This window comes from Paraburkholderia sp. BL27I4N3 (assembly GCF_003386115.1).
In the GTDB taxonomy this organism is placed as follows: domain Bacteria; phylum Pseudomonadota; class Gammaproteobacteria; order Burkholderiales; family Burkholderiaceae; genus Paraburkholderia.
In genome coordinates this window covers 1,724,363-1,839,705 of sequence record NZ_QREJ01000001.1, presented here as the reverse complement: position 1 = coordinate 1,839,705, position 115,343 = coordinate 1,724,363, and the positions used below count along the sequence as shown (strand labels likewise).

Here is a 115,343-nt window from a genome sequence, read left to right as displayed (position 1 = left end):
CGATAGATGGTCTGATTGTCCAAGTTCTCTTCGGGTTGGTCGATGACGATGGGAATGTCATCCTTGTCAACCAGCAAGTAGAAAACCAACAGCAGCAGCCCTCTTTCGCCGGGAGAGAGTTGCCCAATCTCCTGATTGTCGTAGGTTAGCGAATAGCGCGGAGAAAGGTAGGCGAGTCCATATAGATAGTCTAGGAGTTCTTGCGCTTCGACTCCCCGGCGCAACTGATCCGCCAACCGTGTTTCGCGCCCTTGTTGGTCTCGTCGGTCATAGCGAAGCATGTCATCAATTTTTTCGGCGAACACAACCGCATCGTCAGCAGTGACGAAGCTCGCCTCCCTCAACAAGACGCGCATGAGCTCATTGCTGTCATCGACCCCTGAGAAAGAGCCCCGCGACTGGCGGTTGAGGCGCCCAAGAAAATGTTCTTGGAATCGAGACTCCTCGATCCTGACCTCGAAGTCTAGCGGCAGAGACATGTCCATCTTTTCTGCCGATTTCACAAAAGCTTGAACGGGTTCATAGAGGCGCTTGTATTCGTCGCCGGTCGCGACGATATGCTCGTGGATCTTCTTGGTTAGTTCGATTCGGTTGGCGCGCAGCCCCGCTAGTCTATTGGGCAGCGCGTTCAGCCCTTCCAGCTCCGCCTCGAACCAAGCGATGCTGTTGACCTTGTCCTTGCTGCCAACGAGATCGACCTTGGCTCCTTCCCACTCGGCTAGCGCCTCCTTATAACGGATGAACAACCGCTGCTTCTCATCCAGTTTGCCCTTGGTCGCCGCGATCGCAGTCTCGACGCCTTCCCTGCGCTTCATCAGGCTGCCGGGTTCGGCGCTCTGAAGCTGGGCGTCAATGTCGAGAATTTCATTGCCAACCGCCGTGGCGATATTGTCGATCGGCGCGGATTCAATCCGGAGCTCGACCAGATCCTCCACCTTAACCCCCGAGTCCAGCTCGTTGAGCAGCGCCTGCAACTCCGCCACGAACAGCTCGTGCGTCTTGCGGTGGTTTGAGAGCGCTTGAACAATTCGCTTTGACACCGCTTGCTTCTTCGCCGCCAGACTCTTGCGCTCGCGAAGCGTCGCCTCTTCCTTGCTGATCTCTTGCGCTTGCTGTTCAAGCGTTTGAATCAACGCCGCCGCCTGCTGTGATTCCACCTGTGCCGTGGCGGAAGCGCCGGGATCTTCAATCTCCGCCGGCTTGGCCCCCTCCAACGCCACGAGCTCGGCCTTCTTGGTGGCGAGTTGCTCCTCCAGTCCAACCTTGAATTCCTGAGTTAGTCGTTTCTGCGTCAGAAGAATTTCGGCATTAATTTTGGAAATTTCATTAAGAACGCTTTGCCTCGCCGCGTTGATTTCCGCCACCTTGAAGTCGAGCAACTCGTCCATCGATGCTTTGCCAAGCTGATCCTCTTCGGGGACGTGGGAGTAGATAATCTTTCGCAGTTCAGTGTCGAATGTCGATGACCCGCCCCCTCCGAGCTCGTTGCAAAGGGTTTCAAGGTAGCTTTGCGGCAGATACTTCACGCGCTCCACGCTGCTCGCCTGGGGATCCTCATCAAGATCCCGCTTGGATTGGTTCCCATCCTGCCAAACGAGGGTTCCGACGAAGTGCTGCGCCAAACGCCCTTTTGGGTTGCGAAACCTGTTGTCGTTGAGAAAAGAAAAACCGCCATGGTTCTTAGTGTCGCCGACAAGCGCAATGATGTCAGAAAGCGCGCTCTTTCCGCTTCCCTTGTTGCCGATGATGGCCACTAAATCGGCGTTCAACGGCAGATCGACATCGAACCATGTGTCGGTTAGGGTCGAGCCCGGCTTCTTGCCAATGCGGATGGCCGAAGCGTATTTCGTCCGATTTCTTTCGACCAACTGCCTCTTGGGCGGGACGTCACCTACATAAACCCTATCATCGAACTCGTATATCGCCTGAGCAAGACCAGAGAAAGTGGCATCCGCCTTGATCCAAGTGAAGCAATTGCCGATCCTATCCTTGTGTTCGGTGTTGCGTAGGTGGTGAGCGTCGGAGCAGTCCAACAGGGCGGCGTTTACCCCTGACTCTCGCAGCTTATTCCGCCCTTTCAAATACGCCTCGGGATTCTCCGCGGCCGTGAATACAAGATCGGCCTCGTTGATGACGCTCTTCTTCTCAGCGATCGTATGGTCGTCCCACTTGAGGTTCTCCCATTCGGTCTTGCCGATGGCGAGAAGATGGCGATCGGCCAAAAGTGGTTTGGACAGGGCCAATTTCACGCGCTCAAAACCCACGTTGAGATTGTTGAACCCCTCTTTCAGTGGTGAACCAAAAGCATCCCGTTTGTCGGCGGGAACCGAATCAATGATCGCCTGACCCAATGCGGTAAGATTCTCGGGGGTGATCACCCCGCCCCACGTCCCTCCGGCAGCTTCGGCACCCGCAATGAGCTTGTAGTCGGGGCTGATCGCGCTCAGAAACTGCTCTCGGATCAGCGCTGGCTCGACTTGATCGAAAATCACATGCAGATTGATACGGCTCCACCCTGATTGAGTGAAACCACCTTTTCCCTCCTTGACCACGCCGCCGAATTTGTCGAGCCGGAGCTCAACAACAGGCAGGATCAAATCCAGATTTTTCAGACGGCCGCCTTCACGCTTTGCTTTGAGCACTCGCTCATAGCCGTCGACGAACAGGTAATCGTTGATGCCGATAACCTTAAAATCAGGCGGGAGCGCTTCGAGATCCGAGAAAAAGGCTTCCCACGCCTCCTCTAGCTTTCCAGGGTAGTTGTTGACGATTGATGCAGGAGTGTGGACGTGGAGATCCCACTTCTTCCATGTCGATCCGATTCTCTCATTGGACATGCTCAGCCCCATGTTTTTATGTTCTCGGCTTCCGCGGGCGCACTGTTCCGCGTCCGAACCCGCCTCAGCAGCACCCCTCGGGGCGCACGCTCCGACTCAATCGGTATGGCGCACAGCCAGCCGCCGGCCTTTCTTGTTCGGCAATAAATGTAACACGATGAAGTGTTGCCATAGCAACGCCCGCCTGAACTTTGGACATGATTGTCCGAGGGGCGCCATGGGCGCGGAAAATCATGCTTCGCGGAGATTCATTTCCGCTGAGTCCGCCGCGCGTCCGGGTGCTGCAACCCGGACGCTATGTCGCGCACTCCTGCTCGGGAGGCTCAACGCGATAGCCGGCGTAGATTAGAACCCGTGGCGGACATACAGCTCGTGACCTTGGTAGAGGCCAAGCGGCACAGCGCCAGCGATCGGATAGTCGAACACCGGCGCGCTGACCCAAGCTGTCCGAAACTGCATGCACTGGCTTGCGCCCTCGCCGGCCACATTGGACGAGGTCAGCGCGATCCCCCACTCCTCGATATCGGTCAATGCGGTGGAAATCTGAACATACGGGTCGCCGACTGAGGTGGCTTAGTCCTTAGTTATTCTCTTCCTGTCACTATAGTGGTCCGCCTGGGCGGTGCAACGTTGTTCCCGTCTAAAGAATTCCGGTCGGTCGCGCGAGCCAGCGCGCAAAAGACCGCGAGCGCTATTTGTCGCGTGATCCCAGCGACGTGTTCGTCGGGTGTGCTGCGCTCGTGGATATGTCGATCTTCCTGTTCGCATGTCAGATCGTGACGAACAGGATCGGCTGGATGCATCTGACGTTGTGGACGAACGACGCGTTCGTCAAACCGCGCTTGCGTCGGCCGACAGATCGCTTCAGCTTCTGCCCTTTAGCTCAGGAAGGCCTTGTTGAGCTTCGTACGGTTTGCCCCGCCCAGCCCCTGAAAGGAGGCCCCCGTGATAATCAGCTGCGCGCCAGAAAACGATTCCTTTGCCAGAAGATCGATGAAAGGCTGAACGATAAAATTTTCCTTGTCCTCGATCGACTCACCCAGAAAGTCTCCGGGCAGGTCGATAATCGATAGGCCCGGATAATGTCCGTGACCCTTGTCACTCAACCACAGTAAGCCGAAGTGATACGCCATCAGGAAATAGAGCGTGTCTGTGCCACCCAGTGTTGAGTTCCAGCGCCGCGAACCGATCTTGATGTTAAAGCCCGTTCTCGACAGGTTCACGTCGACCTCACTGTGCCTCCACACTCCCGGCTTCAGCCGATTGAGTTCCTGAAGATAGAAACGCATACCGGTTGCCAGCTCCTCCTCCGCGGCGCCGAAATCCGTCGCGGCCATCTTCTCGTCAACCTTGATCTGGAGCGGGGCTATCTGCTTCTCGAGTTTCTCAATCTGTTCCGTCAGTTGATCACCCAGCTCGAGCGCCCCCTTCAATCGCCTTACCTGCCTCTGGCGTTCACTGAGCTCGCCCATCGTCATATCGATGGCGCTGATTTCCTGGCTGACAAACGCTGCGACCGCTTGCCGTGCCGGTGCAAGCTCGTTTTCCAGCATTCCAAGCTGCTCATCAATCGCCGAAAGCTGGCGTACAAGCCTTTGCGCCTCCCGTTCCAGCACATCCAGCAAGGCGTCGGCTTCGGCAAGCTCACCATTGAGCCGGTCGCCCTCGAAGCGCAAACGGGTAGCGCCCAGCCCTTCTATGACCGGATCTATCGGCAGCGTCTGATGGCAAAGATGACAGTGAGCATCATCTTCAACCTTTGCTGGCGCAACCGGCTGATCGCATGCGGGACAATGCGTGATCTTCAGATCGGCCAACACGGCGCCGGCGTCCTCCGCCCGACTCAACCGCGCGAGTTCATCGCTCAGATCAGTCCGGTAGCGCCGCATTTCGTCGAGGCGTTCCTGCGTTGCCCTGGCCTGCTTGAATGCGTCCTCTCGCTCAGCGATAAGCAGAGCACGCCTTTCGCTCAGTTCCTCGACGCGCCCTCGCTCCTGCACCGGCACGGCTCTGTCCCGGCCGTCGGAAAGTGTCAGGATTCGCTTGCGCCGAATCTCATCAAGGTCGTGTTCCAGCTGCTTTTCCGCTCGTTCCACTGTATCGGCCGTCACGAGTACCTCATCACCGCCTTCTGCCAACAGGTCGCCAGCCAGCTCGTTGAGTGTCGATCCGTACTGCTCGCGCCTCGCGGCAAGACGCTCAGCCGCGAGCCGCATTTTTACCAGCTCCCCGTACTCCTCGGTGTAGATGTTCTCAGCCAGACCAAGAAACTGCAGCAGACAGGCGTGCTGCTCCGCCTCTGGCTGCATGTCGGCAATGCCACTCCAGAAACGTTGCTGCCGATAGATGTGCCGCAACAGCATGCGGAAACTGAGCTCTGGCCAGGTCTGACCGGACAACGGGTTGCCCTTCGGGAAATGCAGCAACGGGATGCCGAGTTTGCCAAGCAAAAGATGCTGGAATTCCCGCGCTGGCATCGCCTCCTTGTTGACGAAGATTTTTGTCTTGCCACCAGCCTCTTTCCAGCGCCGCTCAACGTACAGGCATTCGTCGCCAACTAGCAGTTCTACGGTCGCGCTGTCGTATTTCGCAAGCAGTTGCTCGTCAAAAGTGGCGTCGATTGAAGTCGGATCGCCCAGCAGGTGATCAAGCGTCTGGAGCCACTTTGTCTTTCCGGTATTGGGTGAACCGACTAGCACGTTGACGCCAGGCAGAAACGTCAAGGCTTCGGTTTGTCCGTTGAAAAGTGTCCTTGTCAGGCGCCCGATCGAAAGGAAGGATTGACTCACGATTCGATTACCTCCCCGAGGCGACGCTGCCCGACTTCCCGATCAAATATTTTGTAGATCATGTTCTTCAGGGACGATCCGCTTTTGCCACCAAAGGCCTTCTTTACCTCGCGCATACGATCCGCAATGGGCGCAAATGACGCGAGTTGGGCCAGGCGTGCCGACCGATCATGTCCAAGATCTGTCAATGCAATCCGGAACGAATTCTTTTCTTTCGTCACAGCTATTAAATTCCTCGCTTCCAGATGGGCCAGTACATGGTAGTACCGCTTGTCCCACGGCCCGTAGTGGTGCCGGACCATTGCCGACTCGACGGCATCGCCAACCCGGGACGTCGTGCCCGTCTGCTGGCACGCCATATCAAAGAACTCAGGATACCGGACGAAGAAATCAAGCTTTGCCATCTTGGTGAGACCGTCGATCCGTCCTGCCGTACCGCACAGCTTTAAAAGCAGCAGCAGGCGAGCGGCATGAAATTCGACGACATCATCAGCCACCAGCGGCAGACTGGCGGGCCGGGTGCCGAGCCGATCCAGCGATCTCATTTGCGCGGCCTCGCGAAGCGATGTAAGCAACGGTCAGTGATGTCATACATGCACCCCTTGAGATAGGCGGCCCGATCCTCCGAACCGATGGGGCGATTCCCATTCATCTCGTCGAGCCGGTCCAGGCACATCATAAGAAACGAGATTCCATCGATATCAAGTTGCCCCGCGCTATACCGCGTGCGCAACGACATCATCTCCGACTTGACGCGCTGCTGGAGCCATTCACCATGATCATCGGCCATATAGCGCGGATTGCGCGTCGCCGCTGCATAGTCGCGGCGCATTTCTACTGCCAGCGCAATAATCTCTTCGCCTGCACCAATCTCCCGCAGCTTGTCAGCAAGCTTGCCACCCCCTTGTAATGCTGCGCCCCGCCGGATCTCGGTCGTGCGTTCCTTCCACCATGTAGATATGGCATCGCGCGTAATGATCTTGTCGTCGCGACTGGGGTACCATCGGGCTTCGCCCGCACGCTTGACCCATACGCGCAATTCACCCAACAGGAGTTCGACATGCTCTTGAAGCAGGTCGAGCTTCTGCTGGGCTGAAAGTTTTATCAACGCCAGCAGGTTCGCACGCTCGATATTTGACTTGTCGGCGCGAACATCCCACAGGCAGTTTTCGATCCAGTATTTCGCATCGTTTCCCTTCGCGGATTGAAATGCCGGGCAGTACCCGTCGATGCCCGTGAACAGTTCGAGAAACTTCGCCCCGTTCGATTCACGTCCCGGTGCATCGAGAGGAAACGTCAACACATCAAGCGCAGTTACAGCTGGCCGGTGCGTGACGATACGAAAGCGCGATAGCTCTCGATGTTGGTCGCGGGAAAGTGAAACTTCGAAAATCGAGCTGCCGACGGCGCCTGACTTGCGATAGCACAGGTCCGCGACTGACCAGAGCTTGTCTGCTTCACCGCCTTTCACCTGCACGAATTCAGCGATGCGTCCTGCTTCGCCCGATCGCAGGAGCAGAATGTCATCGTGCGATTCGCAGTGGATTTTCACCAGCGAGGGATCGCACAGCATATCAATCAGAAAGCCGACAGCGACCTCGTCCTGATAACTGAAGCCGGTTCTGGCGATAGGGCCACCCTCTTCCGCCGGACAAGCGTCATCGACAGATGACCAGTTTGTGTCATTGGACGTGTCGGCATATGCCCCGGCCGTTATCGGGTCCCCCATTTGCCCCTCTCTCGCTCTATTCTATTTGCCAGTCTGATTTTCGCATTATCATACTCCAACTAACTCAAGAATTGCCTCCAGGTTCTTTCCTTTCAAGACCCACTCGATCAAACGATCGTGACGTAAGCCGCTTCCATCGCCATGAGCTATGCGGTTTGGGTCGGGAAGGACGAGGCCGGGTTTTGGCGGGCCGATGCAGTGGGTGCGCTACGCCAGCTGGGCATGCGGGCCCGCGAGTTGTTTTGTGGTCGTGCTTCGGCACGTAGCAGAGGGAAGCAAGGGCCGCATGGCCGTGAGGGTGACGGTTCGACTGACTTGCACGATCACCGCCTTAATGTATGCCTCGAGGCGCATTGATGCATTGATTGCACCCTATCGGCTGAGAGCTGGGTAGCGCCACGCACTTGCGACGTTTTCCGTCGGAGCAACAGTTCACCCACTCGCCTTTTTCGCATAAAAGGTCGCTAGCATGTTGCCGGATGACGTCTCTGTCCCATACCAATCACCGATTCATTCTTTCCATTCTGGAATTGACAACGCAACGAGCACAGCAGCCCTCGAAGGACGGCGCGCCAGCGCGGCGCGCGATGCGCCGGCCAACAATGCGACTTCCCCCGGCTTAACGCTTGACCAGGATCACTGGCACCTGCGTATCGCCTGCGTAGTACCGGAACGGGGGCATCTAACCGCTCACGAAACATTCATGTCGTGGCTCTTGAATCTCCTGGCAACCAGCCACATATGGCGACTCGGACAAGCCGGCAACCCGAGACCCATGCGTAAAAAGCAAAATTTTCAGCAAGCGCGCGCACGGATATCCAGCGAGTCGAGCAAGGCCTTGGCGAAGTGTTGACCGAAGGAGAAAGCACGGGACGCTGGGCTCTCCCGGGCGCACTGATCGACGGCCTCACCAGGCTGGTGAACGAGTACGACCGCCAGATCTGCTCGACCCCGGATGCAAATCGTTGCGATGGCCAGCGATCACCTTGACCGGGTGATTGATCTGGCCGAACGTGAAGCGTACTCTTCCCGGTTGCAGAGCCCCGCGGCATTTTAGGCGTACCGCGCCGGGCAGCATGCTCAGCGGCCAGCGCGTGTGGGCTGAATAACCCACAGCGCGCGTCATGCGAACTTCGCCAATCCTAAGCATCGTCACATTGGTGACATCATGGGCTCCGCTGCTTTACAAGCCGATTCTCAGGGTCGTGGACGTCAATTGCCGGGGTAAGCGCTGAACTTCCTCTCATGGCGGGCAAGTCGCCGCGGCGTTGCGAACCGCGCTCGAAAGGGCTCGACGATTGCAGGGTCAACTGCCACTGGCATGTCCAGGAGTCCGTGATCACGAAACCATGCGAATCGGTGCCGCCCGTTTGAAAAAGCCACTTCGCCGCGGCTCAGGCCGATCTCCGGTACCTGAATGGGGCGATGCAGATTCGCCGCGAGCCACTTCCCGAAGAATGCATAGCGATCATCCAGGCCGCCCTTGCCACCGGGCCCAACATAGAGACCCTTATCGTGCTGCCACGACGCGTCGATCGCGTTGACGGAGACCCAAACGATGGGATCAGCAGGGATGCAGTGTGTCCAGACCAGCCGTTCATAGTTCACTTTTATTGCCCTTCAAAAGCGTGGCCCTCAGATCTTCGGAGATGACCATGGCCGTCATGGCGCGAGCCGTTCGATATGGTCTTCGCCAAACTTCGCGATATCGGGCTTTCACGTAACCTGCTCGCCGTATGATGCCCACATCCGCTTGTTGTGGAACGACCACGATATAGAAACTGAATTTGACGCTCGCCGACGTTTCGCAAGGTCGCGGCCATATTGTCGATGAATATGCAATTAAGTGTAACAACAATGCATCTCTCTCGACCAGCAAAGCTGTATTGATGTCGCCGTGCCGTCCGTCGTCTCACGGCATCCCCTGCGGTCGTCCATTGCGGGCAGTCGAACTCCGTGGATAATCGGCCACAGCAAGTGCAATACGGAGCCGAGCGAAATGGACCAGGTAATGCGCATGAAGGATGTCGTGAAAAAGATTGGCCTGTGCCGGGCGACCATCTATGCAATGATCAGCCGCGGAGAATTCCCCCGGCCTATCCGCATCGGAGAACGTGCAACAGGCTGGCGCGAGTCGGAACTGGAGGCGTGGCTTGCGAACCGCACTGAAGCAAGGGAGCGGTCGGCGTCGACGCTACCATCGGGCCGCTGATTTGCCGCTTGCAAGATCAAGAGCCCACTGCCAGCATCGTGCCACGGCATCCCGACGCGCCACACCGGCAGACATAGCTGGGCGTCGCTTCTTCGTCTGTTGGATCTGCAATGGCCAACTGGCAGTCAAGAAACAGTTCCTCACCGGGCGTGACCGCAGTCGACGCATGAATGTACACGCGGTCTTCGATTTCGATCGCCTCGCAATTGGCGTTGCATGAGTGATTGAGCCAGCGCGCGCTGTTTCCCCGACGCCCGCCGTCAATGACGCGTCCGTCCGACAGCCCGAAGAAATACGTGTGGCCGGCGGTGCCGGTGCTTCCATGCTGCCTGAGGGCGGCTGTCCACCTGATCGTCTCGCCCTTGTATTCGATAATTCGCTCGCCGGCTTCGAGTGCCCGTCATGCGAACACGTCACGCCCATGCACGGGCGAGCGTCGAACCACTACATGTCGGCGAATGACCTGTCTGTCCTCTTTTTTCATGGCCAAAGTATAGGGCGACAGATTGCGATCTACGTGTACTTCTTGAAGTACTTCGCCATGTTCCATACCGCGATCACAATCATGATCGACACCGGCCAGAAAAGCAGCCAGATCGGCAGCCGTACCGGCGCGACGAGCCAGATGACCGCAGTCAACGGGATCACGCCGAACGTCAGAAAGCGTTTCGCGTGATGGTAACGGGTCGCCGACTCGTGTCCGCCCTGCGCGCGCCTCACGTGTCGCGCCGCCAGACCGTCGGCCACGGCAACAGCAATCGCGAGCACGAACTGCGGAATCGTCATTGCGAGCATCGCGATGCGAACGCCGAAGAGCTTGATCCCGTACATTGCCACCATGAGCGCCTCGCGCGTCGCCCCGGAAAACGCCGGTTGCAGGTAGGACCCCAAACCATGCGAAGGCAGGACGCCTGCCTCCCATGCCCGCGCCGACGCATCGACGCCGGTCCAGCCGAACCAGCCCCAGTACGCGGCGTCCGCCGCCCACGCAGCCAGCCCGGGATCGGTCGTCTCGCTCAGGTAATAGCGAAGCAGCGCCTGCATCCCACCCACCGGGTCATCGCGCCACAGCGTTTGCGCCGTGGCGAGATCCGCCAGCACCGCGAGGATGCTGGCGAGCAGCAGCCAGAGGACAACGTGGATCGCCAGATCGACGATCCAGAAGAAAGACTTCACACCATCGGCATTACCGTCGCGCGTTTTCGCCGCCATGGTCGCTCGTCTATCGTCAGAACCCGGCACCCTTGCCCTGCACCGTCCACGGTCCAGAGATCGGTGCGGGCGTACCGGCATCCGCGTGGACCGGCATGAAGCTGCCTACGGCGCCGCCAATAGCATCGGGCGACACACCTCCTGCCTCGTCGAACGGCGCCACCGCCTGGACATAGGACGCATAGCGGGATCGCATGTCTGCCACCACGTCGTCCAGCCCCGGCAGCATGATCGGGTCATGCGCGTCGAGCAGCGGCAGCCGTACCTTGACCAGCTGGCCGCCCTCGATGAGCGCGAACGCCTGGCCCTTGGGCAACTGCGTCAGATCAGATGCCTGCAGCATCGGTACCTGTCGTACCGAGATCTGGTCGTGTGTCTGCGCCGTGAAATGCACGCCCTCGCCGTGCCTTACCGCATCCGTCGCGGACGACGCAAGCGTCAGTGATTTCACATCGACCATCGGGAGCTGGTCGGTCAGAATCTTCGCGGTCGTGACGTACTTCACCCGCAGCATCACGACCGTATTGAAGTTCCCGAAAATCTGTTCGGCCTTCGCCCTTGAGCCGATCCTGGCTTCAAGATCAGCGCTCGTCTGCGTGTAGGCGGTGACCTGATAACCGGCGCCGCCCGCCTTGTTGACCAACGGCACGAATTCGTCGCCGACCAGTTCGTTGAACTCGTCCGCATGGATCGAGACGCGCCGCCGGCCGCCTGCCGTGCTTTGCCCATAGCCATGCCCGTACTTGTAGATGCGGCCCGCGGTCGACGTCAGGTCCGCGAACATCGCATTGCCGACCACGCCAGCCACCTCGAAATCCGACAACGCGTCCAGTCCGACATACACAATCCCGCCGCGATCCATCACGCGATTCCAGTCGAACACGGGACGCGGATCGTGGGGATCATCATAGTCGGGCGACAGGAGTTCTGATGTGCGACCTGTGGTGAGCTTTTCCAGGAGCGGATACAGCGACGACACGAGCTTGTCGAAATACGAGCGTTCGTTGCTGATGACCGACAGCAGGCCATTGGCGATCGGATCGGTCCAGCCCTGCTGCCGGATCAGGTTCGCCACCTGCAGCACTTCCTGGTTGCGCTGCAGGCGCATCGCCTGCTTCGCCTCTTCCTTGTCCAGCGGCTCGAGCCCGTCCTCCCATCCCGGGTAATCACGATCGAGCCAGAAGCGGAAGTACCGTAACGCGAGCCCGTCGATGTTCACCGCGTTCCGGTAAATCATCTCGTAGGTTGGGCGAATCCCGAGCGCACTCATCGCCCGGGCCATTACGTTCACGAAACGCCAGACAAAGTCGCGAAATGCAGCGGACTGCCCCTCCTTCGGCAGATTGCCGGCAATGCGCGTGGCAACCTCGGTGATCCGCGAATACGTGCCGATCGGGCTATAGCGCGCCGACCTGTCGGGATAGCCGAGGTGGAAGAACGTGAACTCGCTCTCCCGCCCGCAACGTTTCGCTTCCGCATACATGCGCAGCAGCAGGTCGACGTCGCCCTTCGGATCGAACACGATCACGACGTCACCGCGGCGGATGTCCTGGGCCACCAGCACCTCGCACAGGCGGGTCTTGCCCACGCGCGTTGTCCCAAGCACGGCCATGTGCCCCACACGCTCGGCCATGTCGAACCAGATGGCCCGCTCGTCCGGTTCGACGCCATGCAGCGCGGGGTCTCCTCCAACTGGCGGCAACGGCGCGACGGGATTCCACCGTGCCTCACGGCGGGTCACCTGTGCAATCCGGCTACCGGGATAGCGGCGCTCATGGTCCCGCGCCCGGTCGTACAGGTCATTGCGGGCAAGCAGCCGGCGATTTTCGGGAAAACGGGCCTGATAGAGCCGCTGCGTGTGAATAACGCTCCAGCGAAAGCCGCGTCCGAGGAACACCTCCTTCGCGGAGCACGGAATGTCGGCTGCGGGGATCACGTACTGCGGCAAGCGGCGAAGATTGCGCTGGAAGCGGATCAGCCGCCACGCCTGTCGCCCGCGAACGTAGGCGAGTGACAGCAGCGCGAGGGTCGTGACGCCGCCCGTCGCGGGCGTGATGAGAAAGAGTGCCGGGTGGGACCAAAGGATGCCGGTCGCAGCGAGCGCCCCAATGGAGGACACCAGTTCGACGGGCCTGCGAAAGAAGTTCTCGACCGGATACGCCATCGCCGTCGCCCCGGTGCCTCGTTACGCCTCAGACGACCGAGGTGAATCGGCGTCTTGCGCTACGACCGCCTTCTGCTTCGACTGGATCATCACGTTCGGCGGCGGCACGGGACTGAAGAACCGCTCAGGCTCCGGAACGAGCATCGCAGATAACTGACGGCCGCCGGCGCCCTTGATCGTGTAGTGGAGCAGATAGGAGCGCCCCGCGCCGCCCGCATCGGCGGTCACCGGATAGCCGGACTTCTGGAAATCACGCTGGACCTGCTTCCACGGTTCCGGGGTTGCGCCATCTTCCGCCAGCGTCTGTTCGATCGCGTCGGGATGAGCCTGCGCGAAATCGCGGAAGATCGCGGGCGTCACCAGCAGCATACCCTCCGGCACAAAATGTACACGGGCCATCGATTCGTTGTACGGCAACCCGCCATTGGCAACCCCCTCCTGCACCCAGGCCATGAACCGTTCGGCATTTGGCCGCGGCTGCCGGGCACCCGCCCGGGAGGCAATGGATCGCGACGGAACCCGCGCCTTCTCGCGCGGGCGAACCGGGGCGCTCACCAGATCCGGTACGAGTGCAGGATCTCTTCTCCCGTCGCGATCAACGATTTCATCGTTCAGCACGGCGGCGCTCTCTGCGTCCGGCAGATAAGCCTGCTCACGCTCGTTCATGGACGGCGTGCCGGCATCGAACGCAGCGCTCTCCTGCGGGTCGGGCAAGTCATCGGCCGCGACTGGCGACGACGTTTGCGGGCCAAGCTCTGCGTGTGCTTCAGTCACGCCCTCATCAGTGAGCTCGACACATTCAGCTGTCGGGTTCGGCACAGCGCCCACTTCGATAACCTGAACCGAGGCCGCCGGTAGCGCACGCGGATAGCGAGCCGGATCGGCGTAGAGCCGATCGAGCGGAAAGCGCAGGACCGTGAACGTTTGCTGCCAGGCACCAATCGTCACTGTGATGGTCCAGATGGCGCCGCCTTCCGGCGTCGGCACCAGCGCACCGTATTCCTGCCACGTGTCGAAGAGCCGGTTGTTGTCCGACGGGATGCCAGCCGCGCCGCGCTGTTGCTCTTCATGCGACGCGACGTAAGTGCGGACAGCCTCGGCCAGCGTTTTCGCCACGCACCACAGCGATTCGCCGTCGCAATAGCCGGTGGCTCCCGCACGGTTAAGCGGCACGCCGCCCTCGGCCAGAAGCCGTCGCAGCCCTTCCATCAACCGCTCGATCAACGGAACCGCGCGCGCCGTCGCAAACCGCGTACGGGGACCGGCGAGCAGGTTTTCCGCTACCGAGCGGCGATCCGCATCGCCGACGATCTTCGCCAGCGCGCTGTCTTTCGAGCTGGTCTCGCCGGATAGGTAGGCAGCTAGTTCATGCAGCACCGGCGGATACTGGGCCAGCCAGCTCAATGACGCCGGTGGCACGACGCGCTGCAGCAGCACGATGGCAAGACGCGAATGGGCGCCGTAATCGCGCTCGCCAGGCGCCGGGAAATCCACGCGATACCACTCGCCACCCTGCCCGTTCATGCTGCCGGCCATCGGCACCCAGGGACGGAGTTCGTGCCTGCAAACCAGTTCGACCTTCAGATCCGCGAGCGGCTTGCCGATGTCGTGCAGCAGCGCGCCGACCAGGACCGCATAACTGCACCGCGCTCCGTGCTGCATCTGGTCTTCGGGACTCGCCCCCAGCGGCAGCCGGTACCCCTCACGGAAATGCAGCGCATAGCGCGCCACCTCGAGCAGGTGAATCAGCAGGCCGCCCGGTTGCGCGTGATGATGCGATTCCGATGCGGGCAGGAGCTGCACGAATTCCGTGAGCCGCTGCAGCAACGGTTCGAGGTCGCGCTTCTCGCTGTCGAAAGACAGACCCAGACTGCTGGCGATACGCCGGACTGTCCCCTCAACACCGGTTCGCTGAATCAGCTCACGGTATCCCAGTACCGGCAGGTATTGCGGCGAAGGCGGCACGCTGCGCCTGACAGGCTGCGCGGGCGGCGCAGCCGGAGGCAGCGGCGGAGTCGCATGCACCGTCGCTTGTTGCAACTTCAACCAGTCAACGGCATTGGCAAAAGCCATGTGGGGTTTCCGGCTGAACGGGAGAACGGGATCAGCCTCGGTCGTGAGGCCTCGCGAAAGGTCGCCATGGTTGAACGGTACGCATCGCGCTGCTGGAACCGACGCAAATAACTGCGCGACGGGATGCCGCACCGCGCAGTCATACTGCTCCACAGATGGTCTCACTTGCGAGCCGCCGGCCGGTCCTTTCCCGGCCTTCTGCGGCAAAGGCCGCAGCGTTTTTCTCTCTTGCAGCAGAACCCCTTTTTTGCACTTCGCCGTTTGCGCCTTTGAGCGGGTGATGCGATTCATCCCAGCATCACCCGCGGCCTTTGGATTGGGCCCTTCCCTTTACGCGTCCTTCATTCCCCTTGCCTTTCCAGCTTTCTTGCAACGCCTTTATCCCGCAATGGACAGCACGCGCGCTGTCGGCTCCGTTCATTGGCCCCGTCAAAAAATGACGGCGCGAGCCGCAGCGCTTTGCTGCTGGCATTCCGGCCATACCGGCACCTGCGCTGCCTACAGTGAAGCCGTCAGTCCTTCCCCCTGGACTGACGCGCGCTGTTGACCTGCCGGGCTGCGCCCCGCTCCCGGCAGGTTCTTTTTCGCAGATTCTTTTTCGCAGCTTCTGTTTCCTTCAGGCAACCCCAACCGGATGAGGTCAACGTGAAGCGGGTCCCGATGATGTCCCTGTGCACATTGCTCGTTGCAGCGACCAGCCGCGCCGACTGCATCGACGATGCCGCGCGGTTCCATTACGTCAACGTCCAGCTGGTACGCGCGATCGCCACCATCGAATCGGGACAGCGCGCGGGTGTCGTCCATCTGAATGATGACGGCACCACCGACATTGGGCTGATGCAGATCAACAGCCGGTGGCTCGTGACGCTCTCGCGCTTCGGCGTCTCGCGCGCAGGCCTCCACGACGGCTGCACCAATGCCTATGTCGGCGCATGGATCCTGTCGCAGAACATCCATCGCCTCGGACTCACATGGGATGCCATCGGTGCGTACAACGCCGGCACACGCGAGAAGCGCATTGCCTATGCGCGACGCGTCTACCGCGAATTGCGCCTGGCTCCGGCACCCGTGGCTCAGCCGCAGGAAGCCGTGACCGCCAGGCATTCCAGCTCGAACTTCATTGCCCGGCTTTTTGAACCCATCGCATGGGGGAACGCGCAATGAGCCGGCTCACGTACGAATACGCGATCGAGGTACTGAACGATTACCTCGGCCCGCTGCAACCGATGCTCGCCGATCCCGACGTGCAGGAAATCATGGTCAACCGCGCGGACACCATTTTCGTCGAGCGCAACGGCATCATCTCGTTTGTGGCCGGGTGCGACCTGAATCCTGACGCGCTCGATCGCGCGATCACGATCCTCGCCAACGTCAATGCGAAAGCGCAGACCCCACTGCTCGATGCGCGGCTGCCCGGCCTTCGTCTTGCCGCAGCCCGCCAGCCGGTCGCCATTCACGGCGATATGCTGTCGATCCGAAAGCACGCGCGCCGCCGCATCGGTCTGGCCGACTACGTGCGCAGTGGCGCGTTAGACGTACTGCCTGCCGCGCAGCGCGCCTTCTCCCCGCGCCGCAATGCGGCCCTGCTCGACCGGCTGTCAGGCGGTGGTGCCGCGTTGTGCGAGTTCTTCCAGTGGGTCATGCGTGAGCGGATCAATGTCGCATTTTCGGGCGGCACTTCGTCCGGCAAGACCACGTTGCTCAACGCGATGATCGATGCGATGCCGGCAAGCGACCGGATCGTTACCATCGAGGATACAGCGGAGCTTCAGGTCCACGCGCCGAACCACGTGGGCCTGGAAGCCAACCTCGGCATCACCATCCGCGATCTCGTGCGCTTCTCGCTGCGCATCCGCCCCGACCGGATCATCGTCGGCGAAGTGCGCGGCGCTGAAGCCTTCGACCTGATGGAAGCGCTCAACACGGGACACCCCGGCTCCATCGTGTCGTTTCACGCTGACTCGGCTGACACGGCACCCGCGCGACTCGAATCGCTCATCCGCATGAGTGACGAGGGGCGCCTGATGAGCATCGCCGACCTGCGCCAGAAGATTGCCTCGACGTTCCGATTCTTCGTGCATGCCGAGCGGCAGGGCGCGATACGCGGCCCCGTCGAAATCCGCGAAGTGCTCGGCGTCGAGCACGACCGTTACCGCACGCGCTGTCTCTTTTCCCGCTACGCCGATGTCGAGGAGGCAGCCCATGCCTGAAACAACCCATACCTCCCGGGGCGTGATTGCCATGCGCCGCGCGGTCTCCCCTGCCGTCGGCTGGTGTCGCGCAGTTCGCACAGCGTGGCGAAGTCTTGTGCTGCTCCATGAACGTCCCATCCGGGCAGTCCTCACTGCGTTGTGGCTTGGCTCGATCCCGGTTATCGCTCATGCGGGCATCTGGAACGGTGGCCTGTGCACCGTCTATCAGGACGTGCTCGACAACGAGCTGCTGGAAGTCGTGTCCCTCTCCGCACTGGTCGGCTCGATCGTGCTGTGGCTGCTCGACGATGGTCGCAGCAACATCAAGACGCACGTACTGCGCGGGGTGCTCGGCACGCTTGCGATTCTCAACATGCCGCTGCTGTGGGCACAGGTCTTCAACCATGGCGCGGCCTGCACCGGCACGCTCTGACGGACACCTCTGAGGACACACGCAATGGACGCACAGCACGCCGATCAACGCGCGGACAGCGAACCGGACAATCCGCTCGCGGCACGCATCCGCAAGACGATGCTCGAACAGTTCCTGCTGCTCGGCATCGACCGTCGCTGGTGCATCGCACAGGGTGCCATCGTGATCACGTTTGCCGCCGGTATGCGCAACGCGTGGGTGCTGCTCGCGGTGCTGGTGACGCACCCGGTGCTGTGGCTTGCCGTGCGGCGCGATCCGGACCAGATCCGCTGCTACACCAAATACAGCCGCCAGGGCGATTACTACGAACCGCGCCATCTCCTGCGCCAGAAGGTCAACGCGCGCCCGAAAGGCTTTGCGCGAGGGTTGCCATGCTGAAGTCCGCCTTTGCACGCTCCCCGTTCGACAGCGAATCGCTGGCCCGCGTTGCACGACGCACTGATGGCGATCGGCGCTCGACCGCCGAACTGGTGCCGTGGCTCTTCCGCTTTAGCGACGCGCTCGTCGTCAACAAGGACTCAGCGTTGATGGCGACGTACGCGTTTTCAGGACCCGACGCCGATGCGCTGTCGACGGGCCACATCCTCGAACTGATGGACAACCTTGTCACGTCCCTGCGCGACACGGCGCGCCGTCCGGTCACGATGTGGTGGACCGTCCACCGCCGGCGCAGCGCGCAGTATCTCAGCGCACCGATGCCGGATCCGGTTTCACAGCAGGTGGACGACGCCCGACGGGCAACGTTCGAGCAGGCTGCGAACTATACAAACCGTCACTACGTGACCTTCACGCTGGCGCCCGAGGTCGGCATCGATCGCTTCGCGGGCAAGGTCTCGCACGGGATGACGCGCGACGGGCTTCCCGTCGCCCGGTCGCTGATGCAGGCCGTGCGCGGCACGTTCTCGGACCAGTACCTGTTCGCGTACACCGCCTCGGAACTTGCGACCGTCGTCGAAACGTTCGAGCACATCCTGTTTGGCTTCGTGGCCGGCAACCCGCGCCTCGCCTGCCGACGGCTGTCCGGCGACCGGTTGGGTGCCTTCATGCACGCCTGCGGCTCGCCCGCCAGCGATCATCTGCAGGCCGTGCCGGTCCCCGACATTCCTGCGCTCGACGTCGCCATGTGCGATACCGAAGTGCGGCCCGGCCACGACTACCTCCATTTCTACGCTGGCGGTCGCCAGCGCTTCGGGATCGCAGCAGGCATTCCAGGCCGCCGTGACTTCTGGCCGGACAGCGTTCTGCCGACCAGTCTCGACGGCCTGCTCAAGGTACCGGGCGAGGTAACCATCAGTCACTGCTTCCGGGTCACATCCCCTTCTGCCACGATGCGCTTCATCGACGGCGTGCGCCGCTATCACGAAGGACGCCGGCTCGATACGCGATCGCTCCTTGCCGCCACGCTGCGCGGCGGCGACATGTCTGGTGCGCGGCAGAACCAGGCACGTTCGGCGGCGGCCGACGAAGCCAACCGCCGCGCCGGCAAGGTCGAGATGGCTGAAGAGCTGTACGGGTACTACAACCTGTCCGTGCTGTCGTACTCGCCAGTATTCGAGACAGGGCCGTTCGATGATGGCCACGCCGCTGACGCGGCATGGACCCAGGCCGTGGCCACCCACAAGGCGGTAGAGGAAGCGCTGCGCGCAGCGCACTTCACGCCGTTGCGCGAAACCCTTCACGCCCTTTCTGCGTTCGCAACCACGATTCCCGGCATGTGGCGCGAATGTGCGCGATGGTCGTTCATCGACACGGAAGCCCTTTCCCGCCTGCTGCCGCTGCGCGGTGTCTCGGACGGCCACCGCATCAACGAGCATCTGACAAAGGAAACCGGCGTGCTTTGTCCCGCGCTGGCTGCGTTCCCAACGGAGTTCGGCACACCCTACTGGTTTACCGGCTTTCTGGGTGATGTCGGGCACATGCTGGTATGTGGGCGCACCGGCTTCGGCAAGACGATCTTCATGCTGCTGTGCGCGACGCTCTTTCGCAAGTATCCGAACGCCCGGCTCTATGGCTTCGACAAGGATCTGTCGATGCGCATCCCGACGATCCTGCAGGGTGGTCGCTACATGCATTTCGACAGCGAGGCGGGAGACGTCCACAGCGACGAGCGTGCGCAGATGAATCCGCTGGTGCTGCTGGCTGATCAGCGGCATCTCGAATTCCTCGTCGAATGGGTCGTACTGCTCGTGCAGCAACGCGGCACGTATCGCGTGAGCGCCGGCGACCGGCGCGAGCTGGAAACGGCATTCGCCGCGGTTCGTAGCCGGGGCAGCCGCACCGACCGGCGGCTCTGGCGACTGGGCACGGTCCACGCGTCATTGCCGGCAGGGCCGCTCGCGGACGAACTGGCGCTGTGGGTCGGCGGGGCCGTGCACGCCCACTACTTCGACAATGTCGACGACAGCTTCGATGACGCGCACTGGGTCTCGATGGCAACTGACCGGATTCTCGCGAGCCCGGTGATCGCACGGCCATTCCTGTCGTACGTCACCTACCGCATCCAGGATTCGCTCGAGCAGCGACGCGCGAACGGCGTGATCGGCCCGACGCTCGTGATGCTGCCCGAGATCTGGAACCTCCTCGACGATGAGGCATTCGCCGCGCAGATCGGCAACTGGATCGTCACGATGCGCAAGAAGCTCGGCTGCGTATGGATGGATGCCCAGTCGCCCGAGCAGGTATCGTCCTCGTCCGTCTGGCCGCAGATCCGCGACAACGTACTCGTGCGCGTGTTTGTGCCCGTCGAGAACTTTACGCCCTCCGCGAAGACCGCCTACCAGCGCGACTTCGGCCTGTCCGACGGTCAGATCCGCACGATCCAGAAGCTCGTCGCAAAGCGCGACTACTTCATCGCCGAACAGGGTGGCGCGTCGCGGCGCATTTCGGTGCCGCTCGATCCCCGCTCAATCGCAATCCTGCGCTCGGAAATGAGCGCCCAGATCGTCTTCGACCGGCATCTGCATTCGGGTTATCCGGACTGGAAGGAACGGTACACCGACGAAGCCGCAGCGCAGGCGCGCGGCGATGCAATGCCCGCGCCCGAGCCGGAGGCCGGCCATGCGTAACGCCCTGCTCGGCCGCATCGGCGCACCGGTCGTCATTTGTCTACTTGTGCACGTCAGTGCTGCCCGGGCCGGTGGCGGCATGACCGGCGGCGCCACGGAGATCACGCAACTCCTGAATCACGCGGAACTGGCTTCGTCCGTTTCGCAGCAGGCGCAGATGGTCGAACAGAACGTCCAGGCGCAGATCACGCGCCTGCAGCAGTATGTGACGATGGTCCAGAACCTGAAGCAGGTGCCGGCTTCTCTCATCGACCAGACGATCGCCCCCTACCGCACACAGATGGCGAACTTCCAGTCGCTGTCGACAGCGATCACGCAGCTGCAGCAGGCGGCGAACGCCACGAGTGGCCTGTTCGGGCGCAGCCTGTCGGAGATGAACTCGACCGGCATGTCACCGGCGCAGTGGCTGTCGGCCTACACGTCGCTTGCCTCGACGCGTGGCGGGATCTACCAGCAGCAGCTCACGCAGGACATGCAGAACCTGAACACGCTCGCCGCTCGCGCGGAGAACCTGCAGCAGATCCAGTCCCAGATTCCGAATGTCACCGGCGCCGTACAAGGGCTGCAGATGCTGAACCAGCAGTCGAACGTGCTTGCCGGCGAAATGGTGGACCTGCACGCGCTCATGCAGCGCCAGGTCGCGCAGCAGATGCAGGACCGCGCCGGCGAGGCGCAGGCCCAGGGCAATGCCGCGCAACTCGCCGCCGCGCGCGCCGCAGCGATGGGCCGGGTCAACCAGCAGGAACAGCAGACGACGCAGGGCGCGCCGGACTTCGATCTGCTGCAGAACCCGTGACCCGGAGGCGACGATGCTGCTGCGCTGGCTGATCCGCTCGCTGTGCATGACACCTGCCGAACTGCGGCTCGTCCTCGGGGGTGTACGCGCGTACCGTGGCCACCGTCAGACCATCGACGAGGAACGAGACGCGCAGTGGCGCTTCGACCGGCGGATCACGCGCAATACCCGCCTGTCCCTGCTCACAGGACTCCTGATCGTGCAGGTCGACAGCCCGCAGGTCTTTGCGGCCGGCTGGTTCGCGCTGCCGCTCGCTGCACTGCTGGCTATGGTCCGCCTCGCCGGCGGTCTGCGCTAAACGGATGTGGAATCTGAGTCATGAACGACGTCATCTCGGTCCTCAATATACTATTCGCGACGATGCAGACGAAAGGAGGCAGCCTGCAGACGCTGTTCCTGTCAGACGGTCTGGACCTGCTCGCAGCGCTCGGCCTGATCATCGCGACCTGGCACGTGTTCCTGTGGCTGCTCGAGGGCGACTTCCCCGGCTTCTTCGCGAACCTGTTTCGCCACCTGATCAGGTGCGCGGTCATCCTGGTGCTGCTCACCGCGTGGAGCACCACGGTTCATAGCTATTTCGTCGACAACATGCAAACGATGGCCTCACGCGTGTCCGGCGGCGACGGCAATCCTGGCGATCTGCTGCGTGCGCTCGTCAATGCCGCCTCGACCATCATGCAGGGCGTGCGCACCGAAGCCGCCCAGGTGTGCGAGGAGGTGCCCGATGTCACACCCGAAGGCGTTGTGATTCCGAACACCGAACATCAGGAATGCGGTGCGACGAGTGACGCAGGGGCGAACTCGGCGGGCGTGAGTTCGATCTGGACGCTCGTCAGGAACCTGCCGCTGATCCTGCTCGCGTTCCTCGCGAAAGCGCTGGCGATCATCGCGATCACGCTCATGACGTTGATCTTCGTCGTGGTTGTGCAGTTCGGCTCGTTCCTGCTCGACATTGCCTTCTGCCTCGGACCGGTCCTGATTCCCTGGTATGTGCTGCCTGCCGGTGAATTCCTCTTCGATGGCTGGCTCAGGTTCACGATCTCCGCAGGCCTCTTCAAGGTGGTGGCCTGGCTGATGATGGCGATCGTCTACAGCGGCGTGCTGCCCGGCATCCAGAGCCTCGTGCAGCAGACGGCGATGCAAAGCGGCACAAACAGTGACGCATACTACGCGACGAACTACCTTGCGATGCTCGCGCTTGCGCTCGTCTGCGGCGTAGGGGCTTTCATGATGTGGCAGGTGCCGGACATCGCGAAGTCGCTTGTCTCAGGCGGCGCTGGTGGTGGCTTGCGCGGCTTTGGCAAGGGCGTCATGGGGAACAAGTTGACGCCCAACGTATTGAAATGAGATCAGTGATGCCTACTTTCGTTTTGATGACTCGCATAGTACGCATTCCAGGACGCATCTGCATCTCTGAGATGCTGCTCGTCTGCCTCCCGAGACTGCTGCCTGTCTCGTGGCGTCCGGCTAAATGCCGCCCACGCGAGAAACCCCACTGCTCCCGCGAGCATCATCGCGACGCCGAAATGCTGCGCGCCGACCTGATACAGGAGGAACGCGGCAAACAGGAAAACTGGCAGCACGAAATACAGCAGGATGATCCTGAGTCTGGCCATGGCTGCACCCGCGCAGCAAGTGAACTGGGTTTCAGTCTAGCACCGCACGCGCGGGCCTGCGCGGAGGCATGAGCGATGGATGAACAGATGCCACCGTCGCGTCCGTCCCGTTCAGACCCGGCCGCCCCTGCCGGCACTGATCTCTTCGCGCCGCCCAACACCGGAGAAGCCGTGGCCGCATGGTTCGCTGCATTTCAGCGGCCCGTGTGGGAAAAGCGCCTCGCCATCAAGGTCGCCGCTGCTTTCGCGCTGATTGCAGCCGGCGAATGCGCAGCACTGATCGTCCAGAGTGCGCATAGTGGTCCGCGTCCGTATTTTGTCGAGCATGATGAAAAGAGCGGCGCGGTGTGGGTCTCGGACCGTTACGCCGAAACGTATTCAGTGACCGCGGCCAACAGGCGCTATTTCCTGGTGAAATGGGCCTCACGCGTGTTCACGATCGAGGCCGACAGCCAGGACACGCTCACGCGTCAGATCCCCGCTGCGTTCGGCTGGACATCGGGTGCGGCGACGCGGGAGCTCGAAACCTGGATCACGGTGACCGATCCCGTCGCGCAGCGTGTCGTGCAGACGCCGGGGCTCACCCGTGAATTCGTCGAGAACTCCACCTCGTTCTCGCCCGATGGCCAGGTCGCGTACCTGATCTTCACACTGGTCGAGAGCGTGAACGGCAAACCATCGCGACCGAAACAGATGCTGCTCACGATCAGCTTCCTGCTCGCGCCCGAGACCCTGAAGCCCGGCGAAGAGAAGGACAACCCGATCGGCCTGCGTATCACCCATTTCAGTCTCACGCCCTACCTCGGCGTCAATCCTGGAGCAGCGCAATGAACGTCATTGCATCCGTCACATGCGTCGCGATGCTGCTCGGTGCCAGCATGGCGACGGCCAACGGGCAATCCGCGTCGTCAGCCCCGCCTGCTGCCTCGCCGCTGCCACCGGGCATACCCTCCATGGCACAGAAGCTGCCGGACCCAGCCCCCCCACATCCTGCTCCCTCGTCCTCCCGGCACCGCCGGCAAGCGGCGGCGCTTGCGGCGATCAAAGGTCCCTACCCCGCGCCTGATGACGCGTCGCTCGTCGTATACGACTACGACCCGGACTACTCGTACCCCGTGCTCGTGCGGACCAGCCAGGAAACGCATCTGGTGTTCGGACCAGACGAGGAAGTGGTGGGCGTCTATCTGTCGGATACCGGCAAGCGCTGGCTTGAGCACACCGCTCTGACGAAGCGGGATGTATTTATCGAGGCGCGCCTGCCCGGACTCGAAAATGCCGCCACCATCATCACGTCCCGCCGGCGCTACGAACTCGACCTGCGATCGTCCGATGACGGCAAGGCGTACCACCGGGTCTCGTGGCACTACCTGGGTGCCGACGCGCAGACAACGGTAGGAGAGGTCTCACCGTTTGGCATCGAATACCCGGGTAACGCACCCACGAGCAACGCTGCCGCGCGGCCGGACCGCGCGACGCCCGAAGGGCAGCCGGCATCGGACACGGCGGGGCCGGACGGCCCTCACATTGCGCTCGATCACGCGAACTTCGACTACCGCGTCGAGGGCAAAGCGCCGTTCGCGCCCGTGATCGTGTTCGACGACGGGCGGTTCACGTACCTCCAGCTTCCGCATCAAGCTGAACTGCCCGCCATCTTGCTGATGGACGACAAGGGGGAAGCTGAGATCGCGAGCTTCGTTCCACTTGGCAACGACTTCTACGAGGTCCAGCAGACCGTTCCGTATGGGTTGCTGCTCAAGCGTGGCAAGGAGGAGGTCCGGATCTTCAACGGTCAGGGCAAAGGCTGCGGACTCTTCGGCTGCGATTCAGCGCGCATGACGAACGTCTACGGGAAGCCGTGATCATGGCCGCCCCGCAACACAACGGCCACAGCGGCGCCCCGCTTACGCCCGATCCAGCGCGCCTGACGCGCGTGCGGCGCGATCTCGCGAAAGTGCTGCTAGTCGCGCTGGGCTCTGCCCTAGTCGCGATTGTGCTCGTCCACGCGCTGTCTCACCCGCACGAGAGCGCCGCCGAACGACGCGCGAGAGAGCAGCTCGATGCTGAGGCGCGGCAGCCCAGGGCGTCGCCGGATGCGCTACGCAAGCGGCTGGAGGACCAGCGCAATCTCGCGATGGCCCGAGCAGGAAACGAAACGGCCAGCGCCCCGCTTGGCGGCACGCCGCTTGACGGTATCCCCAAAGGTGCACCCGGCGAAGACGCAGGTCCCCTTCCCCCCAGCTATCACACTTCCAGCCAGTCGGCGGCGAACCGCGATGCCGATCGTCTCGCCCTTCAACGGCAGATCGAAGCGATGCAGAGCCAGTCGCTCGTTGCGTACGAAGACACGACGCGCGGCACCCAGGACGCAGCGGCACGGGCAACCAGTGTCCAGGACCCGGATCGTCCTGCAGGCCGCCTAGCAAACCTTCCGGAACAGTCTGACGCCGCCGCTCAGACGATCCATGGCGCGCCTGACACAGCGTCGTCTGCGTTACAGCAGGCAAGCGTCGCGAGCGGCATTGACCGACGCAACGCGGACTGGCTGAAACAGCAGTCAGACACGGCTGACGATGAGAAACCATTGGTCCCAGTCCCGCTCAGGTCACCGTACATGGTACTGGGCGGCACGCCCATTCCCACGGTCATCCTGCAGGGCGCAAAAAGCGACATGCCAGGCGTCTTCCGCGCGATGGTCGACCGCGACATCTATGACAGCATCGACGGCACCTGCAAGCTCATCCCGAAGGGCACGCGCATTCTCGGCCGGACCAACAATGACGTGGCGATCGGCCAGGACCTGATGCTCATGGCCGCCACCCGGATGATTTTCCGTCACGCGACGATGCGCCTCGACGGCCTGACCGGCAACGATCCCGACGGCGAGGCGGGTGCCAGTGCCGACGTCAACAACCACTTCTTCCGGATCTTCGGCTCGACGTTCCTGATCGCAGGCGTCGCCGCCTGGATCGGCCACAACCAGAACCAGTCGAACGGCACGACGATCAACGTCAACGGCGGCGTGGCGACGGACCTGTCGTCGGCCGCAGCGCAATCGCTGTCACAAACGACGCAAACCATTCTCCAGCGCAACATGAATATCCAGCCGACGCTGAAGCTCGAGCCGGGCCAGCGCATCACGTTCATCACCCAGCGGGACATGATGCTGCCACCCGGCGTCACTGACGGGAGCTGCCATCGATGAAACAAGCCACCACCCTGCTTTCTGCAACCGTCCTCCTCGCCGGCTGCCTGCTCCAGTCAGCCTGCGCCGAACCGCCGCCGATGACGGGGCCCGTCTACGACTTCGACTGGCATCTGAGCGGAGATGCCGAAGCCCGACCGTACCAGGTGTTCGACGACGGCCGGAAGATCTATCTGCAATTCGCCGATCCAAAACGCGTGCCCGCCGTTTTCGCCGACACCGCGGGCGGCCTCCTCCTTCTGCATTGGCGTGCCGATCCGCCGTACATCATCGTTGATCAAATGGAAAACGCGCTTGTATTCCGCGCCTCAGAGCGGGAAGCACGGGCGCTCCGCGCTGCGCCGTCGCGGCCACCGCAAGCCGCACACTTCGGCGCAGCCCAACCCGCGGTGCTCATGCCTGCCGCCTCGTCGGCAGACGTCAACCGCACTTCAGACGCAGCATCGGAAGACAGATAAACGCTGCCCGGTCGTGACTGTCGTGACGCTCTCGTACGCCACAGGGACCGGGCTATGGTCGACTGACCGCATCGATAGGGTAACCGTTGACCGCCAGCAAATTGACCCGTCATTCGACGATTCGTCACGCGTGCTGGAAACGTGTGCCACTGAATTCGCCGTTGAGGGCGCGGCACGCCGCTTAATTCTCTCCACGCGCGCGCTTCAACTCGAGGTAGTTCTGGTTTGCCTCAGCATCGTCCGCCCGGTATGCGATGTCCGGTGCACTGCGCCCGTCATCTCCGTTGAGCCCCGGTAATGACATGAGGTGGTCGCGGAGATCGCCCCTGGCAACGGGAGCCACCATCAATGGGAGCAGATACGCGTCCAGGTGCTTGCCCTGTGGATTTTCCAGTTCCCGGGTAAGCGATTCCAGGTAATCGTCTTTGCGGGATGCATTCCAGTTAATGGCGAAACCTGCGCGGTGGCAAAGTTCCGCATGGACGAGAAGCATCGTGCGACCGTTGCCGTCCAGAAAAGGATGCCCCCAGGCAAGAGCGCCCATGACCATCCCCGGTTTTTCCCGAATCGCCTTGGGATTGTTGCCAGCCGACAGTCCCCATTCAACGGCACGCTGGCATAACTCCGAAGCTTCGAACTGTATCCGCTGTCCCTTCCCGACCAGTCTCCCAACACCGAGAGCATGGCGATCCTGGCCCGCCCACGGGTAAAACTCACTGAACAGGATCCGGTGAACCTCAAGGAAGTGCACGTACGTAATCGAACCTCTGATGGCGTGAAGATACGCCAATGCCGCCTCGAGGTTCGACTCAAAGAATCCGTGTTCTATGTACTTGAGTTCATCCAGATCCTTGATGCCGTCAACGTTACGCAGGTAACCCCTGGTTTCGTAGTCCCCGAACGGGTCGAACACGCTTGATCTCCCTTATGTGGTTCGCCATCAGTCGGGCAAACTGCCGGCCGTTAATCCGATCCTGCTTCTTGAGTGCAACCAGCAGCTTGCCTGTGAGATCGAGCTTGACATCGTCACCCGCCGCTCGCGTCACTGCCTCGGCAAAATCATCGAGGCCCGAGCGCCGGTATTGAATGCCGTAGGCTTGCGCGAGCCGCTCAACAAACTTCCCGACGTTCTGGGTTGGCAGCTTGTCGACATCTGCAGGTAGGCTGGGGGCCGCGCCCGTTTGTGATCTTTCGGGTTGACCGACATACCGCACCCGGATGTTGTCCCAGCCGAGCTTGCGGGAAATCCGGCTCGTCCCTGCGTCAACGAGGCAGACGGAGCGACCGTTTTCGTGCTGGATTGTCACATCAAGGACCGCCACGCCCAGTTTCCCGAGCGCCTCGCGCAACAGCACGTCACAACCAACGGCAAATCGCGCGTTGCCTTCCGGATCCGGACTGGTCTTGGCATAAACACCGGCTCCCAGTCGAACGAGGCGTCCATCGGCAACGAGATGCTGAAGTGCAGTGCTAAGGTGCGACGAACTCCCCAACCCAGCCAGTTCCCGTCGAAGCACGACATTACCCGACCGCTTCTTCAGCGACATCAAAAGCCTACCGTCCAGGTTCATCGATCACCTCCAAATCCGGGTTACATGGTTCCATTATAACCCGCACGAAATTCCTTATACAACAATGGGTTATCGATACAAATCTTGCCGAAGTAGCAGCATGATCCGTTGGCCGGACGGCACCTACAGGGTTTCGCGCAGAAGCGTTGGCAGTCCCCATGGCGCGGGCGGCCCACGCAAGTGGCTCATCCCAGCGCCGCCCGGCGCAATCCCGGGCGTATCGCCGGCTGGTATTGACGGGAGCTCCGACGCCAACGCGTCGCTGTTGCGGGTGAGGATCTGGCAGCCTCGACCGAGGCGTCCAAATTTACCGTCCTGTCACGTTCCGTGGACAACAGAAGCCGTTGTACAGCCGTGTGCCGGCCCGAAGCCCGTTTCACAAAAGTCGTCAAGCTCGGTTTCACGCCGGACAACTGTGGGACAGTGACACGCGCCGGATCTTATACGCGTCACTGGCGGTGAGGCGCACCCGACCGATCGAAGCCCCTGAGGGTCACGCGGACGCGTCCCGTGCCGCCCGGGCCTGGAGCCCGGCAAGCTGGGTCAGCGCATCAGCGGCGCGCTCAACCGGCACGAAAATATGATCGTGAAAGGCGGCGGCAACGACGTTGCAGCTGATGCTGGCCTTCGTCAGCACCTCAGCCACCGCGGCAGTGAGTCCCACCGCCTGCAGATCGGAGTGAACGGTCAGCGTAATCCACGCTGCCCGGAAAAGCACAGGCAACTCCTCGCGCAGTGCTGTCGGCTCATCGATGATGAGGGTCATCCCTTCGCGCTCACGAAACGTCGCCAAAGGCGCGAGCCGCGACACATCCCGGTCCGCCGGAACGGATGAGAAGACATAGGCTCCTTCATTGAGCTCTGGCTGCATTGACGCGAGCAGTTGTTCGAGATCCGAAAGGGGTTGGCTCACTGTGCTCCCTGTACAAGAAGAGAATGAATTGGGCTAGGTATACTGGCCGCGCCATTGCAGGCCGTACCCACGTTGCATATCGAATCTATAGTGACCGAATCCAGCGAACAAGACGCGATTGAAGGCGCGTCCGAGACGTCGTTGAGTTGATCGCGCCTCCCAAGGCCCAAACCCTCAAACAATGGGCCACCTTCGCAGGCAAAACCCAATGTTCAAAGGCGAATTGCACCGTCCTCGCTGACTCTCCATGAGGTCGTAGGATCGCCGGGGTGCGACGGGACGTGTGACCTACGCGACAGAACGCACAAAATGGTCAGAACATAACGTATTACACATATTTTTAAATTTCAAGTCCTTCTTTGCTATCGGCCGGCACCGCACACTTGGCGCATTTGAGGGCGGGAGCAGCGGTGACACGGCAGCAAGGCGAGCAAGAACATCTGGTCGGGGCAATCGGCAAGGCCATTGCGCGGCGACGCAAGGCGCTCGGCCTGACCCAGGAACAGCTATCTGAAACCGCAGGTCTCGCCCAGGCGTCGCTCTCCCACATTGAACGCGGCGTCACCTCGCCCAGCATCGAGCGCCTGGCGCGGCTCGCAGGCATTCTTGAATGCCGTCTTTCAGACTTTCTCGGTGAGACCGGCACAGGTCCGGCCGACCGCGCCACCCGTATCCATCAGAAGCTCTCGGGGCTCAGCCCGATACAGCAGGATGCGTTGGAGCGCCTGATGGATGAGGCCATCGCTCTGGCAACAAACGCACGCCCCGCCGTCAAACGCCGCTTGCGCAAACAGAGCCCCTGACTGCGCGACCGGGCTGCACGGCATTGTCCCCGAATGGCTGATGCTGTTGAAAAAGTCGCTGCCCTGCTTTTTCAACTCGGCGGTGAAAAATCGACCTCTCAGATCGGTCTACAAACCGCTCGCGAATGCCGGCTAAGGGTAAGACGACCCCTAAAAACCTTATGCGGGAGACGTCAACGACTTTTTCAACAGCATCGGCTGCTGGCTGCCATTGGGTCTTCTTTCTATATGTGGCGTCAACCTGCCCCTCTGCCGGTTCGCGAGTACGCAATGCAATATTCCAACGCAGGCCGGGCGATGCGCGGCCGTTGGGCTTGACTGGCTACCGGTCCGCTTTTATCGCCTGCTATCCGCATTCGCCGGAAATGATCCGGCAGACGGAAGGCATTCCCTACCGGATTCCCGACCGGCACTCACCAGTCGTGCCCGACCATGAGATTGAGTCGCCTGTCGTTATATCACTAAGATGTGCGAATTAAATATCGAGCGGATTAGCTTGATTTTTCGATTTCGCCGGCTATCATTCGCGATTGAAGTTGCCCGCTGGAGCCCATCCAGCATCCCTTGCAGCACCGTCGCTTTGCGACACCTTTTGCGGTTGCGCTTCGTCCCATTGTCCGGACCGCCGCAGGTCGTTTGACCAGAAGCTTCCTTCCTTGCCCGCCCTGGGGAATTACCATTCCCCGACGCGGGACATGGCGATTCCCCTTTTTTCGTTCTGGAGAATCGTCATGAATCAGTTAGTCGAACCCCGCAAGTATTTCGACCTTCATCTGCGTGGCCTCGGGTATCTGTCGCGCGTGCGCGACGTAGCCGCCAAAGGCAATGGCCGCAGCAAGGCGAAACCCTTCCTCGCATGCGCCATTTCCGCGTTTCATGGCGATCCCAATGTCGAGAACGGCATCGTCTATCTTTCGCTCGACCTGATCGTCGCCGGCGAAAAGGCCAGGGAAGCGGTCCGCGCCGTGATGGACGACGCGAACGATCCCGATGTGAAAGTCCTCGTTGCCTTCCGGTCGGGTGACCATTACATCCGGACATTCGAGCGTACCGGCAACCGCGCAGGCGAAACCGGCGCCGTACTCAAGGGGCGCCTGCTCAAGCTCTTCTGGGTCAAGGTTGACGGCCAGGAAGTGTACCGCGATGAAAGTGATGGAAGCGACGACGCCGACACGGAAAACGATCAGGCGCCGGAACGGGTCAACGCATATGTACCGTCCACTGACCCTCGTGATCGGCACGATTCGGCCAGCGTCGAGGAGCTTCCGGGCAGTAGCAATGCGCGGGAACCCGGCGAAGCGCCGTCTCCGGCTGAGCGCACTGCTCCGCGCACCAACCGCTATCCAACCCTGCGCCGTCATGGCAACGCCAATGCCCGTCGTGCGCCCGTCAGTGTCGACTGAACCGTAACCCTCGTCCCCCGCCTCGCGGGGGTCTTCTCCCACGCACGACCGGTCTGCCGGTTTTCCCGGGCGACGTATCACGAAACGCCCGGGAAAGCCGGCGCCGACCACCATGCGCACTGGGTTCACGGTGGCCCGAGCACGCCGTGCCGTTTGTGCCGGAACGATTTCTCCGGCCCAGACACGCGCCTGGCAGGTTCAACTGCCAGGCGTCATGCGTCATTCGCTTCTCACCTGCAATGAAAGTACGCATGAGAGCGAATGACGCATGACGGTTTCACTGCCGGCCTGCCAGCTTGCAGGCCCGTCTGTCGCCACGCGAGGCGACACCTTTACAGCCAGCTTCCGGTGCCACTGTCTGCACGGCTGTTCCCACGTCACGTGACGCGGGCTCCGGAATCACCTCCTGTCACGCCTTCGGGCCTCACCTTGTCCAACCTTCGCGGGGATGCGCTTCCCCGCCCGGGCAGCCGTTCGCCGCGTCTTTCCGGAGAACGTCATGACTCAAGCCAGCGAAACACACGGCGTCACTGCCACGATCGTGCCTGATGAACGCCGCATCGATATCCTGCCGCGCTATTTCGGCAGGCACATGATCCGCGCGGAAGTTGCTGTCTACACCGCAATGTCATCGCTATGCGACACCTATCACGGTGGATTCTGGGACTACATCGAACTGTCCAACGGCGCATTCTATATGTCACCGCGCAAGGATGGGCCGCTTGCCATCACCTGTGACGGCAACGGATACGACGGCGAGATGAGCAGCGATGCCGCAGGCATTGTTGCCACGCTGTTCGCGCTGAATGCGATGGCGTGGTCGACCGAAGACGCAAGCTTCACCGACCTCTATCACAGGCTGCTCGCCTTCGTACCGTCTCACGCGGAAAGCCGCGAAATCTTCGCGGCGATCGACTGACGTCCTGCCTTTCTCTTACACCCTGCGGAACGCATCCCGCTGGGGCGCGTCTCCGCGACTCATCACGGAGATGCCCATGTCAAACTGTAGCTGCCGTGCCGTCAAAGCATCCGTCGACAAGCCCCGCGACGTCGGATTGCACTACTGGCCGGGTGTGCGAACGAAACACCACGCGCGAACGTCAGGGACGCTTGCCCACGCCGCGAACCGGCCCGTCGACGAAGGCGATCCTTCGCAGCAGGTTTTCCGGTGCCGTGACGGGCGGATATTGCCGAGCTACACGAACCGGAGCGTCGGTCTTTCCGCCGGCCTCTATCTCGGCCTCTATCTCGGCCTCTTCAACGGGCGCGACGATCCGCTCGGATCCTCGCTTGTCGACGGGTTTGACGGACCGCTAATCGGCAGACTGCGCTATTGCCACACGATCAGGGCCCGCGATGTCGAACTTGACTTTCTCGATCCGTTCGAAGCGCGCCTGTTCTTCCCCGACACGGCGTACGTCGCCGGGCCGGATGGCGAGGTTCCGGCCGCAAAGATCGTGATGCCAATCCCGCTCATGTTCAACTCAGGAGCCATCGTCTTCGATGGCCGCTACTTCGCCGACTGGACCGTGTTCATCATCAGCGCCGTTCGTACTGCGACGGGTCGCGATCTTCGCGCGCAGCGGCGCGTGTGACGCCGGCATCACGGTCGCCGTTTTCACTTTTTTCCATCATCTGCACCGCATCAGCGGTGCTTCCCCGCGGGGCATCGCCCCGCCCCGGGAACGATGCCTCGCCTCACCTTGCGAGGACCATCATGGGATGGCTGTTTGGTCATGGACAGACGCGTGCGCAGTTGATCGCTCGCCGGACAGGTGACGAGGAGCATGACGGCTTGACACGTCGCTGCCTTCGTCACTGCACCAGTGGCAACGTACTGTGGACCGTCTGGGAAATTGAACGCGCGGGCGTTGCACCAATGCGTTTCATCGGCTGCGACCTGCTCGCATGGGACAAAACCTGCGCAGGCTGGGGAAACAAGGATATGTGCGAGGAGATGGAACCGCTTTACTACTCCTGCCCGCTCGCCTATCTCGACATGGTCCCGCCCGTGGCGCCCGCATGGCGCGAGCAGGTTCGCGCATGGCATACGGCACGCTCACGGGCACACTCACGCCCGCTCGCGCCAGGCGATGTGCTCACACTCAGCGGCCTGTCGATAAAGGAGGCTGTCGTCGTGAGTCGACACCATCGCTCGTGGATCGTCGAAAGCGGCGGGCGACTGTTCAGGTTTCCGCCACGTCTGTTCCGTCATATCGTCGGGCAGCGCAGCGCCGACGCGTGCGGCCCGCAACACGCAGGCTGATGCATCAACGCCGTCATGACGCGTCGCGCTCCCTGCGCTACCTGCCGGAAGTTTCCGTCCATGAGCTTGCGGAAATGAACATGACTGCGGCCTGTCCGCGCCGGTTGCGCATCGCCCTATCGGCAAAACCTGTCAGCAGGGCCTGCAATGTTTCGCTCGGCGGTTCGGCTGTGCCGCTGTGCTTACCGCGCAGCGGCCGTCTGTCCGCACGATCTTTCCCAAACCGCGGGACACCATGCCCGCCAGGGAGGGTCCCGCCTCACTCCGTGGAGGCATCATGATTTCGCTTTCCGGCACGCTTGACGTGCGCACCATCAAGGGCAGCAACGGCCCCTTCCAGGTCGGCGAACTGACGACGTCCGTCGGCGACTTCAAGGTTAAGGACAAGCTGCTTGAGCAGTTCGAACCCGGCGCCTACACCGGCACCTTTCTGATCGACAAAATCTATCCGCACAGCTACGTGTGGTACGGCAAGGTCACCGTCGAAATCCGCGCGAAGCTCGCCGACGTGCAACTGGACAACGACGAACCGTTCAGCGAGACAGGGCGCGAGTCCGCCTCGACGGAGCCGGACCCCGTCGACGAGGAACGCGTACCGGCCGCTCCTCGCCCCGCCCACGCGGAAGAAGCGCCCGCAGCCGCGCAGACGGGCAATGATGCTGGTGAGCTGTATCTGCCCGATCTCTTCGGAACCGACCTAGCCGATGCGATCGTCGCCGGCGAGCCGGTGAAGCTTGATCCGACCGTCGATCGCGGCGTGTTCCGTCAACAGCGCGACCAGCTTCGCGCATTTGGCTACGCCTTCCAGGCGTCTACCCAGACCTGGCTGAAGGCCTGATTCCGATCCACCTTCGGTGTGCCAGGGTTCCACGCTCCGGCACACCCGTGACCCACAGGAGATTCGTATGGCCCTGATCTTTCCTCGTCTAGCGCGAAATTTTGTGAAGAACGGGTACTTTCCGACCGACGCCGTCACACTCGCGCGCATCATGCCGGCACTCGCGCTGGCCGACCCCGACCGTCCCTCGCGACTGCTCGATCCCTGCTGCGGTGAAGGCGCCGCGCTGCAGGAACTGAGGGCTTCGCTCGTTGCGCGCTCCACGACGCCCGATAGGGTTCGCGCCTTTGGTGTTGAGTACGACCGCGAGCGTGCGTGGCACGCGAAGGAAGTGCTCGATACGGTTGCGCACACTGACGTTCACGACATGTTCATCACGGCCCGTAGCATGGGACTGCTACTCCTCAATCCACCGTACGGTGATGTCGTATCTGACAAGGCACAGACGGGCGAACGCCAGCCGGATCGTCTCGAGAAGATCTTCTACCTCAGGACGGTCCCCTGGCTCACATTTGGCGGCGTGCTGGTCCTGATCGTGCCGCATTACGTGATGGACCGCGAGTTCGCCACGATGATTGCCCGCAACTTCACACAGGTCCAGGTGTTCCTCGCGCCCGACCAGACGTTCAGGCAGCTTGTGCTTGTCGGCGTCAAGCGCCGGGCGGATGGGGTCGACGCCGCACTGGCCGCGCGCCTGGCCTGCATCCATGAGGGCGAACTGCCATCTGAGCTGCCGCAAAGCTGGACGGCCGAGCCGTATCGCATCCCTTCGATGGCCGGCGAATACGCTTTCATGTCGGCACGGATCGACGCGCCGCAGCTCGAACAAGAGTTGCAGCGCCTGAAGCACGCCACGCTCTGGCCACAGTTCGCCACGATGTTTGCGGCGAAGGCTGTCACGCCGCGGCGTCCACTACGTGATCTGTCCGACTGGCATCTCGCGCTCGCGCTTGCAGCCGGGCAGATCACAGGTGTGGTGACGGGCGCCGACGGCACGCGCCTGTTGATCCGCGGCGACACCATCAAGCAGAAGGAGCAGGAAGTCCAGATCGAGGAAACCGACAAGGGCGAAATCCGGACCACGATCCTGATGCGCGACCGGTTTGTTCCGACGATCGCGGGCATCGACTTCACCCCCGGCCCTAACCTCGGCCGGATTGTCACGATCCGCTAACCTGGATCATCTTCATCAAACCCGCGGGGCAACGCCCCGCAGGGGCGGGATCCGCACTTCACGGACACGACATCATGAATGATACGAGCCTCCGGAGGCAGCCATTGCCCGCCTTCATGGTCGGCTACAGTCTTGACCATAGCCACCGCGTCGTCGTCGGCGTTCGGGCCGCCAGCGCCGATGCCGCCTGTGCCATCGCACGTGCGGCCTTCGACGCCGGAACATTGTGGGACGATACGCCGGACATACCACTGCTCTACGACGACTACGAAGAGCTTGATGGTCAGGTCCTCAACTTCGACGCCACGTCCGTCGCAACGTGGCCGGCCGCCGATGTGTCGGTACGCGCCGCAAGATTGCATGCAGCCGCGCATCGGCTGCTCGCGTTCGCACGACTTGCCGACCGACGGCTACCGCTCGCAGCGGCGATCGAAGCGTGGCATCCCGATACCCTTGTGCCGATGACGGTCACCGCCGAACAGGCGCGCGAACTGCGTGTATTGCTGGAAAGGCTCCATGCCTGCTGACGCACGAGCCCATTTTTCGAACATACCTGCGCGCCCCTCGAAAGGGGCGCTTTCCCGGAGAGTCCCACACGACGTTCGGGGAAAGCGATCCCGCTGATCTGCCGGCAGCAGATCCGTCGTCGCCCGTGACGCGACACCCTTCGTATCACCCGCAGCTTTCTTCCGGCGCCTTCGTCTGCGCGGCTGCGGCTTCGTTCGCGAAGCCCCGGAATCTTCCTCAACCCGCCCGGGTCTGCACCCGGCGGGTGCGCCGGACATTCAGACTGGAGCGCCCTCATGCTGTATCCCATCAAGGAACTGCAGGACATCTTCGTCGATGCCTGCGTACGTGCACCCGATGGCGAACTCACCTTCGTCTCGGCCTTCGGACGCGATGGCGCCGTTCAGCAGCTCTATGCCTCGCTGCACCTGGGTATCCAGGAAGGCGGCATCCGGCAGCTCACGCTGCTTGATCCACACAGCAGCCAGCCGGTTGCGGTCATCCCTATCGGCGACCCGCGGCGGCTCGACAAGTACAGCGGCCGCCTGCCGAAAGACAACCTGTTCGGGAACCTTGTCCATACCTGGATTTATGACGAGTCGCTCCTCAACCCATCGAAAGCCGCTGGTTCGGCATGGTTGCTGGTTGATCGCGACACACAGGCGCACGACGACGAGTCCCTTCAGGCCCGCGTCTGGTCGCTGATCGAACATCTCAGTCCAATACCGCTGCTGCCGCCTTGGCGTACGCCGGTGCTCGACGCACTTGGCGCTCAGCTCGTCAGCCATCTCGGCAACACACCTTATGCGCCTGTCGGGCGCATCCACGCTTCGCGGGTCACGCTCCGCGACACATTCGGGAAGGCCATTTCGGATTTCGTCAGCAGCGGCATGCTCACGCTCGACTAACGCGCACTAACACGCACTAACGCTGGTTCAGACCGCACAAGCCGCATCCGCGGCTCTCTACATTCACCCCAACCTGCGGGACTCACGCATCCCGCCAGGGAAACGTGCGACCCGCGTCTTATGGAGACGCATCATGGAAGATCTGCAACCCGCTGTCGTCGATAGCAACGCCATTGATGAAGATTTGGTGCCCGGCGATCAGTCTCGAGACGTGATCGCGCTACCGGACTTTATCGCGAACTTTGGAGCCGGCCTGCTGGACGCCGTCCGCCAGCAGAATCCGTCGATCTATGACGGCCACCGACCACCACGCTGGGACGCATTGCTCAATGAACTTTCGCGTCAACCATTTCCCGCGCAACGCGAAGTCATCCATGCGATCACGACGCTGCTCACGCAGCAGGCGCCAGGCGGCGTCATCAATGCCGAAATGGGCACGGGAAAGACCTTGATGGGGATCGGCGTCGCAGTCCTGCTGCATCACGCCGGTTATCCGCGCACACTGGTCATCGCGCCACCGCACCTCGTCTACAAGTGGCGACGCGAAATCAGAACGACGGTGCCGGGCGCACGCGTCTGGATTCTCAACGGCCCTGACACGTTACGCAAGCTGCTTCAGCTGCGTGTCATGCGTTCGAAGCCGGCCGTGCCGGAGTTTTTCATTCTCGGTCGCGTGCGCATGCGCATGGGTTTCGACTGGAAGCCGGCCTTTGCCCATCGCGTCGCCACGCTCGACATGGAAACCGACGCGGTCACCCGCGTCTTTGCCTGCTGCCCCCGCTGCGGCGAATTCGTTTGCGATGAGGACGGCAATCCAATGACGCCCGCCCTGGCGCGGCCAGCACTCAACGAAAAGCGCCGTGCCTGCAGTTGCGGCGAACGGCTGTGGACCCTCGCGCCAAAAGGCCAGGGCACACGAACAATGCGCGAGCTGGTGAAAGGCGCGCTGTTGCAGATGCCAACCGTCGGCGAGAAAACCGCCGAGCGGCTGCTCTCGCGCTTTGGCGAATCGATGCTGGCCGACATGCTGCAGGATAATCTGTACGAGTTCATCAATCTGATGGACGACAGCGGTGAGCTCGTTTTCTCGGACCGGCAGGCGAAGCGCATGGAACGTGCCCTCGCCCACACTGAAATCTCGTTCGGACAGGGCGGCTATCAGGCCTCGGAGTTCATCAAACGCTATCTTCCCCAGGGCTACTTCGGCTTGCTGATCGCAGACGAAGGCCACGAATACAAGAACGAAAATTCTGCGCAGGGACAGGCCATGGGTGTGCTGGCCCGCAAGGCCTCGAAAACGTTGCTGCTCACCGGCACACTGATGGGTGGTTACGCCGATGACCTCTATCACCTGCTCTATCGCCTGCACCCCGCCATGCTGATCGACGACGGGTTCAATTACAACAGCAACGGCTCAATGGCAGCGGCGACCATGGCCTTCATGCGCGAGCATGGCGTGCTCATCGATATTCACAGGCAGGTCGATGAAGGGTCGCACCGCACGGCGAAGGGCGACCGGAAGAGCGTCTCGACGGTGAAGGGCCCGGGCTTCGGCCCCAAGGGCATCATGCGGTACGTCGTGCCCTATACGGCCTTTCTTAAGCTCTCGCAGATCGGCCAGAACGTCTTGCCACCCTACGACGAATCGCTGCTCCCGGTCGCGATGACCGACGAAATGGCGGCCGCCTATCGTGCACTCGAATCGACGCTGACGTTGGAACTGCGCGCCGCGTTACGCTGCGGCGACAAGAGTCTGCTCGGTGTGGTGCTTAATGCGCTACTCGCATGGCCGGAATGCTGTTTTCGGCCCGAACTCGTCCGTCATCCGCGCACGAAGCGCATCCTCGCCAGCGTGCCCGCATTGCTGCGTGACGATGAACCGGGTCCCAAGGAAGAAGCGCTGCTGCGACTCGTGCGCGGTGAACTGCTCAATCGGCGGCGCACGCTCGTCTATACGACCTATACCGGCACGCGGGATACGTCGGTACGCCTGAAAAACCTTTTTGATGCGGTCGGTGTCAGGGCATCCGTTCTTCGTGCCAGCGTCGCTGCTGAAAAACGCGAGGACTGGGTCGCGGACCAGCTCGAACGCGGCGCCGAGGTCATCATCACAAACCCGGAGCTGGTCAAGACCGGTCTAGATCTGCTCGAATTCCCGACGATCGCTTTTCTTCAGTCGGGCTACAACGTCTATACGTTGCAACAGGCGGCACGCCGCAGCTGGCGGATTGGTCAGACGCTCGACGTCACGGTGCGTTTTCTCGGGTACGAGGGCACCGCCCAGATGCGGTGTCTGAAACTGATGGGGCAGAAGATTGCCGTCTCGCAATCCACTTCCGGTGACATGCCGGAATCCGGTCTCGACATCCTGAATCAGGGCGGCGAAAGCATCGAGGTCGCCCTCGCACGACAGCTGGTGAATCAGGAATAGCCTCGCTCATAACTCATCTACCTGAACCATCCCTGCACTGCAGACGGCGGAGCTGATAGTTCCTGCGCCATTCAGCAACCACCCAGCTTCGCCAATTCCCTAAACTTCTGGAGGTATGCAGCATGATCCTGTTTCCTGCTTCAGAACTGCGTCCGGTCCTCGTCGAGGCCCGCACGCTTGCCTGCCGGGTCATCCTGGTCAAGGATCACGGCGTCTACATGATGTCGGAGAAATCCAGCCCGTCGCGTGTTACGTCGCGAAACGGCGAATCCCGCCTCATTGCATATGCCGTTGGTTGCAATCCCGAAACGGTGTCATTCGATGAATGGTGGAGCCTCGCATGTACCGAATTCGGCGGCGACGACTTTGCCGAATATTTCGATCATGACGCCGCCATTTTCGACCGTGTTATTGACGACGGCTGGAATCTGGAAATTCGTGCAGACGAACATCACCTCTATCTTGATGTAGTCCTACGCGATGCCTGACGGCCTTCAGACACGAGGAAACAACAGGCGTCGTCCTGAAGCCCCTGTTCTCGCAAGCGAACAGGGGCATTTTCATCCCATCCGATCAACCTGCGTCTCCGCTTCCCGCCGCCTGGAATATCGACGAGCAATTTCTTCAACAACAAAATGGCCATCGCATTGCGTTGGTTCGATCGGCCCGACGGGGCAACAGCGCGATTACACTTGCGAGGTGTCCTCCTGCTTCGGGGGATTCCGGGTTACCGCGGGCTGCTGATGATGCAAAACACCGAATTTTCTGCTTCGCCCCAGGCTGCACTCACAGGACGTCAACACCCGTCGCGCGTGGCCCACACGCTTCTTGCGGCAGGGATTGGAACGGCGGTCGCACTGACTGCCTGGTATCCCGGGCACTACGCAATCGCGCTGCTGGCGTTGCCGGCCGCCTGGTCGAGGTTGCGCAGCCAGCTCGCTGCCTTCATGCTTTGGGCCAGTTATTATCTTGCCGGCGCACGCGACATCCCGATGGTATGTGCGCGGTTCTTCGGGGGCTACGACGAGCTCACGCGGCCGCCCGCGCTCGCGCTCGGCATGGTGCTGTGGGTGCTTCAGGCCATCGTACTTGCGTTGCCCTGGGTCCTGCTCAAACCCGGTCGCTCGCTTCTTGATCGCAGTCACGTCTGGCGCGCGGTGGTCGCGACATTGGTCGTCACTGTTCCGCCGGTCGGCATCATCGGGTGGCTATCGCCGCTCCATGTGGCGAGCACACTTTATCCTGGATGGCGATGGGTTGGCATGGGCCTGGGCATGGCTGCGCTGTGCGCCGCCGCCATGCCGCAAGCGTGGCCCAGGACGCGGGTCACGTGGACGGCACTTGTATGCCTTTCTGTCTGCGCACATTGGCAGTTCGGCTCTGCGGCACCGCCTGCCGGATGGATCGCGGTCGACACAGCACTCGGTCGCTTTGACCAGTCCAGCTACACACCGCTCTACGAACGCAACGCGCGGCTTCAGGCAATAGCCCGGCGCGCGTTCGCAGCAGGGAACATCGTCGTGATCCTCCCCGAACAAATCGCCGGTTTGTGGCGCGCTTCGACGGCGCTCTGGTGGCGTGCCGATATCCAACGCATGCGCGCCATCGGCCAGACACTCGTGATCGGGATAGACATCGCCGTGAAGACCGTACCGTTGCGGTACACCGATAGCGCGATCATCATTGGTGCGGGGCATGGCCGTGTCAATAGCCGGCAACCTGTACCGCTCGCGCTATGGCGCCCGGGAGGAGCAACCAGTGCCGTCCCAGGGAGTCTCGCGCAACCGTATCCCGTTATCGCCGGTAAGCGCGCGGCGATATCACTCTGCTACGAGGATCTGCTGTGGTGGCCGCACTGGCGCACATTAGTTGAAAAGCCGGATGTCGTTATCAGCCAGTCGAACGGCTGGTTCGACGGCGACCTTGCGCTGTCGCGCATCCAGCAACAGGGGATCGCGTCGGTGGCGCGTCTGGCGGGTGCCCCGCTGTTACGCGCCACGAACAGGTAACCGTGCTGCTTACCTGCTGCCGTTGACCGCGTCCTTGAACGCCTTGCCAGCGGTGAACTTCACGGTCTTTGCCGCAGCGATGCTGATTTCCTCGCCCGTCGCCGGATTGCGGCCCGTACGCGCGGCGCGCTTGCCCTGACTGAACGAGCCAAACCCGACCAGTTGCACCGTCTCTCCCCTGACCACGGCTTTCGTGATTGCGCTGACAACGGCATCGATTGCCTCACCCGTGATGGACTTGCTCGAGCCCGTAGCCGACGCAACCGCATCAATCAGTTCCTGCTTGTTCATTACCTTCTTCCTCTTCGTTGAATGACATCCCTGGTGGCTTCCCATACGCTGGGTAGCTTGCCGGTAGCGTCCGAGATACGGATTGCGTACCCTATCGCGAAGACGGCACGCACGCAAGTCCGTCCGGACGCCATAGCACAATGGGCGCGTCGCCGCGATATCGATCGCGCCGCGCAAGTTTCAAATCAGTGAGTTCGGTTCCACGACAAAGGGACAGCGATCCCGGGTACCAGCGGATGCGCCCATCCTCGCATGGTCGGCTCCCAGCGTCTTACGGGTATTCCTCCGGTTCATTTATTCCGGGCGTCGCCAGGGTCTTGAAAACCAACAAGCAGTCGCCATACTGCCTTTCCGATCACCTGGTCTGCCGGACGGCACCTCACATGGATTACCAAGTCAGCTACGAGCACAGCCTGAGAACCGATCCCGACGCGTTCATCGTACGGGTGCCATCGCAGCGCGTGGAAGGCATCCCAGACAATCTTCTCCGGGATCTCCTGCCCGATTACATTACCGAGCTCATCCTCCAGCGCTCACCAGCAATCGGAAAGATTCGAAACCTTCGAATTCTTTGACAATCAGGCTCATCCGGCCGGCAGGTATGGACCGCCGCACGCGCAGGCTGTCTCAACCGTCGCCAGCTGCACCAAATATTGACCAATCAAATGAGTCGGAAGTCTTCCTCGCGTTCGCGCCCGCCGCTGGGCAAAAGCATGCTGTTGCCGCTTCCGGTTGCCCGGATCCGGTCACTTTCACTCGAACATCATCTCGCACTGGAAACCATCACCAGCGGCCACGGTAACGTCGATTTGCTGGTATGCCTGCTCAAAGCCGTCTATACAGCCTGGTATCTTCGGGAGGAAATACCCGCAAGCGCCGGCAGCCGACCTTTCCAGCACGCGGAGGCCGCGCTTGAACGATGTATCGCCAGGGCCGAGCGTGGCGAAGCCTGGGAGATGCTTGATGCGGACAAGAGCGCAATTGAAAAAGTTTTGTTACTTCATGACAAACAGCTCGCGACAGTGCCTGCTCATCGCTTTCTGATGGCGCTCGATTCGCTTAACCACTTTGCCGTTGGGGGACTGAAATCACCGATCCCGCCATTGACGTGCACCGACCAACATTAGGCTGAACGAACCTCTACGCCGAGGTTTGCCGGAAGACTTGCGGCAGGTTGTCCTTGTTGGATGATGCCTTAGCCCGGTCATCGAGCGGACTACCGTAAGCGATACCGAGGATTCCTCCCGCCTGTTCCCGGTATTCGGCGGGCCACATTGGAACATCAACATCACCCTCGAAAAAATCTTGAAGCCCGCCCTTCTCAAAGCACCAATCAAGACAACATCGTTCGTTTTACTGAATTAGTGCGTGGGCCTAGCGGCACCACGCGGAGCCACGATCATCCTCCGAATTTGTGAGATTAAGCATCGCTTTACGAGGTAAACCGTCTACGATCCAATTGCTTCGGGGCCTAAAGTAGACCTTACGGCCATGCTGTCGAGAGTTTGATGGTTTTAAGGCATTGAAACGCCCGGCGGTCAAATGATCGCCGCGACTCCCGAAGAAGCTCACCATCAATAGAAACCCGTCGGCGGTCGGCGTGTGCGCGCGCCCGAGATTACGCGAAGGCGCGGCAGTGACTTCAGTGGCGAAAGCGCAGCACCACCTTGTCAGCACGCTTCAGGTGCTCTGCTGCCCATATCGCACGTAACGACGTGTGGCGACGGGCCACAGCCAGATATTTTGTTGCGCCAGATCGCCGGCCAAACCGATCCGCGAATCCGCGACGTGATCATCGCTGCCGACCGACGGCGTCGATGATCGGCTGGAAATCGAACAGGTATGCCCTCCGTTCAGATCCGTCGATCCGAATTTCGCTGGCAGTGGCTGACGCAGCATTCGCATTGTCCCCAGGGATTGGCGTCTCGAGAGGCGACATCTACGATCCACCGGAACGACCAACTGCTGACGCGCCACTCGTCGGTCGACGCCGGCCGGAACAATGTCGGGACGACGATCAGATCACCTTCAGTCGGGCATTCGCGGCCAACTCTGCTGTCACTGGCGGCCTGCTGGCCCGGCTTACGGAATGGTATGGCTTCCCCCGCCCGAACGCAGCAAAAATCGTCACCGCGATCAAGGCACGAATCGAGTCGGTTGTAGCAAAGACCGCCAGCCCGAGCGAGGCCATGCAAGGGATGGTCTCCGATGTTCAGGCGCTGCTGCCACGTACAACCAAGCAACCCGAAAATTCGAGACTTTAATGGAATCCCGATGCTTTCCGACCGCACCAGTAAGCAATCGCGTGGTGCGACCGGAAGCAATCCTCACCGGACTGGGCAGAATCGCCGGCAACATAACACGAGCCCGATCGAGCATTCGACCTTGGCCGCAGCGAATTCGACACAGCGACGGGAGCGAGGCGACCGGCACCGCAGGAACTGACCAGCGAAGTCTTTACACTTGATTTGCACTCCTATGAGTTTTCATCCGTGACTATCCGCCCCGTCTCACTCTTATTATCAACTCGTCCTGAAATTGTTGTGAAGCGAAATGAGCACATTGGTCCAGTTCGGTCTCTCATGGGAATGCCTGGCGCCAGCGGTACCTCGCACGCGCGGGGCTCGATCATGCTGTACGGACCATGATCCCATCGCGGTGGTGACACCTTCGCGGCCCAGCCGTACTATAACGACAACATCGGCAACCGCATCCGTAACAACAACAACGCGGTCAAGTATCAGAGCGTCACTACGACGGTTGCAGGTCTGGCGGGCTCTACGGCTTCGATGCGGCAGGCGACTGTGTCGACAGTCGTGCGTACAGCTTGGGGGCGTCATACAGGTTCGGAGGATTGACCGTTGCCTCCGTCTACCGCCAGTTGAACAATTGCGGATCGTCCAGGAAAGTGAGTGGCGCAGTGGCAAGCACAGACTCGACGTTGTATGCATCGCTTCAGCGCACCGGGGTGCCGGCGTCAATTACGCATTCAGTTCGGGTGCTGCTGCCGCAGTTGTCAGCCAGACCCAACTGAGCCGACCCAGCCGGTCTACGGCTGCGTGATGGAGCGGGTGAAGGGAATCGAACCCTCGTCGTAAGCTTGGAAGGCTTCTGCTCTGCCATTGAGCTACACCCGCGCGGCACGCATTCTCGCACAGCTAACGGCCTGGCGACAGGCATCAGAAGCACTTTCCTGAAATCGGGCAAACGCGAGCACCGCAGCGCATCTGCGTCGTCGCTGCCATCACGTGCGTCACCGCGACGATCGGAAAAGCATCCGGCATCTTCACAAGTCGACCAGTCAACGGTGCGAAGAAGCCCGTACCCGGCAGATGGATCGATACCAACCGCCCGGCCGTGTACCTGCCAACAATCCGGCCAGCCGCGCGCGAGGTGCGCTGACTCGCGGCGGCGGCACTGCATCCTGAATCACAAAGCACCTTCCGGGTTGTCACAAATGCATCATCGGCCGCGCTCACGATGCAACGGGTGGTGGCCCCAGAGCCGCTGCCAGGAACAACCACCAGGAGATCATCTTGTCCGTCATCCGATCCGCCAGGGCTTACGCCAACAATGCTGTCGCTTACGTCGCATGGTCTGTCGAACAGGTCATTGCCGAGTGTCTTGGATTCGAAATCACCCGCATTTATGCAGACGGAACCGAACGTCCACTGGCTGCGTGGGTTGCCTTTGAAGGCCAGTCCAATCCCGACTGGGTGCCGCAGACCACGTCGGTCTGGCCTGTACAGAAATTCACCTGGCGCGACCTTACCGTGCGGCAGCGCCGTGATGAAGCCAGTCTGCGCCCGGCAGACCCCATTGTGAAATACCGCATCCGCCCGGTGGCCCGCATGCGCGACGGGTTGCAACCCGTCGCGGCACCAGCAGTCGCGCAGTACACAGGCGCTCCGCTGCCACTCGGTTATCTTGACGAGGGCATCGAGACGGGCGATATCAAGGTCACCAGCGACTTTGGCGAGATTCACGCCGCATTCAACAGCGGCATCCTCTCCACGCAGTGGCTTAGCCACGCAATGGAAAAGACGCTCGGTCATGTGCCGACCAAAGGCGATGTCAAGGACGAGATCGTCAAAGTCGATAGCCCGATTCGCGCCTACCTGGCGGGCGACCTTCCAGATCTGGTCCAGGGCCTCTTCGATCGCCTCCACGGAGGCGGTGAGCTCTATCTCGCGCTTTATGAACTGACCGACCCGTTGCTACGACAGCTGATCGTCGAGCATGCGCCCAATGTACATCTCATCCTGTCGAACTCCAGCTTCGACAAGACCACCAAGGCCTGGGACACCGAGAACGATCTGGCCCGCAAGAAGTTGCGCGAAGCCGGCCTTGCGGAGATGCACGACCGCATGTTCAACAACAATGGCCATATCGGGCACAACAAGTTCGCCGTCTATGTAGACCAGCATGGTCAGCCCCAGGCGGTGCTCTCAGGCAGCCTGAACTGGACGGAGAACGGCTTGTGCGCCCAGAGCAACAACAGCTATGTGGCCGGGCACCCGGAGCTTGCTGCGCAGTTTCTGCAGTACTGGAACGACCTGCGCGACGACACCAGCCATTTCGAGGAGCCACAGCCCAGCTTGGCGCCGGCGCGCAATGTACAGGGCGCGCAGCTGCGCAGCGCCAACGCCGGGGCGCTGCCGGCAGTCACCCTCGATGCGGGTGCGCTGCGGCTGTGGAGGTCGCCCAATACGCGGCAGGCCAACAAGCCGTCCAGCAACCCGGCCTTGCCGCCCGATCTTAACGAGGTGTACGGTTTCATCCGTAACGCAAGGCAGGCGGTCTTTTTCGCCGTCTTTCTGCCCAGCGTGAAAGGCGCGACCAGTATCGTGCAGGAAGCAATCGACATGGGCCGCAAGGACACCAGTCTGCTGGTGTACGGGGCCATCAGCAGCCCGATGGCGATGCCGAACTACATCAGCCCGCAGGATCGCGCAGACGGCGGCGACGATGACAGTAGCGACGCCCAGGACAGTCACTACCAGCCTTCGCTCTTCGAAGAAAGCGGCGTGCACATCGTGCGAGCGAACGCGCTCTTCCGGTGACATCACGGGCAACTTCGAGCGCGAACTGCTCAGCGCCGGCAACGCCATCATTCACGACAAGATCCTTGTGATCGACCCGCTCTCCGAAGACGGATGCGTAGTCGTCACGGGTAGCCACAACCTGGGCTACAAGGCCTCGTACGCCAACGACGACAACCTCGTCATCGTGCGCCGAAACCCGCAACTGGCACAGGCGTACATGGTGCATGTGCTGGATCTCTACGAACACTACCGTTTCCGCGGCGTCCAGGCGGAACTCAAGCACGAGGGCAACCGCCCGTGGAGCGGCTTTCTGCACACCGACGCGGGCTGGCAAAATCCCGCGAGCATTGAGGCCCCCTCCCTCGCGCACTATCTCGGTTGAGAGTTGAAGCGACCGGGCGCACGTCCCGATGATGGCGTCTGTGCGCCCGGCGGTGCGAGTCCGTCATTCAATGACACGCTGCAAATGGCCACACCAGATTCTTAGATTCTTACGTAACGCATTTGCGCGCCCGGGGCGTTCGGGCAGGCGATGCGGCGGTCTGGCGGGCGTTGGCTGCGTCATCACTCGAACACGGTCTGGTCACACAGCAGAAAGCGGCAGGCCGGACCTGACGCCGCATGCTGGGGACAATGAATCTCGACGGTCGCCGTAGAGCGCCCTGCCCCGAAACGACCACCCTCTGAGACCCGGACGTGCCATCCGCGAAAGCACGCGACAAAAGGTTCGTACCGCGCGACGGCCAGGCCTTCGGATACAAGCGCACGCAGCATCCGCTCTTCTTCGATATCCGCTATGACGGGACATGCGCTGCCGTTCGTGGCCGCGTCCTCCCGCGAAGCCCGGGAATCCCGCCGCGGCTCGACGCACGAACGGGAACTGCAGCGGCAGCAATCAGGGTGCGTCATTGCGCTTGCGTCCGCGCAGCCCGACGCGAACGCCGGCTGGCAGAATGGGAGGACCTGGCGTCAGGTTCTGGGGAGTCCGATGGTGGCGCATCGTCCTCGATGGCCTCGGCCTGCGGTGTGTCAGCGTTGTCCGGATCCTCCGACCCGGCTGCACCCTGGTCGGGCGACGAACCATCCGGAGTTTCTGCTTCACGTGTCTGCCGCGCCCGATACACGACCTGGTCGATCCGCACGAGATTGAGCGAGATGGACTCGGCGTCGATATGCGCGCCGGCGTCCGCCTCATTGTCGCGGGTGACCCACGGACTGACATAAAAGTCGCCGCGCACGACAACGCTGGCACCGGTGCGGATGTGCTGCAGCACACGCTCTGTAAGGCGCTCGTTCCAGATGGTCACGTCGACGGGAAATGTCCGCTCTTCGCGCTGCTCCAGCGTGCCGTCCTCAAGCCGCCGGTAACTGGCGGACATGACGCGCAACTCGACAATGCGGCGCGTGCCGCTCGCGGTATTGACCTGTTTCATCGTCGGCGACACCAGCACGTTGCCGACCAGTTCTGCATAGATGCCCATTGCGAAACTCCGTTCATCAAGGGATTGCCCCTTTAATTCGAACGTTCGAACGCGCTGTCCACTGCCTGCTTTACTGGTGGGCTGCTCTGCGCCAGCCTGATGATCTCAATCACGCCACGACGGGACCCGCGCCTGTCTCAGCTCTCATCGGTCCGTCGAACCTTGACCGTGCCGTGCTCCAGATACATCGCGAGCTGACTCGCCGCATAGCGGAACACCGACTCCAGTGCATTAAGCTCTTTCGCGCGCGCATTGCACTGCTGCAGGTAGGTGCGCAGCGGCGCCGGGATGCGGTTGAAACAGCCCTTCACACGATGCCAGCCGACCGCATGCGGCGCGCCGCGCATAAACCAGTCGAGCCGGTGGCGCGTTGCGCCACTCGCGAGCGCAATGCGTACGCAGCGAAGCGACACGTCGAGCCCGGCGGTCGCACTCTCCGATGCCAGCGTCTGCATTTCCGTGACCGTCTCGTCAAGCCAGTGCTCGTATGAACGCAGCAGCACGCGTATCCCGGGGTCGCCCGCGATCCGCGACACGGGTAGCGCCATCGCCGGCTCGCCCCTGGCCGCCGCCTTGCGCTCGCCCTTACCCTTAAAGGCCTTTGAACGTCGATCCAGATCCGAAGGTCGGTCAGTCATTGCCGCAGTCCTCGCATCACGGGACCAGCGCCGCTGCCGCAGCTTCCGCGACCGCATCGTCCCCGGACAGCCGCACACTGTCGAGCAGCCGCAGTTCCGCGTCCGACAGACGGCTCACGCGCCTCCGGCTGTGGCGCGGTTCGCGTGCGCCGGTGAAGACATCGCGCGGCAACACACCGAGCAGCGCGCGGGCGGCTTCAACGCGCTGGCGTGCGGCAGTATCCGCATTCGGCAGGAAGTCGACCCGCGAAAGCGGCAGCAGTTCGGCGCGCGTGAGCACGCGCTGGCAGTGCACCGCGAAATGGAACACGGACAGGCACCGGTGTCTGGCCGACCCGATGCGCCGGAAGCCTTCGGTCGACGACATCAGATCGCGCAGTACCGCGGAGCGCACGAGGCGCACCAGATAGTCGAGCTCGACCAGCAGCATCACGATCATGTAGCCGTACGGCGAGCCAAAGCCGAGCGAGACCTGTGCGGGTTCGCGCGATTGCAGCACCGAGTACTCCAGGCCTTTTTCGCGTGCAGCATCCAGCAACTGGCGGGCACGCTGCTGCTCGAGTTCGTTCGCACGCCGGATACCGGCGATCCGCTCGGCGATCTCGATGAGCTTCCAGTCCGCGTACGGATTGTCGTTGCCCGACAGTGACCACAACGCACGCAGCGAAGCGGCCACGCGGCGGCCGCCCGCCATCGGATGTCCCTGTTCTCCCGGCGCGATTGATCTGCCGAGAAAAAGCCGCATCGCGTCCCGCGTGTGCAGCCGCATGCGGTCCGCGCCGTCGCTGCCGAGCTGGCCGATGCGGCTGATCTCCTGCGCCTCGTGCGGGCGCACCAGTGAATCGCTGCCCTGTCGCAGCGCGTGCGTCTCGCGCATGTGGTTCAGCGCGTCTTCGCGTTCGAGAAACAGCTGATATCGGCCGAACAGTGGATCGGCCGGATCAGGATCGTCTTCAGCAATCAGGTGCGCGAGGACCGCGCGTTCCGCGTCGAGGTCGTAGCCGTCGGCAAACGGTGAGGACGTGGAGCGCGAGAAGGCATCAACAGCGGGATCAACATGATCATGATGGGCAGACGAGGTGTCCATGAATGGGCTCCTTGAAACAGATAGTCGGTGACCGGAATGGCGAGCACTGCGGTGTTACCCGGGGTAACACGGCGCGCGTGAGGGTAGCCGGCCAGGCTGGCTGTTACCCCGGGTAACAGCAGCACGTTGCAATGCGCGTCGCACAGACGATAAAGTCCGTCATGCATGACAGCCCACCCGATGCGCTGATCGATGCGCAATCCCGGCACGCAGTGCATCCCGGATCGCCGCCAGATGCCGGCACGCGGTTTCGCGCGTTGACACAGGCAGACCGGCCGGGTCCTGCGGGCTGTGCGACGCCACGATCGCGCCCTCGCCTGGCCCTGCCTGCCTGCGCGCCGCCCGTTCGAGATGCGCTCTTGTGGGGATGAACTCCCCGGCGAGATAGCGGCGCACGAGACCTGCGATGTAGGCGACGGGCAGTTGCACCGGCTGATGCCGGTGACCTGCCGCCATCTCGTCGAGCAGCATCTGCCGATCCGCAACAGGAATCCGCGCGAGGTGCGAAGCGACCAATGACCGCTCGCTCACACTGACCATCGCTGGCCAGGACAGCGGACCATCGTCGGTGCCGCCGGTTGTTCGCGGCGAAATCGAACCGCCCACGACAACCTGCGTCGGGCCATGGCCCCGCGAATAGCTGTCGCTCGGGGTTGTCGTAGTCTGGTATGTAATCCTTCCATATACGCGCGCGTCTGGAACGCACGTTTCCCGCCATCGGTAACGGATCAAACCCGCCCACCGCATCACAGTTGCGGCAGCATTCGCGTCCAGTCCTGCCTCCAGTGGGCGACTTCCGGTTGGCGAGTTCGGGCACGCACGTGCGCCCGCGCAGACGGGCGGCCGGTGGACCGGTTCGCTTACTGGCGTTGTGAATGACGCGCTGAACGGCGTACTGAACGACGCACCCTCGTCCTGGCTGTTACCCGGGGTAACAGCCAGCGGTCTGGATGCCGCAGCGCCCTCTTCTTCATGCAGACTCTGCGCGAGCAGGCGTTTGCGCGTCGCCAATCGCTCGCGCATATCGCCGCGCGACGCCAGGCGCTCAAGCTGGCGTTTCAGTTCGCCCGCATTGACCTGGGTGAACACACGTCGACCGGTGCACTGGCGCATGAACTCGCGAATCAGCCCCTGGCGCAGGAGCCGCGCTCTCGCATTGTCGAGCTGACGCCGGTTAAGTCCCAGCGTGCGTTGCCATTCTCCGGCCGTGTGCGTGAACCAGGTACATTGCCGGTCGGCCTCACGGCGCTGCAACTGCACCATGCGCGAGAGCAGTAGCGCGGCATTCACGTTGCCGATGAGATCAACAAAAATACGTCGGTACGCGACAGTCGGTCCCAGCAACGCGTCACCTGCGAACGGGTCCGCCCGCATCGCTTCGATCGATGCCGGGAGCTGCACGGCCATTGCACAGGTCGCGCGAACGGCGGTCGAGATAGCGTCGACCTCCAGCCGGTAATGCATGCGCGCGGGCTGGCCACCCCGCCATTCGCTCACCAGATTCAGCTCCCGCAGGCGCCGCCGCGCATTCTCCTGCTCCTCGCGCGAGAGGCCCGTCTCAAGCAGCCAGTGTTCGCGGGTCTTGTGGACCCAGCCGCCGTTGGTCTCAACGTCGCGCCCGCGTCGCGTCCAGTACACGAGTTGCGAGAGCAGCAGCGCCTGCTTCGGATGCCCGGTGATGCGGGCCATGCGCGTGCCGAAAGCGATGGGCCGATGCGGCCTGAGCAGGATCCACATCGTTTCGAACTCGGTGATATAGGGATGGCAGCCGGGCATCATGATTCGATCTCCTCCGGCTGCTCCGGGTGCTTTGGCTGCTTCGACTGTTGTCCATGATCCGGACGGTCGGGACGTACGGGCGGCCAGACGATATGGGCGGTGCGCTCCTGGGCCTTGCGCTGAAGCAGCGCAAGCACGGCCGGCCAGAGGATGCGGAACTCATCGGCTGACAGCGCCTTTCGCCGGCGGTGCGCGATGAGGCCCTTCGATCGGAGCAGTCGCCGCGCGGCGCGCTGCTGCGGCTCAGTGAGTGCCAGTCGTCGCGCAAACTCATCAGGCGTGATCTGCAGCCAGGCATGCTGTCGCCCGTTTTCGCTTTCAACCGTCGACAGTTCCGTGAGCATGGCGGCCGCGGCGAGGTCGCCGCAGATCTCGACGAAACAGCGGTCGATCGTGATCGGCACGTCGAGCATCGAGAGAACCATTTCAGTCTCGGCAGGCGGCAGCCCGGGTGAATCGTCCCAGGTCTTGCCGGGCAGCAGGTTGCCCTGCGGATCAAGTCGCATGTCGTACATGGTCAGACTCCTGGTGGGAAGAAGACGGGTGACGGTCTCCGGCATCTGCGTCGAGTGCCGCGAAAAGCGTCGCGAGCGACCATCGCCCGTCACATTGCTCATGCAGCGCCAGATAGCGTTCGCGCAGGTCGCCGATGTCTTTGAGACGGGCCCATGCATCGAACAGCTGATCCATCCCGGAGCGCGACAGCGCGCGGGGTTTCGTCGGCGCGAGAACATTGAGTTCGGCTCGCAGCTGCGTGATCGTTGCGCGCGTGGCCGTGCGGAAAAACCTGCGGATCATCGGAATGCTGGCCTGCCGCTCCACAAAGGCGCGCAACAGATCCTGATCGCGCCACTGCCGCTCGATCAGCTCGCAGCGACGCTGCAGCGCGTCCGCATCCACAAAGACACGCAATGCACCAGCGCCCAGCAGATCGCGCGCGAGTGCGGATGAACGGGCATCGCCGAGCACACGCCGGATTCCGTCCGGCAACCGGTCTGTCAGCGATGTCCGCTGGCGCGACGCTGTTTCACATGAAACTTCGGCATCCTGAATGCCCGTAGCGATGTACCGATCTGTCACGCAGGCGCACGCAATCAGCTCAAGCAGCGCGATGCGTTCGAGCGCTTCGCTCTCCAGTCGCAGGAAGGCGGTGTCCATCACGGCCCTCCCCGCTGAAGACGCTGGTCCGCACCGGGCTCGGGCCAGCGCGCGGGCGTAAAGCGTTCGGGATACGCGGCACGGAATGCGCGCGCCGCGCCAATGACCTCGCCCCACCACTGACCGATCGGGTGATCGGGATTGAGCATCACGTCGAACATCACGTCCATGCGATCAGCGAGCAACGGCTCGCCGACGCTCGCGTCACAGGTGCGGTTCCACGTCTCGTCATCGCGGGCCATGTGTGCGAAGCGGCTGTCAGGCGGCACGCGTGTGACGCCGGTGGCGCTGTTTTGCCGTGAAAGGCTCACGAGCCACCACCAGCCGAGATACTGGTTGAGCATCTCCTCGTTACGCTGCGCGTCGGCATCGGGCGAGGAACCGGATGAGAAACCGGGCGATGAACCGGATGAGAGGCCCGGCGACGAATCAGGCGACAAATCGGGCGACGAATCGGGCGAAAAGCGCGGTCTGCCCGGCGGCGGTGGCTCGACCATGAATCCGTACGGCAGCCCTTGCGCATCGCGCACGCAGCCATCGAGACCACAGGTCCGCGCGAAAGCCAGCACCGCCTCCCGGAAAAGCTCACCCTGGTTTGAGGGCGATGCAGCGTACGGCCCGCTGTCCTGATGACCTTCGTCGGTCACCCGTGTGAACGTACCGTCCAGCGCCGGTTGCGGGCCATCGGGCGGTACGTCTGACCCATCAGGTTGTTTCCCTACGGCGGTCGGGGGCGACACGGCCCGATCCGCACCCGGCGTGGCGCGCGATTGTTGGTCGGCGCCTGATACCAGCACGGCCGACAAAGCCGACGAAGCCGACGAGGCCGAGGGACCTGGCGTTGCCCCTGCACGATCCGCGTCGAGAACCGGCGTGACCGATAAAGGTTCAGGTCGTTCGCCTGGCATGCCACCGAGTTCACGTAGCGCATCACCCGTGGCATCCGGCACGCGCTCGAACAGATGACACATCCGGTCCAGGGCATCGCGCGGCACGCCCAGTTCGCCTGCGAGGCGCTGTCTCAATCCGTCGACCAGCTGCGCAGCGTCAAATGGCGTGGACCGCGCCAGCGTACCGGCCGCATCCGGGTTGTCCGGATTGCACCGGGCGGCGATGCCGGTCAGGTGCGGGTCGATCACCCGCGTCTGCAGCCAGTGATCGTCGAAGCCGAGGCGGCGTACGAGACGCAGCAGCATGCCGATGCCGGGCTGGATCACATCGACGAGCGCGCGCCGGCTCAGGTACACCGTGGCCGGCCCCAGGGCCGACAGACGGTCGATCGCGAACTGGAAGAGCGCGAGCAGCACATGACTCACCGGCGCCCCCTCCTGTTCGAGCAGCCGCGAGAACTCACGTAACGACAGCGTCTCGCCCCGCCCGGCTTCCAGATCCGCCCTGAGCGCAAGATAGCCGTTCGCCCTGTCCCAGAAACAGAGGTCAGCGCGCTGGTCGTTCTCACGCAGGTGGGCCGCCAGCAGCTTCGGCTCGCCCGGGTACGGCACGCAGACGAAGTCGTAGTAAAGGAAGCGCTGGTCGCGCGTTTCGTCGTAAAGGGCCGTCGCTGCGGTCACGCGCGAATTGCCGCCCTTCGCCACCACGTAACGCGTCTCGCCAGGACGGCGGGTCACCGTCACGATCTGTTCGATACCGTTCGCGCGGATCGACTCCTTGAGCTCAACGATGCGCTCATGCGATGCCCGCCGTGGATTGCGCTCGTAGACCATCACATCGAGGATCCTGAGCCGGATCACCGAGGTGAGCTGCGGTTCGGGCGTCCGGGCGGCCGGGGGCGGCACGTCCAGGCGCTGCGCGGCGAGCGCCTCGTGCGTCTCGTGCGCCTCGCGCACCCCTCTGAGCGGGTTTGCTGACACGCTCATGCGAGCGCCCCCTGCCCGATGTCGCGAGCCCGGATGTTGATCGTACCGACGTCGACCATCGCACGTCGCGGTGACCCGGCATACACATTCGCCAGCGACGGGAACAGTTCCCATGCGAGACGGTGCATGACATTCCAGGCCGAATTGTCGAACCGGCGGCGACGATCGAAGTCGTGCACGGGAATGCGCGCCGTCGCCGCGGCCGCATAGGCGGCCGCTGACGGGATCACAGTGTCGAGGACCCGGACTTTTGGATGCCCGGCAAACCGCTGCCGCAGCACGGCGGCAAGTGCCCGCGCATTGGTGGTGCGCTCGTGCGCATTGATCAGCGCAAGCAGGTCGCCGGAACGGAAGGATTCGCCGAAGTCGGCCAGCCGGTTCAGCTCATCGAGCATGGCGATCGTACCGTTGGCGAACTCCCCGGCGCTGAGCGCATCCGGCTTCACGGGCGACACCATGAGGTCGGCCGCCATCGCCGCGGACTTCTGCAGTTCGCCTACCGCACCCTGTGTATCGATCAGCACCACGTCATACGGCTCGATCAGCGGGCTGCGCATCGCCCGGCGCAGGATCATCAGGCGATCCTCGCGCCGGCTCAGCCACGCCTGCAGCGCTGCATCGGGCGTATCGGAGTAGACGAGATCAAGATTCGAGAAAATCGTGCGACTGATGCAGTCGATCGACGGATTGCCGCCTGAGGTCACGACAGCGCTCAGAGCCTGCGGTGAACGGTACTGGACGGGAAAGAACCTGCTTAGACCCGGCTGGACATCGGCATCGATCGCGAGCACCTTCAGGCCGAAGGCTACGAGCAGGCCGCCCAGATTGGCGGCGACGGTCGTCTTACCGACGCCGCCTTTGGTGGAGACGAAGGAGATAACTACCGGCACGGTGGGATGTCCAGGACAGCATCATCGCTTGAGTGGAAATTCAGTTAATGAAACAGAATTTGCGTCGCTAGGTCGGGTCGTAAGCCGGCCCATGTGGATCAGGATCGGGCGCCTCAGTGGCGTCGCCCACGGTCCCGTTCGCGCCAGAGTGCGTGAGTTGCGAGGCAATCCACTTTTCATACTCGTCAGCGGGAAAAAGACGACGGCGCCCCACGCGGATTGACGGTGGCATCGGCAGCCCGAGCGTGAGCCGGTTGCGTGCAGTCGCTGGCGCGATATGCAGCTCGCGCGCAATCTCTTCCAGCGTGTAAAACCGGCTACCGATCATTTTCCCTTCATGACGCGTCGACGCATCATGTCTCCAGAAAACGCCCGTTTAATCCAGGTACGTCCAGACTTGTCCATTACTCAATTGTTCCTATAATCAAGGCACAAGATCACTCTAGGAATGTGAGACAGACATGTCAAGCACCACGGATCACGGCGACTACCATCAGCGTGTCGCGCAGGTGCGCGAACACCTCGGCCTGTCGCAGGACAAGATGGCCCGGCAGCTCGGCCTTTCCCTGCGTGCCTATGCGAATTACGAGCGCGGCGAGCGTGCGGTACCGGTCGAACTGCTGCGCGCGCTCTATGAGCAGTTTTCAGTCGATCCCGTCTGGCTGATGACGGGTGACGGCAACATGATTCTCGACCGCGATGTGCACTACCGGCTCGACCAGAAGACGCTCGACAGCGTGCTGGTCGCCGTCGCACGCATCGAGCAGCGTCTTGATGTGCCGCTCGACGCGAAGAAAAAGGCGCGACTCATTGGCCTGCTCTACGAGCAGTGCCAGTTGCTGGGCGAGAGTGCCGAGCAGATCCTGAAGGACTCGCGCATCAGTCGTCTCGCACGCTGATTGCGGTCAGTGATTGCGCTCAGGTCAACGACGAGAACAATTCTGCAATGATGCCCGTCGACCATCGTTCCAACATTAATCTTCAGACGTAGCGTTTTGTGACGCATGCGTGAAAGCGCCTGTGATATCGCCATCGGTCGTGGAGAAAGGAATGGGACGCCGGGAAGAAATCAGCAAGGAACTGGACGAACTGGCCATCGAGATCGAGAAGGACGCGCTGCTTGCCCGTGGCAGGCAGGCCGCGAAAATCGCATTGGCACCCGAAACGCATATCCGTCTTGAATTCGTCATTGGACAGCACGCGCCCACCAGCGTGCAGATCTGTATCTCGACGGAGCCGGCCGACGATGGCGCACCAGCATAGCGCCGCGCGTTCTGTTCGTGGCGCCGGCCGGCCCGCTGATTCCTGAAAAATTCCCCGAGCCGTTGATCGATTCTCCGCGCGGAATATCGCGCATCGTCACGTGACGGAGCCTCCTTTCGCGGAGTCGATGAGGGGACCCAGTTGACGCCATGACCGTGGTTTAGAGCAAGAACGCCTGTGACCATCTTCATCGCGAAGCACCGCGTCACCCCGGGATCCATACAGGATATCGACGATAGAGCGCCCAGACTGACGCTGTAACCCACACGATCACCTGTCTCTTCAGTCCTTCTTCAAGGCGTGCTCCGTGATGTTGCGTGAGGTTGCGTGATAGAGCGGAACGTTTCGCAGTCCTGCCTGGCATTTGTCGCGTGCCTCCAATTCCCGCGGCGCCGCGCACGTCATCCGCCCGATCATACCCGCGCCCTTCATTTCATTGCCGCCGGAAACGGTCGGCAAGAATCGAAAAACATCGCGCACGCCGTTGCCGAAAATGCAACCGCATGAATATTTTCGCAACGCGGGATCAAGCGCGCGCTGGTTTCGTAATATCAAAGCCCGTTGTCGTCACCCATGTGCATGCGATGCGATTTCGCATCCGCTGCGGGCGACGTGCCTGTCTTCGTTGTGAGGTAATCCATGCGAGGTAATTCATGAATAGTCGCGCCGTAATTCACGACCAGGATCTGATCCGCTCCGCGTTTCCCGAATGGGATACCCTTCACCGGACCATGACATCGCCCGACGTGCTCAATGTCGTCATCGATATCGTGTTCGACTGGCTGAGCATCACCGTTGCCATCCTGATCCTGCTGCGTGTCGGATGGTGGACGGCACCGGCGGCTGTTGCATGGATCGGTAACCGGCAGCGTGCGCTCGGCAACCTGCTGCACGACGCCGCACACCGCAATTTTGCCCGTTCCAGTCGGCTCAACGACGCGCTCGCGCGACTTTTCATCGCGCCGGCGCTCTTCAACGGTCTAGCCCTCTATCGGGAACTCCACGCCCGCCATCACGCGTGGCTCGGCGACCCCACGCACGACCCTGACTACATCGCCGTTCAGCCCGGGCCTGGGGACGGCTGGTGGCAACCGTTTCTCAAGGTGCTGCTTGCGCCAGCGGCCTGGTCAGCTTCAATATTCGGCCACCTGCATCTACGGCGGCTCGGCTGGATGCAGCGGTTGGGCATCATCGGATGGTGGGTCGCCGTACTGGGTGCCGTGACACTTGTGCGGGGTGTTCATGCGGCGGCGCTTTTTTTCGGCATCTGGATGCTGGCGAGAGCCACCTTCTTTCACGCGATCACCACGTTTCGTGAGCTGTGCGATCACTTCGGTCTGGCGCGAGGCGGGATTTTCAGTTACACGCGTGACGTCTCGTCCCGCAGCGTCATGCGCTGGATCATTCACCCGCACAACAACGGCTACCACCTCATGCATCACCTGATGCCGTCGATTCCCTATCACCGCCTGCCTCGCGCACAGCGCAGGCTGCTGGCTTTGCCCGCCTTCGCCAGCGAGGCGAGAGTCTGCCATGCGTACTTTCGCGGCCCTGAGGCCGTCGTGCGCGAATGGGAAGTCCAGGGAGGTGAAAATGCTGCAGCGTAATCTCGGTGCGATCCACGTGGCCGCGCTGCTCGTCTCGGCCAGCTACGGTGTCGCCTTCCTGCTCGGTTCCGGCGAAATGGCACTGCATGCCGGCATGGCGGGCAGTCTGTATGCGATCGTCACCGCACTGGGCATGCTCGGGCTTGCGCTGGCCGCGCCGACACTCTGGCGGGGCCGCGAACTCATCTGGGACGTGTTTGGCGAGCGGTACGGTCCGGTGGTGCGCAGGCTCGTCGCGCTGCTCTCGCTCGTGTGGATGTCCGGCGTACTGGCCGCCCAGATCCATGGCGGTATCGCCGTGCTCGTCGCGACGGGCCTGCCGGCAACCCATGCACTGGTGCTGATCGCCGCGGCGCTGCTGGTCATGTCCTGCATTGAGCTCGGCATCGCTGCGGTGCTCTTTGCGTGCTGCCTGCTGGCGACGAACATCGCGCTTGTGCATGCGCTCGCCGCATCGGGCGGCCTGCCCGTGTACCTGCATGCGTGGCCGTCCTTCATTGCGGAGATATGCACTGCGCCACGAGCCGGGACCCTGGTCACCATTGCAGCGGTCGGCTTTCTGGTCATCACGGGATCCGACTATCAACAGTTCGCCATCGCGGCGCGCCGACCGCGAGATGCGTGGCTGGGCTGCGTGCTCGCGAGCCTCTTCCTGATGGTGACGGGGTTTCTTCCGGCCGCGACGGTCGTCGCTGCGCTTCGCGCCGGCAAGCTGTACGGCCTGAGCGAGACCGCGAGTGCGATCCCATGGATCATGCTGCAGACCAGTGGGGCGATGGGGATGATTTGCATCGGCGTTATCCTCCTGGCCGCGCTCGGATCGGGAACGGCCATCACGCGAGCGATGTCGTCGGCCCTTGAGGGCCTATATTCGCGTGATGGCCGCCACGGCCACGCGAGTGATGGTCACCACGGCCACGCGTCGCGCGTGCTGATCGTTGCCATCGGATGCGCAATCGCGACGGACGGTCAGGCGATCGTATCAACCATCGTTTCGTTGAACGTCGTGTATGTTGCGGCCGTCGGGTTGCTGTTTCTCCTTCACGAGACCGGACGACGCGTTGCGCCGCGCTGCGCATCATGGATGTTGCTCTCTGGCGCCGCGACCTCCCTGCTCGTTTCGTCGATGAACTGGACTGATATCGGAAATCTGCCCGCCTGGCTCCCGCTGCCGGCCGGGTTGCTGGCGTCCGCCTGCGTGCTGGCCGCATGGCGATTCACCCGCGTGCCGGGGCGCGCGCGATCCTGAAGTCCGGCCGTCGAAGCCGGGCAGAATGGAGCGGTGGGCAGGCAATCTTACCCCTGGTCGTTCGGGCGTTCAGACGAGCAATTCTGATTTCGGCTTCGGAAGTTTCAGTCTCCCTGGCTGGATTCGCCCGACCAGCGCTGGATGGCCCTGTAGTCGGTAGGGGTCTTGCCGAGATGCCTGCGAAACAGCTTGGCGAGTCGCCCGCCGCTGCCCACGCCGCAACGTCGCGCGATCTTGTCGACTGGCAGACGGGTCTCGACGAGCAAACGGCAACACCTGTCGAGGCGCAGATGCAGGAGGTAGTCGCACGGTGTGACGCCCATTTCCGCCTTGAAACGTCGCAGGAAGTTCCTGCCGCTCATTGCTGCCGCCTCGGCAGCCCGCCCGATCGCAAGTGGCTGGTTGCCATTTGCCTCCAGCCATCGCGCAGCGGCCCTGATCTTCTCGCTGACATCGCGCGTCGCCGTTCGACAGATCATGTCGGTAAGTTGCGTCAGCGCCGGTGACATGATGTCGTGCGGAATCGGGCGCACAATCTCACCGCCAAGGTCTTCCTGGATGATGCTCAACGCCGCGCGAATCGCCGGAGACACCTCGTGCGTCCTCGGCGCCCGGAGGGCCGTTCTCCCCCCAACTGAAGCCTGTTCGTCGATGCACCAACCGGCTTGCGCGCATCTGAACCCGGCTCCTTCCAGTAGCTGGTGCCCTTCGGCAATGGCATAAACGAGCCCGGCACGCTCACCTGTTCGGCGCAGCCACTCCATGCTCTGCCTGTCACACGCGATGTGTTGAACGCCTGCCCCGCCTGCGACGAAAAGCACCTGGAAATGCCTGACATGGCGCGGCGTGTCGACGCTTTCGGTCCACACGTTGACCGAAGACGAGCTTGCGACGCAACCGCCGGCACTCGAAAGCAGATACACCTGGTACGGCACTGCACGCCCCCGGTCACCTGAAACGAGTGCATTGGCACACTGGAACAGTTCGATCACAGAAGCGGTCTCGCAGAGCGCAAATCCGTCGAATAATGCAATACCAATATGCTTCACTGACTTGATCGTAACGTTCTCTGGCATGTATGCGTGAATATCGTCGCTGGAAAAGGGTGGCCGCCCGTTGGCAGGCAACGTCTCCCGCCTCCATGGACCGTTATGGTCCCGGATCCGTCGCCGGCGTAACATTCACCGCTTGCGTCACTGCGGAACCCCCGGGTGGACGGAATCGAGGTAAATGAAACGGGACCGGCTATGAGAAAGGACAGCGGGAGATCGGACCGCATGACATGTCCCCAGAAAAACACGGGCGACAATGAGCGGCGTGACAAGCGCGGCCGAAAGACGCGCCACGCAGCGTCGAGGCGGCCATCTGCGATGATCCTTCAACTGCCGCCGTCTCCCTCCGGAGCCGGCTGAACCAGGCTTCGGCGTGCCGCTTCCATCACCAGTGCACTGATCTTCGCGAGCGACTCGGGCTCCTGCTCCCAGTGATGCCAGTACAGATCGATCATCACGTCGTGATCGGGGGCGAGCGCAACCAGTCTGCCGTCAATGATTCGCGGCTCGGCCTGCATCGCAGGTACGAGACCATACCCGACGCCGTCAACAATTGCATTGAACAACGCCGACGGTGAAGGCAAATAGTGCTTGATGTACCTGCCGACTGTCGCGCCGAAGTACGACCTGAGAAATATGTCGTGCAACCTGTCCTTGCGGTCAAACAGGATGGCTGGTGCCTTGAGCGCGCCGGGCAGGATCAGGCCGCCAGCGAAATGTTCGCGGGCGAACCCGGGCGAAGCGACACACTGATAGCGCATCTGTCCGACCGGCTCGGCCGCGAAACGCTCACCCACAGGCTCCGCCTGCGTCGAAAGAAAGCCTTTGACGTCGCCGCGGGCAAGCGCATCGAGCGTGTGATCCTGGTCATCGACCAGAATCTCAAGCTCGACATGGTACTGCACCAGTTCGCGCGTCACCGGCTCGAACCAGGTTGCAAGGGAATCGGCGTTGATTGCCAGTGCCAGCGCAGTGGTCGCGGCTCTTCCGGGCTCGATTTCCCGTAGCAGGTCGTCCTCCCGAAGCCGGATGGACATGAAATGACGATAGACTTTTTCTCCTGCCTGCGTCGGCATCACGGTCGGTTCGCGGATCAGGAGGAGTGCCCCCGTTGACCTTTCAAGCCGCTTGACCCGGCGTGTCGCTGCAGCAGAAGAGATGTTTAGTGCCGCGGCCGCCTGCGAGAAACTGCGATACTCAACGACCGCGGCAAACGTTTCCAGTTCGGTCATGTTCAACATCGTGTCCTCTTCCTGAACCACGCATAGGTATCAACAAAAAACTCTGTCTGGAATGCGGCGGCGCCGTCGCCCATAGCCGCTCGAGGCGGCGGCGTCGATGGTTTCCTTCGTTCAGGTGCCGAAGCGCCGCCATCGGTACTCCAGCAGACGCGCACCTTCGCTGAAGTTGTTGCCCGATTCCAGTGGTTGGTCCATGTGCGTAACGGGCTGGGCATTCATTGCATCTTCCAGATCGTTGCCGGCCTTGCGCATGACCATCCATGCCCAGCGAGGATGCGATGCCGGCGCCGTTTCAGTGGTTCCTTCCGAAGCATGCCATTGCAGCTTCAGCCGGCGCCAGGCCGGCGTGGAAGTAGCCCTGCAGACGTTTGATGATCATCGCGTCAGGGTGATACGGCGGCCGCACGAAATTTGCTGCTACGGCTTCGTCGTACCAGGCGCACGTCCATATCTCGAGCTCCCGGGCGTATTCGAGCGTGAGCGGCTTCGACTTTTCGAACATTTTTGTACTCCATTCATTCCCGGACCCAGTCTGGATTGCGCCGCCGATACCTCAATCGCGGTGCACTCGAAGGAAACTAAACACCGGACGTTCAGGCTCAGGCGGGAATACGCGTCAACCGCGGTCATTGTTGCGGAAGAAAATTGCAAGCGGACTCGCAGTTGGTCCGCATGCCAGCGACGAGCTGTGCGATGACCGGCACGCCACTTTCAGGTTTGTGGTGAAGGATGTCGCTCAAGATTTCTCCTTTCTCCCGCAGGACCTTCCATCTCGCACATCAGTCCGTTCCGGCTCAGACGCCGATTGCGCCAAACCGGCGACGAAGATCGGCTCAAAGAGATATCCCTGAACCCAATGCGCGCCACAGGCCTGGGATATGTGCAGGTCTTCCTCGTCCTCGACACGTTCGACCACCACATGCGAAGCGCATCTTCGCGCCAGACGGATCAGCGCACCCAAATGTACTCTAACGCATCCGTTCGAGCGGGCCCGATGCAGATATCCACCATCGACTTTTGCAATGTCCACACTCAGTTCCATAAGACTCCGCACGGAACTGTAGCCTGCACCGATGTCATCGAGAGCGACGCGACATCCGAGCTGTTGCAGCGCCCGGACGAAGTCCGCGACTGCGTCGATGTCGGTCAGCGGCGCGCTTTCCGTCAACTCGATGACGAGCCGTGCCGCGACCTGAGGCTCCCCGGCAAGGGTTTCGATGACCATCGACCGCCAGCCGCCGAGCGCTGCACTCTGAATCGACACGTTACAGCCCAGCGACATGTCCGGATGCGCACGCAGCGTATCGATCACGGTCGTCACGACCCATCTGTCGAGGCGGCTCACCAGTCCGAGCCGTTCGAGAGCGGGAATCCACTTGCCTACACTGACCGGTACGCCATCTCCGGTCCTGCACAACAACGCCTCCCAATAGCTGACGCACTCCGTACCGGTCGCGCTGCAGACCTTCTCATAGCGGAAGCACAACTCGTCGCGTTCCATCGCGCCTAGCAGTTCCCCGGCAATTTCCATGTCCCGCGCGTATCGGGTCCGCCACTTTCTGGTGCCCATGCGCATCTCCGCGGATGCTTCTTTTTCGGGGTCGAACGGTGTGCCGTCGCAGGTCGGGATCGATGCACCGATGGCTGCGCGGATCGGGCCCATCGACGTGAACACCGGCGCGTCGCCCAGCGCCGCGACGACCGCATCGACGATGCTATGGTCGCTGCAAACTGCGTGAGCGTTCGCCAGGTCTTCAGGAACAGCTCGGTCAATCAGAACGACAATCTGCTCTCCGTTGCGCGTCATGATGCCCGACTCCCGCGTACAGAAATCGCGAGCGCGCCCGTATACAACATGCCTGACGGTCAGCGCGGTTGCGGTGCCGTACCCTTTGCGGTCTGCCTTTTTCATTCCTCCAGGATCCCAGGTCGCGCTCAAAGTTCCTAACACGCTCTAACGTCTGGTTTCACCCTCAGTCTCGGCATACGAAACTTCAGCGATGCGCATGGCAGGCCTCTCTGGATCGGGTGGGAAAATGCACCATTTTCCGTTTCGGTGTCGAAAAAAGAACATCGCCTTTGACCCGCCGCCGTTATCTGCGACGACGCAAACGTAACGTCCCCTGCTGGATCGTCCGTAGTGGCTGACCCGAAACCCTCTGTTCGGGTCGGGCGCCAACCAATCCTCGACCATACTCCTCAACGACATTCCCACGCTCGTCATAACTTTCTCATCCTTGATGAAGGTTACGGTACGGCGACCTTCAAGATCGCACCTCAGGTCCTCCGAGTACTCCCTACCCCACGTGAAAAGGGGTGCCAATGGCCGCAGTCTGGGGGTGTGCAAGACACTGATGTCTGCGGTAGCCCACGCGCCGCCGCGTCAAGACCGGTGTCTGATCACACGAAAACAGCCATACCAAAACCTCCGCCCACGACGATGTGCAGGCGCGCTCCGCCCCCGTCTGCTCCAAAATCCCTCGCAGCCAGGCATTCGGTCCACCAGGCCAATTGCGCTCACATCTTTTCCATACGGCCACCGAATCAAGGAGTGCTGAGCGCAAGTCAGGCCTGATCTCTCTGCATTGGGCGAAAAGATGCACTGTTTGAAGCTGAAGTCAGGCCGCCCGCTATACTGGATCGAGAAACCGGACGGCCGCCATGCCCGCTCCTGAGCGCACGAAGCGCGAGCTCGGCGATATGCAGGACCGGTCGCTTCACACCTTGTTCGATCTGCTCACGGCAACTGAAGCCGTTGGTCATGATCAATGCATCCGGCGGGGCTGCGCGCAAGAGCGGCAGCAGCTTGTCTTCCGCTACTTTCATCGACAAATCATAGTGCTCGTTGTTGAAACCGAACGATCCAGCCATGCCGCAGCATCCTGTATCGAGCAGCTTCCAGCGCACACCGAGTTTGTCGAGCAGCGCGGTTTCGCCATGCATGCCGAACAGCGATTTCTGATGACAATGCCCGTGCACGATGACATCGGCATCGAGCGTCGGCCACTGAAATTCCGTTTCGGCGAGGAAGTCCGACAAGAGATGCGTTTGCGCCGAGAGCTTTCGCGCAATGTCATCCTGCGGCAACTGCTTGAGTAATTCGTCCTTGAACACGGACAGACAACCGGGCTCAAGTCCGACGACCGGAACGCCGAGCAGGATGTCTTCCGATAGCTCGTCGACCGCGCGTCGCAACAAGGCCTTCGCCTGGTCAATGAGCCCGTAGTCATACAGCGGACGCCCGCAACACAGACGCTTGTGAGGCAATACCACGTCGTATCCGAGCAGTGTCAGGACATCGAATGCGGCGCTTGCAATTTGAGGCGAGAAATGATCGTTGAAGGTATCAACCCACAGAATGACCTTGCCCGTCTGCTTTGCATTCGGATGCCTGTCGCGTACGCGATGACCATCCGCAAGTTGTCTGAACGGTTTCGACGCGAAAAGCGGCAGATCGCGCTGCGGCGCGACGCCCGCGACCCACTTGCTGATAGGCGCGATGAAACGCGACGACGTCATAAGATTCGTGAGCCATGGAAAACGACTCGCCAGCGGCGCCCATTGCCCGATCCTGCCCATGAACATCGCCTGCCTGGGCCGGCGATGACGCTGGTAGTAGTGAGACAAGAACTCGGCCTTGTACGACGCCATGTCGGTATGCGTTGGACAGTCCGACTTGCAGCCCTTGCACGCGAGACAGCCATCTAGCGCTTCCTTCACCTCGCGGCTGTTCCATCCGTCGGTGATAACTTCTCCTTGCAGCATTTCCCAGAGCAGATGCGCGCGGCCACGGGTCGAATACTTTTCTTCGCGCGTCGCGCGAAAACTCGGACACATGGTGCCGCCATCAAGAGAACGGCACTTCCCCATGCCGATGCAACGCTCCACCGCGCGCTGCAAGCCATCGCCTTCGCGGCTGGCAAACGTCAGTTTCGTCGTGAGCTTCACGGGCTTGTACGACGGTCCCATGCGCAGATTCTCATCCGCGCGGTACGCGTTCACGACCTTACCTGGATTCAGCCGGTTCGCAGGATCCCAGATGGCCTTGAACTCCTCCATTGCCCGCATGACTTCGGGCCCGTACATAATCGGAAGGAACTCGGCCTTCGCTTGTCCATCGCCATGTTCGCCGGACAGTGACCCGCCGTAGTCGACAACAAGTTGCGCCGAATCGCGCAAGAATTCGCGCCACCTGAGCACGCCTTCCGGCGTTCGAATATCGAACGTGATTCGCGCATGCACGCAACCGTCGCCGAAGTGTCCGTAAAGGCACGTCTCGTAGCCGTAGCGGTCGACCAGCGTCTGGAACTGACGCAGATAATCGCCGAGACGCATTGGGTCGACCGCAGCATCTTCCCAGCCGACGATCGGGTCTGGCGTAGCCGGATCGATCGACAGCGAAACAGCGGATGCACCCGTCTCACGAATCGACCAGATCTTCTGCTGCTTCACCTTCTGCTCGACGACGAAACTCGTGACATTCTCACCACCCAAGCCCGCCTTGAAGTACCCATCCGCTTCCTGCGCTTGCGAAAGCGCGTCGTGAACCGTGTCGGCGCCGAATTCGAGCACGACCCAAGCGTCGCCTTCAGGCAGCAGCGCGATCTCTTCCGATTTCAGTCCGCGCACCTCCAGACCACGAATGATGCCGCGATCGAGCCCTTCGATGGCGAGGGGTGAAAAGCGATTGAAATGCGGTACCGCATCCGCCGCTGTGTAAATGTCCTTGAAGCCGAGCACCAACAGCACGCGACATGCCGGGCTATGCACCAGTCGAACCTTGGCCCGAAGCGTCACCGCGCACGTGCCTTCCGTGCCGACGAGCGCGCGCGCCACGTTGAAGCCGTTCTCCGGGAGCAACTGGTCGAGATTAAAACCAGAGACGCGTCGTTTGATTTGTGGAAACTCGTCGCGGATGTGACCCGCGTAGCGGTCGCGCAAATCGCGCAGCTTGCGATAAATCTCACCGCGCCTTCCACCTTCGCAAATGATGGCATCGAGTTCCGCGTCGCTCGTCGGGCCTACCCAGAAGCGCGCGCCATCGTAAGTGGCGATCTCGAGCGCCTCAACGTTTTCCACGGTCTTCCCAGCCATCACCGAATGCGCCCCGCACGAGTTGTTGGCGATCATGCCGCCGAGCGTGCATCGGCTGTGCGTGGCCGGGTCGGGGGCGAACGTGAGGCCGTGCGCTTCGGCGGCGTCGCGCAGCGTGTCGCAGATCGCGCCCGGCTCAACGATGGCCGTGCGCGTCTTCGCATCTACCGATACCACGCGATTCACATACTTGCTCGCGTCGGCCACCACGGCCACATTCACGCACTGCCCGTTCTGCGAGGTACCCCCTCCGCGGGTCAAAAATGGAACGTCCTTGCGACGGCATACGTCGAGCGTTGCGACAAGATCTTCGATATCGGCGGGCACGACGACGCCGAGCGGTATCTGCCGATAGTTTGATGCATCGGACGCATACAGCGCTTTGGAGCCCGCGTCGAAACGCACTTCGCCGCGCACCCTCGCACGCATTTCAGCTTCTAAGGCTTGCAGAAGGGGCAAGCTCCCCTGGAACGGTCTGGCTGATTTCACGTTACTTCGCTGCCTTGGCTGTCATCTTGAAGATACCGGTGGCGTTGCCCGCATCGAAGCGCAGGTCTACCTGCCAACCGCGCTTTGCCTGATCGAACTCACGCTTGCGCGTGATGAACTCATAGAACGAGCCCGGCACCTCTCGGGTAATCTCGTCGCCATCGGACGAACGGAAAGCGCGCCGCACTGTATCCGCCCTATAAGCCGTCTGGAACACGCGCCCAGAACGCGAACGTTCGACATCGGGCTTCATCGGACGACCCTTCGACTTCTCATCCTCCGAAAGGCTGAATACGTCCTCGACGCGATCTGTTGCATGATTGAAGGCATTCCCCTCAGTCGCGATCCATGCCATCTCCGCCGATTCAAGCAGCAACGTGTCGTAATCCGTCTCTCGTGGAATGGCGTGCTGGCGCGAGAATGCGCCGACGATGACGGGCAGCAACTGTTCCGCCGCGTCGCCGGGCAACGATCCGTCGCGCTCCAGGTCCGAAAGCTGTGAGATCGCGAGCGCCGTCAACGGATCTTTGGATGAAGCGACGACGTTCGTCACAGCCTGCTGGAACTCCTTCGAAAAACGCTCCGGGTGTAGCTCACTGACGAAGAACTGGGCGATCTCATCGGGTGCGTCCTCGTGCGCATACGCACGGCCGGTCATGCCGAGCTTGACGAGTGGATAGCGGCCGTTGAGCCTGAAGCCGAGCGGACGAAGAATCCTAGTGAACGCGGCCTCGCCGGGCGGCAGCGCGCCGTTGTGGGGCCAGCGCACCGTGCGCAGCGCTCCGTGATCGAAGAACACTGACCCGCCCTTCGCAATCGCTTCCTTCGTGTAGGTGCGGCCGTTTTCCGACCGCTGTAGAAGATCATCGAAGAGCGCCATATTCATCGCTTGCGCCAACTCGGCGCGGGTTACAGTGCCTTCTTCCCAGTCGTTGAGAATGGAGGGGAAATTGAGCGTGGAAAAAAGGACACGAGTCTTTTCTTCGCCAAGTAGGACATTGAGCAGTCTGGATACGTTTGCGTTGTGCATTGATCTATTCTCTTGAACCCGCCGCCGCCGCGGAGTACGTGTTTGATGGTTTGACTTGGCCCATGGCCTTACTTTCTGCGAAGGGATCCGGCCTCTACGTCGGTGATCAGCTTTTGATCGTGACGGCTTTGGTAACCAAATAAGGTTCCAACGCCTCAGGACCGCCTTCCGAACCGTAACCGGAATCCCCGACGCCGCCGAACGGCATTTCAGGCCACGGCGTAGCGCCCTGATTAATCCATAGCATTCCAACATTCAGGCGTTGCGAAAGCTGATGTACGCTCTTCACGCAATTCGTGAATGCGTATCCCGCAAGTCCATACGGAAGCCTGTTCGCTTCTGATATCGCTTCGTCGAGGGCATCGAATCCTCGTATCGCAGCGACAGGACCAAAAGGCTCCTCATTGAAGATCGCGGCGGTTAATGGCACGTCGGAAAGCACCGTAGGCGCGAAAAAATTGCCTCGATCGCCGATCTCGTTTCCACCCGTCAACAACGTGGCTCCAGACTCACGTGCGTTGCTCACGACCTCTTTCATGGCCGCCAAGCGACGCTTATTTGCCAACGGCCCTAGCGACGTGCTTTTTTCCAGACCGTCACCTATTTGCAACTGTTCGGCATACGCGACCATCGCAGCCTCGAACGACCCGCGCAAGCTGTTATGCACGAGGAATCGCGTGGGCGAAACGCAGACCTGTCCCGCGTTTCTGAATTTTGCGGCACCTAAAACTTTCGCAGCCTCCTCGACATCAGCGTCTGCAGCGATGATGACTGGCGCATGACCGCCCAGTTCCATCGTCGTCCGTTTCATATGTCGGCCGGCCAGACTGGCCAGCTGCTTGCCGATAGCCGTTGATCCTGTGAACGTGACCTTCCGAACTGCTGGATGGGAAACAAGAAACTCAGAAACTTCCGCAGGATTCCCGAAGACGAGACCTAAAACGCCCCGAGGAACGCCTGCGTCCGAAAATGCCCGAATAAGCGCCGCCGGCGAGGCGGGCGTCTCTTCCGGCGCTTTCACAATGAAAGAGCAGCCCGTGGTCAGCGCGGCCGACAGCTTTCGAGCGATCTGATTAACCGGAAAATTCCAGGGCGTAAAGGCTACGACCGGTCCGACCGGTTCCTTCAACACGAGTTGTTGAACATTCTGACTTCGCGACGGAACGACGCGTCCATAGACGCGCAAGCCTTCATCAGCGAACCATTCGATGATCTCCGACGCCGAGAAGACTTCCGCCCGCGCTTCAGCAAGCGGCTTTCCCTGCTCTTGCGTTAGGAGGGAAGCGATGGTCTCGACGCGCTCCCGCAGAAGCATTGCCGCGCCTCTCATTATCCTCGCTCTTTCAACCGCTGCGAAGTTGCGCCATTCAGCGAAGCCCGCTTCTGAAGCGGATGCAGCGCGTTCAAGGTCCTCCTTTGCCGCGCAGGCGACCACGCCAATCCTTTCGCCGGTCGAAGGGCTGATCACATTGATGGTCGCTCCATCAAGTGCGTCACACCAAGTTCCGTTAATGAAAAGCTTGGTATCTGAATAGGTCATTTAACTACCTTCCGTCATAATGCAGCTCAACGCGATTTTGCGAAGACGCTTCGCGAGTCAACTTGCGACGTCGTTGGTGACGCTTCTCAGGTGAGAAGAACGTATATCTTTCGAACTGCCTCGGTGACTCTCAAAGTTCCTGAGAAGCCGGCGGGGATAACGCCCGTGTCGCCCTTGGAGAATTCAGTCTGTGGTGTGGTTTCGCTCTCGAGCGAGAAGGTACCCTCCAGGACGTGGAAGATCTCGTTGCGGTTTGATGGATAGACGAACTTCCAGGCGCCAACCTCTGCCTCCCAGAAACCGACACCCGGACGTGATGGTTCAAAGTCCACCAAAGGACGGCTGATTCTCTTCGGCCTACCAGTGATTAGCATTTCGTCAGCGGGATAGCTCATATTCTCCTGCAGCTGAGTCGGGTCGATCTTACAAACCCGTTCGAAAGTCAACTGTTCCATAGCTTCTCCTAATAAAAAGCGCTGTTACGTTGCCGGTGTCATAGGGCAACGCGTAAGAGACGGCGCATGCGGGCCCTTCGGGCACCTTCGTGCTTAGCTGCTGACACCTGGTCTGCACGCCGCCGCACGCCAGCTCCCATAGCCCGACGAGCCCGCACGCGTGGTTGAAAATGGCGCTTCTAAAACAGTTATGTTCCGTCGACAAAACGTCCTTCCGCCGCCATGTCGACCAGTGGTCGACGGTCACTCGGCACCTCCTTTGGCTGGAGAAAATGCGGAAGTAGCGCAGCATCCCCAGCCCGGCCCACTGCTACGCAAGCTTCGATTGAAAAATCGTCTGGAATGCTCAGTTCGCTACGGATGTGGTCGCTGTTGATCCCTGCAAGAGCATGAGCGCCCCACCCTATAAGGCTAGCCTGCAACGCAAGAAACGCCCAGGCAGCTCCAGCGTCAAATGAATGCGTGGGCAACGATAGTTCCTCATCTTTTCCAGGTATCCGAAATGTCCGCTTTGACATAACCACAACGATCGCCGCGGCACGGACTGCCCACGAGCGGTTGAAGTCATTCAAAAACGAAAGAAACGAGTCCCAGTGATCCGTGTCCCGATGGACGCAAACAAACCGCCAAGGCTGAGAGTTATAAGAGGAAGGAGCCCAACGGGCGGCTTCGAGAATAGTGAGAACGGTACCCTCATCGATAGGATCCAATGTGAAGGCGCGAGGTGACCAGCGCTCGACGAACTGCGCATCGATTGGATAGCTAGGTATGCGAAGCGTTTTGATAGCCATAGTCAGAGCTCGATAACGATCTATTCGAAACCAAAAATAGACGCAACATTTGAGACGGATGTCTCTGGAGTCACGCCTGAGTCTTAACCTATTCAAGAAATCAATCGACACCGCCGGTGCCACCCCGGGGTTAGAAGAGTCTCTGCGGAGTCATACAGGAGGTCTGCAAGCTGCGGCCACCTCAGCGAACCATCGGTCACGACACTCCTTCATAAACAAAACAAATGTTCGCCCTACTTTCGACAACGGGCGAGACCTTGGGTATAGCAGTCCAACCCTGAAGGTAATGCAAGGGTCTACGAGACGAACATCGACCCGATCAAGGTATCCGTGAACACTGAATGGATCGATAAAACCGACACCCATTCCCAGTGCGGCCAACTCGCATGTTGAGTGGGAGAACGAGGTATCGACGCGCATGACACGGTGTACGTCTCGCGATTCGAAAAGGCGATCAACATGCGGCCGGGCTTGATAGTGCGCCGTGGTGGAAATAAACGTACGCCCTTCGAAATCCGTCGGTGAAAGCATCGACTTTTCCGCGAGCTGGTCCCCCTTCTTCATGACGACGTAGTAGGGAACATTACAGAATTCGTCTACTGAAAGGTCCTCGCGGTCGTAAGGTACTTCTGCAAGGCCAAGATCGATTCGTTCCGTCGCAATCCAGTCTTCCACCTTCGTGGAGCTTTGAACATCCAGTGAGATATCAACGTCTGGATGAGTTTCACAAAACCGGGCTATGACTGCCGGCAAAAAAGTTATTCCTAGGGCCGGCATGCATGCGATCGAGACGCTGCCTACGCGAAGTTTCCTCACATCAGCGGCAAGTTCCCCGATCTTTTGGTACGCACGGAATGTGTTCTCTACTTGCTCGTGGATCATCCTTCCTTCAGGCGTCGGCACCAGCCTGCCAGCAGCGCGGTTGAACAATGTCACGCCGAGCTCCTTTTCGAGCTCGGTGATCAAGCGACTCACCGATGGCTGAGACAGCCCCAGTAAGTCCGCAGCACCGTTTACAGTGCCGACCATCATAGTCGTGCGGAATGCTTCAAGTTGCCGGATGTTCATAGTTTCCCAGTTGATAGCCCACTTTCAACAGCCATCATCTATGTTTCGGACCAGCGTCGCAAGGATGTACCGACCACGGTGTTCTGACGGTCGGGCCTTCCTGGTGCTTCGCGGCTGGCACTACTCAATAAAGATTCGGTCACGATGAGCGATTACACTGGCCGACAATCCGTTCGACTTGAAGCACCGGCGTCCGCAGTCAAATAGTCAGAGGTGCGCTCCGTGCAAAACCGCGTTCGTGCCACAGAAGGCATCCCGCATCAGCGGTCTCATTAAATGCAATCTCTCTGATCACTCCAACGATGATGGAGTGGGTGAATCCGTCATGCTGATCACTGATTTCACAGTCCAATGCAACCGTTGCATCAGCCAGGACCGGTGCACCGGTCACGAGAGATGCCCATTGGTTGGAAGTGAAGCGGGCTTGCCCTTTAGTTTTGCGAAATGTGTCAACGACCCCGCAGTGCGCTGTCGAAAGGAGATTTACGGCAAAACTACCTGCCCTCAGGATCGCGTCGTGGGACGAAGCGCTCTTGTTCACGCAGACGATGACCGACGGCGGGTCGTCGGATAGACTGCATACCGATGTAGCGATGAGGCCGACCGGCTTTGCGTCGTGCATTGCGGTAATAACTGTAACGCCGGCAGCGAACAACGACATCGCCTGCTGGAAGTTAGCTCTTGAATCGATGGTTTGCATTTGGTCACCTGCCTGGACTATGACGGATCACGCAAGCTTGAAGATGCTGGGTTTGAGGCCAAGGTTCTCGCGCAGAGTTCGTCCTTCATAGCGATCCCTGAACAACCCGCGGCGGCGCAGTTCCGGGATGAGGAGATCACTAATGTCTTCCATGCCGCCCGGAAGGATGGCCGGGCAAAAATTGAAGCCGTCGGCGCCATCATTCTTGAACCACTCTTCCATCTCATCAACGATGTCGCTCGCAGTTCCAATCGCGAGGCGTACCCAGAAAGTCGATGCGACGCGCTGGTAGAGTTGCCGAATTGAGAGTTTCTCAGTACGAGCCATCTCCAAGAGGTTTGATGCGATGCTCCTGAGTTTCTGACCACCGATGTCCGGCACCGGCCCGTCAAGCGGATACCCAGACAGGTCGCCCAGTGCGTTATAGAGCGAGGCCAGACCACTCAGCGGGTGGATAAGCTCCTGAAGCTGGTCGAACCTGTCTTGCGCCTCTTGCCTGGTCTTACCTACGAACGGTGTAATGCCCGGCATGATTAGCAACTCTTCGGGCTCGCGACCATACTTCGCAAGCCGCGCCTTAAGATCGCCGTAGTAATCTTGCGCATGTTTCAGGTCGTGCGAGTTACTGTAAACCACATCCGCGCATCTAGCAGCAAGTTCACGTCCGGCCTCGGAAGCTCCGGCCTGCACGATGATCGGCTCTCCCTGCGGTGTGCGCGCCGAATTCAGTGGACCCCGCACCTGGAAGTGCTTGCCCTTGTGATCAGGAACGTGCAACTTGTCTTCGTGGTAGAAAAGTCCGCTTTCCTTGTCTCGGACGAACGCGTCATCCTCCCAGCTTCGCCAAAGGGATTTGACGACATCGACGAACTCGTCGGCTCGTTCGTACCGGTCCTCATAAGCAAGGTTCTCGTTCCTGTTGAAGTTTTGAGCTTCCTCATCTGACCATGATGTGACGACATTCCATCCGGCGCGGCCACCGCTGATGTGATCGATCGAAGCGTATTTGCGCGCGATGTGAAATGGTTCATTGTACGTGGTCGAAGCGGTTGCCACCAGGCCGATATTTGACGTCGTCGCGCCCAATGCGGCGAGGAGTGTGATCGGTTCCAACTCAGCATTCCGCATGTCACGCGCAAGAGATCCTTTCGGATTGTCATTGGCGCGGATCCCAAGACCGTCAGCAAAGAAAACCATGTCGAGATGCGCTGCTTCCGCCTTGCGGGCCGTGCTCAGGAAGTACTCGAAACTGAGCGCGCCGTCCGCGGGCACGTCCGGATGCCTCCAGGCGGCCACGTGATAGCCGAGATATCGCATCGAGAGGCCGAGCCTCATTTTTCCGTCTTTGGTCATTGCAAGCGCTCCCATTCGTGGACTGTTCCGCCCGAAACATGGCGGTATGGGTGAATATTCGCGCTTCACCGTCCGATAAACAATGTCGCCAAAAGCGGCCGACTATTTGAAAAGTGGATAAGGGTATCCCCCTATTCTTCGGGTAAAGGCTAGACGGATGCGGTGTACTGCCTGCAACGCAGCCCTGCATCTCCGGCGGTCTGTGCAGTGCGCACCGGTAGCCGCGCTTATCGACATCGACGTTGGAGATCGACGGCCAAGAAATGCTCGGTGCGCGAGGCAATGAGTTTGCCGAGTGAAGTCTGTCCGTATCCGGGGAAACCCTCTATACGAATTTCAAATACCAGACCCTTTTTGACAGCATTGTGTCGTTCACGTCGACGGCACACCATCCTACTCATGCCACCCGTGCATGGCCCGGCGGCGCAACGAATAACCACCGCAACTGAAAGACATCGATTTCGGCGGCGAATGCCAAGAAGCGATGTCTCTCTCTGCCGCTGCTGTCGCGACGCGACGCGCGGCGATACACCCGTTGGGCTGCTCGCCAGCACCGACTGCAAAGGAAACAAGATGCCGAACAGAGCCAACACCCTTGACCCCATCGTCTGCCCGAAGCCAGCAACGAGTTGGATGCGCGATGTTATCGCCGCAAACTTTGGCACATTTTTCGAATGGTTCGACCTGCTCGTCTACGCAATGTTCGCAATCACTGTGTCGAAGCTATTTTTTCCGACCGGCGACGAACAATCGGCGCTGTTGCTTAGTCTGCTCACTTTCGCAAGCTCATTCCTCATCCGTCCGGTCGGTGCGATCATCCTGGGCGTGGTCGCCGACAAACATGGCCGGCGTTTCACGTTAAGCCTCACGGCGTTTCTGATGCTGTGCGGCACTGCCTCGATCACACTTGTGCCCACATACGACAAGATCGGCGTGTTCGCGCCGGTAATTCTAGTCGCGGGACGCCTGCTCCAAGGCTTCTCAGCAGGCGGCGAATTTGGAGCGGCCAATTCATTTTTGACCGAACAGGATGCGAAGCGCAGGGGGTTTTTCGGAAGCCTGCAATGGTCGACGTCAGGTCTCGCCGTACTGGTGGCGTCGCTCTTCGCCTACTGCGTGAATCGTTATCTGTCGCCGCAACAGGTCGAATCGTGGGGCTGGCGTCTGCCATTCGCCTTTGGCTGTCTGATAGGACCGATTGGTCTCTATATCCGACGAAAGGTGAACGAGACGGTGGCGTTCGCGCAGGCAAGTGCAGCGGTTCGCAAGCCGTTGCGCGAAACGGCGCAATCCCATATGTCGAGCGTGCTCATGGGGGCGGTCATTTCAGGCGCCGGTGGCCTCGCTAGCTTTATGAACATCTACATGCCGACGTTCGCAATTCATAATCTGGGAGTCAGCAAGGACGCAGCCTTCCTGTCGTCGACGCTCAGCGGCCTCGTATCCGTCGTTTTCCCGATAATCGGCGGCATCGCAGCGGACCGGCTCGGCACCGTCAAGGTGATGCGTGCCGCGCTACTGTGCGGCATGGTGCTCATCCTGCCGCTCTTTTACATGCTCACGCGTGCGCCGAGCACCGCAACGTTGATCACATTCCAGTGCACCCTTTCACTGGTGTTCTACAGCTTCTACTACGCGCCGGTCGGCTCGTTGCTCTCACAACTGTTTCCTACGTCCTGCCGTACCACCGGCTCGTCGCTCGCCTACGTAATCGCGATGACGCTGTTCGGCGGACTCACGCCTGTCGTGACCAACCTTCTCGTGAAATTGACGGGCAGCATCATGTCGCCGGCCTATTACCTGATAGTGATTTCGACTCTGGCGCTCGTGGCTCTGATCGCCAGCCGCAAGCGCGTCAACTGACATATCTCCGAGCTAACATGCTGCCCATTCAAGAAATCACATTGAAACCCGAATTGCCCAAGCAGGTCTCCGTCGCAATTATTGGCGGCGGAATCATTGGAATCAGTTGCGCGCTTGCGCTGGCGCGCAAAGGTGTCGACGTCGCGGTGTTCGAAAAAGGCGCGATCGGTTGCGAACAGTCTTCACGCAACTGGGGCTGGGTGCGCTCCATCGGACGCGACATTAAGGAACTGCAACTGTCTGTCCTCGCTAACGAATTGTGGCAGTCAATCCAGTCGCAAATCGACGTGGGCTACCGGATGACGGGACTCGCATATCTTGCGAAAGACGAGTCGGAGATGGCGCTGCATCAAAAATGGATCGATGCATCCGGCGCCAGCGGTGTCCGCGTCAGCCTTCTCGCCAAGGCCGAACTCGCGAAGATTCTCCCACAGTCGAGCCGCACGTGGGCTGGGGCGTTGTATAGCCCAAGCGACGGCGTCGCCGAGCCCGCGATGGCCACACGCGGCATCGCAGAACTTGCACGCGCGAACGGCGCATCCATCTTCGAGCACTGCGCGGTGCGCGGCATCGACGTGTCCGCGGGTCGCGTGTCGGGTGTCGTGACCGAGCACGGCGTCGTGAAATGCGCCGACGTGGTACTGGCAGGCGGTGCGTGGTCGCGGCTTTTCTGCGGCAATCATGCAATTGAGTTTCCGCAGCTCAAGGTCCATGCGTCAGTGCTGCAAACCGCTCCTATCGACGCGAAACTGGACGTCGCGATCAACGGAGGCGACTTCACATGCCGCAAACGCGCCGACGGCGGGTACACCGTGTCGAAACTCGGCGCCTCGGTCGCCGATCTCACGCCCGACAGTATCCGCCTGAGCACGAAATTCTTGCGCGCGTGGCTCAACGAGCGCAAGTATCTGCGACTGCGTCTTGGACGCCCCTTTTTCGATGAGCTTAAAATTCCACGCCGCTTCAGCCTTGACAGCCCGACGCCATTCGAAACGTACCGCGTGCTGGATCCTGAGGCGAACAACGGAATGCTCAACGACGCAATGGATTGCCTGAAGCAGACCTTTCCGTCGTTCGCCAATGCGTCGATCGTACGCAAGTGGGCCGGCATGATTGACGTCACGCCCGATGCGCTGCCGGTTATCTCGAAGGTCGAGCAGATACCGGGTTTCTATCTCGGTTCCGGCTTTTCAGGCCATGGCTTCGGCATAGGACCGGCCGCAGGCGCTGTGCTCGCCGATCTGGTGACAGGCGATCGCACACAGGTCGGCATCGAAGACTTCGCCCTAAGCCGTTTTTGCTCGTAGGGATGGAGGTTCCTCCTTTGACGGCGGGACCCATAGCTCGCACGGCTATATACATCCGCCACCGAGACGCCTTCGAGCCCAATGGAGCTCGGTGTGCGCTCAGCGGAGCGGCGGAAATGCTTGGGTGCGGGTTCGAGACCCGACGCAAACGCACGCGACGCAACGAGTTTCTTGACACGATGAACACGATCGTTCCGTGGGCCGAACTGTGTGCGCGGTAGTCGAACTGTATTACCGGAAACGCGAGGTCGCCCGCCGATTCGTTCGGAGCCGATGCTGTGGATTCTCTTCGTGCAGCGCTGCTTCAATCTGGCCGAGCTCGCTTGCAAAGAGGCCCTGTATGACACCACCAGCCTGCGTCGCTTTGTGGGCATTGATCTGGGCTGGGAAGCCGTACCGGATGTGACAACGCCGTCAAGTCCGACGCCTGCTTGAAGCACCAACTCTGCGAACGGCTCTTCGCCGAGGTACGGGGAGTGTATCGACGCCACTGCCGTTGTCCGCGCGGTGCCGGCACCGCAGGACGGGCCGGGCCACCCGCGTCCGTGCACACGGCCAACACCGACGACACGTCATATATCGCGCGGCGTGCAGCAACGACCTTTCGGAAGATTGCGTCGGACTCCGGCGGTCGAGTCGGAGACAGCCGGAGATCGTAAAAAGCAGCGTCCCCCGGGTTCACCCCCTAGGGTGCTGCGATTCCCGATAACCCTTCACCGCCTGCGAGACGGGTAGCTCAGACACGCGTCACAGCCTCATATCGCGCGCCGCAAGCAAAAACGTATCGAGCAGCGGCACGCAGTCGAGCAACTCAGGGCCGCCTGCGCGGTGGAACTCCGGGTGCCACTGCACGCCGACGACGAACGCCGCGCGCCTATAGCGGATTCCTTCGATGATCCCGTCGTCGGACGACACGGCCTCGATGTTAAGATCGCGACCGAGCTCACGGATCGCCTGACGGTGGATCGAGTTCGCGATCACTTCCCTGCGCCCCGGCAACATGCTCGCCAGCGACGAGCGTTCCGGAAAGCGGATCGCATACCGGTGCTGGCTGTAGCGCTCACTCACGTGCGCGTTCGCGGTCGGCACCTCGGTCGCGATGTCCTGATACAGCGATCCGCCGAATGCGACGTTGATGAGTTGACAACCGCGGCACACACCGAGCACCGGCTTGCCCGACTCTACGAACTCGTGCAGCACTCGAGCGCGTACATGTCGTGCACCCGATCGCCCGGCCATTCCGGCCGTGCGTCGGATGCGGCGTAGGTTTGCGGCGACACGTCCGCGCCGCCTTGCAGCAGCCCATTGAGATGCTTCGCGTAGTCGCGCAGCCGGATGTTGCTCGGATGCAGCGTCCCTTGGTGCCCGACGGTCGGGATCATGAACACGAGGACGTCGCGCGACATCACACGGTGCGCAATCGATTCCTCCACATACTGCAGAGTCTTACCACGCAACCCCGGCGCGCCGGGCTTCGGATGGAAGATCCGTGCTGACACGCCGATGCGCAGCGTGCGCTGCGAGCTTCGCTGGCCAGCACGATCGAACACGCGCCGAGCGCGCGCCGCAATGATCCGGCCGAGCGCCGACCATCGCCTGTCGCTACGACGCAGGTACGTGCTGGTGCCGCCGACGCCGCGCCGGCCGGCGGTGGCCGCAATGATTCGAAATCCGGCTGCGCCCCGAAGCCCGGCGGCATGCTCGCCTTGGCCGCGGCGGCGGCCCCCGATCTGGCGAATAGCGCGGCGGCGGGTGATCCGGCGTTGGGCGGCGAAGTAGCCGAATCGGTAGTTGAACCGGCCGACGAAGCATCGGGGGCAGTAGCCAATGAATCTTCGGCGTCGGGTGCAACCGGCGCGGCGAAGTCGCCACCTGTCGCACACCGGCGTCAGTGGCATCGTGCGCGGGCACGGTCTGGACCGGTGATGCGGCGGACAAAGGCGTGGTATCGCTCATGACGAGGGTCTGGCTCGTCCTTTACGGGAATAAAGAGACCAGAGATATATATCTTTCAAAAGTACCACAGGTAGACGGAGCGCCGTCCACCCGTGGAGCATTGTTCTGCATCTTTGGATGTCAGAATCGGTGACGCATACCGACAACCACCAGTGTCTGGGAGTTACCGTTTCCAGTCAGCCCATATGAACCGACCGACGCGACTGCATCAACGAGCCCTCCTGCGGCCGTCCGCTGCGTTCCGCTCGCATGCTGGTAAGCGGCAACCGCGTAGAAGTCCGTGCGCTTCGACAAGGCGTAGGTAGCGCCCGCCGTCACCTGGTTATACGTTGCAGACGTGTCACCTCCAGCGCGGGTGTAGATGTATCCGAGTCCGCCGAGGACACTGGGACTAATCTGATAGAGGGCATACACTTTTCCCGAATTGAAGTGCTGCTGCGATTTGAACGTCGACTGCGCGTCCGCGTTAAACGCCGCGTAGCTATACACAGCTCCGAGCGTCAGCGCAGAAAGCTGATAGCGGGCCGCTGCATGCGCTATTCCGATCGTCGCAGCAGTTTGATAGCCGTTGCTGATGGGTCCGTCAAAGATCGAATCCATCGTACCACTCCACGTGGTCCGAAGCTGTCCCGAGGCGGCCGCGGTATTACTTCCATGAAGATAGCCTGCCGCGATGCTCAATGCTCCGCCAGTGTAACTGGCTGCCGCAGAGTAGGTATTTCCTGACCCAGGCTGTCCAGCCACACCATTCAGTGCGTACAGTCCTTCAAACTGGATACCTCCAAACAAGGGGCTAACGTATTTGATTGCGTTCGAGATGCGCGCACTGTTGTCGTTGTTATCGACGTCTCCGGGAGTTGTGGCTGGAGATCCGAAGACGCTTTCGAGTGTCAACCCTTGAACCTTGTCAACCACCGGATCATACTGCCGCCCCAGCTTAAGAGTACCGACACTGGCGCTCGTGATACCGACCCACGACTGCCGGCCAAATTCGCGCCCACCTTGACCAAATGCGCCGGTGCCGACATTAAAACCATTTTCAATCTGAAAAATTGCCGCCAACCCACCACCCAGGTCTTCTACGCCTTTCAACCCCCATCGATCACCATTGAGATTACCGTTCATCATCGCATAGCGGCTGCCTTGATTGGTGTTGACGTAGCCAAAACCTGCGTCAATCAAACCGTACAAGGTAACGCTCGATTGCGCATGAGCCACGCCGACGAGTGCGGTTGACGCCAACACAATAGCAGCAGACTTTTTCTTGTGCATTTGATCTCCATCGATCATTGAAGAATGACTGTGCAGACTGCGACACAGTGACATTTTTTTATATGTTGTACTAAGTTAATAATCTTCGACCAATCCCCCCGATACCCATTTGAATTTGAACTGACACGGTCGACAGCGCGTCCGAATCAAGGTGACTTCGCCGCAACCACGTTACGGCTGGATCGCATCAAGGTCGAGCGTCGCTAACAGTCGTTGATCCATACAACGACGCCTGTTCCTGCGAACAACCCGCGACCCTGGTCGGCGCGCAGACACCGGTGCCGTATCAGCGACGTTCGTCCCCCACTCCGGAAGCCGAGCCGACGCATGGTAGACAGCTCGCCTCCAAGGAAGGAGCGTCAGACGCGGCGCGGCATCGGGGGGCCTAGCGAAGAGCACTCCCGCACTGTGATTCGCCAGGCCGTCCGGGACTGCGACGGACTCCTTCTCAGTCGGCCTGTTGCGGCAAGCGGGGGCCCAGTTCGGGGGGCATCAGGCAGGTGAATGGGTCAAGTGCGCTTCGCCGCTGGAACTCATCCTTGACGGCCGTGCGGAGCCTATCGTCCGTCAAGACGTCCGCTCCGGTTGCCGCCATGACCTTCGCAGCATAGGCCAAACCCTTGCGCGCCGGATCCGAATTGCTCTGGGCGGTCCATTGCCAAGTGTGGGACGGCGGGCCAATGACATGGGTCGCCGCCAGAAGCTGCACTGTTGGCACCGTGCGACTCACATCACCAACGTCCGTCGATCCCATGACCGGCTCAGTGACGTCGCGCAACGGCCAGACTTCGTCACACAGCACCGTGTGCTCGCGCGGCGCGAGCTGCCACAACTCGTAGGAAGCAGCGATCGCTTTCGCCGAACAGGACGCCTGATAAGGCGCCGCGATTGCGCGGTCACGTTTGTCGAAGCCAGTAGGCCCCAACTTCGTCAAATTGGCGTGGAGCGCTTCTTCCAAGGGACGATTGCGAAGCAAGCTTGCGACCGCAGCGTGCACGTCTTCGCTCACCTCGGTCTCTGTCATCAACGCTGCGCCTTTGGCTACCTTGCGGACCCGTTCGGCTAGTTCGACCAATTCCGTCTGTTGGGCGGCGCGGATCGAATAACGTACCGTAGCGTGGCTCTGCACGACATTCGGCGCGATGCCGCCTGCATCGATGATGGCATAGTGTATGCGGGCATGGCTCGACATGTGCTCGCGCATATAGTTGACGCCGACGTTCATGAGTTCGACGGCGTCCAGCGCGCTGCGGCCGAGATGCGGCGTAGCTGCAGCATGGGCGGTGCGCCCCGTAAAGCTGAAGTCGATTCCGAGAGTGGCGAGAGAGCCAGAGTCCCATACCATGTTAAAAAAGGCTGGATGCCACGTGATGGCGGCGTCGACGTCGTCGAAGGTGCCTGCGCGCGCCATAAAAGCCTTGCCCGCTCCACCCTCCTCTGCTGGACAGCCGTAGTAACGCACGCGGCCTTTCAATCCGTTAGCCGCGAGATAGTCCTTCACGGCCGTCGCCGCCAAGAGAGCCGCGGCGCCAAGAAGGTTGTGCCCACACCCGTGTCCGTGTCCGTCCTTTTCGACCGGCGAGAACTCGGCCAGTCCGGCCGCCTGGCTCAGTCCGGGGAGCGCGTCGTATTCGCCCAGGAACGCGATGATGGGTCCGCCTTCGCCGGCCTCGCCCATAACGGCGGTCGGAATGCCGGCGACATTCCGGACAATACGAAACCCCTCCTGCTCCAGCATCGCCACATGCTGGGTAACCGATCTGAACTCGTTATAGGACAGTTCCGGCGTTGCCCATACCTTGTCACTGAGCACGAAGAAGTCTTCCTTTTTTCCTTCGACGAGGTTCCAGATTTCTTCCGCGACTGCCATTGATATGCCTCTCTGCATCAGTTGAAAATAGGTTTGAAACTCTAGTCTTCCGAGGGACAGGCCGCCTTCAATCCAACACAATTCCATTCGCGTGACCGAACCGGTCAAGACCTTTTGGAAAGGCCATGATGGCAAAAAGCATGACCGCGCTTGCCATAACCGCATAGAACGCTGGAGAAGCGGGATTGCCGGTGTGTTTCAGCAACCAGGTGACGACAACCTGTGCGGTGCCACCGAAGATAGTGATCGGAACGGCATAAGTGACACTGAGGCCAAGAGATCGTATGCGCGCCGGCAACGCTTCGCCGATTAGCATCAGCACCGAGGGTCCCGCCACGGCGGGCATGGCACTCATCAATACGGTGGCGATGAGCAGGGTCGGCACGCTCTGCGCGAGAATGAGAAGGTGGTATGCCGGGTAGATGCCCACGAGCAGGACCGTGTATGGAAGCGCCACTATGAACCGGACGTTATAGCGATCACAGAGCCACCCACCAAGCAGACCAAACACGATCAGCGACGCACCCAACACTATCGCCGAAAGCATGCCGATATGAGGTGGCATCTTCAGTACAGCGATGGAATATGTGGTCATGTAGATCGCCACGTAGAAAACCGCGGTGCTGGCTCCGAGCATGGCCATGCCGGGCAAGATCGCACGGCGATGCTGCCACAAATCGCGCCAGGGGGTGGCCGTGGTATTCGCGCCATGGCTACGCCCATCGAAGGTTTCGGGCATCTGTTTGCGTAGGTAGAGCGCGACCGGGACTAGTAGGAGCCCGAGGGCGAACGCTAATCGCCATCCCCAACTCTGCATGTTCTCCGGCGCCAGTAGCGACGTGAACGTGACACCGACGATCCCTGCGGCGAAGCTCGAAATGCCCTGGCTGGCGGTCGACCAGCTCGTATAGAAACCGCGTCGTCCTTCGGGGGCTGCTTCCATGAGGAATGCCACAGCCGGCCCAACTTCGCCGCCCAAGCCGAACCCTTGGATGAGCCGGCTAACGACCACGATGATCGGAGCAGCGACGCCGATGGTAGCCCGGTCGGGAGTCAGGGCCAGTCCCATAGTGCCGACAATGATCAGCGCGATGGTAAGGAGCAGGGCCGGCTTGCGTCCGAGGTGGTCGCCGAGCCGGCCGATGAGCAGTGCACCTAGAGGGCGAGTCACGAAACCCACCCCAAAAACTGCGACCGAAGCAAGAATTCCTGTCAGTCCGTCCAAGGATGGAAAGAAAGCCCGTGCTGCGTAGACCGCGAAGAACGAGTAGATCCCAAAATCATAGAACTCAAGAGCGTTGCCCGCGATCGCCGCAACAACCGCTCTCGTAGGCACTCGTCGTTCCGATTGCGCGAATCGCGAGTGTGGCGGCCGGCGCTCATCAAGCACAGTCATCTTCTGTCTCCATTGGGCGAATTCTTCGTTCGCGGTTCGTGATTCGTGATTCGTTGCTGTCCGCCACTAACGAATGCAGTGGCATCGATAGAAGTCTGCCTCGCTGATGTGAACGACACAATCCGGCCAAAATAGGTCAGGTATTTGAAACCCGTATAGGGTGCGCCTCGATACCGATTCTGGATCGACACGCCAGCATCCGATGCTTCACTAGGGTAGACTTGATACGTCCTTTGAAGTAATTCTCACAAAAGACCGTACCGACATTCGAACTGGCGAGCCACGTGAACACATCAGACGGAGCGTGTCACTACGTCAGCATTCAATACAGCCAACGACTGACTGAGGCTGGAATCGACCCGTCGGTCAGAAGCCGGCCGACGAGCGTGACAACGCGCTGCCTGAACCGATGAACGGCATCTACAAGACGGAACTGTTTCATCGCCGCGCCCCTTGGAAAACGAGGGAATCCGTCGAATAGGCAACGCTGGAATGTGTGAGCTGGCAAAACCATCATCGTCTGATGGAATCGCTCGGCTATCTCCCGCACGCTGGGGCTGAAGCAAGCTATTACAGGCAAGTCTGACGTGCCTGCATGTAGTTAAACCAACCAGCCTGCGGTTCAGCTCGCTTGCACGCATCCGCAACACAGCGATGATCGGACTCTTGGATCGGAGCGACAATGACTGTGCGTGGAAAGCACATTCAGCGGATCCTCACATCGGCCACACAAACGGCTGTTAGCTTACTCAAAGCTATCCGGAATCATCTCCGTCTTTCCCGGCAATCGTACTCGTGAATGAGTCTTGTGAAGAACGTCGTCCGAAAAGCCTCTCACATTCGATTTTGAACGCCTCGATCTCTCGCCACTTCTCCGCAGAGGACAGGCCGCGCTCCGTCGCTAGCACGGACGCTGCTTGATCGATCTCAGCCTCGCTGAATTGATGCCGCCAACCAAGTCCGGTGCGCCGAAAAAGAAGATCCATGAGGGTCACGGCATGTTCTTTCTGTATGCCATGCTGGAGATCTGAAAGTCGTGTTGACAGTCCCGATACCAATGCGGGTGAACTGTCGCTTGCGGGCGGCTGCTTTGGCGCATAGTCTGGTCGTTGCCGTCGGTGCTGGGGTCTTAGCCGCTTTGCAACCGCCTTAGCCAAGAGGCGGCCGGCCGAACGATGGCTCAACACGGGCCCGGCGGTCATCGCGAGTACATTTGGCATACCGTCCTCAGTAAGGTCGTGGAGTTGCCGGGAACGATTCCCGAAAGGAACGGCTTTGTCATACGTCAGCGGCCTGACGCCTGCCCAGGTCAGCCGAACCTCCTTCTCCGAAAGCCCTATGCCTGGCATAAGACGGTTAGCTTCTTTGAGCAGCCAGGCCTGTTCCTCGTTAGTGACATGGATGTCCTCTTTGTTTCCCTCGTAGAGGGTCTCTGTCGGCCCGAAATAATGCAGGTCGTGCCAGGGAATACAGTAAAACGGTTCGCGCTTACTGTTCAGCGTTGCGACGCCGTAACCGGCGCAGGAGTTCGGGAGCTTGACAACAATATGCGTTCCCTTGGTCCCGAGCACGCGGCGTTTAGCGTTTGGCTCAGGCGTGGCGTTGACCTCGTCGATCCAAATGCCTGCTAGGTTAAGCACGATAGAAGCACTGACTTCTACGGTCGCACCGTCCAATTGATCCCTAAGCACGACTGGCCAGACGCCGCCGTCGCGACGCCGTCCGAGCGTGGCCAGGGTGTAATTGCGAACGACCGCCCCCATGCGTTCCGCGTCGAGGATACAATCCATGCATACTCGCTCGGGCCAGTCGAACTCGTACTCACGATACACCGCGACTGAATGGATACGGTCAAGATCACGCAATTCGTTCATCAGCGGCATATTACGCGCTTCGGCACCAGAGATACGGTGGTAATCAAGAGGCGGGTTGCGAGGACCGAGCAGTTTCAGAATAAGGAATGCAATATCCACTTGCCAGGCGCGATAGGGACCTTCCTGATAAATCGGGAAGGCGAACTGGAGCGGTCGAGTGCGCAACGATGACGTCTCGACGAACTCGGCCCGCGCCTCCATCGCTTGTTTCGCCATTTTCATCGCTGTCATAAAGCGCGTGGGATGCACAACAAAGTCCCAGATCGAACGACCTGGCGCCAAATAGCGCAGACCACAATGCAAAAGACGACTGGAGCGACTCGAAGTCCCCGAACCGAAGTCACCTTTATCGACGAGAAGGACGCTGTGACCCTGCCCAATGATTTCCTGGGCGGCGGCGGCGCCGTTAATGCCTCCGCCAATAATGACAACGTCGAAGGTCTCGTGGTCGAGAAATTTAAGCGGTGGTCGCACGACTTCTCTCCTTAGTCGCTCGTTAAACGCATGCATCACCCCAGCCGACCTCCCTTCTTAAATGGCGAGATACGATTGGCGAGATGGCTGCGTCGCGCCCGCAATCGCGGACAAACTTCTCAGTAAGTTCATCGGCAGTGACACGGCTACGAGACGGCAACGGCGAAATGATCGTCAGCCGTGAACGCAGGGCTCTGGCGCTAACGGAATTTCGCATTGAACCTTATGGATGGAATGGTAGGCCGTGGATACATTTGAAACAATGTAGCCAATAACGGTTAGCTATTTGCAAAACAGATAGGCTTGGCCGCGCATCGTCAGCGACGACGCGCCTCCGGCGCAGTACGCGCCAGCGTGGTATCAACCGTGTGAGACGTCCGGGGTCGGTGTCCGGTTCAACTGCGCGACTTGGTCGAGCATGATCTTGCTCGGCAGGCCCAGCAGAGGTTTTCCTATCCGCCCTTTCAGCGCGACGATTGATCAATATGGCTTGTCCTCGCGTTGCGAGTGGCATGGAGTTTTTCACGTTTTGCCGGAACCGATGAGATGATGAACGGTGGCGCATAGCGCAGAATCGACCGCATTCCTATGCCGTAGATCCGTGCGCAAGCGCGAGCATCATCGCACAACGTGCTGACGAAATTTAGCAGGACACGTGCGGGGAGTAAGAGGTCCAAAGACGACCGAAAGCATATCGCGGTTTGATACCGACTTCTATGAGCTTCAAGTTGTCAAGGCGGTTTTCACGTTTCGTTAGCGCACAGCCGTCTCTTCTGCATTCCTTTGTTTTGAAGCCGATCATCGCGCACGTAAGACTCCAACGTCTTACCACCTTCTATCCGCCGGCGCGTCACCGCCAGCCTTATCCTGATGCGCGTTACGCTGGAAACCATCCCCAGGAACATGCCCCATCTAAAATATCGGTTGCATGTGCAACCCAGTCAGTATACGGGCACGTTCACTTCAAACCGATGTCTGCTATCTCCTGCATCGCTAATCCCAACCTCCTTCCCGCCAGACCTGAGGGCTCATGTGGACTTTAGCTGTGCACCTTTGGGTATCTCTCCGTCCCTCAAATAGCGCCACAGCGCAATCGTGAGGCGTCGTGCGACAGCGACGATCGCAATCCGTCGCGCGCGGCGGTTCGGTCCTGTGCCCTGCGTGCGCTGGTTGAACCACTGCGTGAGGACGCTGTTGGGCTGGTAGCGCAGCCAGTTCCATGCGATTTCGATCAGCAGCGCGCGGACTCGGCGGTTTCCCTGTTTGCTGATTCCTTGGTCGACCTGGCTTTCGCCGCTGTCGTAGGGCTGCGGCACCAGCCCTACGCACGCACCGACCTCGCGCCGGTTGTTGAACTCCCGCCAGAAGAGCTCGAGGGCAAGGCGTGCCGCGCCCACTTCCCCGATCCCTTGCAGGCGCGCCAGCGCATCGCAACGCTGGCGCGCGGGTGCTGGTACGTCCATCTGTCGCGTCTTCTCCAGCGCTGCAAGCTGCTGTTCGACGAGTGCCAAGCGTTCGCATTCCCGCAGTAACCGCTCGCGCAACTCGCGCGGTAACGGCGTGCCGTCGTGGCAGCGCACTTCGTCGCGCTCGAGCCGGTCCGCGAAAGCCCGGTGATCGACCGGATCCCAGCAGCCGAGGGTGGCCAGCAGCTTGCGCATGCGATCCTGGTGCTGCAGGATTTCCTTCTGTAGTTGCCCGCGCTCGCGCATCAACTGGCGCGATGCCTCGTCGTGTGGTGACGGCGCGTGCACGACGTGCATGCGGTCGCGCTCGCCCCGCAGCCACGCGCGCAGGTTGATGACGAGCTTGATGACATCGAGCCGGTCGGTTTTGGCGCGTCGCTGATGGCGTTCGACCGGAATGCTGGCCGGATCGACCACATAGCAGTCAATGTGTCGGCTATTCAGCGCGCGACAGATCCAGAACGCCTCCTGGCCGGCTTCATAGCTCACGGCGATCCGTACGTCGGTGGGCAACGACCACTTCTCTTTATGGACCTCGATCAGGTCCAGCACTGCCTGCAGACGCGCCGCGGCCTGCGGCTGCGCGACCGTGTGCACGGCCGGCTTCTCGCGTCGGCCGTCGTGGAGTGCGACTTTCCATTTGGCCGCCGCCAGTTCCAGCGACACTGCCAGCACCAGTCCGTCATCACTACCCGTGTATGCCTGATCGTTACGCATGATGTTCTCCCGTGAGCAAACCTCAGCACGCTGATTTTAGGCGTCAGCTTGGCGAGGGCCTCGCTTCATAGGATCTAATCGAATCCCGTCGTTTACATCGTCTGGAATGTATGAAGGATACTGCTCAGAACTCCCACGCTTCGTTGAGCGGACCTTAGGCGCACACCACGCGTCCGTACTGGGCAGACAATTTTGAGGCGAACAATACGAATAGGGAATACCCTTATCCACTATTCGAATACCTAACCGTTATTGGCCACATTGCTTCGGCCGCATCGCAGTCCTACCATCCGTCCCATAACACCTTCGCCAGAAACATGGGCCTACGGGACGGCTACTTGTTGGCAGTGGACAGTATTGAGAATCGTATGACATAGGTGCAAACAGAAGAGAACCGTTCGGATCTGATTCAAGGATGGCCTGCGGATATGCTCCATGGCACCGACAGATTCATCGTGGAGTGCTCCGTCATCGCTGCGGATTTCAACATGGCTGCGGTCATCGAACGGGGCGGCAATATCAATTAGTGATTAGGGGGGAGCATGGTGCGATGCGAGACATTAAGCGACTTGAGATATCTCCTGGAGAAACAGGATCTCACAATTACGGACCATGACCTAAAAGTGTTGTGGGAAGCGGTGCCTCATGTGCTGCGCAGTTGTGAATACTCCGGCGCCATTGAAAACAACGAAGCCGTCGAGCATTCCCATATTTTTACAGTGCTCGACAATCTAGCTGCATAGGGATCTTTTGATGCAAATACCTACGATTGCTGAAGCGTCGAACCTGATACACAAGCGCAAACTATCACCGGTCGAACTTATCGACGCGTGTTTAACGAGGATCGAGTCTGTCGACGCCAGCTTGAATGCATTCATTACAGTAACGGTGGACAGGGCGCGCCAAGAAGCGATTGAGGCCGAACACCGGATGATGAAAGGCGAGCTACGTGGAAGGCTGGACGGCATTCCAATCGGCCACAAAGATATTCTCTTCACGAAGGGCGTCCAGACTAGTGCGCATTCGAAACATCTCAAAGGTTGGGTGCCGGAAGGTGATGCTCACGTCGTGCGTTCGCTCGCGGATGCAGGCGCGATATCGTTGGGCAAACTGGCGATGCACGAATTTGCGCTAGGTGGACCGTCATTCGATCTGCCGTGGCCGCCAGCCCGGAACCCGTGGGATACACGGCGCTTCACGTCCGGTTCATCGAGCGGTACTGCCGCTGCCGTTGCGGCCGGCCTTATTTTAGGCGGTACAGGCACTGATACAGCGGGCTCAATCGCTGCGCCGGCGGCCCTATGCGGCGTTGTGGGGCTGAAGCCGACATACGGTCTATGCAGCAAACGGGGCATCTTACCGCTCGCGCCCTCCTTGGATCATGTTGGACCCTTGTGCTGGACCGCCGAAGATTGTGCGTTGCTTCTTGAGGAAATGGCCGGATATGACCGCGAGGATCCGGCCAGCGCAAAGCGAGCGCCTGCGGATCTCGCTGTGCGGGCTGAAGATAACGTGCGAGGGATTCGTATTGGTATCGCGTCAGACTGGCATGAAACAGAACACCCCGTTACGCCCGCTGTCAAGGAAGGTCTGGATCGCGCAATCTCAGTTTGGACGGAACAGGGCGCACATGTAGACCAGGTGACGATGCCGCGGCTAGAAGAGTATCGGGCAACGTGTTTCGTGATCTTGACAGCAGAGGCTTATTCCGTTCACGAGAAGGCGTTGCGCTCCAACCCATCTGACTTCGGCGAGCAGCTAAGACTTCGACTATTGCTAGGCGCAACACTCAGTGCCGCCGATTATGTCAACGCAGTCAGGCAGCGCAGACGGTTATGTATGGCAACGGCTGCCGCAACTGCCGACGTGGACGTGATTGTTACCGCGGGTGCAGCCAATGGAGCTCCATTCATGACGGATGTGCCCAGGTGGGGTGATCTGGAAAAACCAGGGTTTTACGAACCGTTCAATATCACTGGTTGGCCAAGCATCGTCTTCTGCTCCGGATTCGGGATAGACCACATGCCAGTGTCGGTTCAGATAGCAGCAAAACCGTTTATGGAACACAAACTTATCCAATTAGCGGCGGCCTTCGAGAAGGCTACAAACTTTCGCAACATCCGCCCGCGCATCACTAACGGACAAGCACGCGCTTTCTGTTGATCATTTTCCGCTTTCCGCGGAGTGCCTTGATGGAATGAACCAAAAACGAAATTCGATCACGGATCCGAGGCTCACCCTCATTCGCGATACCTCTCGGAACGGCTTCGAACGTCTCGACCGGAAGCCATCGTCTGCCATGGGAAGTTGGTTCCAAGGGCCACTCGGAGCCCAGAGCCGACGAGGGTCCAACTTCGCACGCAGAAAAACAGGCCATTTACCGACTATCTCGCGGGCAAATGGCGACAGGTTGGAACAGGATAAAGGACAGTGACGTGAGAAAACTCTCGATCTTGTTACTGCAACGAATCGTGCTAGGCGTGGTGACAGCACTTGCAGTTTCGATGGTCATATTTTTTTCTGTGCAAATGCTGCCGGGAGATTTCGCTAGTGCCATACTCGGACAATCGGCCACTCCAGAAACAGTGTCAGCGCTGCGAACGCAACTTGGACTTGCTCAGCCATCGCCGTTGCGGTACGTGCATTGGATCGAACACCTCTGCCGCGGGGACCTCGGATTCTCTTTCTCAGGATGGTCGCCAACGGGCGGTCGATCGGTTTCTGGAATCGTGCTTCCTCGTCTCGGCAACACCCTGTTCCTCGCATGTCTAACCGCTCTCATAGCCGTTCCGGTTTCATTGGTTCTTGGGATCACGGCCGCGATCTACCGAAATTCCTGGTACGACAGAGTAGTGAATTTGATAACACTCGGCGCCATCTCGTTTCCGGAATTCTTTATCGCGTATCTCATGATTCTTTTCATGAGCTCGAAGCTCGGGATTTTTCCGTCAATAGCGTCAATTGGCCCCGACTCCTCGCTCGTACATAGGTTTTATGTCACTCTCCTTCCAGCGCTCACACTGACGCTCATTGTGACGGCTCACATGATGAGAATGACGCGTACTGCAATTGTTTCGCTCTTGACGCAATCATACGTCGAGATGGCCAACCTGAAGGGCCTCCGGCGCACGCGGATCATTGCATTGCACATTCTTCCAAATGCAGTTGCGGCGATCGCCAACGTCATCGCGTTCAATCTCGCCTATCTGGTAGTTGGCGTTGTCATCATTGAAGTGATTTTTGTTTACCCCGGCATGGGCCAGTTAATGGTGGACTCTGTGGCCAGCCGCGACATTCCCGTGGTTCAAGCTTGCGCGCTTCTTTTTGGTGGTATCTATATCGTTCTAAACCTGTTCGCTGACGTCGCTTCAATACTAAGCAATCCTAGGCTCCTGCATCCGAGATAACTCATGAATACAATCCATCACGCGTCAACCCAGCCGGATTCGTCGGCTGGTCTCGATCAGAACTCTCGTACTGACCGAATTATCGCTTTGATGTGTTCGTCGCCGGCGAACGTAAAGATCGCCACGACGATACTTCTATTGGTTTTCTCGGCAGCAGCCCTTGCCCCGATAATTGCACCCTACAGCCAAACCCAAACGTTTGATGCCGTTTTAGCACCTTGGAGCAGCCAGTTCTGGTTAGGTACAGATCAGTTGGGACGAGACGTCTTTAGCCGCCTTCTTTTCGGTGGTCGAAACAGCATCCTCATCGCAGTAGCAACCACAACGCTTTCCTTTTCCGTTGGGGCGACGGCCGGTTCCCTTTCTGCGATCCGCGGTGGCTGGACAGATCAGATCATGAGTCGCGTGAACGACATCCTAATGGCAATCCCGACTTTGATCTTCGCCCTGATGCTCCTGTCCGTATTCGGTACAAACGTACTCAACCTTGTGCTGATCATTGCTTTTCTCGATGCCACCCGGGTCTATCGTCTTACTCGGGCCGTTTCAGTCAACGTTGTAGCAATGGAATTTGTCGAGGTTGCCCGTCTGCGGGGGGAAGGCTGGATTTGGGTCATGCGGCGAGAAATTCTACCCAACATCATCCCGACTCTTGTAGCAGAGTTTGGAATACGCTTTTGCTACGTTTTTCTCACCGTCGCTGCGCTCTCATTTTTAGGTGTCGGTATTCAGCCGCCAACCGCGGACTGGGGATCAATGGTCCGGGAAAATGCTTCATTGGTGGGATTCCTGGATAGCGATCCCATGCTTGCGCTAACGCCGCTCATTCCGGCGTTCGCGATAGGCATGGTGACCATCTCGATGAATTTGATAATAGATTGGACTCTTCAACTCGTTGGCGGATTGAAGGAAACGCGATGACCAATAGGAACCTGAGTGAAAGCGATGTGATTCTTCACGTGGAAGGCCTTGTGATTGACGGTTTCAGCAAAGGTCAATGGCATAGGATTATCGACGACATTGATCTTCGTGTACATCGCGGTGAAGTCGTAGGTCTGATAGGTGAATCGGGCTCAGGCAAGTCGACGCTGGGGCTGGCAGCCATGGGTTATGTGCGGCCGGGGTGCAGAATCGTGAGCGGAAAGGTCGAGTTCTTGAACAGAAACCTTGTCACCGCGTCGGAGTCGGAGCGACTGAACATCCGCGGATCACAAATCACCTATGTCGCCCAGAGCGCCGCAGCTTCCTTCAATCCATCGCAGAGACTCATACGGCAGACAGTGGAAAGTGCTGTGGTCCATGGCATCAAGACCCGTCGCAATGCGGCCCGGGATGCCAAGGATATGTTTCGCGCGTTACTGCTTCCTGAACCCGAACAGATAGGCAGGCGCTATCCACACCAGGTATCCGGCGGTCAACTGCAGCGAGTGATGACAGCGATGGCAATGTCGCCGGAACCGAATCTGATCATCTTTGATGAACCCACAACCGCTCTCGATGTGACGACGCAGATTGAGGTATTGGCCGCGATCAAGGATGTCGTTGAACGTTATCACGTGGCCGCTATTTTCGTCACGCATGACCTCGCGATAGTGTCCCAAATGGCTACACGTCTTATGGTTCTTCACAAGGGAAAATGCGTAGAGGAAGCGCCCACGAGAGAGATGATAGATGAGCCGAAACACGAGTACACACGCTCATTGTGGGCTGTACGGTCGCTGGAAAAGCCGTTCGTTGCCAATCAATCTCGAGAGGTTTTTCTCAAACTAGAAGGCGTTTCAGCGCATTACGGCAGCGTCAAGGTTCTTGATCAAATAACCATGACTATCCCCAAAGGGAGGACTGTTGCAATCGTCGGTGAAAGCGGATCGGGTAAAAGCACGATAGCTCGGGTGATTGCAGGTTTACTGATTCCAAGTAGTGGTGAGGTTGTGCTCGAAGACCGAATTCTTCCTAGTTCTTATGTGAATCGCTCCCGCGAGCAGCTCCGCCGCGTACAGATGATTTATCAAATGGCCGATACTGCACTGAATCCGCATCACACCGTGCGGGATATCCTTGCTCGTCCGCTCGCGTTCTATTCAAAAATCACCGATCCCGAGCTATCCAGACGAGTGTCAGATTTACTCAAGAAGATTGAACTCGATGATAGCTTCGCCTCGCGTCGGCCATCTGAGCTTTCTGGTGGCCAGAGGCAGCGCGTAAGCATCGCCCGTGCTCTTGCGGCTAGTCCTGAGCTCATCATCTGCGACGAAATCACCTCAGCCCTCGACCAGGTCGTGCAGGAGGGCGTACTTAAGTTGCTGATGAAACTGCAGAGGGAGTTCGGTGTGACGTATATCTTCATTACACATGATCTCGGCGTAGTAAAAGCCATCAGTGACGAAGTGGTGGTAATGCAGAATGGGCGAATAGTTGACCAGGGAAGCAAGGAGGCCATTATGGCCCCACCATATGCTCCCTACACCGAATTGCTTCTTTCATCAGTTCCGCAAACTGACCCTGGATGGCTTGACTCGACGATCAGTCAAAGGCGGCCGAAGGGTTCCACAAGACTTAAGTCTTCGGTTTAACCGTCGCGGGTCATACAGACCATAGGCGTGGTTCAACCAGAGGGAGCTGCGCAAGTTGGGAAATTTCATCGCTAATTGGAGCGAAACGGCATGAGCAATCCGCTCGGCGCTTGACCGGACGTAAGAGACGGTTGTTTTTCACTTTAGCTCGCACATTCCAAAAACCCGCAATCCATTCTACGCACAACGAGGAAATATGAATAACGAAATGGGCTATAAACTGGAGCTTCTCTTGCGAGACGTCTCCAGATCCCAAGTTTCCCGCAGACAATTTTTGCAAACATCCGGGGCGCTCGGGCTAGGTGCGACTGCCCCTTCTTTGTGGGCACAAACTGCATACGCCACGCCGAAAAAAGGAGGGACCTTCCGCGCGGGGCTAAGCGACGGCAGCACGACCGATTCGCTTGATCCGGCAACGACAGCCAGTCTGTACATGATCCAGTTGGGGTATGCATTTAGAACATACCTGACTGAGACCACTCCGTCCAACCAGGTAGGGCCGGACTCGGCTCAATCATGGGAGTCGTCGCCCGATGCCAAGGTATGGAAGTTCAAGCTCTTTCGCGGCCAGCAATTTCATAACGGCAAGACATTAACTGCGAGCGACGTCGTAGCCTCAATTAACTACCATCGACGGCCAGGTTCCACATCTGGCGCTAAGACCCTCCTGAAGGACATCGCGGACATTAGCGCTGATGGTGTTGGTGTTGTCGTTATCAAGCTGAGCGCCGGCATGGCAGACCTACCTTATCTCATGGCAGACTACCACTTCCCGATCATGCCCGGAGACGGTAATGGCGGGATTGACTGGGGATCGGGAATAGGCGCTGGACCGTACAAAATTGTCCGCTTCCAGCCCGGTATAGGCGCAGAACTAACACGTCATGACAGGTATCACAGACCTGACCAGGCGTACTTTGATGCGCTTCACCTGATGGTATTGAACGACGTCAACGCTAGGCAGACGGCGCTGCTCAACAACGAGGCCGATGCCATCGTAAGCCTTGACCTGAGAATCTTACCTCTTCTGAGTCGCAATCGGTCAGTCGCAATCGACGAGGTCGCGGGCGGTAGCTACAACGGGATGCCGATGAATTGTCTGTCATCGCCGTTCAAGGATCCGAATGTCCGACTCGCGCTGAAATATGCGTTAAATCGCGAAGAAATCATCGCGAAGATTATGAACGGTCACGCGACGGTGGGAAACGATCAACCAGTGAGCCCGATCATGCCCTACGCCGCGAAAATTCCGCAACGTCACTACGATCCCGACAAGGCTAAGTTCTATCTTCGAAAAGCAGGACTCGATTCGCTTAAGGTTCAACTTTCGACAAGTGATGCTGCAGGCGCTAGCGCCGTAGACATGGCAGTTCTGTTCGCGCAGGGCGCATCGAAGGCAGGGATCGACATCGGAGTGGTCCGGGAATCTGCTGACGGTTATTGGTCAAATGTGTGGTTAAAAAAGCCGTTCGTCGTTGTCAACGCCGGGCAAAGACCAACACCGGACGTTGTGTTCTCGCAGTTCTTTGAGGATGGCGCTGCGTGGAATGATACGCACTGGCACAATGACAGGTTTCAGTCGCTTCTTCTGACGGCGAAGTCAATGCTCGATCAGAAAAGGCGTTCTGAGATATACGCAGAGATGCAAGCCATCTGTAGCGACGACGGAGGTTATTTGATTCCGTTCTTCGCAAACAAGGTTAGCGCACGCAGAAGCAACGTGAAGCATACCAAAACAATTTCCAGCGCATGGGAGCTTGACGGCGGGCGAGCATATCAACGATGGTGGTTCGGGGATTGATGATCTCTTCCACGTTAGCAGGATGGTTGTACGGGTGAGTTTGCGCGATGAAGGAGATAAGATCGCTTTATCACGGCCACTAGCCGACTGCGTCGTTGAAATGGCACTGATCGAACTCGCCGCGATGGATCGTCGTACTTCCATTTAATCGGCCTGGGATTCTTGTTGTGCTCGCGGATATAGCGCATCAGCTTGCGCTCCAGATCCTTTACCGTGGTGAAGATGCCTCGCGCAAACACGTCGCGCTGGATGCGCGAGAATCAGTTCTCCACCTGATTTAGCCAGGAGGTATAGGTCGGCGTGTAATGCAACCGCACGTTTCGGTGTTGCCGCAGGAAATCTTGCACGCGCGGGGTCTTGTGACTGCTGACGTTGTCGCAGATCACATGGATCTCTTGTTTGGGCCGCTGGCTGGCTACAACGTCGGTGAGGAAGGCCACGAACTGCTCGCTGGTATGGCGCGGCGCCATCTCGTGCGGGCACGGGGCACGGTTGTTACGACTGCAGGGCCGACCGTCGTGTCGACTGTGACCTCAGCCGCGTTTCCGTTGTCCGTCATGCCGACGTACCTGTTTTCACGCCTGCCGCTGCATCCGCCCGCACCACCAGTTTGGCTGGGCGCTGCAGCACCAGGTTCTGGAACTGCTGTGCCTGGGCGCCTCGCTGCGGCGTACCGCCGCGACTTTCGCGCTTGCTAGCTACCACCCTGAGCGGCGCTGGTGTCAGCTGGCAAAGTGGATAGATGGCATGAACGCCGCCCTCCGCTCGGGGAAAGAAAGGGCGTGCTGAAGTCGCAGGAGCCAAGTCTGTACCGATGCGACCTTCCTCGATATGCCAAAGTGACGCGGCTAGCTCCCGTTTTTGAAGCGAGGAACGACCAGGGCTACCACGACCTACGGGCTCGACATCTCGAAGCGCGTATTTCAGATGTGCTGGATCGAAGACGAAACCGGTGAATTTGATAGCCGGCGCTTTGACGGAGCCCGGCTGTTCAATGCCGCCGTTGCTTCGGGCGTCCATGTATCGCGGATCCCGACCTGCATCTCGACATCCAGTTCAAACCGGTGGATTTCGTTGCCCAGCAGGCTGATATCGCTGTGAGCCGCGGCGCAGTATGCTGGCCGAGACCGACGCGGACAAATTGACGATGAAAGGGTCTATTCGGTTTGCCTCCTGCCCTGCTCCGTCCTCCGGTAGGTACAGGCGCGTGCAGAAGCCGGGTGAAAGCCGCCATAGGCGGCTACGCGGCATCCCGGCGTCGGGCCTAGCCGTCAGATGATCGTTGCGTACGCGCGACAAAGCGGCGTGCTTTTAGTAGGCAGCAGCAAACGAGTACATCAATGAGTGACTCCGTCGGAATTATGTTACGGCTGGATTGCGTCAAGCTCGAGCATTGCCATCAAAGACCTACAGTTGTTGATCCATACACCGACGAGTGTTACTGCCGACAATAGCGGACCCCGAAACAGCCGGCAGTCGCTGGCGTCGTATCAGCGACATTCGTCCCGACTCCGGAAGCCGACCCGATATCTGGTAGACGGCCCACTTGCAAGGGATGAACGTCAGACGCGGCACGCCGTCCTTGAGTCCAGCAGACTGCACGCCGGTCCCGGCACCGCTGTGCTTGCCAGGGGCTACCCGGGACGGCGGCGGGTTCCTTTCTCACCCGGCTTGTCGCGGCAAGCTGGGGCCGAGATCGGAATTGCTCTGGGCGGTCCATTGCCATGTAGCGCTGGCCAACAAGAACGCGCGCGTTCTCCAGGTCCTGTTGAGTACCAACGCCTCGTATAAACCGGCGGCAACATGAACACCATACACGTCTAACTCTGGCATCACCCAACGCAGGTTTGCGTAGCTCTAGTGTCCCGAGTTAGAAATTCGTAGACAAAATCGCTTGACGCTGGCGAGGATATCGTCGGCCGATTTGGTCCAGTTGAAAGGTCTCGGATCAGTGTTGTTGATCTGGATGTATTGACGAATCGCCTGTTCGAGTTGCCGGGTGGAGCGGTGAGTGCCGCGGCGGATGTATGTCTCGCTGAGCGTGGCAAACCATCGTTCGACCTGGTTAATCCACGAAGCAGAGGTAGGGGTGAAATGCGCATGGAAACGCGGATGGCGAGCCAGCCAGGTATTGATCGAGGAGGTCTTGTGCGTGCCGTAGTTATCCATCACCAGATGGACATCCAATTGGGGTGGCACGTTCGCTTCGATGGTGCGCAGGAACTGCAGGAATTCACTGCTGCGATGACGCCGATGCAGTTCGCCAATGACTTCGCCCGTGGAGATGTCCAGCGCCGCGAACAGTGTGGTCGTGCCGTGACGCATATAGTCGTGCGTGCGTCGCTCAGGGATGCCCGGGGCCAGCGGCAGCACAGGCTGAGTGCGGTCCAATGCCTGGATCTGGCTCTTCTCGTCCACGCACAACACCATGGCCTTGAGCGGCGGGTCCAGATACAGCCCGACGATATCGCGCACCTTGTCGACGAAAAATGGATCAGTGGAGAGTTTGAAGGTCTCCTGCCGATGCGGCTGCAATCCGAAGGCGCGCCAGATCCGCGACACGGCTGTCTGCGACATTCCCGTCTCGCGGGCCATTGTTCGCGTGCTCCAGTGAGTCGCGCCCGTGGGCACGGATTCGAGCGTGCGTGCGACGACCGCCTCCACCTGCGCATCCTCGATCGTCCTCGGTGCGCCCGGGCGCGGTGCATCGAGCAACCCGTCCACGCGGTGATTGATGAATCGCGAACGCCACTTCGAAACCGTATGCGAGGTGACACGTTGTCTTGTCGCGACCGTGTTGTTATCGAAGCCCTCGGCGCAAGCCAGCACAATACGCGCTCTCAGGGCAAGTGCCTGTGCCGTCTTGCGCCGCATCGTCAACGCTATGAGCTGTTCACGTTCCGACCCACTCAGAACCAGTGGCGCCTTCGGTCTTCCTCTCATCGTCGCCTCGCTTATTTGCGAACCCTGCAACCCAGGTTAGTACATAACGCAAATAAGGCAATGAATTTCTAACTCAGGACACTAGTACGTGATGACGAAATTGGTAGAACCAGCATCCTGAAACCTGTTTCCGGTGCCGGCTGTGTAATCCAAGCCGTTGATTTGTTCAGGACAAGGGTACGCGGATCTCATCAAGGCTGCGGGCGTGCTTCGACAATTGCCCACGAGCAAGCCGGATACATGCATGCAGACCATTTCCCATCAACACAAAGAGCTTGCAAAACGCGTCGGGTCCATATATGCACTGAATTCTGACCCACCGGGAGTGCGGCAGAAATCTTGGACAGTTTATGCCGCAAAGCAGAGGCTCTCTCGGTATTCGATCGGGCTGAGTGAGCCAAGCGAAATCCTGATCCGCTTTTCGTTATACCTGTGGATGTAGGAATCAACTACCTCAATGAATTGGTCAATGGTTGCAGCCTGCCACTCCCAGGAATAGAACAGCTCCGTCTTTAGCCGCCCGAAGAAGCCTTCGCAGGTCGCATTGTCGGGCGAGCATTCTTTGCGCGACATCGAGCGAACCAGCTTCGCATCGCGTATGCGCGAGAGCCACCCGGCCAGCGATATGGGCAGCGCGATCGGAGTGGACGACGGGCCGGTTGTTGCTATTGGCCACCTTCTCGATGGCTGCATCCATCATGGTGTTCGCAAGCTGTGCTTCCGGACGCGTGTCTATTGACCAGCTGATACCCTCGGTGGTGACGGCCAGACCCGACTGCATCAAGATCCCGCAAACCGTATGCATCGGGCTCTGCCTTTTCCTGTCGGGACGACTCGGGACTTTACGTGTCGAACCAATCAACTTGGGCCTCGCGCGCAATGAGTAGACACGTGGTAGGTGCCTCGAGTATCGTGCATCGGTCGCGCAGCGGAAGGCGGAACGGCTCGCCAAACGACCAAAGCGAGCGAAGCTGGCGATTAATGGGACGGCTGCACCAATACGTACAGGAGCGTCTGGAGGGCAAATTACATGACGCTGAAGGGTCGTGAAATTGCCGGGGCCAGGCAGGCACCGTTCAAGGGGCGAAATAAACCGCATCGCGGTGACCGAAAGTGTGTCAACGGATGGGCTGCGCATCCCGCGCTGTAGTCTGGCATTCAGCACGTGCAACTCGGGCTCGCTCATGGTGCCCTTCCAGATATGGGGCTGACCGCTTCTTCTTGGCTTCAGTCAGACCATCCTAGCCTCCGCCGAATCAGCGCCGCCGGTAGCTCGTCGTCTCCGGCGGCTACGCCGCCTCCGACTCCTCACTACCGGCCAAGATGATCGCCGCTATACCGACCGGACAAGTTCATTGTCGCCGTCCATCGTGAAAGACCGTTATCCTGTCTACCTCGACTGGGAACGTTTCGAACAGGTCCAGGCCATGCTGCGCGATAACCATGCGGAATATCAGCGAAACAAGACGCGCGGGGTACCCCGCGACGGTGCAGCGGTGCTCCAGGGCATCGTCTGGTGCGGGCAATGCGGTCACAAGATGGCGGTGCAGTACAAGAATGCCAATAGCTACGCCTGTAACTATCTGCTGCGCAGTCAGGGGGCCCAGCTATGCCAGCACCTGCCCGCTGACCTGATCGATGCGCGGGTCGTTGAGGCCTTCCTCGCGGCAATTGGACCGGCGGAGCTGGAGGCCTGGGCGCGTGCAAAACATGCAAGACAGCAGACCCGTGACGCCACCAATCGGGCAGAGGCGCAGCAGGTCGAACGGCGACGCTATCAGGCGCTCCTGGCCGAGCGCCAATACAATCGCGTCGATCCGGATAACCGTTTGATTGCTGCCGAGTTTGAACGGCGGTGGGAAACGGCGCTACGCGAATTGCGCCAGGCGGAGAATGCGCTCGCCCATCGTCAGGCGCAGGCATGCAAACCGGAGGCGCTGAGCGCTGAAGAGCAAAGCGACTTTCTTGCGCTCGGCGCCCGGCTACCGGAAATCTGGCAGCGGCCGCAAGTCAATCGCGAGAGCAAGAAGGCTCTGCCGCGTTCCCTTATTGATAAAATGATTCTGCAGCGGGTCACGCGCGACCGCATCACGATCCGTGTTGTCTGGCGCGGTGGCGAAATATCCCAACTGGAGGTTGAACCCAGGGTGCACGCCGGACTGGCGCTCTCCCGGGGCGCCGAGATGGAGGCGCGGGTGCTTGAACTTGCCCGGCACGGTATCGACGACGTCACGATCGCCGGGATCCTGACCCAGGAGGGGCATCACTCGGCCCGATGCAGCCATGTCCCAGCACGGACCGTACAGCTCATCCGGCAGCGACATCGTGTGCTGCACGACGCCAGATCAATCCGTGAGCGCCATATCGCCGGATGGCTGACCATTGCCAGGGTGGCGCAATGTCTGCAGGTCTCGACCTCTTGGGTCAAGCGCCGCATCCACACCGGCGTCATCAATGTGCAGCGTGACCCGCAAAGCCGTCAACACCGGATACCGCGGAAAGCATCGCTGCACTCCAGGAACTCAAATCGGGCGTGCGAGACCATCTCGTCATCGCCCCGCGAGCAAACAGATGAGGGCATCAACATGACCTATCGTAGACGTCGTCTTCGTCCAAAATCAAAGTTCGTGTCAGCGCGGCGAGTTCAAGCAAGCGATGCCAATCCGCATTGTTTCGCTCCAGCCGGGACACCTCCAACCGAGTACGATGCCGGCGTGGCCGATCGCAACCTCGGCCATTAAATGCGGGAACCGGTCACACTGCTGCGCGCTGGCTCCTGACAGACAGAGGTCGCTGTCGATGACATGAATGCGCTCGATCGGCCAGCCAAGGCGACAGCACGGTCGCGCAGCGTGTACTGGCGCCTAATGCTCTCGGTGTTCTCGAAGACTTGCCGCAGCGAAGATTGCCGCACGTGTAGAAAGGCGTCGCGCCGCAGGTGGTCAGCCGTAATTTCTGGTACCGGTCAGTAGACATGGACGAGCCCCGAATGAGTGCGCAGCACGAGATTGGTCAACAGGCGCACCAACGCGCCGTTCGGCTGCAGTAAATGCGCGACGGGTTCGTGTCCAGTAGAAAGGGTTCCTAGTCGTCGCTGTTTCAATGAGCATGGGAAGCCCGTGCTGCACGCCTTGGTAACGCAACGCCGCAGCGCCCTCTGGACGAGGCTGCCGTCGATCACGGCCGTGCGTAACGCCTCGTACGCAGCGACCGGTGCCTGCGCTATGGCATCGCGAGCGGCAGCAAGTTCCACGGTTTTTTTTCGCGCTATTGCGCGTTCGATGCTGCGTGGATGAACCGAGATACCGAGCTCGGTTTCGAGCCGGTCGGCTAACGCCCGAGCGTGAATCGGTCCGCCGTCTTCAATGCGCTGGTCGATGAAGGCCATGACGTCTGTGCTGAGCTTGTGCGCGCTTTTCGGGCTACGCTGCTTCGGTGTGAGGCCAAGCAACCCATCTCGCGCGAACGCGGCTTCCGCCTGATAGAAGGTCGGGCGAGATACGCCGAAAAATGTCGCCGCTTCGGCCTTCGATGTGCCGCGGACGCTGACGTGACGCAGCGTCTCGTGCTTGAGCTGGATCAGGTCACGTTGGCGCCGAAAAAATCTCCCGACTGAAACCAAGAAGCGTGCACGCGTTCGGGATGCGGGTTCAGCACGCCGAGGCGCTTAAGGCGTTCGATCTACAGACCGAGCTTCTTCAAGGCGGCGCCCTTGCTGCGTACGGTGTGATTTGAAATATGCTGCAAAATTTATATTCCTAAAACAATTAGCTTATCTAATCGATGCATAAATTGGCATGATTTGCCGAAAATACCGGTGCATCGTGCCAGTCATCGAAGAATAAAGCGGCGTAATGTGATTTACGCCGCGACAGGTTCAACCGATGGTTGCAACACCCAGGCTGGCGTTTAGTTTATCTGCAGGCGTCATGAAACCCGACGTCTTTCTGGGTCGCTGTTCAACTGCAAGGTGATCTTCTTCAGATCGCCTTGCGAGTAGCCGGCCAAACCGGTGCCTTTGGGGAAGTACTGCCGGAGCACTCCGTTGGTATTCTCCTTCGTGCCACGCTGCCACGGGCTTTGGGGACTGCAGAAGTAGATCTGCATGTCGGCGGCGACTGTGAATTGCTTGTGCTGTGCGAGTTCCATGCCCCGGTCCCATGTGACCGATCGGCGGAGTTCCGCACGCAGCTTGCGAACCTGTTTGCTCAGCCCGGATACGATACTTTCCGTGTCCTTGCCCTTTACCTTCACGAGGATGGTGAAGTGCGAATGACGCTCTACCAGGGTGGCAATGCGTGTATTGTTCGAGTCGCTCAGCAAGTCGCCTTCTCAGTGCCCCGGAACAGCCCGGTCTTCGACTTCGGCAGGCCGTTCGCGGATTGATACCGCATCAATGATCTGCCCGCGCGGTTGTCCCTTTGTTGACGCTTTCTTCGAACGTCGCATCATCCGGCGCATGCGCAGATCTTCATCAGTTCCGCTTTCAGCACTCCACGGGCCTGAATGAACAGACTGCGGTAAATCGTTTCGTGTAAGACCTGCATGGTTTCATCATCGGGGTACTGCTGCTTCAGCCAGCCGGCGATCTGCTGTGGCGCCAATCTCAGTTGCACCGTTCTGGCGACTAGCCGACTCAGTTTAGCGTTCACGGCAAGACGGCAGGGTTTCGGTAGCCTGCCCTGTGCCGCACGTTTGCGTCAGCCAGCGCTGCCCCGTATTTGTTCAGCCCGCCATGGCGGGCTACTTCACGGCTGATCGTCGACGGTGACCGGCCCAGGCTCGCTGCGATCTGACGGATTGAATCGCCTGCATGGATGCCGAGCGAGCGGCCGATGTCGCTTAACGACTCACCATCTTTCCATCTCTGCCACAACAACGTCTATGCAGGTGATAGCACGCATCTTCATTTTTGATTCACTTACTTTTCCTCTTGGCCCGACATTAGACCAGAAGGTGTTGCAACAACCGGTTGAGCGCGACGCAGCGCATTTTATTTGACATGATCCGCAATCTCCGCCATCAACTCATTGTACCGGCGCAGGTCGTCCGTGCGCAACCAGGAGCGCCCCGCTGCCGCCTGGCGAACGAGTCCGGTACGTCGGCGTCAGTCCATGACGCCATGATGGACACCAGCCGGGCATCGCCGTTGTAGAACATCACGCGGCCTCGCCCCAGTTCTGTCGTCGTGTGCGACGTGAAGGCGGCTACCGCGCTGAGGATGGAATGGATGGATGATTTCGGCCGTTGCGATCGCCTGATCGTCGTCACGAAAAGCAGTTGCTGACTTACGATAAAGCAAGGTCGAGCAAGGGGTGCTTCTTGCCCAACGCCACATTCTCGCCCGACCTCGTAGTCACCGTTTCTCTAGCTTGGCCGAGGCAAACTCCGCAATCGCGTCACTCCTGTTTCGATTTGAACAACAAACCCTTCAAGCTTAACTGGCCAAATTAAACACATTTGATCGTACAGACGCACAGCGCTCAGCACCCTAACACTTTTAAGATCGCTTCGGGCAACCGGTTGCCCTTCACCTGGATCTTCGATGCTTGCTCACTGATCTGGCTCACGTCCTCCTCAGTAAAGGCGAGGTCGAGGGCGCCTAGATTCTCCTCCAAACGGTGCAGCTTGGTTGTGCCGGGAATCGGCACGATCCATGGCTTTCGCGACAGCAGCCACGCCAGCGCAACCTGGGCCGGTGTGGCGTTCTTATGTGCGGCGAAAGCCTTGAGCACGTCGACCAGCACTAAGTTCGTCTTGCGCGCCTGCGGGGAGAACCGCGGGACGGTATTGCGAAAGTCCGTCGGATGGAACCGGGTGTACTCGTCGATCCTGCCCGTCAGAAAGCCGGCGCCTAGAGGACTGAACGACACGAAGCCAATACCGAGTTCTTCCAGAGTCGACAACAGCTCCGCTTCTGGCCCGCGCCAAAACAGCGAATACTCGCTCTGGACGGCCGTCACCGGTTGCACGGCATGGGCGCGACGGATGGTCTGCTCGCCCGCCTCAGACAGCCCGAAGTGTTTGACCTTGCCGTGAGCAATGAGGTCTTTGACCGCACCGGCTACATCCTCAATCGGGACCTCAGGGTCGGCGCGATGTTGATAAAACAGGTCGATCCGGTCGGTGCGGAGACGCTTCAGGCAGGCTTCCGCCACCGTCTTCACATGTTCTGGGCGACTGTTCGTACCGCCCCTGCGCTCACCTGTCGCCATGTCGATGTCGAAGCCGAATTTCGTGGCGATAACCACCTGATCGCGGATCGGTTGCAACGCCTCCCCGACAAGCTCTTCGTTGACAAACGGCCCATAGGATTCGGCCGTGTCGAACAGCGTAACGCCGCGATCATGAGCCGCTCGAATCAGCTTGATCATTTCGTTCTTGTCGCTCGGCGGCCCGTAGACCGCGCTCATGCTCATACAGCCAAGGCCGAGGGCAGAGACTTCCAGATTGCTCTTTCCGAGTTTGCGGATCTTCATAGTTTTGCCTCCTTGCTGACATGACCGCCATTATCAGTAGGTCCGAGCGAATTGTTAGCGACGTCGCCGAACGAAATCCTCGATCCGATTGCAGGCCTCATTGAGCTTCGGCTCATCCACCACTAGTGCCAGCCTCACGAAACCGTTTGCAGTCGGACCAAAGCGACTAGCATCGAGCAGAGAGACGCCTTTCTCTCGGAGCAGTTGCCACGTGAAGTCGTGTGTGCCTATTCCCGTTCCCCGAATGTCGATCATCATGAAGATGCCCGCCTCTGGAAGCAGGCATTGAAGATTCTGAACGGCATTCAGGCGCTGAAACACGGCATCACGCCGCCGGCGATACACGTCTCTCATCTGCGCGACCACGGAACGACGGTGTTCGAGCGCCGCCAATCCAGCTTGTTGGATGAAACCCGGTAGTCCATACAACATGCAAAGTGCCAGTCGACCCAGATGATCGATCGCTGCCTCCGGCCCGATTACCCAGCCTAGCCGCCAGCCGGTCATTGCATGCGACTTTGAAAAACTGCCTAACGTCAACGTTCGGCTCGCCATGCCTTCCAAAGACGCGATGCTAATGTGGTCGCGCTCAAAAGTGAGGTCCGCGTATACCTCGTCAGAGACGACCCATAAGTCGCGCTCGCGCGCCAACGCGGCGATCTGTTCAAGATGTTCGCGCGGCATGACCACGCCAGTGGGATTGCAGGGCGTCGCGAAGAAGATTGCGCGTGTGCGCGCGGTAACTGCGGCTCTAAGCGCCTCGCAGTCGAGATGGAAGCCATTCGCGGCGTCCACCGCTACGGGCACGAGGGTGGCGCCGGAGGCGCGAATTGCAGCTTCGTACGTCAGATACATCGGCTCTGGCACGAGCACTTCGTCGCCGGCCTCGCAGACGCAGAGCGACGACGCGAACAGTCCGTTCTGCGCGCCGGCACAGACGATTACATTCGCCTTGGTGACGGCACGGCCGCTGTCGGCCTGATGTTCAGTCGCGATCGCCTCACGCAGGTTATCCCGACCGGCGCCGCCGGTATAATGTGTATCGTCTTCGTGCAGGGCCGAGATGGCACGTTCAACGACGGGAGCGGGAGTCGGGAAATCCGGATCGCCAACGCTGAGCACGATCACATCTTCGCCTTGAACGGCCGCCAGCCTAGCCGCCCTGTGAATGTCCCACGCCGACGTTCGCTCGCCCTGCAAGCGCTCGACGAGATTCGCAAATTTCAAGTCTATCTCCCTCTTCGGAATGCCAGGCGAACTCCGCTCGCTTGTTGAACATGCATCTTTCTGTGCTCCTAGCGAAAATCTAACAATTTACATAGGATACCGAAAACCCAGTTAGTCCACCGACCCGGTCGTTGGGGATGTTGCCTATGCCTCCAATACATGCTGAAACATTTTTGCCTCGAGTTCCCGGAAGCGGACATAGTCCATGTCCAAGGTTTGATTATCACTGGACAAGAGGAACGCATATCCCGGTCGCCCTCGGCTGCCGTGCGTCTTTGTCAGATAATCGCCGATCTTCGGGAATACAATCATCCGGTCCAGTGTCGCCAATTCGCCAAATCGAATGAGATCTGGATTGTTCACAACATATCCTTCCCGATTCGAACACATGTAAACAAACCTTAGGCCTTTTTGTCTTGACCCACGCAATGCGTTCACTCGCCTTTGAAACTGTCCGGAATTCAATACCGTCTCAACCATCACAGAAAGTTGACTGTATCCCTGCGCCTCCTCGACGGCCGCGAAGAGTTGAGCGCCGGTCAGACGCGCGCCGCACTCGATAAGCCGCGGTCCATTGACCGTCAGCATCACCTCACTGTGTGCCGCGCCGTTGCGAATTCCCAGCGCGTCCAGCGTCTCAAGAACATATTTCTCGACCCTCTCGAAAATTTCCGTCCGCCGCATTACGAGTTGGGCATACTCGTCTGTCGAGATTGTGTCCACCAAGCCACCAACGCCGATCCACATATCGGTGACAAAATGATGGCCCTCACAACTGACACTATTTACCATCAACTCCTGGCCTTGAAGACGTTCTTGAATTACGAATTCCGTATTGATTACTCCTGTCACGTTCGGTTTCCCATGAGTGGTCACGAAGGCAGCTTCTATGTCCTTCGCATTCGAACAAAGTGCGACACCATCCGACTTCGCTCCCATTGTTGGCTTCAATATGACCGTATCCAACTCAGATTCACTGTACCAGGCGAGAAGCTCGCAGAGCGACCGCGAAGCGAATTGCCTCATACTGGATATACCAGCCTTCTTAAGTGCTTCGATCATATGAAATTTGTTTCTGCGAGCCTGCGTTGTTCTGGCGTCATTTCGCGGAACAGCGAAATTATCGGCTAATAAATCTGCTAGTACGACACCGGACTCACTACCGGGCATGATTGCTTTAACTGAATACCCGCGCAGATTTTCGAGTATTCCCGACATGCCGGTCGATTCGAAATGAAAGTTGGCAATGTAGTCAACCGGCTTGTAGCCAAACCGCGACGTTTTTTCTGTTGAGCTAATGTGTATGCACTCGTATCCATGGCCGATGAAAGCCGGTGCCAAATATCGCCCCGACGACCATCCATCAACAATCACAATCACGTTTTTGCTTCTGGTTTGCATTTTTTCGTCCTCGCAAGACTCGCGGCGAAATTGAGATATGCAGTCCCCCACGCTGAGTCGATGTAGTAGCCTCCGCTTATAAAAAGCTCACAAAGGAAAGGGAATAACTCTCTACTTATTGCCGAACTCGCGTCCACAGGTAACAGCGACGCAACATTGTCCAATGCGACTATATCAACGGAGTTTTCCCCTGAACCACACGTCTGTCGTGGTTTGGAGAAATCGGTCGACTCTCGATAAATACGTAGTGGGTTGTACGGACTGGCCGCGTCGCAACTTACGTCGCCAATCATCGAAAGCCGATGCGGCTTTTCGAGCATTTTTGGGTGGAGCAGTGTCGTCGTTGTTTCGTCTGACCGTATGCAGTTGAAAAAGATGTCGAAATCTAGAAGCTCATGACGTGAGTCTGAGGCAGTCTCCGTCCTTCCCCAACATTCGTGACCGAGGCCAACGGTCTCCAACAGGTAGCGCACTCCCGATCCAGTCACTCCCCGTGCACCAGCTATGAGGATCCTAGCGTTTCTTACTTTTTCGATCCTCCGCTCCAGAAACTCTACTAGCTCTTCAAAGCTACTATGGAACGTTTTCTCTAGCGATACTTCTGCCGCATTACTCATCTTTCGTTCCATAAGTTCCAGCGTCACGGCCGCCCCACATACACCCGCCCAGAAACTTACTCCTCGACTCACAAGCTCCAAACCCCGAAAGTCTCGAAGATACTCAAGATCGAGCAGCGTGCCTCCGCCTCGGCGGAACCGGTCTAGCACCTCAACCGCGCCCGTCTGTTGCTTGAAAACATGGCCAAAATAAATGTGAGTATGGCGGACCTCGTTGACGTCTTCACTTAGCTCTTTCAGTCCTAGAATGTACGCATCGGAAGGCGCGTTTTGCCAAGAATGCGACTTGACGATCTCACACCCGACTTTTTCGTATTGCTCGTCCGGGAAGCACCGAATGGGCGAATGCTCTACGGTCACTACAATGCCTTTCTTGGCCAACATCGCAGCATGAGCCGGTACAAGGGGCGTGCGGCGCTCAAAACGTTTGCTTTCGCATCGAAGCCAGATGTGATTCATGAAGCCCTCCTCAGCCAGTAAGAGACATACCTCGATCGCTTCGCGAGACCGGGGAATACCTGTGCCATGATGCCGTCATCGGACGATGTCATAGCTGTAATCGCTCTTCGACACAGAAATCGTGCTCGCGTGCAGTGCTTCGAAAAGTTCGTCGACCAGTGCCAGCAGTATCCGCAATCCGCCGCCCCCCAAGTCGGGTAGCAGTGGTAGTGGTGACGGTCAAATATAGGGAATACAAGCGCACGAGGGATGTCCCGGTGTGGCGCTCCAGATACTTGCCATGGGTGTTGCCGATCAGGAACTGCACCGGCTCTATGAATAGCAGCGAGAAGGTGCCAAGGTCGCGCATTGGGTAAACCTTGCATTGTGCACCGTATGGCGACGCGTCCAAAAGCGCCCGCACTTTCGACGCGCAGCGATCGGTACCGTTGGTGGACAGAACGTGCGCTGGCTCCTCGCTAACTTCCCGCAGAAATTGAGTGAATCCGAGCGTCTGGTCGGCATCGCCATAGAGTGCATAGCGCTTTCCGTGTAGATTCGGCTGAGTGTCCGCCATGGCATCGACTAGTTGTCACAGCTCCATTTCAAGCTCTGCAGGAATCCGCCTTCCCGTCATAAGGAAATGGTCGGTACCTACGACGCCGATGGGCGCGTTCAACGCGATAATCTCCTGGTCGTGCTCGGCGGTGAATCTCCTCGCCTTCTCGCAACAATATTCGTGGAACACCGATGTCGCTTTTGCGTTCAGCGCGCATCCTACTCCCTCCTTTGTCGCTCCCCCGTTGTACATCCGGAAGTCGCCATCGGTCGATGCGTTCCATATCTCAGATGGATCGCAGATGTTGACCGTCACGCCGAATAGATCGAAGTTTCGCCGAATCCCCCTCATGTTGCCGACGACGAAGTCGTCGTCTCCGCCGATAAAGTTCGCGCTGTCGTCCGGCACGCGTGCAAGCGGGGCGGCAGTTCCGGCCTTACCGCGCCAAGAGCGCTTCAGAATGCCCGGTAGCGCATTGTCACAACCGGTCACATGGTTTCCAAAAAACGCGGGCGTGTGTGCGAACGGCACATCGTAGTCTTCCCGTACGCTACCCTTCTGCTCGCCGATCCCACCTTTTCCGTCGAAGGTGATCTGCCGAAGTTGAGACATTGTCGTACTCCAATGAGATAGAAGGTGAAAGCCAGGGTGCGAGTTTGGGCTGCAAAGCCGCGACCATGTCCTCAGCCAGCGGTTCGTCCCGTCTGTCTTCTTCCGTCGAGTCACGCGTCGGTCGGATTGTGTTCGCGCGGATCGCTCTCACGCAGCTATCGTGCCATGTGCGTACGAGGCGTCGAGAGCCCAGCCGAATAGGGCTTTTCGCAAGTTTCCGGAATTGTGGCTTGCGACGTTCGCGACGTCAGCTTCCCGACAAACCCGCGAGTCTTTGTCGCAAATGCAACTCGAGCGCGGGTTCATCTCCATGCTTTGGCGTCTTCACCATCGCCCAAACCCGATTCGGCGTTGGTATGAACGTTGCAAAACCGCTTGGCCGTTTGCCGTTTGCCGTTTGCCGTTTGCCGTTTGCCGTTTGCCGTTTGCCGATGATGCACGAACCACCGTCCTTTTTGCGAGTGCTCGGTTATTTATTAGGTATGCTAATGGCCTATGTGTTCATCCGCTGCGAACCCGATAGAAACCCGTTGTCCCGTTTGCAGCACGATGGGCGTGTCGTTGACGCCGTCTTCAAGGGACGCACAAGCACTTGTTGACGGCAGTGTAAATCCGACACCAGACGGTGGCGCAAGGACCAGTGCAAGATTCGGCCATGCCCCGCAGGCGTCGCCGCCCGCGAGGTGAGGAAGACAGACTCAGAACCCGGCCCCGATGTTGTCGATGTCGGCATCGCTGGGTGGTAACGCTGCTCTCGGATCAGCTGAGAGGATAAATTCCGACTTGTGCACCATTGTGAGCAGCGGGAACTTGATAGCCAGATGCCGCGTTGGCAACGTGGGCGTCCGTTCCAGTGCCTTGAAGAAAACATGGATTTCGGTGGGCGTCAGTGCCCGGTCGCGAGGCTTGAACCGCGCGATGACTGACGGCCAGATGGCTTCTGCCGGGTTGTCCACCTTCAGCCCCCTAGCCTGTACGAAACGGCAGGCCTGCAGCACGATATCGTGTGCCTGCACCGGCGAGAGCGGCGGCTCTCCGTTCCCTGATCTTTTTGCACCTAGCCATCAGGCGCGAAGGTGTGATCTCTTCGAGTTTCAGGTGCGCAAACTCCGTCGCGAGATTCCGGTTGTAGACAGACTTTCTTATGGCATGCGTCGACTCCGCGAGGCTGACTTTCACCAATCAGCGCATACGCCGTGCGGGCGGAGACGTCGACAAGGTGCAGCACCGCAAGAACCGCAACAAGTCGAAGATCCGGGCGCGTGTCGAACATGTCTTCGCGGTCGTGAAGCGACTGTGGCGCTTTACGAAGGTACGCGATCGCGGGCTGGCAAAGAACGGTCGAAACGACACGGCTCGAAATCCGCTTCATGACTTCGAGACGTTCAAATCGCGAACACGTCGCTAATTTGGCGCCTTGTTCAGCGCAGCCCCCAGGCATTGCCAGCAACGCACGCGCGCCATCGCCACTGCTTGACGCGCTGACCGGCCAGGACGATATCCATACGGATCGTCATGAAACACCGGCTCCGCGATGGGTTCCAAATATTTGTTTGACCATCTTCTGCGATTCTGTCCGACACCGTCAGGAGGGTCGTCTCGAACGGCACACGCGCTCAACGATCATTCGGGCGGCCACGATCTGCCACCCACTTCATCTACATACCGTAAAGCGCATTTCTGAACGTATCCACGTTATAGATGAAAGGCATCGACACAATCGATTTTACAAATCAATTCTTGTGCTGCACAGTGAGAACCGTCGTTACGGAAATGTGAGTCTAGCTGATTGATCGAACACTTCATATTTATAAACCTAAGTAGTACGACAGATTTAGGTATGTCTCCATGATGCCCACACTTTCGGATGTATCTCTCGACACGCCACCTAAGCTTACCGAAACCGTGCCCGTCGCGGCCTTCCGGATGGGACGATCGACCGTGGAGCCGCATACTGGCTCGATAATTGAACGAAACGGGCCAGATCTGTGAAGGTCCTCGATTGCGTATCCGAGGCGCGCGACGAGTGCCACGATCGCGCCGGACGTCGCGACGTCTACTTGACGTTTGACGACGGCCCTAATCCACTTTGCACACCGGACGTCCTCGATGTGCTGGCAGAACACCGGGTGCCAGCAACGTTCTGCGTCATCGGTGCGTACGTAGAGGACCAGCCGAAGCTGATCCAGCGAATGATCGCCGAGGGACACGAGATTGCCAATCACACGATGACTCATCCGGATTTGTCTGGATGCGAACCTGATGAAGTACGACGCGAAATATTGGACGCGAAGAGGATCATCCGGATGGCGTGTCCCCAGGCCACAGTTCGGCATATGCGTGCCCCTTACGGAATATGGACGGACGAAGTGGTCGTTGAAACGGCAAAGGCGGGGCTGGCGGCTCTTGACTGGTCGGTCGGTCGACCCGCGTGACTGGTCTCGCCCCGGCGTCGATGCGATTGTCAGCGCAGTGCTGGCCTCTGTCCGGCCTGGCGCAATTGTGCTCTTGCACGACGGATGTCCTCCCGGCGAGTCAGGACGGTGCTGTCATGCTGGGCTGCGCGACCAGACCCTCATGGCGCTTTCCCGCCTGATTCCAGAACTGCATGACTGCGGATTTGTAATCAGCTCGCTACCCCTACCACCCTGAACAAACCGACATCTATGAATGCCATTGCCACAATCAGCACTGCCCCGGTTTTGTTGTATGCACTACTCTCGACTGTTTACAAAAGCGTACAGGCCCTCCATGGCCTACCGACGAGTGGTCCGCCGAAGTCGCCCAATGCCGCCGACTCCAACTTTCTGCCTGACGTGGACATCATCGTGCCGTGCTTTAACGAGCAACCGCGCACGCTCTCGGCGTGCCTGGAGTCCATTGCAAACCAGGACTACGCCGGAAAACTCCGGCTCTATGTGGTTGATGATGGTTCTGCGAATCTCGACGCTGTGAGGCCGGTATACGATGCGTACACACGCGACCCGAGATTCAACCTCATTACGCTCCCCCAAAATATGGGAAAGCGCAAGGCACAAATCGCCGCAATACGCGCTTCATCCGGGGAACTGGTACTCAACGTCGACTCGGACACGACGCTGGCGCCCGATGTCGTCAAGAAGCTCGTATTGAGAATGCGAGACACGACGATAGGCGCCGCCATGGGTCAGTTGACGGCCAGCAACCGGAGCGACACCTGGCTGACCCGCCTGATCGATATGGAGTACTGGTTGGCTTGCAACGAAGAACGCGCGGCACAGGCTCGCTTCGGCGCTGTTATGTGTTGCTGTGGTCCGTGTGCCATGTACCGCCGGTCCGCGCTTCTTTTGCTCTTAGACCAGTACGAGACACAGTTTTTTCGGGGGAAACCGAGCGACTTCGGCGAGGACCGCCATCTCACGATTCTCATGCTGACCGCAGGTTATCGGACAGAGTACGTTCCGGATGCCATTGCGGCGACAGTCGTTCCGGACAGACTGGGGGCGTATCTGCGCCAACAACTGCGCTGGGCGCGCAGTACGTATCGGGACACGTTGCTTTCGCTGCGCCTCCTGCCCTGTCTCGATCGCTACCTTACGCTGGAGGTGATCGGACTGAATCTGGGCTCGCTATTTCTCGCCTTATCGCTTCTAGCGGGGCTCGCGCAGCTCGCATTGACAGCGACAGTGCCGTGGTGGACTGCCCTGATAATCGCATCATGGACCATGATCCGCTGTAGCGTGGCATCGGTTCGCGCTCGCCAGATTCGATTTCTTGGCTTTTCTCTTCACACACCTATTAACCTCTTTCTCTTGCTCCCGCTGAAAGCCTATGCGCTGGGTACATTGAGCAATAGCGATTGGCTGTCCCGTGGCTCTGCAGGCAACGTATCGAACATTCGTGAAAAACAGCCCGACACTCCGGATCCGGTTACAAAGCCGAACATGACTTCAGCGTCAAGAGTTGCGACTCCGCACCGTCGACCGGATCACGCGTGTGAGTCTTCAACGTTAGCAACGTCTGACGAAGCATTCGATGGCAATTAGTTAATCGGACATATAGGATCTCGAGTATTGCGCCACCCCAGAATCGCCCACCGTCGGCAGTCGTCCGCTTGAGTGCGATCGTCTCACGCAATGGCTCAATTGCCGCCTTCCCAACGCGAGTGCATTCACCGGAATCCTGGTACTCCATTGTCAGTAACTCTTCCGCATGGCAGGCAAAGGATCTTCTATCGGCTAGGGCGTTTTCAATCGGGCCGCGGCAGCAAAACGGCTTCTTTTTCTCCAAGACGAGCGCGTAATTTTCCTTCTTATCTCCATGTCCAAAGCAG

The 115,343-nt window shown here is 59.9% G+C and carries 94 protein-coding genes, 1 tRNA gene and 12 pseudogenes (2 of these 107 running past the window's edge); 50 read left to right on the top strand and 57 right to left on the bottom strand.

Going from position 1 to position 115,343, the window contains the following annotated elements:
- The 6 genes from B0G71_RS08460 to B0G71_RS08435 form a co-directional block, all read right to left on the bottom strand.
- Nucleotides 1-2,837, bottom strand: the 5' portion of a protein-coding gene (locus B0G71_RS08460; RefSeq protein ID WP_116148409.1) for a TrlF family AAA-like ATPase. Its footprint begins 247 nt before the window's first position; 2,837 of the gene's 3,084 nt are visible here — the first part of the coding sequence; its start codon is at nucleotides 2,835-2,837; its stop codon lies off the left edge, out of view.
- Between the two features lie 345 nt (nucleotides 2,838-3,182).
- The gene (locus tag B0G71_RS08455) at nucleotides 3,183-3,368 is read right to left on the bottom strand and encodes a hypothetical protein (protein ID WP_116141003.1); all 186 of its coding nucleotides are present in this window, start codon (nucleotides 3,366-3,368) and stop codon (nucleotides 3,183-3,185) included.
- A 347-nt stretch (nucleotides 3,369-3,715) separates the two neighbouring features.
- Nucleotides 3,716-5,626, bottom strand: coding sequence for a hypothetical protein (locus tag B0G71_RS08450; RefSeq protein ID WP_116141001.1), 1,911 nt, complete (start codon nucleotides 5,624-5,626; stop codon nucleotides 3,716-3,718).
- Nucleotides 5,623-6,171 (bottom strand): hypothetical protein, encoded by a 549-nt coding sequence (locus B0G71_RS08445; protein WP_116140999.1) that lies wholly within the window; start codon nucleotides 6,169-6,171, stop codon nucleotides 5,623-5,625. The genes B0G71_RS08450 and B0G71_RS08445 overlap by 4 nt, the downstream gene beginning before the upstream one ends.
- On the bottom strand, nucleotides 6,168-7,355 hold the full coding sequence (locus B0G71_RS08440; protein WP_116140997.1) for a dsDNA nuclease domain-containing protein: 1,188 nt from the start codon (nucleotides 7,353-7,355) through the stop codon (nucleotides 6,168-6,170). The genes B0G71_RS08445 and B0G71_RS08440 overlap by 4 nt, the downstream gene beginning before the upstream one ends.
- Before the next feature lie 1,212 nt (nucleotides 7,356-8,567).
- Nucleotides 8,568-8,963: a hypothetical protein gene (locus B0G71_RS08435; protein WP_116140995.1), complete on the bottom strand. Its 396-nt coding sequence runs from the start codon at nucleotides 8,961-8,963 to the stop codon at nucleotides 8,568-8,570.
- Between the two features lie 403 nt (nucleotides 8,964-9,366).
- On the opposite strand from B0G71_RS08435, the gene B0G71_RS08430 reads away from it, so the two are divergent.
- Nucleotides 9,367-9,567, top strand: a complete 201-nt coding sequence (locus B0G71_RS08430) for an AlpA family transcriptional regulator (RefSeq protein WP_258875539.1) — start codon at nucleotides 9,367-9,369, stop codon at nucleotides 9,565-9,567.
- A gap of 16 nt (nucleotides 9,568-9,583) precedes the next feature.
- Here the strand turns inward: B0G71_RS08430 and B0G71_RS08425 are convergent.
- From B0G71_RS08425 to mobH, 4 genes and pseudogenes are all read right to left on the bottom strand, one after another.
- A pseudogene (locus tag B0G71_RS08425) lies at nucleotides 9,584-10,051 on the bottom strand (SET domain-containing protein).
- A gap of 29 nt (nucleotides 10,052-10,080) precedes the next feature.
- The gene (locus B0G71_RS08420) at nucleotides 10,081-10,779 is read right to left on the bottom strand and encodes a DUF4400 domain-containing protein (RefSeq protein WP_116140991.1); all 699 of its coding nucleotides are present in this window, start codon (nucleotides 10,777-10,779) and stop codon (nucleotides 10,081-10,083) included.
- Between the two features lie 16 nt (nucleotides 10,780-10,795).
- Nucleotides 10,796-12,943: a type IV conjugative transfer system coupling protein TraD gene (gene traD, locus B0G71_RS08415; protein ID WP_116140989.1), complete on the bottom strand. Its 2,148-nt coding sequence runs from the start codon at nucleotides 12,941-12,943 to the stop codon at nucleotides 10,796-10,798.
- Nucleotides 12,944-12,964: 21 nt separating this feature from the next.
- Nucleotides 12,965-15,016 (bottom strand): MobH family relaxase, encoded by a 2,052-nt coding sequence (gene mobH, locus B0G71_RS08410; RefSeq protein ID WP_116140987.1) that lies wholly within the window; start codon nucleotides 15,014-15,016, stop codon nucleotides 12,965-12,967.
- Between the two features lie 645 nt (nucleotides 15,017-15,661).
- Between mobH and B0G71_RS08405 the strand changes: the two genes are divergently transcribed.
- The 8 genes from B0G71_RS08405 to B0G71_RS08370 are packed head-to-tail and all read left to right on the top strand — an operon-like array spanning nucleotide 15,662 to nucleotide 22,849.
- Nucleotides 15,662-16,180 carry a lytic transglycosylase domain-containing protein gene (locus B0G71_RS08405; protein ID WP_116140985.1) on the top strand — a complete coding sequence of 173 codons (519 nt, stop codon included), beginning with the start codon at nucleotides 15,662-15,664 and terminating at the stop codon, nucleotides 16,178-16,180.
- Nucleotides 16,177-17,226 (top strand): CpaF family protein, encoded by a 1,050-nt coding sequence (locus tag B0G71_RS08400; protein ID WP_116140983.1) that lies wholly within the window; start codon nucleotides 16,177-16,179, stop codon nucleotides 17,224-17,226. Before B0G71_RS08405 ends, B0G71_RS08400 begins: the two co-directional genes overlap by 4 nt.
- Nucleotides 17,219-17,641 carry a hypothetical protein gene (locus tag B0G71_RS08395; protein ID WP_116140981.1) on the top strand — a complete coding sequence of 141 codons (423 nt, stop codon included), beginning with the start codon at nucleotides 17,219-17,221 and terminating at the stop codon, nucleotides 17,639-17,641. The genes B0G71_RS08400 and B0G71_RS08395 overlap by 8 nt, the downstream gene beginning before the upstream one ends.
- A 24-nt stretch (nucleotides 17,642-17,665) precedes the next feature.
- On the top strand, nucleotides 17,666-18,019 hold the full coding sequence (locus B0G71_RS08390) for a VirB3 family type IV secretion system protein (protein WP_243658127.1): 354 nt from the start codon (nucleotides 17,666-17,668) through the stop codon (nucleotides 18,017-18,019).
- Nucleotides 18,013-20,706, top strand: coding sequence for a VirB4 family type IV secretion system protein (locus B0G71_RS08385; RefSeq protein WP_116140979.1), 2,694 nt, complete (start codon nucleotides 18,013-18,015; stop codon nucleotides 20,704-20,706). The genes B0G71_RS08390 and B0G71_RS08385 overlap by 7 nt, the downstream gene beginning before the upstream one ends.
- A complete protein-coding gene (locus tag B0G71_RS08380) occupies nucleotides 20,699-21,502 on the top strand; it encodes a conjugal transfer protein TrbJ (RefSeq protein WP_258875538.1) in 804 nt (267 codons plus the stop codon). Before B0G71_RS08385 ends, B0G71_RS08380 begins: the two co-directional genes overlap by 8 nt.
- 13 nt (nucleotides 21,503-21,515) lie before the next feature.
- Nucleotides 21,516-21,800: a hypothetical protein gene (locus tag B0G71_RS08375; RefSeq protein WP_116140978.1), complete on the top strand. Its 285-nt coding sequence runs from the start codon at nucleotides 21,516-21,518 to the stop codon at nucleotides 21,798-21,800.
- Between the two features lie 20 nt (nucleotides 21,801-21,820).
- Nucleotides 21,821-22,849: a type IV secretion system protein gene (locus tag B0G71_RS08370; RefSeq protein WP_116140976.1), complete on the top strand. Its 1,029-nt coding sequence runs from the start codon at nucleotides 21,821-21,823 to the stop codon at nucleotides 22,847-22,849.
- Between the two features lie 2 nt (nucleotides 22,850-22,851).
- Here B0G71_RS08370 and B0G71_RS08365 read toward each other — a convergent pair whose 3' ends face one another.
- Complete coding sequence (locus B0G71_RS08365) at nucleotides 22,852-23,118, bottom strand: hypothetical protein (RefSeq protein ID WP_116140974.1); 267 nt, start codon at nucleotides 23,116-23,118, stop codon at nucleotides 22,852-22,854.
- A gap of 75 nt (nucleotides 23,119-23,193) precedes the next feature.
- Here B0G71_RS08365 and B0G71_RS08360 point away from each other — a divergent pair, with 75 nt between their 5' ends.
- From B0G71_RS08360 to B0G71_RS08345, 4 genes are read left to right on the top strand one after another with little or no spacing between them, the layout of a single operon-like run.
- Nucleotides 23,194-23,949 carry a VirB8/TrbF family protein gene (locus B0G71_RS08360; protein ID WP_116140972.1) on the top strand — a complete coding sequence of 252 codons (756 nt, stop codon included), beginning with the start codon at nucleotides 23,194-23,196 and terminating at the stop codon, nucleotides 23,947-23,949.
- Entirely contained in the window at nucleotides 23,946-24,977 is a 1,032-nt protein-coding gene (locus B0G71_RS08355; protein WP_116140970.1) for a TrbG/VirB9 family P-type conjugative transfer protein, read from the top strand. The genes B0G71_RS08360 and B0G71_RS08355 overlap by 4 nt, the downstream gene beginning before the upstream one ends.
- A gap of 2 nt (nucleotides 24,978-24,979) precedes the next feature.
- Entirely contained in the window at nucleotides 24,980-26,320 is a 1,341-nt protein-coding gene (locus tag B0G71_RS08350; RefSeq protein WP_116140968.1) for a TrbI/VirB10 family protein, read from the top strand.
- Complete coding sequence (locus tag B0G71_RS08345) at nucleotides 26,317-26,778, top strand: TrbG/VirB9 family P-type conjugative transfer protein (RefSeq protein ID WP_116140966.1); 462 nt, start codon at nucleotides 26,317-26,319, stop codon at nucleotides 26,776-26,778. Before B0G71_RS08350 ends, B0G71_RS08345 begins: the two co-directional genes overlap by 4 nt.
- Before the next feature lie 181 nt (nucleotides 26,779-26,959).
- Here B0G71_RS08345 and B0G71_RS08340 read toward each other — a convergent pair whose 3' ends face one another.
- From B0G71_RS08340 to B0G71_RS08330, 3 genes are all read right to left on the bottom strand, one after another.
- The gene (locus B0G71_RS08340) at nucleotides 26,960-27,691 is read right to left on the bottom strand and encodes a Fic family protein (protein WP_116140964.1); all 732 of its coding nucleotides are present in this window, start codon (nucleotides 27,689-27,691) and stop codon (nucleotides 26,960-26,962) included.
- Nucleotides 27,645-28,349, bottom strand: coding sequence for a hypothetical protein (locus B0G71_RS08335; protein WP_116140962.1), 705 nt, complete (start codon nucleotides 28,347-28,349; stop codon nucleotides 27,645-27,647). Before B0G71_RS08335 ends, B0G71_RS08340 begins: the two co-directional genes overlap by 47 nt.
- Before the next feature lie 493 nt (nucleotides 28,350-28,842).
- Nucleotides 28,843-29,262 carry an ACT domain-containing protein gene (locus B0G71_RS08330; RefSeq protein WP_116140960.1) on the bottom strand — a complete coding sequence of 140 codons (420 nt, stop codon included), beginning with the start codon at nucleotides 29,260-29,262 and terminating at the stop codon, nucleotides 28,843-28,845.
- 410 nt (nucleotides 29,263-29,672) lie between these two features.
- Between B0G71_RS08330 and B0G71_RS08325 the strand changes: the two genes are divergently transcribed.
- From B0G71_RS08325 to B0G71_RS08270, 12 genes are all read left to right on the top strand, one after another.
- The gene (locus B0G71_RS08325; RefSeq protein WP_116140958.1) at nucleotides 29,673-30,065 is read left to right on the top strand and encodes a helix-turn-helix domain-containing protein; all 393 of its coding nucleotides are present in this window, start codon (nucleotides 29,673-29,675) and stop codon (nucleotides 30,063-30,065) included.
- 695 nt (nucleotides 30,066-30,760) lie between these two features.
- Nucleotides 30,761-31,468, top strand: coding sequence for a DUF3577 domain-containing protein (locus B0G71_RS08320; RefSeq protein ID WP_258875537.1), 708 nt, complete (start codon nucleotides 30,761-30,763; stop codon nucleotides 31,466-31,468).
- Nucleotides 31,469-31,967: 499 nt separating this feature from the next.
- Nucleotides 31,968-32,387, top strand: a complete 420-nt coding sequence (locus B0G71_RS08315) for an antirestriction protein (RefSeq protein WP_116140954.1) — start codon at nucleotides 31,968-31,970, stop codon at nucleotides 32,385-32,387.
- Between the two features lie 76 nt (nucleotides 32,388-32,463).
- A complete protein-coding gene (locus tag B0G71_RS08310) occupies nucleotides 32,464-33,063 on the top strand; it encodes a hypothetical protein (RefSeq protein ID WP_116140952.1) in 600 nt (199 codons plus the stop codon).
- A gap of 200 nt (nucleotides 33,064-33,263) precedes the next feature.
- Complete coding sequence (locus B0G71_RS08305; RefSeq protein ID WP_258875536.1) at nucleotides 33,264-33,734, top strand: hypothetical protein; 471 nt, start codon at nucleotides 33,264-33,266, stop codon at nucleotides 33,732-33,734.
- Nucleotides 33,735-34,011: 277 nt separating this feature from the next.
- Entirely contained in the window at nucleotides 34,012-34,572 is a 561-nt protein-coding gene (locus tag B0G71_RS08300; protein ID WP_116140948.1) for a DUF3275 family protein, read from the top strand.
- Nucleotides 34,573-34,639: 67 nt separating this feature from the next.
- Complete coding sequence (locus B0G71_RS08295) at nucleotides 34,640-35,746, top strand: DUF6094 domain-containing protein (RefSeq protein ID WP_116140946.1); 1,107 nt, start codon at nucleotides 34,640-34,642, stop codon at nucleotides 35,744-35,746.
- Nucleotides 35,747-35,820: 74 nt separating this feature from the next.
- Nucleotides 35,821-36,273 carry a hypothetical protein gene (locus B0G71_RS08290; protein ID WP_116140944.1) on the top strand — a complete coding sequence of 151 codons (453 nt, stop codon included), beginning with the start codon at nucleotides 35,821-35,823 and terminating at the stop codon, nucleotides 36,271-36,273.
- A 276-nt stretch (nucleotides 36,274-36,549) separates the two neighbouring features.
- Nucleotides 36,550-37,161 carry a hypothetical protein gene (locus B0G71_RS08285; RefSeq protein ID WP_116140942.1) on the top strand — a complete coding sequence of 204 codons (612 nt, stop codon included), beginning with the start codon at nucleotides 36,550-36,552 and terminating at the stop codon, nucleotides 37,159-37,161.
- Between the two features lie 133 nt (nucleotides 37,162-37,294).
- The gene (locus B0G71_RS08280) at nucleotides 37,295-39,592 is read left to right on the top strand and encodes an SNF2-related protein (protein ID WP_116140940.1); all 2,298 of its coding nucleotides are present in this window, start codon (nucleotides 37,295-37,297) and stop codon (nucleotides 39,590-39,592) included.
- A gap of 122 nt (nucleotides 39,593-39,714) precedes the next feature.
- The gene (locus tag B0G71_RS08275; RefSeq protein WP_116140938.1) at nucleotides 39,715-40,080 is read left to right on the top strand and encodes a DUF3085 domain-containing protein; all 366 of its coding nucleotides are present in this window, start codon (nucleotides 39,715-39,717) and stop codon (nucleotides 40,078-40,080) included.
- 255 nt (nucleotides 40,081-40,335) lie between these two features.
- Nucleotides 40,336-41,601 (top strand): conjugal transfer protein TraB, encoded by a 1,266-nt coding sequence (locus B0G71_RS08270; protein ID WP_258875535.1) that lies wholly within the window; start codon nucleotides 40,336-40,338, stop codon nucleotides 41,599-41,601.
- Between the two features lie 9 nt (nucleotides 41,602-41,610).
- Here the strand turns inward: B0G71_RS08270 and B0G71_RS08265 are convergent, their stop codons facing one another.
- Nucleotides 41,611-41,937 carry an HU family DNA-binding protein gene (locus B0G71_RS08265; RefSeq protein ID WP_404935326.1) on the bottom strand — a complete coding sequence of 109 codons (327 nt, stop codon included), beginning with the start codon at nucleotides 41,935-41,937 and terminating at the stop codon, nucleotides 41,611-41,613.
- Nucleotides 41,938-42,275: 338 nt separating this feature from the next.
- On the opposite strand from B0G71_RS08265, the gene B0G71_RS08260 reads away from it, so the two are divergent.
- The 3 genes from B0G71_RS08260 to B0G71_RS40915 all read left to right on the top strand — a co-directional run bounded on the left by B0G71_RS08260 (nucleotide 42,276) and on the right by B0G71_RS40915 (nucleotide 44,156).
- Nucleotides 42,276-42,467, top strand: coding sequence for a hypothetical protein (locus tag B0G71_RS08260; protein WP_093633921.1), 192 nt, complete (start codon nucleotides 42,276-42,278; stop codon nucleotides 42,465-42,467).
- 90 nt (nucleotides 42,468-42,557) lie between these two features.
- Nucleotides 42,558-43,019, top strand: a complete 462-nt coding sequence (locus B0G71_RS08255; RefSeq protein WP_116140934.1) for a hypothetical protein — start codon at nucleotides 42,558-42,560, stop codon at nucleotides 43,017-43,019.
- A 690-nt stretch (nucleotides 43,020-43,709) separates the two neighbouring features.
- Nucleotides 43,710-44,156: a hypothetical protein gene (locus B0G71_RS40915; protein WP_128586059.1), complete on the top strand. Its 447-nt coding sequence runs from the start codon at nucleotides 43,710-43,712 to the stop codon at nucleotides 44,154-44,156.
- A 799-nt stretch (nucleotides 44,157-44,955) separates the two neighbouring features.
- On the opposite strand, the gene B0G71_RS08245 is transcribed toward B0G71_RS40915, so the two are convergent.
- Nucleotides 44,956-45,029: transfer RNA gene (locus B0G71_RS08245), tRNA-Gly, on the bottom strand.
- A gap of 399 nt (nucleotides 45,030-45,428) precedes the next feature.
- Between B0G71_RS08245 and B0G71_RS08240 the strand changes: the two genes are divergently transcribed.
- Nucleotides 45,429-46,955 (top strand): phospholipase D-like domain-containing protein, encoded by a 1,527-nt coding sequence (locus B0G71_RS08240; protein ID WP_258875534.1) that lies wholly within the window; start codon nucleotides 45,429-45,431, stop codon nucleotides 46,953-46,955.
- A gap of 67 nt (nucleotides 46,956-47,022) precedes the next feature.
- Nucleotides 47,023-47,319, top strand: coding sequence for a hypothetical protein (locus B0G71_RS41925; RefSeq protein WP_258875533.1), 297 nt, complete (start codon nucleotides 47,023-47,025; stop codon nucleotides 47,317-47,319).
- A gap of 523 nt (nucleotides 47,320-47,842) precedes the next feature.
- Here B0G71_RS41925 and B0G71_RS08230 read toward each other — a convergent pair.
- The 9 genes from B0G71_RS08230 to B0G71_RS08190 form a co-directional block, all read right to left on the bottom strand.
- Nucleotides 47,843-48,418 carry a single-stranded DNA-binding protein gene (locus B0G71_RS08230; RefSeq protein ID WP_116140928.1) on the bottom strand — a complete coding sequence of 192 codons (576 nt, stop codon included), beginning with the start codon at nucleotides 48,416-48,418 and terminating at the stop codon, nucleotides 47,843-47,845.
- A 137-nt stretch (nucleotides 48,419-48,555) separates the two neighbouring features.
- Nucleotides 48,556-49,056 carry a hypothetical protein gene (locus B0G71_RS08225; protein ID WP_116140926.1) on the bottom strand — a complete coding sequence of 167 codons (501 nt, stop codon included), beginning with the start codon at nucleotides 49,054-49,056 and terminating at the stop codon, nucleotides 48,556-48,558.
- 16 nt (nucleotides 49,057-49,072) lie between these two features.
- Nucleotides 49,073-50,143: a PFL_4669 family integrating conjugative element protein gene (locus B0G71_RS08220; protein WP_116140924.1), complete on the bottom strand. Its 1,071-nt coding sequence runs from the start codon at nucleotides 50,141-50,143 to the stop codon at nucleotides 49,073-49,075.
- Nucleotides 50,144-50,302: 159 nt separating this feature from the next.
- Nucleotides 50,303-51,922 (bottom strand): hypothetical protein, encoded by a 1,620-nt coding sequence (locus tag B0G71_RS08215; RefSeq protein ID WP_116140922.1) that lies wholly within the window; start codon nucleotides 51,920-51,922, stop codon nucleotides 50,303-50,305.
- On the bottom strand, nucleotides 51,919-52,437 hold the full coding sequence (locus B0G71_RS08210) for a hypothetical protein (protein ID WP_116140920.1): 519 nt from the start codon (nucleotides 52,435-52,437) through the stop codon (nucleotides 51,919-51,921). The genes B0G71_RS08215 and B0G71_RS08210 overlap by 4 nt, the downstream gene beginning before the upstream one ends.
- Nucleotides 52,418-52,891, bottom strand: a complete 474-nt coding sequence (locus tag B0G71_RS08205) for a DUF2857 domain-containing protein (protein ID WP_258875532.1) — start codon at nucleotides 52,889-52,891, stop codon at nucleotides 52,418-52,420. Before B0G71_RS08205 ends, B0G71_RS08210 begins: the two co-directional genes overlap by 20 nt.
- 188 nt (nucleotides 52,892-53,079) lie before the next feature.
- A complete protein-coding gene (locus B0G71_RS08200) occupies nucleotides 53,080-54,957 on the bottom strand; it encodes a ParB N-terminal domain-containing protein (protein ID WP_116140916.1) in 1,878 nt (625 codons plus the stop codon).
- On the bottom strand, nucleotides 54,954-55,847 hold the full coding sequence (locus B0G71_RS08195) for a ParA family protein (protein ID WP_116140914.1): 894 nt from the start codon (nucleotides 55,845-55,847) through the stop codon (nucleotides 54,954-54,956). Before B0G71_RS08195 ends, B0G71_RS08200 begins: the two co-directional genes overlap by 4 nt.
- Nucleotides 55,848-55,914: 67 nt before the next feature.
- Nucleotides 55,915-56,175: a helix-turn-helix domain-containing protein gene (locus B0G71_RS08190; RefSeq protein ID WP_116140912.1), complete on the bottom strand. Its 261-nt coding sequence runs from the start codon at nucleotides 56,173-56,175 to the stop codon at nucleotides 55,915-55,917.
- 133 nt (nucleotides 56,176-56,308) lie between these two features.
- Here B0G71_RS08190 and B0G71_RS08185 point away from each other — a divergent pair, with 133 nt between their 5' ends.
- From B0G71_RS08185 to B0G71_RS08165, 4 genes are all read left to right on the top strand, one after another.
- Nucleotides 56,309-56,746, top strand: a complete 438-nt coding sequence (locus B0G71_RS08185) for a helix-turn-helix domain-containing protein (RefSeq protein ID WP_116140910.1) — start codon at nucleotides 56,309-56,311, stop codon at nucleotides 56,744-56,746.
- A 151-nt stretch (nucleotides 56,747-56,897) separates the two neighbouring features.
- A complete protein-coding gene (locus B0G71_RS08180) occupies nucleotides 56,898-57,110 on the top strand; it encodes a hypothetical protein (RefSeq protein ID WP_116140908.1) in 213 nt (70 codons plus the stop codon).
- A gap of 653 nt (nucleotides 57,111-57,763) precedes the next feature.
- Nucleotides 57,764-58,717, top strand: a complete 954-nt coding sequence (locus B0G71_RS08170; RefSeq protein ID WP_116140904.1) for a fatty acid desaturase — start codon at nucleotides 57,764-57,766, stop codon at nucleotides 58,715-58,717.
- Nucleotides 58,704-59,966, top strand: a complete 1,263-nt coding sequence (locus B0G71_RS08165) for a sodium:solute symporter (protein ID WP_116140902.1) — start codon at nucleotides 58,704-58,706, stop codon at nucleotides 59,964-59,966. Before B0G71_RS08170 ends, B0G71_RS08165 begins: the two co-directional genes overlap by 14 nt.
- Nucleotides 59,967-60,070: 104 nt before the next feature.
- On the opposite strand, the gene B0G71_RS08160 is transcribed toward B0G71_RS08165, so the two are convergent.
- The 13 genes from B0G71_RS08160 to B0G71_RS08100 form a co-directional block, all read right to left on the bottom strand.
- On the bottom strand, nucleotides 60,071-61,015 hold the full coding sequence (locus B0G71_RS08160; protein WP_258875531.1) for a helix-turn-helix domain-containing protein: 945 nt from the start codon (nucleotides 61,013-61,015) through the stop codon (nucleotides 60,071-60,073).
- 329 nt (nucleotides 61,016-61,344) lie between these two features.
- The gene (locus tag B0G71_RS08155) at nucleotides 61,345-62,259 is read right to left on the bottom strand and encodes an HTH-type transcriptional regulator ArgP (RefSeq protein WP_164862216.1); all 915 of its coding nucleotides are present in this window, start codon (nucleotides 62,257-62,259) and stop codon (nucleotides 61,345-61,347) included.
- A gap of 111 nt (nucleotides 62,260-62,370) precedes the next feature.
- Nucleotides 62,371-62,511, bottom strand: a complete 141-nt coding sequence (locus B0G71_RS41290; protein ID WP_164862217.1) for a hypothetical protein — start codon at nucleotides 62,509-62,511, stop codon at nucleotides 62,371-62,373.
- 40 nt (nucleotides 62,512-62,551) lie between these two features.
- Nucleotides 62,552-62,761 (bottom strand): hypothetical protein, encoded by a 210-nt coding sequence (locus tag B0G71_RS08150; RefSeq protein WP_116140898.1) that lies wholly within the window; start codon nucleotides 62,759-62,761, stop codon nucleotides 62,552-62,554.
- 234 nt (nucleotides 62,762-62,995) lie between these two features.
- Entirely contained in the window at nucleotides 62,996-64,171 is a 1,176-nt protein-coding gene (locus tag B0G71_RS08145) for an EAL domain-containing protein (protein WP_116140896.1), read from the bottom strand.
- A gap of 653 nt (nucleotides 64,172-64,824) precedes the next feature.
- Nucleotides 64,825-67,782 carry an FAD-binding and (Fe-S)-binding domain-containing protein gene (locus tag B0G71_RS08135; protein ID WP_258875530.1) on the bottom strand — a complete coding sequence of 986 codons (2,958 nt, stop codon included), beginning with the start codon at nucleotides 67,780-67,782 and terminating at the stop codon, nucleotides 64,825-64,827.
- 61 nt (nucleotides 67,783-67,843) lie between these two features.
- A complete protein-coding gene (locus B0G71_RS08130) occupies nucleotides 67,844-68,872 on the bottom strand; it encodes a DUF1338 domain-containing protein (protein ID WP_116140890.1) in 1,029 nt (342 codons plus the stop codon).
- A 106-nt stretch (nucleotides 68,873-68,978) separates the two neighbouring features.
- Complete coding sequence (locus B0G71_RS08125) at nucleotides 68,979-70,412, bottom strand: NAD-dependent succinate-semialdehyde dehydrogenase (RefSeq protein WP_116140888.1); 1,434 nt, start codon at nucleotides 70,410-70,412, stop codon at nucleotides 68,979-68,981.
- An 86-nt stretch (nucleotides 70,413-70,498) separates the two neighbouring features.
- A complete protein-coding gene (locus tag B0G71_RS08120; RefSeq protein WP_102630911.1) occupies nucleotides 70,499-70,867 on the bottom strand; it encodes a cupin domain-containing protein in 369 nt (122 codons plus the stop codon).
- 188 nt (nucleotides 70,868-71,055) lie between these two features.
- Nucleotides 71,056-71,658 carry a nitroreductase family protein gene (locus tag B0G71_RS08115; protein WP_116140886.1) on the bottom strand — a complete coding sequence of 201 codons (603 nt, stop codon included), beginning with the start codon at nucleotides 71,656-71,658 and terminating at the stop codon, nucleotides 71,056-71,058.
- A gap of 150 nt (nucleotides 71,659-71,808) precedes the next feature.
- Nucleotides 71,809-72,726, bottom strand: coding sequence for a LysR family transcriptional regulator (locus B0G71_RS08110; RefSeq protein ID WP_116140884.1), 918 nt, complete (start codon nucleotides 72,724-72,726; stop codon nucleotides 71,809-71,811).
- 199 nt (nucleotides 72,727-72,925) lie between these two features.
- The gene (locus B0G71_RS08105) at nucleotides 72,926-73,426 is read right to left on the bottom strand and encodes a flavin reductase family protein (RefSeq protein ID WP_116140882.1); all 501 of its coding nucleotides are present in this window, start codon (nucleotides 73,424-73,426) and stop codon (nucleotides 72,926-72,928) included.
- 27 nt (nucleotides 73,427-73,453) lie between these two features.
- The gene (locus tag B0G71_RS08100; RefSeq protein ID WP_102631013.1) at nucleotides 73,454-74,779 is read right to left on the bottom strand and encodes an LLM class flavin-dependent oxidoreductase; all 1,326 of its coding nucleotides are present in this window, start codon (nucleotides 74,777-74,779) and stop codon (nucleotides 73,454-73,456) included.
- A gap of 399 nt (nucleotides 74,780-75,178) precedes the next feature.
- Here B0G71_RS08100 and B0G71_RS08095 point away from each other — a divergent pair, with 399 nt between their 5' ends.
- From B0G71_RS08095 to B0G71_RS08085, 3 genes and pseudogenes are all read left to right on the top strand, one after another.
- Complete coding sequence (locus B0G71_RS08095) at nucleotides 75,179-76,642, top strand: MFS transporter (RefSeq protein WP_258875529.1); 1,464 nt, start codon at nucleotides 75,179-75,181, stop codon at nucleotides 76,640-76,642.
- Between the two features lie 17 nt (nucleotides 76,643-76,659).
- Complete coding sequence (locus B0G71_RS08090) at nucleotides 76,660-77,949, top strand: FAD-binding oxidoreductase (RefSeq protein WP_116140880.1); 1,290 nt, start codon at nucleotides 76,660-76,662, stop codon at nucleotides 77,947-77,949.
- 116 nt (nucleotides 77,950-78,065) lie between these two features.
- A pseudogene (locus tag B0G71_RS08085) lies at nucleotides 78,066-78,419 on the top strand (transposase); the annotation flags it as partial.
- A 277-nt stretch (nucleotides 78,420-78,696) separates the two neighbouring features.
- Here B0G71_RS08085 and B0G71_RS08080 read toward each other — a convergent pair.
- From B0G71_RS08080 to B0G71_RS08065, 4 genes and pseudogenes are all read right to left on the bottom strand, one after another.
- A pseudogene (locus B0G71_RS08080) lies at nucleotides 78,697-79,777 on the bottom strand (gamma-glutamyl-gamma-aminobutyrate hydrolase family protein).
- A gap of 248 nt (nucleotides 79,778-80,025) precedes the next feature.
- Entirely contained in the window at nucleotides 80,026-81,177 is a 1,152-nt protein-coding gene (locus tag B0G71_RS08075) for a porin (RefSeq protein ID WP_116140878.1), read from the bottom strand.
- A gap of 448 nt (nucleotides 81,178-81,625) precedes the next feature.
- Nucleotides 81,626-83,047, bottom strand: a complete 1,422-nt coding sequence (locus tag B0G71_RS08070) for an amidohydrolase (RefSeq protein WP_116140876.1) — start codon at nucleotides 83,045-83,047, stop codon at nucleotides 81,626-81,628.
- 67 nt (nucleotides 83,048-83,114) lie between these two features.
- Entirely contained in the window at nucleotides 83,115-84,443 is a 1,329-nt protein-coding gene (locus B0G71_RS08065) for an MFS transporter (RefSeq protein WP_116140874.1), read from the bottom strand.
- 302 nt (nucleotides 84,444-84,745) lie between these two features.
- On the opposite strand from B0G71_RS08065, the pseudogene B0G71_RS08060 reads away from it, so the two are divergent.
- Nucleotides 84,746-85,029, top strand: a pseudogene (locus tag B0G71_RS08060) (IS3 family transposase); the annotation flags it as partial.
- Nucleotides 85,030-85,198: 169 nt separating this feature from the next.
- On the opposite strand, the gene B0G71_RS08055 reads toward B0G71_RS08060, so the two are convergent.
- Together B0G71_RS08055 and B0G71_RS08050 are read right to left on the bottom strand one after the other, a co-directional pair.
- Nucleotides 85,199-86,791 (bottom strand): FAD-dependent oxidoreductase, encoded by a 1,593-nt coding sequence (locus B0G71_RS08055; protein ID WP_102630903.1) that lies wholly within the window; start codon nucleotides 86,789-86,791, stop codon nucleotides 85,199-85,201.
- A 1,028-nt stretch (nucleotides 86,792-87,819) separates the two neighbouring features.
- A complete protein-coding gene (locus tag B0G71_RS08050) occupies nucleotides 87,820-88,974 on the bottom strand; it encodes an IS110 family transposase (protein ID WP_116140872.1) in 1,155 nt (384 codons plus the stop codon).
- A gap of 753 nt (nucleotides 88,975-89,727) precedes the next feature.
- Here B0G71_RS08050 and B0G71_RS08045 point away from each other — a divergent pair.
- From B0G71_RS08045 to B0G71_RS08025, 5 genes are all read left to right on the top strand, one after another.
- Entirely contained in the window at nucleotides 89,728-91,137 is a 1,410-nt protein-coding gene (locus B0G71_RS08045; protein ID WP_116140870.1) for an amidase, read from the top strand.
- 272 nt (nucleotides 91,138-91,409) lie between these two features.
- Complete coding sequence (locus tag B0G71_RS08040; RefSeq protein ID WP_116148400.1) at nucleotides 91,410-92,381, top strand: ABC transporter permease; 972 nt, start codon at nucleotides 91,410-91,412, stop codon at nucleotides 92,379-92,381.
- A gap of 3 nt (nucleotides 92,382-92,384) precedes the next feature.
- Complete coding sequence (locus tag B0G71_RS08035; RefSeq protein ID WP_116140869.1) at nucleotides 92,385-93,302, top strand: ABC transporter permease; 918 nt, start codon at nucleotides 92,385-92,387, stop codon at nucleotides 93,300-93,302.
- Nucleotides 93,299-94,954, top strand: coding sequence for an ABC transporter ATP-binding protein (locus B0G71_RS08030; RefSeq protein WP_102630900.1), 1,656 nt, complete (start codon nucleotides 93,299-93,301; stop codon nucleotides 94,952-94,954). The genes B0G71_RS08035 and B0G71_RS08030 overlap by 4 nt, the downstream gene beginning before the upstream one ends.
- Before the next feature lie 196 nt (nucleotides 94,955-95,150).
- Nucleotides 95,151-96,755, top strand: a complete 1,605-nt coding sequence (locus tag B0G71_RS08025; protein WP_220377320.1) for an ABC transporter substrate-binding protein — start codon at nucleotides 95,151-95,153, stop codon at nucleotides 96,753-96,755.
- Between the two features lie 14 nt (nucleotides 96,756-96,769).
- Here B0G71_RS08025 and B0G71_RS08020 read toward each other — a convergent pair.
- From B0G71_RS08020 to B0G71_RS08010, 4 genes and pseudogenes are all read right to left on the bottom strand, one after another.
- Nucleotides 96,770-97,222, bottom strand: a pseudogene (locus tag B0G71_RS08020) (transposase); the annotation flags it as partial.
- A gap of 88 nt (nucleotides 97,223-97,310) precedes the next feature.
- On the bottom strand, nucleotides 97,311-97,775 hold the full coding sequence (locus B0G71_RS40910; RefSeq protein ID WP_146014278.1) for a hypothetical protein: 465 nt from the start codon (nucleotides 97,773-97,775) through the stop codon (nucleotides 97,311-97,313).
- 837 nt (nucleotides 97,776-98,612) lie between these two features.
- Nucleotides 98,613-99,698: an IS630 family transposase gene (locus B0G71_RS08015; RefSeq protein WP_116140867.1), complete on the bottom strand. Its 1,086-nt coding sequence runs from the start codon at nucleotides 99,696-99,698 to the stop codon at nucleotides 98,613-98,615.
- A gap of 348 nt (nucleotides 99,699-100,046) precedes the next feature.
- Nucleotides 100,047-100,446, bottom strand: a pseudogene (locus B0G71_RS08010) (transposase); the annotation flags it as partial.
- A gap of 139 nt (nucleotides 100,447-100,585) precedes the next feature.
- Between B0G71_RS08010 and B0G71_RS08005 the strand changes: the two are divergent.
- Nucleotides 100,586-100,830, top strand: a pseudogene (locus B0G71_RS08005) (IS30 family transposase); the annotation flags it as partial.
- Nucleotides 100,831-101,053: 223 nt separating this feature from the next.
- Nucleotides 101,054-102,439 (top strand): zinc ribbon domain-containing protein, encoded by a 1,386-nt coding sequence (locus B0G71_RS41285; RefSeq protein ID WP_181916739.1) that lies wholly within the window; start codon nucleotides 101,054-101,056, stop codon nucleotides 102,437-102,439.
- Nucleotides 102,440-102,663: 224 nt separating this feature from the next.
- On the opposite strand, the gene B0G71_RS41920 is transcribed toward B0G71_RS41285, so the two are convergent.
- From B0G71_RS41920 to B0G71_RS07955, 8 genes and pseudogenes are all read right to left on the bottom strand, one after another.
- The gene (locus B0G71_RS41920) at nucleotides 102,664-103,086 is read right to left on the bottom strand and encodes a hypothetical protein (protein ID WP_258875528.1); all 423 of its coding nucleotides are present in this window, start codon (nucleotides 103,084-103,086) and stop codon (nucleotides 102,664-102,666) included.
- 87 nt (nucleotides 103,087-103,173) lie between these two features.
- Nucleotides 103,174-103,320: pseudogene (locus tag B0G71_RS42625) on the bottom strand (hypothetical protein); the annotation flags it as partial.
- Nucleotides 103,321-103,575: 255 nt separating this feature from the next.
- A pseudogene (locus B0G71_RS07985) lies at nucleotides 103,576-104,577 on the bottom strand (IS30 family transposase).
- A 604-nt stretch (nucleotides 104,578-105,181) separates the two neighbouring features.
- Nucleotides 105,182-106,177 carry an aldo/keto reductase gene (locus B0G71_RS07975; protein ID WP_116140865.1) on the bottom strand — a complete coding sequence of 332 codons (996 nt, stop codon included), beginning with the start codon at nucleotides 106,175-106,177 and terminating at the stop codon, nucleotides 105,182-105,184.
- A 54-nt stretch (nucleotides 106,178-106,231) separates the two neighbouring features.
- The gene (locus B0G71_RS07970; protein ID WP_116140863.1) at nucleotides 106,232-107,404 is read right to left on the bottom strand and encodes a pyridoxal phosphate-dependent aminotransferase; all 1,173 of its coding nucleotides are present in this window, start codon (nucleotides 107,402-107,404) and stop codon (nucleotides 106,232-106,234) included.
- 144 nt (nucleotides 107,405-107,548) lie between these two features.
- Entirely contained in the window at nucleotides 107,549-108,805 is a 1,257-nt protein-coding gene (locus tag B0G71_RS07965; RefSeq protein WP_116140862.1) for an ATP-grasp domain-containing protein, read from the bottom strand.
- Nucleotides 108,781-109,881 carry a saccharopine dehydrogenase gene (locus B0G71_RS07960; protein WP_116140860.1) on the bottom strand — a complete coding sequence of 367 codons (1,101 nt, stop codon included), beginning with the start codon at nucleotides 109,879-109,881 and terminating at the stop codon, nucleotides 108,781-108,783. Before B0G71_RS07960 ends, B0G71_RS07965 begins: the two co-directional genes overlap by 25 nt.
- A gap of 75 nt (nucleotides 109,882-109,956) precedes the next feature.
- Nucleotides 109,957-110,983 (bottom strand): annotated as a pseudogene (locus tag B0G71_RS07955) (nitrogenase component 1); the annotation flags it as partial.
- Between the two features lie 404 nt (nucleotides 110,984-111,387).
- On the opposite strand from B0G71_RS07955, the gene B0G71_RS40905 reads away from it, so the two are divergent.
- Nucleotides 111,388-111,630: a hypothetical protein gene (locus B0G71_RS40905; protein ID WP_147308664.1), complete on the top strand. Its 243-nt coding sequence runs from the start codon at nucleotides 111,388-111,390 to the stop codon at nucleotides 111,628-111,630.
- Between the two features lie 165 nt (nucleotides 111,631-111,795).
- On the opposite strand, the pseudogene B0G71_RS07950 reads toward B0G71_RS40905, so the two are convergent.
- Nucleotides 111,796-112,207 (bottom strand): annotated as a pseudogene (locus B0G71_RS07950) (site-specific integrase); the annotation flags it as partial.
- 1 nt (nucleotide 112,208) lies between these two features.
- Between B0G71_RS07950 and B0G71_RS07945 the strand changes: the two are divergent.
- The 4 genes and pseudogenes from B0G71_RS07945 to nodI form a co-directional block, all read left to right on the top strand.
- Nucleotides 112,209-112,439, top strand: a pseudogene (locus tag B0G71_RS07945) (transposase); the annotation flags it as partial.
- 580 nt (nucleotides 112,440-113,019) lie between these two features.
- Entirely contained in the window at nucleotides 113,020-113,466 is a 447-nt protein-coding gene (locus B0G71_RS07935; protein WP_258875527.1) for a polysaccharide deacetylase family protein, read from the top strand.
- A 231-nt stretch (nucleotides 113,467-113,697) separates the two neighbouring features.
- The gene (gene nodC, locus B0G71_RS07930) at nucleotides 113,698-115,056 is read left to right on the top strand and encodes a chitooligosaccharide synthase NodC (RefSeq protein WP_116140858.1); all 1,359 of its coding nucleotides are present in this window, start codon (nucleotides 113,698-113,700) and stop codon (nucleotides 115,054-115,056) included.
- Nucleotides 115,057-115,330: 274 nt separating this feature from the next.
- Nucleotides 115,331-115,343: the start of a nodulation factor ABC transporter ATP-binding protein NodI gene (nodI, locus tag B0G71_RS07925; protein WP_116140856.1), read on the top strand. 902 nt of this gene lie beyond the right edge of the window; the window shows 13 of its 915 coding nt (coding positions 1-13); its start codon is at nucleotides 115,331-115,333; the stop codon falls past the right edge of the window.

Coding starts and splice junctions, on each gene's coding strand:
- B0G71_RS08355 (WP_116140970.1), top strand. CDS start 23,946: ATGAACGTCATTGCATCCGTCACATGCGTCGCGATGCTGCTCGGTGCC.
- B0G71_RS08105 (WP_116140882.1), bottom strand. CDS start 73,426: ATGCAAACCATCGATTCAAGAGCTAACTTCCAGCAGGCGATGTCGTTG.
- B0G71_RS08050 (WP_116140872.1), bottom strand. CDS start 88,974: ATGCGTAACGATCAGGCATACACGGGTAGTGATGACGGACTGGTGCTG.
- B0G71_RS08230 (WP_116140928.1), bottom strand. CDS start 48,418: ATGGGCATCTATGCAGAACTGGTCGGCAACGTGCTGGTGTCGCCGACG.
- B0G71_RS08130 (WP_116140890.1), bottom strand. CDS start 68,872: ATGCACAACGCAAACGTATCCAGACTGCTCAATGTCCTACTTGGCGAA.
- B0G71_RS08095 (WP_258875529.1), top strand. CDS start 75,179: ATGCCACCCGTGCATGGCCCGGCGGCGCAACGAATAACCACCGCAACT.
- B0G71_RS08110 (WP_116140884.1), bottom strand. CDS start 72,726: ATGAACATCCGGCAACTTGAAGCATTCCGCACGACTATGATGGTCGGC.
- nodC (WP_116140858.1), top strand. CDS start 113,698: ATGAATGCCATTGCCACAATCAGCACTGCCCCGGTTTTGTTGTATGCA.
- B0G71_RS08170 (WP_116140904.1), top strand. CDS start 57,764: ATGAATAGTCGCGCCGTAATTCACGACCAGGATCTGATCCGCTCCGCG.
- B0G71_RS08420 (WP_116140991.1), bottom strand. CDS start 10,779: ATGGCGGCGAAAACGCGCGACGGTAATGCCGATGGTGTGAAGTCTTTC.
- B0G71_RS08190 (WP_116140912.1), bottom strand. CDS start 56,175: ATGATCGGTAGCCGGTTTTACACGCTGGAAGAGATTGCGCGCGAGCTG.
- B0G71_RS08265 (WP_404935326.1), bottom strand. CDS start 41,937: ATGGGAAGCCACCAGGGATGTCATTCAACGAAGAGGAAGAAGGTAATG.
- B0G71_RS08150 (WP_116140898.1), bottom strand. CDS start 62,761: ATGTTCGAAAAGTCGAAGCCGCTCACGCTCGAATACGCCCGGGAGCTC.
- mobH (WP_116140987.1), bottom strand. CDS start 15,016: ATGGCTTTTGCCAATGCCGTTGACTGGTTGAAGTTGCAACAAGCGACG.
- B0G71_RS08145 (WP_116140896.1), bottom strand. CDS start 64,171: ATGAAAAAGGCAGACCGCAAAGGGTACGGCACCGCAACCGCGCTGACC.
- B0G71_RS08090 (WP_116140880.1), top strand. CDS start 76,660: ATGCTGCCCATTCAAGAAATCACATTGAAACCCGAATTGCCCAAGCAG.
- B0G71_RS08180 (WP_116140908.1), top strand. CDS start 56,898: ATGGGACGCCGGGAAGAAATCAGCAAGGAACTGGACGAACTGGCCATC.
- B0G71_RS08030 (WP_102630900.1), top strand. CDS start 93,299: ATGACCAATAGGAACCTGAGTGAAAGCGATGTGATTCTTCACGTGGAA.
- B0G71_RS08045 (WP_116140870.1), top strand. CDS start 89,728: ATGCAAATACCTACGATTGCTGAAGCGTCGAACCTGATACACAAGCGC.
- B0G71_RS08440 (WP_116140997.1), bottom strand. CDS start 7,355: ATGGGGGACCCGATAACGGCCGGGGCATATGCCGACACGTCCAATGAC.
- B0G71_RS08165 (WP_116140902.1), top strand. CDS start 58,704: ATGCTGCAGCGTAATCTCGGTGCGATCCACGTGGCCGCGCTGCTCGTC.
- B0G71_RS08335 (WP_116140962.1), bottom strand. CDS start 28,349: ATGAACCTGGACGGTAGGCTTTTGATGTCGCTGAAGAAGCGGTCGGGT.
- B0G71_RS08350 (WP_116140968.1), top strand. CDS start 24,980: ATGGCCGCCCCGCAACACAACGGCCACAGCGGCGCCCCGCTTACGCCC.
- B0G71_RS08300 (WP_116140948.1), top strand. CDS start 34,012: ATGATTTCGCTTTCCGGCACGCTTGACGTGCGCACCATCAAGGGCAGC.
- B0G71_RS08075 (WP_116140878.1), bottom strand. CDS start 81,177: ATGCACAAGAAAAAGTCTGCTGCTATTGTGTTGGCGTCAACCGCACTC.
- B0G71_RS08125 (WP_116140888.1), bottom strand. CDS start 70,412: ATGACCTATTCAGATACCAAGCTTTTCATTAACGGAACTTGGTGTGAC.
- B0G71_RS08370 (WP_116140976.1), top strand. CDS start 21,821: ATGAACGACGTCATCTCGGTCCTCAATATACTATTCGCGACGATGCAG.
- B0G71_RS08280 (WP_116140940.1), top strand. CDS start 37,295: ATGGAAGATCTGCAACCCGCTGTCGTCGATAGCAACGCCATTGATGAA.
- B0G71_RS08185 (WP_116140910.1), top strand. CDS start 56,309: ATGTCAAGCACCACGGATCACGGCGACTACCATCAGCGTGTCGCGCAG.
- B0G71_RS41290 (WP_164862217.1), bottom strand. CDS start 62,511: ATGCGCAAGGCCGGCAACGATCTGGAAGATGCAATGAATGCCCAGCCC.
- B0G71_RS08390 (WP_243658127.1), top strand. CDS start 17,666: ATGGACGCACAGCACGCCGATCAACGCGCGGACAGCGAACCGGACAAT.
- B0G71_RS08025 (WP_220377320.1), top strand. CDS start 95,151: ATGAATAACGAAATGGGCTATAAACTGGAGCTTCTCTTGCGAGACGTC.
- B0G71_RS08360 (WP_116140972.1), top strand. CDS start 23,194: ATGGATGAACAGATGCCACCGTCGCGTCCGTCCCGTTCAGACCCGGCC.
- B0G71_RS07965 (WP_116140862.1), bottom strand. CDS start 108,805: ATGCAAACCAGAAGCAAAAACGTGATTGTGATTGTTGATGGATGGTCG.
- traD (WP_116140989.1), bottom strand. CDS start 12,943: ATGGCGTATCCGGTCGAGAACTTCTTTCGCAGGCCCGTCGAACTGGTG.
- B0G71_RS08065 (WP_116140874.1), bottom strand. CDS start 84,443: ATGACTGTGCTTGATGAGCGCCGGCCGCCACACTCGCGATTCGCGCAA.
- B0G71_RS08115 (WP_116140886.1), bottom strand. CDS start 71,658: ATGGCTATCAAAACGCTTCGCATACCTAGCTATCCAATCGATGCGCAG.
- B0G71_RS08375 (WP_116140978.1), top strand. CDS start 21,516: ATGCTGCTGCGCTGGCTGATCCGCTCGCTGTGCATGACACCTGCCGAA.
- B0G71_RS40910 (WP_146014278.1), bottom strand. CDS start 97,775: ATGGACGCCCGAAGCAACGGCGGCATTGAACAGCCGGGCTCCGTCAAA.
- B0G71_RS40905 (WP_147308664.1), top strand. CDS start 111,388: ATGAACGTTGCAAAACCGCTTGGCCGTTTGCCGTTTGCCGTTTGCCGT.
- B0G71_RS08070 (WP_116140876.1), bottom strand. CDS start 83,047: ATGGCAGTCGCGGAAGAAATCTGGAACCTCGTCGAAGGAAAAAAGGAA.
- B0G71_RS08320 (WP_258875537.1), top strand. CDS start 30,761: ATGGCGATTCCCCTTTTTTCGTTCTGGAGAATCGTCATGAATCAGTTA.
- B0G71_RS08155 (WP_164862216.1), bottom strand. CDS start 62,259: ATGTTGAACATGACCGAACTGGAAACGTTTGCCGCGGTCGTTGAGTAT.
- B0G71_RS08220 (WP_116140924.1), bottom strand. CDS start 50,143: ATGGACACCTCGTCTGCCCATCATGATCATGTTGATCCCGCTGTTGAT.
- B0G71_RS08270 (WP_258875535.1), top strand. CDS start 40,336: ATGATGCAAAACACCGAATTTTCTGCTTCGCCCCAGGCTGCACTCACA.
- B0G71_RS08290 (WP_116140944.1), top strand. CDS start 35,821: ATGAATGATACGAGCCTCCGGAGGCAGCCATTGCCCGCCTTCATGGTC.
- B0G71_RS08385 (WP_116140979.1), top strand. CDS start 18,013: ATGCTGAAGTCCGCCTTTGCACGCTCCCCGTTCGACAGCGAATCGCTG.
- B0G71_RS08255 (WP_116140934.1), top strand. CDS start 42,558: ATGAGTCGGAAGTCTTCCTCGCGTTCGCGCCCGCCGCTGGGCAAAAGC.
- B0G71_RS08285 (WP_116140942.1), top strand. CDS start 36,550: ATGCTGTATCCCATCAAGGAACTGCAGGACATCTTCGTCGATGCCTGC.
- B0G71_RS08310 (WP_116140952.1), top strand. CDS start 32,464: ATGTCAAACTGTAGCTGCCGTGCCGTCAAAGCATCCGTCGACAAGCCC.
- B0G71_RS08365 (WP_116140974.1), bottom strand. CDS start 23,118: ATGGCCAGACTCAGGATCATCCTGCTGTATTTCGTGCTGCCAGTTTTC.
- B0G71_RS07975 (WP_116140865.1), bottom strand. CDS start 106,177: ATGAAGATCCGCAAACTCGGAAAGAGCAATCTGGAAGTCTCTGCCCTC.
- B0G71_RS08430 (WP_258875539.1), top strand. CDS start 9,367: ATGCGCATGAAGGATGTCGTGAAAAAGATTGGCCTGTGCCGGGCGACC.
- B0G71_RS08035 (WP_116140869.1), top strand. CDS start 92,385: ATGAATACAATCCATCACGCGTCAACCCAGCCGGATTCGTCGGCTGGT.
- B0G71_RS08380 (WP_258875538.1), top strand. CDS start 20,699: ATGCGTAACGCCCTGCTCGGCCGCATCGGCGCACCGGTCGTCATTTGT.
- B0G71_RS08210 (WP_116140920.1), bottom strand. CDS start 52,437: ATGTACGACATGCGACTTGATCCGCAGGGCAACCTGCTGCCCGGCAAG.
- B0G71_RS41920 (WP_258875528.1), bottom strand. CDS start 103,086: ATGGCCTTCATCGACCAGCGCATTGAAGACGGCGGACCGATTCACGCT.
- B0G71_RS08120 (WP_102630911.1), bottom strand. CDS start 70,867: ATGGAACAGTTGACTTTCGAACGGGTTTGTAAGATCGACCCGACTCAG.
- B0G71_RS08400 (WP_116140983.1), top strand. CDS start 16,177: ATGAGCCGGCTCACGTACGAATACGCGATCGAGGTACTGAACGATTAC.
- B0G71_RS08345 (WP_116140966.1), top strand. CDS start 26,317: ATGAAACAAGCCACCACCCTGCTTTCTGCAACCGTCCTCCTCGCCGGC.
- B0G71_RS07960 (WP_116140860.1), bottom strand. CDS start 109,881: ATGAATCACATCTGGCTTCGATGCGAAAGCAAACGTTTTGAGCGCCGC.
- B0G71_RS08395 (WP_116140981.1), top strand. CDS start 17,219: ATGCCTGAAACAACCCATACCTCCCGGGGCGTGATTGCCATGCGCCGC.
- B0G71_RS08275 (WP_116140938.1), top strand. CDS start 39,715: ATGATCCTGTTTCCTGCTTCAGAACTGCGTCCGGTCCTCGTCGAGGCC.
- B0G71_RS08295 (WP_116140946.1), top strand. CDS start 34,640: ATGGCCCTGATCTTTCCTCGTCTAGCGCGAAATTTTGTGAAGAACGGG.
- B0G71_RS08445 (WP_116140999.1), bottom strand. CDS start 6,171: ATGAGATCGCTGGATCGGCTCGGCACCCGGCCCGCCAGTCTGCCGCTG.
- B0G71_RS08225 (WP_116140926.1), bottom strand. CDS start 49,056: ATGACTGACCGACCTTCGGATCTGGATCGACGTTCAAAGGCCTTTAAG.
- B0G71_RS08015 (WP_116140867.1), bottom strand. CDS start 99,698: ATGAGAGGAAGACCGAAGGCGCCACTGGTTCTGAGTGGGTCGGAACGT.
- B0G71_RS08135 (WP_258875530.1), bottom strand. CDS start 67,782: ATGCGTGCGAGGGTGCGCGGCGAAGTGCGTTTCGACGCGGGCTCCAAA.
- B0G71_RS08100 (WP_102631013.1), bottom strand. CDS start 74,779: ATGACCAAAGACGGAAAAATGAGGCTCGGCCTCTCGATGCGATATCTC.
- B0G71_RS08215 (WP_116140922.1), bottom strand. CDS start 51,922: ATGATGCCCGGCTGCCATCCCTATATCACCGAGTTCGAAACGATGTGG.
- B0G71_RS08260 (WP_093633921.1), top strand. CDS start 42,276: ATGGATTACCAAGTCAGCTACGAGCACAGCCTGAGAACCGATCCCGAC.
- B0G71_RS08315 (WP_116140954.1), top strand. CDS start 31,968: ATGACTCAAGCCAGCGAAACACACGGCGTCACTGCCACGATCGTGCCT.
- B0G71_RS40915 (WP_128586059.1), top strand. CDS start 43,710: ATGATCGGCTGGAAATCGAACAGGTATGCCCTCCGTTCAGATCCGTCG.
- B0G71_RS08200 (WP_116140916.1), bottom strand. CDS start 54,957: ATGAGCGTGTCAGCAAACCCGCTCAGAGGGGTGCGCGAGGCGCACGAG.